Source organism: Parvibaculum lavamentivorans DS-1 (assembly GCF_000017565.1).
GTDB classification, from domain to species: Bacteria; Pseudomonadota; Alphaproteobacteria; order Parvibaculales; family Parvibaculaceae; genus Parvibaculum; species Parvibaculum lavamentivorans.
The window spans coordinates 3,776,618-3,890,902 of the sequence record NC_009719.1 but is presented as its reverse complement, the minus strand read 5'-3'; the positions used below and the strand labels follow the sequence as shown (position 1 = coordinate 3,890,902).

The following is a 114,285-nucleotide window of genomic DNA, read 5'->3' as shown; positions in this document are numbered from 1 at the left end:
CTTGCCAGCCATTGGCGGGCGCTTCATCGGCGAGGGCGGGAGCGGCGAAGAGGAAGAGAGCGGCGGCGAGAGCGGCGGGTCGGCGCATGCGGGGTCTCCAAAAGAAAACGGGGCCAGCATGAGCTGACCCCGCAATCCTAGCTTTATTGCGACGAGACGTCAGTCGCGTTCGCGACGGCGACCGCGACCACCGCCGCCTTCGCGCTTTTCGCGGGGCTGCTCGGCGGGCTCGTTTTCGTAGACGATCTCTTCGCCGGTTTCCTGGTTCACATGCTTCATCGACAGGCGGACCTTGCCGCGATCATCGAAGCCCAGGAGCTTGACCTTGACCTTGTCGCCTTCCTTGACGACATCGGAGACCTGCTCCACGCGGGTCGGCGCCATCTGCGAGATGTGCACGAGACCGTCGCGCGGGCCGAAGAAGTTCACGAAGGCGCCGAAATCGACCGCCTTCACGACCGTGCCCTCATAGATCTTGCCGACTTCCGGCTCGGCGACAATGCCCTGAATCCAGGCGATCGCCTTGCGGATCGACTCGCCGTCGGACGAGGCGACCTTGATGGTGCCGTCGTCGGAAATGTCGACCTTGGCGCCCGTCTTTTCCACGATCTCGCGGATGACCTTGCCGCCCGTGCCGATGACTTCACGGATCTTGTCGGTCGGCACGGTGATCACTTCGATACGCGGCGCGTATTCGCCCATTTCGGGGCGGGCCGTGTCGAGAGCTTTCGCCATCTCGCCGAGAATATGCAAGCGGCCGCCCTTCGCCTGGGCGAGGGCCTGCTTCATGATGCGCTCGTTGATGCCGGTGATCTTGATGTCCATCTGGAGCGAGGTCACGCCTTCCTGCGTGCCCGCCACCTTGAAGTCCATGTCGCCGAGGTGATCCTCGTCGCCGAGGATGTCCGACAGAACGGCGAAACGCTCACCTTCGAGGATGAGGCCCATGGCGATGCCGGCGACGGCGCGCTTCAGCGGCACACCCGCATCCATCATCGCGAGCGAGGAGCCGCAAACGGTTGCCATCGAGGAGGAACCGTTCGACTCGGTGATTTCCGAGACGAGGCGCAGCGTGTAGGGGAACTCGGTCTTGGGCGGAAGCACCGCACGGAGCGCGCGCCAGGCGAGCTTGCCGTGACCGACTTCGCGGCGGCCGGTGAAGCCGACGCGGCCCGTCTCGCCGACGGAGAAGGGCGGGAAGTTGTAGTGCAGCAGGAAGTTTTCCTTGTAGGTGCCTTCCAGCGCGTCGATGAACTGCTCGTCATCGCCGGTGCCGAGCGTCGCCACCACGAGGGCCTGCGTTTCGCCGCGCGTGAAGAGCGCCGAACCATGCGTGCGCGGGAGCACGCCCACTTCCGAGACGATGGGGCGAACGGTTTCGAGATCGCGGCCATCGATGCGGCTTTTCGTGTCGAGGATCGAGTTGCGGACGACGTCGCTTTCGATGCTCTTGAAGACGCCGCCGACATCCGTTTCCGAAACGGCGTTCGGATCTTCCGGATTGCAGAGGGCGGATTTCACCTTGTCCTTCGCGGCGGCGAGCGCCTCGTGACGCTGGCCCTTGTCCTTCAGGCCATAAGCGGCGCGGACATCGCTTTCGGCCAGCTCACGCACCTTGGCGACGAGTTCGGAATTGTCCTTCACGTCGATGGCGCGCGGCTCCTTCGCGCATTTCTCGGCCATGCGGATGATCATGTCGATCACCGGCTGGAATTCCTTGTGGCCGAACATGACGGCGCCGAGCATGATGTCTTCGGAAAGTTCCTTCGCTTCCGATTCCACCATCATCACGGCGTCGGCGGTGCCGGCGACCACGAGGTCGAGCGCGCTTTCGGGCATCTCGTCGATCATCGGGTTGAGCTTGTACTCACCGCCGATATAGCCGACGCGCGCGGCGCCGATGGGCCCAAGGAAAGGCAGGCCGGAAATGGTGAGCGCGGCGGAGACCGCGATCATGGCGACGATGTCGGGATCGTTTTCCATGTCGTGGCTGACGACGGTGGCGATCACTTGGGTTTCGTTCTTGAAGCCCTTGATGAAGAGCGGACGGATCGGACGGTCGATCAGGCGGGAGACGAGCGTTTCCTTTTCGCTCGGACGGCCTTCACGCTTGAAGAAGCCGCCGGGAATCTTGCCCGCGGCATAGGTCTTTTCCTGATAATTCACGGTCAGGGGGAAGAAATCGAGGCCGGGCTTCGGCTTGCGTTCGCCAACAACGGTGGCGAGAACGGTGGTGTCGCCGTAGGTCGCGAGAACCGCGCCATCGGCCTGACGGGCGATCTTGCCCGTTTCGAGGACGAGCGTACGGCCGCCCCATTCAATTTCTTCGCGTGTGATTTTAAACATATCGGTTTCCTGTTCCGCGCCGCCCGCTTTGCATGCGTTCTTCCATCATCATGCGGGCCGGCGCTTTTCTGCCGCTCATATCGCGGCCGGACAAATAGGACGGCTTTCCACGGATGCGCCGAATGCGCCGTGCGACAAGCACGAAGCCCGGACCCCAGAGACGAGGGGCAGCGGGCTCAACCGCGACAACCATCCGTCAACGGACGAATGTCTCTTTCGTAACGGCCCCGCAAAACACACACGCCCGCCCGTCAGGTTCCGAAAGGAACCTCGGGGCGGGCGCCGTGCAAAGCAGAACCGTGGGGGCAATAAGCACCCGGTTACCGCCGAATCCCCAAACGGGAGATCAGCTTTTCGTAACGCGCCTGATCCTTCTTCTTCACATAGTCGAGAAGGCTGCGGCGCTGGCTCACCATTTTCAAAAGACCGCGACGCGAATGATTGTCCTTCGCGTGGCCCCGGAAATGTTCGGTGAGGTTGACGATGCGTTCGGTCAGGATCGCGACCTGGACTTCAGGCGAACCAGTGTCGCCATCCTTGCCGGCGAATTCCTTGATGAGCTGAGCTTTGCGCTCCGGCGTAATCGACATCGGGATCTCCTTATGAACCGAGATTGAACACGCGGACGGGACAGAGCTCCCCTTGCCTGTATTCGGTCAGCGCCACCGGGTCTCCCCGATGGGTCGCCAGAACCGATCCGGAAAGGATGGGTGCGTCGCGCCCGCGCAACAAAACTCCCTGACCCTTTCTCAATCGGGCCGCATCGTCGCCGCTTACGGCCAGCGCCGGGATGTCGTCCAGCGCGGTCTCAAGCGGCAGTAAATGCGCCCCAGAGCCGGGAGCGGGCGCAATATGGCCCAAGGCGCAGAGTTTATCCAGCGGAATTGCGGCCTCTTCCCGGAAGGGGCCGTGGCGGGTGCGCCGGAGGGCGGAAACATGGCCGACGGTGCCGAGCGCCAGCGCCAGGTCGCGGGCCAGCGAACGGACGTAAGTGCCTTTACTGCAAAGGATTTCCAGCTCGGCATGGTCGGTGTCGGGACGGCCCAGAAGGGCGATTTCGTGAATTGTGACGGGACGGGCCTCCATGACCACTTCCTCGCCGGCCCGGGCGCGGGCATAGGCGCGCTCGCCATCGATCTTGATGGCGGAAAAAGCGGGAGGAACCTGCTGGATTTCGCCCCTGAAGGCCGCGAAACCGGCTTCGATTTCGGCATCCGACGGGCGGCGGGGGCTCGTTTCGGTGACTTCGCCCTCGGCGTCATGCGTGGTCGTGGCCTCGCCGAAGCGGATTGTGAAGCGGTAGCCCTTGGCGGCGTCGATCATGAAGGGGACGGTCTTGGTCGCCTCGCCGAGGGCGACGGGCAGGATGCCGCTCGCGAGGGGATCGAGCGTGCCGGCATGGCCTGCCTTCTGGGCATTGAAGGCGCGGCGGATCCTGTTCACGACATCGGAGGAGGTGGGCCCGACCGGCTTGTCCACCACGACCCAGCCCGAAACCGCCTCGCCTTTTTTGCGGCGGGCCATCGGCCTATTCCTCGTCGTCCTGGGGCGAGAGATCCTGCGAGACCTTCGGCGAATGCAGCAGACGGTCGATCTGCTCCGCCTTGTCGAAGGAGGTATCGGGCTCGAAGGTGAGATCGGGCATGTATTTGAAGGTGACTTCCTTCGAGAGCTGACCGCGCAGATAGCCGCGCACGCGGGTGAGCGCGGCGGCAAGAGCCGCAGCATCGCCCTTGCCCAGCGGCGCGACGAAACAGGTGGCGTGGCGAAGGTCGGGGCTGACGCGCACTTCGGTGACGGAGAAACTGCGTTCGATCAGGTCCGGGTCCTGAATGGTGCCGCGGGTGACGACATCGGACAGCGCACGGCGAATGAGCTCGCCCGCGCGGAGCTGACGCTGGCTGGGACCGCGCGTGGCGCGATGGCTCTTTGAACTCGATTTCTTCTGCATGGGCTTTTAAAGCTCGATCCGCCGGATCGACCTCCCCCCACCGGGGGGAGGTGAATTTCAGATCAGGCGAGGCTGCGCTGCACGACCTCGACATCGAAACATTCGATGACGTCGCCCTTGCGCATATCCTGGTAGCCCTCGAAAGCCATGCCGCATTCCTGACCGGACTGCACTTCCTTCACTTCATCCTTGAAGCGCTTCAAGGTGGAGAGCTTGCCTTCGTGGATCACCACGTCGTCGCGGATGAGGCGGACATGCGAACCGCGGCGCACGACACCTTCGGTGACGCGGCAGCCCGCGACCTTGCCGGTCTTGGAAATGTTGAAGATTTCCAGGATTTCGGCATTGCCGAGGAAGGTTTCGCGCAGCTCCGGCGAAAGCATGCCGGACATGGCGGCCTTGATGTCGTCCACGAGGTCGTAGATGACCGAGTAGTAGCGGATTTCGACGCCGGCCTGACGCGCGGCATCGCGCGCCTGCGTATTGGCGCGGACGTTGAAGCCGATGATCGGCGCGCGCGAGGCGGTCGCCAGCGTGACATCCGATTCCGTGACGCCGCCGACGCCGACATGAAGGACACGGGCGGTGACTTCGTCGGTGCCGAGCTTTTCAAGCGCCTGCACGATCGCTTCGGCGGAACCCTGCACGTCCGCCTTGACGACGATCGGCAGCTCTTTCTTGTCCTGTTCCTTCAGCTGCGAGAGCATCTGGTCGAGCGAGGTGCGCCCGCCGGTGCCGACGCGCTTGTCGCGCTGGAGACGCTGGCGATAGGCCGTAACTTCGCGGGCGCGGCCTTCGCTCTCGACCACACTGATGACGTCGCCCGCTTCCGGCGCGCCGCCGAGGCCAAGCACTTCGACGGGCACGGAGGGACCGGCGCTTTCGACATTTTCGCCGCGATCATTGATGAGCGCGCGGACACGGCCCCATTCGGCGCCGGCCACGATGATGTCGCCGACTTTCAGCGTGCCGCGCTGAACGAGCACGGTGCCGACCGGGCCACGGCCGCGATCGAGCTTCGCCTCGACGATGATGCCTTCGGCGGCACGATCGGGATTGGCACGGATGTCGAGCAGTTCGGCCTGGAGGAGAATGGTTTCCTCGAGCTTGTCGAGGCCCATGCCCGTCTTGGCGGAGATCGGCACGGTGAGGACGTCGCCGCCGAAATCCTCGACCACGACTTCGTGCTGCAGCAATTCGTTCTTCACGCGGGTCGGATCGGCTTCCGGCTTGTCCATCTTGTTGATGGCGACGATCATCGGAACGCCCGCGGCCTTCGCGTGATTGATCGCTTCGATGGTCTGCGGCATGACGCCGTCATCCGCCGCGACGACGAGCACGACGATGTCCGTCACCTTGGCGCCACGGGCGCGCATCGAGGTGAAGGCGGCGTGGCCCGGCGTATCGAGGAAGGTGATGCGCTCGCCCGAGCTCAGGTTTACCTGATAGGCGCCGATATGCTGCGTGATGCCGCCCGCTTCGCCGGCCGCGACGTCGGTCTTGCGTAGCGCGTCGAGCAGCGAGGTCTTGCCGTGGTCGACATGGCCCATGACCGTGACGACGGGCGCGCGCGCCTGCTTCGCCTCTTCGATATCGGCTTCGCCGACGAGGCCTTCCTCAACGTCCGATTCCGCAACGCGCTTCACGGTGTGGCCGAGTTCTTCGGCGACGAGCTGGGCGGTGTCGCTGTCGATCACATCGGTGATCTTCAGCATGATGCCCTGCTTCATCAGGATCTTCATCACATCGACTGCGCGCTCCGCCATGCGGTTCGCGAGTTCCTGAATGGTGATGACTTCCGGAATGACGACTTCACGGATGATTTTCTGCGGGGCTTCCTGAATGCCCATGTGCTTCTTGCGCTCGCGCTCCACGCGGCGGCGCATCGAAGCGAGCGAACGCTGGCGCTCGCTCTCGTCGTCGAAAGCCTTGGTGATGGTGAGCTTGCCGCGACGGCGTTCTTCGCTGCGGCGCGCAGGCGGCGCCTTGGCGGGCGTGTGGCCGGCGCCGCGCTTCGGCTTATCGTCGTCTTCCTCGATCGCCTGCTCCTTGGCGGGGCGGGCGGCCGCAGGCGTGGCGGCGGGCCGGTCATCGTCGAGGCGGCGCTTGGCTTCCTCGGCGGCGCGGGTCCGCGTGGACTGATCGGCGGTGTGACGCGAGGCTTCCTCGGCGGCGCGCGCGGCCGCGGCGGCACGCTCTGCTTCGCGGCGGGCATCTTCCTCGGCGAAGCGCCTGGCTTCTTCCTCGGCGCGCCGGCGATCCTCGCCTTCACGTTCGCGCGCGCTGTCGAGCGCCTGGGCACGGGCGTTTTTTTCTTCTTCGGTGAGCGTGCGAAGGACGACGCCGGAGCGCGAACGGCTCGGCTTCTTTTCCACGGCAGGCGCGGCGGCCGGAGCCGGGGCGGGCACTGCCTTGACTTCAGGCGCGGCCTTGGCGACGGGTGCCGGCCTTTCCTCGACCGGAGCGGCGGGCTTTACCTCAGGCGCGGCAACCGGCTTTTTCGCGACCTCTTCGGCTGCTGCGGGAGCAGCGGCAGGCGCGGCGGCCGGTGCGGCATCCGCCGAGGTCTTCAGCGTGCGCTTCTTCTTTTTCTCGACGACGACCGACTTCGAGCGGCCATGCGAGAAATTCTGGCGCACATGGCCAGATTCCACCGTCCGCTTGAGGCTCAACGTCTTGCCTGCGGCTTTCGGTTTGCGTTCGCTCGTATCGGCCTGGTCGGTCATTCGTATCCTTCGTTATCCTGGGCCCCGTCCTCAGAGAGAACGGGCATTTTCCGGGCTGTCTTTCCGCCCATAGCGTTCCAGCCTGACGAGATCCGCCATGACTTTCGCCTGCATGCGTCCCTGGATCAGGGCAGCATGTATCACATTTCCCCTACCCAATGCCAAACCCATTTCATAGGCCCAGAGGGGGCTGAGAACGGGGACATCGGGCAGAATACCTTGCTCTTTGGCCACCCGGAGGCGCTGTTCGAGCTTGCGGCGACCATCTTCGGCGCCATCCCTGGCCTCGATGAGGCACACCACGCGGCCACGATCTATGGCCGTCATAACCTTCTCAAAACCTGCTTCCAGCGCGCCTGCCTTGCGGGCGAGGCCCAGCGTATCGGCGGCGCGGCGGGCGAGCAGGCGCTCCACAAGATCGGGAAGGCCAGAATCCGCACTGGCGGAAGCCTTGGCCGCCCTTGCGAAGTGACCCTTCGCAACGGCTTTTTCAAGCATTGCGCGGGTTCCGGTCACCCATAAACCCCTTCCGGGGAGCTTTTCCGCCAGATCCGGCACGACCCGGCCTTCGGGGTCGAGCACGAAACGGATCAGCCCGCCTTTCGGGCCGCTCTCGCCCGAGACGATGCAGCGGCGCTCCGAGGGATCCGTGGCTTCGGCGCCTTCACCCTGCGGATCGGCCGCGTGCGCCTCGCCGTCAGGCTTCTTCACCAACCTCGTCCGTTTCACCGGCCTCTTCCTCTTCGTCGGAGGCGAGATCGGCCTCGGTGATCCAGCCGGCCTTGAGGCGCGCCTGCATGATGAGGTCGTTCGCCTCCTCGGCGGTCAGATCGAAGCCCTCGATGATACCCTGCTGATGCTTGCGCTCGCCGTTCACCGTCTCGTTCCAGCCGATGAGATCGTCGGTGGCACAGCCGGCAAGGTCCTCGACCGTCTTCACGTCGTTCTCGCCGAAGGCAACCATCATCTTCGGCGTGACGCCCGGCACGTCGGCCACTTCATCGGCGACGCCGAGCTCACGGCGCTTCGCATCGAACTCCGCGTTCTGGCGTTCGATATATTCGAGCGCGCGGCTCTGGATTTCCTGAGCGGTGTCTTCGTCGAAGCCTTCGATTTCGGCGATTTCATCGAGGTCGACATAAGCCACTTCCTCGATCGAGGCGAAGCCTTCGGAGGCGAGGAGCTGCGCGATCATCTCGTCGACATCAAGCGCCTCGGCGAAGGTTGCCGTGCGGCTGAGGAATTCGGCCTGACGGCGTTCGCTCTCTTCGGCCTCGGTCAGGATGTCGATATCCCAGCCGGTGAGCTGCGAGGCGAGGCGCACGTTCTGGCCACGGCGGCCAATGGCTAGCGAGAGCTGATCGTCCGGCACGACGACTTCGATGCGCTGTGCATCTTCGTCCAGCACGACCTTGACGACTTCGGCCGGCGCGAGGCCATTGACGATGAAGGTGGCGGCATCGGGCGACCACTGGATGATGTCGATCTTTTCGCCCTGCAATTCGTTCACCACGGCCTGCACGCGGGAGCCGCGCATACCGACGCAGGCGCCGACGGGATCGATCGACGAGTCGTTCGAGAGAACGGCGATCTTCGCACGGCTGCCCGGATCGCGGGCGACGGCCTTGATCTCGATGATGCCATCATAGATTTCCGGCACTTCCTGCGCGAAGAGCTTCGCCATGAACTGGGGATGCGAGCGCGAGAGGAAAATCTGCGGGCCGCGCTGTTCGCGGCGCACGTCATAGATATAGGCGCGGACGCGATCGCCATTGCGGAAGGTTTCGCGCGGAAGCAGCTCGTCGCGGCGGACAATGGCTTCGCCGCGACCGAGATCGACGATGACGTTGCCGTATTCGACGCGCTTGACGATGCCGTTGACGATCTCGCCGATGCGATCCTTGTATTCGTCGTACTGGCGCTCGCGCTCGGCGTCGCGCACCTTCTGCACGATGACCTGCTTGGCGGTCTGCGCGGCGATGCGGCCGAAATCGACCGGCGGCAGCTCGTCCTCGATGAGATCGCCGAGCTGCGCGGCCGGATTGCGGCGCTGCGCGGATTTCAGGTCGATCTGGACGGCGTCGTTTTCGACTGTGTCCACCACTTCGAGGAGGCGCACGAGGCGAATTTCACCGGTCTGCGGATTGATCCGTGCACGGATTTCATTTTCCGCGCCGTAGCGGGAACGCGCGGCCTTCTGGATCGCTTCCGCCATCGCCTCGATGACGACTTCGCGGTCGATCGACTTTTCGCGCGCGACCGCATCCGCGATCTGCAACAGTTCGAGCCGGTTGGCGCTTACAGCCATTCTCTTATTCTCCGTCGGCGGGGGCGTCCGGGTCATCATTGACCGGGCCCTGTCGTTTGAGACTTTCCCTTATGAGGTCGTCGCTCATCACGAGCTTCGCCTCACTCAACTGACGGAACGGCAGGCCGAGAACCTGCGGCTCCGAAAAACCTTCGATATCGCACTCAACAAGAACTTCGTCATCCTCGACGCCCTGAAGGATGCCGCGAAACCGCTTGCGGCCCGAGAGGGGCTCCGACAAGCCGACTTTCACTTCAAAGCCGCTCCAGCGTTCGAAATCCTTCGGCCTTGTCAGCGGCCTGTCGATGCCGGCCGACGAGATTTCCAGATGATATTCGCCGGGGATCGGATCCTCGACATCGAGCAGCGCCGACAACATGCGCGACAGCTCCGCGCAATCCTCGACCGTCATCGACCCGTCCGGCCGCTCCGCCATGATCTGCAGCGTCTGGCCGTCCTGCACACCGAAGCGCACCCGGACGATCTCGAAGCCCGCGCCCTCGGCCGGCGCCCGCAGCTGCTCGAACACCCTGCGCGCAACGCCGGGAGGCGCGATCAGATGCGTGTCGAGCGCGGCGAGATCGGTTGCGCCGCTGTCAGGCTTTTTATCGAGACCCGTGGAGGGCAAAGGCCGTTCTCCAAACAGATGTGCCGACGAGGCCCCAGAAACAAAAAAAGCGGGCCCCCGTTTCCGGAGACAGCCCACTCTGAGAGCGTCGCTGACTTGATTGGCGCCTATATAGCCCCTTTTCGGGGCGAAGGGCAAGGGGCGGGCCGGCGAGGGCTCAGGCGCGGCGGAAGGCGAGATAGGTGGGTGTGCGGCCTTCGCGGATCGCCTTTGCCTCATAGCGGGTGCCAGGCCAGCCTTCATAGGGCGTGCGCCAATCGGCTGGCTTTTCGGCGGTCCAGACGAAGGTTTCGCCATTTTCGCGGTTGAAGCGGGCGATATGGGCGAGCGTCCAGGCGATGTAATCGGGAATGTCGCTTGCGAAACGCAGTTCGCCGCCCGGCTTCAAGGCGCGGGCGAGGAAGGCCAGCGTCTCCTCATTGATGAAGCGGCGCTTGTTATGGCGTTTTTTCGGCCAGGGATCGGGGTAAAGGATGAAGGTTCGGGCGAGCGAGGCAGGCGCCAGCCGCTCCAGCAGGAAGCGGGCATCGTCGTTGAGAATGCGGATGTTTTCGAGGCCGCGTTCGTCGATTTCGGCGACGAGCTTGGCGACGCCGTTCACGAAGGGCTCGCAGCCCAGGATACCTACATCGGGATGAAGCGCGGCCTGGTGCGCGAGATGCTCGCCGCCACCGAAGCCGATTTCGAGCCAGACTTCGCTTGCACACTCGAAGAGCCTGGCCGGATCAATGGTGCTGTCGGCAAGAGAAATGGAGACCCTCTTGCCGAGGGTCTCCATCAGATGTGCCTGACGGGACCGCAAGCTCTTGCCCTTGGTCCGGCCATAGACGTGGCGGCGGGATTTCTCCGAAGCACTGCCCAGATGTGAATTTCTCGGGCTCATGCCGCTCGCACTTCTCTGGTCCTCCGCTCTTAGCGGATTTCCGCCTTGAGCTTGTCCGCGAGGTCGGTCTTCTCCCAGGAGAAACCGCCATCCGATTCCGGCACGCGGCCGAAATGACCGTAAGCGGCCGTGCGCTCATAGATCGGCCGGTTGAGCTGAAGATGCTCGCGGATACCACGCGGGCTGAGATCCATGCATTTCGCGACAGCCTTCTCGATCGCATCTTCCTCGACCTTGCCCGTGCCGTGCAGATCGCAATAGATCGAAAGCGGCTTCGAGACACCAATCGCATAGGAAAGCTGAATGGTGCAGCGCTCGGAAAGGCCTGCGGCCACAACGTTTTTCGCGAGGTAACGCGATGCGTAAGCCGCCGAACGGTCGACCTTCGTCGGATCCTTGCCGGAGAAGGCACCGCCGCCATGCGGCGCCCAGCCACCATAGGTGTCGACGATGATCTTGCGGCCGGTGAGGCCGGCGTCGCCGTCCGGGCCGCCGATCACGAAGTTGCCGGTGGGGTTCACGTAGAATTCTTCTTCCGGCGGGAACCAGCCATTGGGCAGAACGCTCTTCACGGCGTCGCGGACGAGTTCGCGGAGATCTGCCTGCGAAACATTCGCCTTGTGCTGCGTCGAAACGACAACCGAGGTCACGCCGACCGGCTTGCCGTTTTCATATTTCATCGTCACCTGACTCTTGGCATCCGGCTCGAACTCGGGACGCTTGCCCGAATGACGATCCTCGGCCATGCGTTTCAGGATGCGATGGGCGTAATAGATCGGCGACGGCATGAGCACATCCGTCTCGGTGCAGGCATAGCCGAACATGATGCCCTGGTCGCCAGCGCCTTCATCCTTGTTGCCGGCGGCATCAACGCCCTGTGCGATGTCGGCGGACTGGGCATGCAGCAGCACCTCGACATCGGCATTCTTCCAGTGGAAGCCTTCCTGTTCGTAGCCGATTGCCTTGACGGCGTTGCGCGCCGTTTCCTCGACCTTCTCCTTGGTGATGGAGGCGGGGCCGCGCACTTCGCCGGCGAGCACGATCTTGTTCGTGGTTGTCAGCGTTTCGCAGGCGACGCGGGCAAAAGGATCGGCCGCCAGATAGAGATCGACGACGGCGTCGGAAATCCTGTCGCACACCTTATCGGGGTGGCCCTCTGAAACGGATTCGCTGGTGAACAGGAAATTTGACCTAGCCAAGTTTGATCTCCCTCATGGGTCTGAGATGAGTTTTGCGCCCCAATGCGGCGGAACCGCCCGTGGGCTCTAAAATCGGATGCCGTTGCGGGACAATGATCGCCTTCAATCCCTGTCAGCCCCGGCCAGCGGCTCTGGTTTTTGCAAGGATCGGATGCCGGGTCAACAGCCGGGCGCAAAAAGATATGCACATACGTGCATATCCCCTATATATTTACCGTAATGCTGTCAATGGGGCTGGTTTTCGTCCGTTGCCGGCGTTTCCACCTCGTCGCTCAAACCGCCCAGGGCCTTTACGAGGTCGAGAATACGCTTGCGGAGCTTCGGGTCGGCGATAGCGAAGAAAGCACTGTTGAGCTGTATGCCTTCGGCCGTCGAAAGAATGTCCATGTCGAAGCCGGGGGAGGGGGCTGCGTCCGGTTCCATGCCATTGCCTTCGCCCGGCTCCACGCCTTCGAAGAAGTATTCGATCGGAACACCCAGCACGCTGCCAATCTGATAAAGGCGGCTCGCCCCGATGCGGTTGCTGCCCTTCTCGTATTTCTGAACCTGCTGGAAGGTGAGACCGAGGCTCTCGCCCAGTTTTTCCTGGCTCATGCCGATCAGCATGCGGCGCATGCGGACCCGGCCGCCGACATGGACATCAATCGGATTCGGTAATTTGCGCGTCACGCTGGACCCTTTGGACGAAAGCCATGCTGCCACACTACAACCATAAGTCGTCCCTTGCAGTAAAGACACACGCCAGAAAATGGCTGAATTCCGGGGCCCCCCCAATGTGGACGCAACCCTTCAGCTTCAGGCGCGGCTTTTGACCCTTGGCCGGCCGTACCAGGCGGCGGCGGAGGCCGCGAGCAGCAGGAAGGCCAGAAAGAAGTCGCCGAGACGGGCGTAGAGGGTGGGCTGCAGGGGAGCGGGCAAGGCCGCGTCGATGACGCCGCGCCTGTCGAGGGGGAGACTTTTCAATACCCGGCCATAGGGGTCGATGACGGCGGAAATGCCGCTGTTCGCCGCGCGGACAAGGGGCAGGCCCTGCTCCACCGCACGCAGGCGGACTTGCGAGAAGTGCTGGCTCGGACCGGCATGGACGCCGAACCAGGCATCATTCGTGATGTTGACCATCCAATCCGGCCGGGGACCGGGCGCAACCACCTCGCCAGGGAAAATGACTTCGTAGCAGATAAGCGGACTTACCGGCGGCAGGCCCGGGAGTGTCAGCGTGCGCGGGCCCGGCCCGACATCGAAACTGCCCTGGAACTGGACGAGCTGGCGAAGACCGATGCGGCCAAGCCAATGGCGCAGCGGCACATATTCCCCGAAAGGCACGAGATGATGCTTGTCGTAGGTTTCAACGATTTCGCCGCCCGCACCGACGACATAGAGGCTGTTGTAGAAGACGCGCAAACGGTCCGATGGACCGCCAGGTTCCGGCTCACCGCGATTGGAGCCGGCGATCAGCAGTGCGCCTTCGGGCAAGACGCGGCCGATGGCGGAGAGAACATAGGGCTGGCGCGCAAGCAGCACCGGCACAGCATTCTCCGGCCAGACGACGACCGTCTTTCCGTCGATGCCCCGAGGCCGTTCCGGCGTCGGATCGCGCGACATGCGTAGAAGCTGCCCGATGATGGTGAGAACACGGTTCTCATCCGCCCAATCGTCGGCGAAAGGCGTGTTCGGATGCACGATCCTGACGCTGACGCCGTCGGCATATTTCAACTCGGCCGAGGAAATGCGCGCGGCACCTCCAACCCAGATCAACGCCAAACCCGCCAATGCAATCAAGGGCGCGGTGAGAAGCTCGCCGTCTACGGCCCGCTGCGCTGGGCTGACACGCGTATCGAACGCAGCCGGCGAACCGACGATCAGCAGCGCGATGAAAGAGAGGCCATAGGCGCCGACAAGCGCCGCAGCCTGCATGAGCGCATCCGAGCCTGAGAAACTTTCGCCGATCAGGTTCCACGGGAAGCCCGTCAATATATGGCCACGGAGCCATTCCAGCACCGTCCAGGAAACCGCGAGCACGACGACACGCCGATAGCCGCGAAACCAGAAGAGCCGTGCAAGCGCCGCGGCGGCGCCCGTGAAAAGCGCGAGGCCCGCCGGCAGAAGAGTGACGGCGACGGGAAGCAGAAAGGCGAACTTCTCCGCTTCGACCAGAAAGGCATGACCGATCCAATAGAGCCCGAGAAGGAAATAGCCGAAGCCGAACCACCAGCCGACGACGCCCGCACGCCACAGAACACGGCGGCGGCGCGATCTCGTCGGCTCGCCTACACCATCCAGAAGCCAGATGAGGAAAGGCACGGTGATGAAGAGAACCGGCAAGAAATCATAAGGCGGAAGGGCCAGCACGCTGACGGCGCCGGCAGCAAACGCCGCCAGATAGCGCCGCCAGCCACGCAACTCGGCCAGCGCGACAGCGACACGTTCAACGCGATAGACGGCGGCAGCAAGGCCGCTTTCAACCCGCACCGATCAGCCCTCCGCCGTCACGGCGGGCACAGCGTCTTTCTCGGCCGCGGTCAGGAGATGAATACGCATGCGCTTGATACGGCGGGCATCGGCGTCCTTCACCTCGAATTCAAGACCGGCGGGGTGGCGGACAAGTTCGCCACGCAACGGAACGCGGCCGAGCAACGAGAAGACAAGCCCCGCCAGGGTATCGACATCGTCTTCATGCTCTTCCTCGACGAGGCGGAGGCCGATCATATCCTCAAGATCCTCGATCGGGCAGCGCGCATCCGCGTCAATCGTACCGTCTTCGCGGCGGACGAGAGCCGGGCCTTCATCCGTATCATGCTCGTCTTCTATTTCGCCGACGATCTCCTCCACCAGATCCTCGATCGAAACGAGACCGTCCGTGCCGCCATATTCGTCAATGACGAGCGCAAGATGGATGCGCGTCGCCTGCATTTTCACGAGAAGATCGAGAGCGGGCATCGATGGCGGCACAAAGAGAATATTGCGCCGAATGGACCGCAGCGAAAAAGCCGGCCGTGGCGGCGCCTCTTCTTCCTGCGGCGCAAGCCAGGCGAGCACGTCCTTCAGGTGGACCATGCCGATGGGATCGTCCAGCGTCTCGCGATATATCGGCATGCGCGAATGGCTCGACACATGGAACAGGCGGAGGCACTCCTCGAGCGGACAGCTTTCCTCGACGCCAATGACATCGGCGCGCGGCACCATGACATCGTCCACGCGCAGCTCGCCGAATTTCAGGATGTTGACGAGCATATGCCGCTCTTCGGCGGTGAGGCTGCGATGCATGTCCTCATGCTCTTCGATCACCTCTTCCAGGCTTTCGCGGAGCGAACCGTCGCCATTGCCGTTCAATCCGAGCAACGCGCGGAGCCAGCCGAAACGCGAGCGGCTGCGCGATGCGGCGGAAGCGTCTTTGGGGGAAGGGGCGAGAGATCTGTCGGTCGTATCGGCCATTGGCTTTTATTATTGTCCGGGGTGATCGGCGCCGTAAGGATCGGCAATGCCGAGGTCTTCGAGAATGTCGCGCTCCAGGGCTTCCATTTCGTCGGCATCCACATCTTCCATGTGATCGTGTCCGAGAAGGTGGAGCACGCCATGCACGGTCAGATGAGAGAGATGGTCGGCGAACTTCTTGTTCTGATCGAGCGCTTCGCGGGCGATCGTTTCGCGGGCGAGAACGACATCACCGAGAAGCGGGGTAGCGCCGCCGAAGACCGCCTCGGGGGCGCCGGTGTCGGGCATTTCAGCAGCCGGAAAGGAGAGCACATTGGTCGGCCCCTCCTTGCCGCGATAGGCCTTGTTCAGCTTCGCTACCAGCGCATCGTCGCCCAGCACGATGCAGAGCTCGGCGCTCTCGTCGCCGCGTGCGACTGCATATGCGTGTTCGGCCGCGCGGCGAACCGTTTCATCCGTGCTGCTTTCCCAATCTCCGGCTTCGCGCAGAACCTCGATCTCCAGTCCGGAAACGGAACTGCGGACCTTGGCGCTGCGCTTTCGCCCCGGCGTGCCGTCGGAACTCATCTAGTGCCCTCCGCGAGAAGACCACGTTCGCGGGCATTGTAAGCCTTGACGATGCGGGTGACGAGCGGATGCCGCACGACGTCGGCGTCGGAAAAATGAACCGTGGAACAACCGGGAACGCCATCGAGCACTTCCAGTGCATCGCGAAGGCCGGACTTCGCGCCGAGCGGCAGGTCGACTTGGCTCGGATCGCCCGTAATCGCCATGCGGCTGTTTTCGCCGAGGCGGGTCAGAAACATCTTCATCTGCACGGGTGTACAGTTCTGCGCCTCGTCGAGAATGACGAAGGAATTCGCGAGCGTTCGTCCGCGCATGAAGGCGAGCGGCGCGACTTCGATTTCGCCGGACTCGATGCCCTTCATCGCCTGCTCGCCCGGCAGTGTGTCGTAGAGGGCGTCGTAAAGCGGACGGAGATAGGGGTCGATCTTTTCCTTCAGGTCGCCCGGCAGGAAGCCGAGACGTTCGCCCGCCTCGACGGCGGGGCGGGACAGGATGATGCGATCCACGCGCTTCTGCAGCAGCATGGAAACGGCGACGGCGACGGCGAGATAGGTTTTGCCGGTGCCGGCGGGGCCAACGCCGAAGACGAGTTCGTTCGACATCAAGGCGTCGATATAGGTGCCTTGAGTTTGCGAACGCGGGCCGATGACGCGGCGCTTGGTCTGTATCTGCTGCCGCGCGAGGCCGCTTTGCGGCTGGGCGAGGTCGGCATCGGGTGCGGTTGCCATTCGGATCGCTCCTTCCACTTCGCCGGTGTTCACTTCCTGACCGGATTTGAGCCGGGCGTAGAGGTCCTTGAGGACGCGATCGGCCTGGTTGCGCGCATGGGCATTGCCCGTGATGACGAGCTTGTTGCCCCGCGAGGTTGCAAGCACGCCGAGACCTTGTTCGATGCGCGCGAGGTTTCTGTCATTGGTCCCGAAAAGCTCGGTCAGCAGACGATTGTCGTCAAAAGCAATGACAAGACTGTCGACGCCGCCCGCTTCGCCCTTGTTCGATGTCTTCATTCCACCTGTTGCGCTCAACTGCACCCTGTCCTTTCGACGTGCGCCTGACCACCGACAAATTCCGACTTCATTCAGGCGAGAACGGCCGCTTCCTCGCGGAGACGCCCTCGCAGGCTGTTTCGATGTCCTTCCTCGATCACAACATCAACAAGGCTGCCGAAGAGATGTTCCGGGGCATCGTCGATATGTACCGACTGAAGATAGGGACTGCGGCCGACAAGCTGGCTTTCGCCACGGCCCCGCCGGTCGAAAAGGACCGGCATGGTGCGGCCGGCGCATCCCGCATTGAAGGCAAGCTGCTGTTCGCCGAGAAGGGCCTGAAGACGCTGCAGGCGCTCGCTCTTCACTTCCTCGGGAACCTGATCTTCCTCGGTCGCGGCGGGCGTGCCGGGACGGGGGCTGTATTTGAAACTGTAGGCCTGCGCGAAGCCGACGGTGCGGATGAGATCGAGCGTCGCCTCGAAATCCGCTTCCGTCTCGCCGGGAAAGCCGACGATGAAATCGGATGAGAGGGCGATGTCCGGCTTCGCGGCGCGGATGCGGCCGATGATGCGATGGTAGCTATCCGCATCGTGACGGCGGTTCATCGCGGCAAGGATACGGTCCGATCCCGACTGGACGGGCAGATGCAGGTAGGGCATCAGCGCCGGCACGTCGCGATGGGCGGCAATCAGCTCTTCATCCATGTCGCGGGGATGGCTCGTCGTGTAGCGAAGCCGCGCGAGACCTTCGATTTCCGCAAGCGCACGAATGAGGTAGCCGAGCGTCGCGGGACGCCCCGCCTGATCCTCGCCGTGCCAGGCATTGACGTTCTGGCCGAGCAGCGTGATCTCGCGCACGCCCGCATCGACCAGCGAACGGGCTTCATCGAGGATGCGCGCGACGGGACGCGAGAACTCGCTGCCGCGCGTATAGGGCACGACGCAGAAGGTGCAGAACTTGTCGCAGCCTTCCTGAATGGTGAGGAAGGCGGTTGCGCCGCGTGCGAGCGTCTTGCGCTTTTCGGCCATGGGAAGGCTGGCGAACTTGTCGTCCACCGGAAATTCGGTCTCGACGATACCGGGACCGCCATTCGCAAGGCGCGCGACATATTCCGGCAGACGATGATAGGTCTGCGGGCCGAGCACCAGATCGACCACAGGCGCGCGGCGGCGCATTTCCTCGCCCTCGGCTTGCGCGACGCAGCCGGCCACGCCGATCAGCAGCTCCTCGCCGCGACCGGACTTTTCCTTCTTCAGCTCGCGCAGACGGCCGAGTTCCGAATAGACCTTTTCCGCCGCCTTTTCGCGGATGTGGCAGGTATTCAGAATGACGATATCGGCGTCTTCTGGCGCGTCGACCTCGGTATAGCCGGAGGGGGCCATGACATCGACCATGCGGGCCGAGTCATAGACATTCATCTGGCATCCATAAGTCTTGACGAAGATTTTTTTGCGCGGCGAGCCGGGCTCGGCCTCGGGGCCCGCTTCCGGCATGACGCGACGGGATGGCGCTTGATTATCGTGCAATGTGTGCGCTCGTCTCCTCAGGGAACTCGACTAACGGCACGAGCCTATCATGTATGGACGGCGCGCGGCGAGATGATTGGCCGCGCTCAGGCACCGGCGGCGCGAGGTGCGGCGAAGCTGCCGCTTTCGGCGAGCGGCGGCGTGGGCGCGGCCTCGTCCCAGCGACCGATAAGGGCCTGCGAGACGCCGCGGCGGCAGCATTCCTCACAATAGAGTGCGAGTGCCTTCCGGTTGCCGATCTGGCGGATCGTGACCGGCCTGTGATACTCGACCGTCACTTCTATGGGGCCGAGACGGAAGGCCTCCCAGAGATGAGGAAAAAGTTCCATATCGCCATACCAGGCGAAGAAGGGCCGGAAATAGCGCCCCATCGGCATGCCATGAAGCTTCGTATAGGCGACTGAGACTGGCTGGACGACGAGATCGTCCTCGCGGTCCTCGTCGCCATTGACGATGGTGAGTTGGGCGACGCTCATCAGGGCGCTTTTGAAGGAGAGAACCCTGTTGCCATCGCTCGATGTGCCTTCCGGGAACAGTACCAGGCGATCGCCGGCCGCGATCCGGGCATGGATCTCGTTGCGCGAGTGAGCGGTGCGGGTGCGCCGTTCGCGCTCCACGAAGACCGTCCGCTGCAGCCGGGCCAGCGTACCGAAAAAGGGCCAGGCGGCGACCTCGCTTTTCGCGACGAATGAGCAGGGCTGGAGCGAGGCAAGAATGGGGATGTCGAGCCAGGATGTGTGGTTTGCCGCCACGAGGCAGGCACTGCCTTCATGCGGCATGCCGCGCGTCGTGACATGGATGCCGATCAGGCGGCAAAGAAAGCGGTGATAGCGATTCGGCAGCGCACGCGCATAAGGCAGGCGCAGCTTCAGGCCAAGCCATTGCAGAGGCATGAGCAGGACGGCGGAAAGAATAAAGCCCGTCAGCAGTACAGCCGCCCGCGCGGTAGCCATGTGCGTCTCCCGTTCTCCCAGCCCTACCGGCGAAAGAACATCATCCCTTGCTCTTGCCGTCCGGCTTCTTGTTGCGGTCGAGCGGCAGGCCGTAAAGCTCAAGCCGATGGTCGACAAGTTCGAAGCCGAGCTCTCTGGCGATGATCTGCTGCAGCCGTTCGATTTCATCGTTGTGAAATTCGATGACCGTTCCTGTCTGAAGATCGATCAGGTGATCGTGATGCTCTTCCGGCACCTGCTCGTAGCGCGAGCGGCCATCGCGGAAATCATGGCGTTCGAGAATGCCTGCCTCTTCGAACAGCCGGACCGTGCGATAGACGGTCGCGATCGAAATCTTGCTGTCGACGGCAGCGGCGCGGCGATAGACCTCCTCCACATCCGGATGGTCATGCGCAACGGAGAGCACACGCGCGATCACGCGGCGCTGGTCGGTCATACGCATGCCTTTTTCCACGCAGAGATTTTCGATCCTCTCGGGATCGTTATCCGCAGCGTCGGAATGCAGGGCGGTGGCTGTTGTTGTCTTGTCTGTCATTGCCCGCATCATAGGCCAACCGCCGCCTGCTTGTCATTCAGCTTGTACCGGCCTCTTCTACCGGCGCGCGTCAGGAAATCCGCATGCTTCATGGCCATAAGACCCTTCGGCGATCAAGGTTTTATGACAGGGCGATGGAAGGCGACAAATCCAGCCGCAGCGTCCGCGCGGCGACCCGCGAGGTACCGCGCGCATAATAGGCCGGACGAATGCCGACGGAGGTGAAACCGAAGCGCTCATAGAGACGAAGGGCGGCGGGATTGTCTTCCGCGACCTCCAGGAAAAGCGCGTCGGCGCCCGATGCCAGTGCATAGGCCGCAGCGGCCTGCAGGAGAAGGCGGCCCGTGCCGGCGCGGCGCAGCGCGGGCGCCACGCATATGGTGAGAATTTCAGCCTCGCCGCCGCCAAGCCGGGCCAGCACGAAGCCTTCCGGTGCGGCCTCCGGGCCCCACATGAAACCGAATACGCCCGGCATCGCGAGCAGCCCGGCAATGGCGGCCTCGCCCCACGCTTCCTCGAAGCACAGAGCATGAAGCCGGGCGAGCTGGGGCACCGAACTCTTGCCGATAGCTCGCGGCATTGCCTCTCCTGTGCGAGGCGTTGTCACGCTGCCGCACCCGGGTCGATCCCGCCGGGCAGTTTGGCATCGGGCGCACGGAGATAAAGCGGATGCGGCGCCGTGCGGAAGGCTTCCAGGCCCTCTGCCTCCAGCCGCGCCATGGCGATGCGCGCGACCGCGGCCGCATCCGGCTGCGGCCTCGCATCCGAAAGACGAAGGCCGGCGCGGCCCTTCAGGCACTCGGCAAGAAGTTGCGCGCCCGTGCCGACCAGGACGAGCGGACCGGCGGGAAGATGCGCCGCCACATCATCGAGACCCACCAGTTGCGGACCGGCGAGCGATACGTGCAGGGAGGAAAAGGCCTGCAGATAGACCTCGTTTCGCCGGGCATCGAAGGAGGAGACGATGATTTCCTCCGGCTTCGCTTCGGCCGGCTCGGCGATCGCTTCCAGCGTCGTCACGCCGACGAGGGGAAGGCCGAGCGCAAGCGCCAGGCCGCGCGCGGCGGCGAGGCCGACGCGAAGACCTGTAAAGGTGCCGGGGCCGACAGTGACCGCCAAGGCGTCGAGATCGGAAAAGCCGAGCGCGGCTTCGGCCATGAGGGTTTCAAGGGCGGGGAGCAACGCCTCGGCATGACCGCGCGTCCGCAGCTCGAAGATCGACGCCAGTTCGCCCTCGCCGTCGCGGATGGCGGCGGAGAGCGCACCTTGCGCGGTATCGAGGGCGAGGACCAGCAACCGAAAATGCTCCGTCGTCAGATGATCTTGCAGGCATCTTCAAAGGAAAGGCGAGGACTGCGGGCAAACAGGGCCGATGGATCGCCATGACCTATATTGCAGAGGAAGTTCACCTTCACCGTGGTACCCGCAAAGAAAGCGTCGTCGACCTTCCGCATATCGAAGCCGGACATGGGACCGCAATCGAGGCCGAGGGAACGCGCGGCGATCATGAAATAGGCGCCCTGCAACGAACCATTGCGGAAGGCCGTCTGCTCGGCCCATTCCTTCGACCAGTTGAACCAGTTCTTGGCGGTCGGATCATGCGGGAAAAGCTCGGGCAGACGTTCGTAGAACTCGACATCGTAGCCGATGATCGCGGTGACGGGAGCCGCCATCGTTTTCTTCAGATTGCCTTCGGACAAGGCCGGGGCGAGCTTTTCCTTCGCTTCCTTCGACTTGACGAAAATGATGCGGGCGGGAGAACAATTGGCACTGGTCGGCCCCCATTTCATCAGATCGTAAAGGGCGCGAAGCGTCTCGTCGGAGACGGGCTCCGCCTTCCATCCATTATGGGTGCGCGCATCGCGGAACAGAATGTCGAGTGCGTCGTCGCCGAGCTTGCCGCTCATGCCGGGTCTCCTCGTCTCAATTAATGGTCTGCCAAACCGAGAAGGCCACGATAACGCTTTCGCGCGGCCGTGCCAGACGCAATATCGAACGCACGGTCAGACTCAGACCTGGCGGACCTCGACGATCTCGGGAATGTAATGCTTCAGCATGTTCTCCACGCCACGCTTCAAGGTGACGGTGGAAGAAGGACAACCGGCGCAGGCGCCTTGCATGTTGAGAAAGACGACGCCTTCCTCGTAGCCCTGAAACGTGATGTCGCCGCCATCCTGCGCGACGGCAGGGCGGACGCGGGTATCGAGTATTTCCTTGATCTGGGTAACGATCTCGCCGTCTTCGCCCTCATGCGCGGCATGGGCATCGTCATCATCTGGCGCGGCGGAGAAAAGGATCGGCGCGCCGCCGGTGAAGTGCTCCATGATCGCGCCGAGAAGGGCCGGCTTCAGATGCTGCCACTCGCCACCCGACTTGGTGACGGTGATGAAGTCCGAGCCGAAAAAAACACCCGTCACGTTCTCGACTGCAAAGAGGCGCATAGCGAGCGGCGAACGCGCGGCGGCTTCCGCTGTCGGAAAATCGGCGGCGCGCCCTTCACCCAGAACTTCGCGTCCGGGCAGAAATTTCAGGGTCGCCGGATTCGGCGTCGCCTCGGTCTGGATGAACATGACAAAACCCTTGTGAGAGGGGTGGTTTAGCGGGCTGTCCCGCATGGATGGGCTATAGATGGACCGCGAGGGCCGGAGAATCAAGCCAGCGTGCGGATCGCTTCCTCGGTGAGGTTACCGGGCACGACGGTGACGGGGATCGGGAAGGCCTTTTCGCTGGCGCTCGCGACCATGGTTACGAGAGGGCCGGGCCCTTCCTTGCCGAGACCGGCAGCGAGGACGAGGATCGCGATATCCTTGTCTTCGGCGATCAACTGCATCACCTGCTCGGCGCGGCGCCCTTCGCGGATGACCAGTTCGGGCATGATGCCGGCATATTCGTTCACATGCGCGGCAAGCCTGTGGAGCAGCTCTTCCGCCTCCTCGCGCGCTTCTTCCTTCATGATGTTCTGAACGCCGAGCCATTGCTGCGAAGCCTCGCCCGGCTCGATGACGGCGAGCAGCGTGACGACGCCGCTTGTGTGGCTGGCGCGGAGACTTGCGAAATGGAGCGCGACCTCGGATTCAGGTGTGCCGTCAACGACGACGAGAAACTTGCGCCTTTTCGGCGGGGCGACGGGGCGGCTCGGTGTTTCGGATTCGCTCATGCGGCGGATGCTGCCATCGGCGAGGGCGGCGGGCAAGCCTCGGAGAGAAACGTCCTATTTCAGCAGGATATTGGCGATTTCGCGCAGCTGGGTGCGGGCGCGCAGAAGATAGAAGCCCTGCATGGCGAGATGGTTCGGCTGGAACTGGGCATCCGGCGCGCCATTCGCGACCACCCATGGATCGAGCAGCGCGGCCTTGCGGAAGCTCTCCACCATCTCGTTCCACGGCTTTTGCAGGTTCCGTTCCTTGATGACAGGTGCGAAGTCCACGCTCAGCCCCTTCAGGACCATGTAGTAGCCATAGAGCTTGCCCTTGGTCAGATAGAAGACATCGTCGGCCTCGGTGTCGAAAAAGCTGCCGGCCTCTTCCGTCAGATGACGATCGATCAGGGCGGAGGAAGAGCCCAGATCGGCGGCGAAGCGCTCGATGGTCGCGAGAAGATTGTCCGAGCGGATATCGAGATTGGCATTACCGGCGACGAGGCGGGCGTTGTAACTCATGAGACGCTTGCGCGCGTCGCGATATTGCGATTCCGAACTTGCACGAGGCGCAAGCGATACGCTCGGATTCCAGATCCAGACGTTTCCCGGATATTGAAGAAGACCTGCGGCTCGCTGCAGATCGGGATCGGCTTCGGAAGAGCCGCGCGTGCGGCCGAGCTGGTCGGTCAACTCGAAACCGAAACGCGCCAGCGCCGACATGATGCCCTGCTGGAAGTTCGGCATGTTGTCGAGCATGGACCCGGGCATGAAGAACGGATCGTTGGCGGTCCATGCGTGCTGGTTCACTTCGCGATCGATCAGCGCCACGGTATAGGCCACCGCCTCGCTGCCGCCCGGCTGAAGATCGGCGGCCGATGGCGCAAAATCCGGATCGTCGTCGACCTTGTGAACGATCAGCATACCGATCGGATAATAAAGCAGAATGAAGACGATGAAGGCGGCAAGGAGACGCCAGAGGATGCCGCGCATTCCAGGCCTGTTAAGGCGCGAAAAAAAGCCGCCCGCCGAAGCGGCGGCACCGGCGCCCGCAGCGGAAGCCGCCGTGCCATCTCCCGAGCGATACATCCAACGGTGACGAAGACGCTCACGCATACCGGCAATTCGGTCGCTGAAGGACATGGACGGAAACTTCCTCCGGGTGTGTGTGCTCTCTCTGGATATCCCATTCTAGATGGGACGCGCGCGCCGCGGATCAAGCGGCGGCACGCTTCAGATGAAGCCGACTATCTCCTTGACGCGAGCGACAACGGGATCGGCGATTGCGCGGGCGCGGTCGGCGCCTTTGCTCAAAATGCCGTCTATATAGGCCGGATCGGCCATGAGGCGCGCCATTTCGTCCGTGATCGGCGACAGTTTCTCGACCGCAAGATCGGCGAGTGCGGGCTTGAAGGCGGAGAATTGCTGGCCGCCATATTGCGCGAGAACTTCTGCCTTCGTCATGCCCGCGAGGGCCGCGTAGATGCCGACGAGATTTTCGGCGCCGGGGCGGCCCTGCAAGCCTTCGACGGTTTCGGGAAGAGGATCGGGGTCGGTCTGGGCCTTGCGGATTTTCTTCGCGATGTCGTCGGCGCTGTCGCGCATGGTGATGCGCGAGAGATCGGAGGGGTCCGACTTCGACATCTTCTTGGTGCCGTCGCGCAGCGACATGACGCGCGTCGCCGGGCCCATGATGAGGGGCTCGGGCAGGGGGAAGAAATCCTGCGCGCCGAAGTCGTTGTTGAATTTCTGCGCCGTGTCGCGCGCGAGCTCGAGATGCTGCTTCTGGTCGTCGCCGACCGGCACATGAGTTGCGCGATAGACGAGAATGTCAGCTGCCATAAGGATCGGATAGGCGTAGAGGCCGACCGACGCCTTCTCGCGGTCCTTGCCCGCCTTGTCCTTGAACTGCGTCATGCGATTTAGCCAGCCGATGCGGGCGACGCAATTCAGTATCCAGGCAAGCTCGGCATGGGCCGCGACTTTCGACTGGTTGAAAATAATGTTCGTAGACGGATCGATACCCGCCGCGATGTAGGCGGCAGCGACCTCGCGCGTATTCGCGGCGAGTTCCTTCGGGTCCTGCCAGACGGTGATCGCATGCATGTCGACGACGCAGTAGATGCATTCATGCGTCTGCTGCAAACCGACGAAATTGCGGATCGCGCCGAGGTAATTTCCGAGGTGCAGATTGCCGGTCGGCTGCACGCCCGAGAAGACGCGGTTCTGGGGTTTTTCCATAGAAGGACATCCGTCGCGCTGGCCCGAATTCGGGCAAAGTTTCAGCGTGGTTATGCGGCGGGCGAGCCTCGAAGGCAATGGTGGAAAGGCGGCTCTAGTTGAGAACAATTCGCATGTTTGGGCGGACTGTCATCGAACTGTCACTTAACTGTCACAAAGAGTTTTGCCGGTCGTTGTGCCCGCTCTCGGCGGACGTGACTGGCCGACGGGCCGTGACCCGGAAGACACGGGGAGGCACATAAATGCGCCCTGCCCGGGAAAACTTGCCCCCGGTTTTCAGCATCGGAAAATAAGGGCCGGGCCGAAAATATTATCCCCGGTTTTCCGGCCGCCGATTTTCAGAACTCGAAGCGCAGTTCCGCCTTCAACCCGTGGTCGCGGGCTTCCGAGGCGTATTCGCCAGCATAGCCGAAAGTGAGGGTCGTGCCGGTGTCGAGCTTCAGGTCGATGCCGGTTTCGAGGGCGAGGGCGTTTTCCGAGATCGGCGTGCCCCGGACCGCGAAGGTGGCGGCGGGAGCGGAGGCGAAAGCGGCGCGCGACGAGGGGTCGACATCGCCGAAGGCATGGCGCCAGGCGAGCGAGCCCGCGAGCACGACCTGGCCGGTCTGGCGGCGGGCGCGGAGGCCCAGCGTCGAGACGCCGGTGGTGCTGGAGGTCGAGCCGAAGGTCAGCGCGGCCGGGCCGCCGGTCTCGGTGAAGCCCCCGGTCTCGACATGGATGCCGGCAAGCCCGGCGAAGGGCGTCAACACGAGGGGGCCGATATCGAGATCGAAACCGGCTTCGGCGCCCGCCTGGAAGGTATGCGTCGTGTAATCGGCCGCAAGATTATTCGTCAGCCCACCGGCGATGACGGTGCGGCGGGTGTCGACCGTGCCATAGGCGTAGGAGACGACCCCCTTCAGGTCGAAGGCGCCAAGCGCCGTGCCGGCATAGCCCGCGATGTGAAAATTATCGCTATCGCCCGAAGACGACCGCGTAGCGACATCATAAGTCGAGCGGCTGTAGCCGAATGCGAGACCGGCCTGCGCCCCCGGCGCGACCTCGCGGTCGATGCCGCCCATGAAACCATAGACATCGCGGTCGATCTCGGCGGCATTGCCGTTGCCGTCCGTGCGGCCCCAGCTTCCGAAGACCTGGCCCCAGATGGCGGCTGCGCCCGGCACGGCATCACCCGCAGCCGGTGCATAGGCAAGGCTCGCCAGTCCGCCGCCACCCGAACCGAGGATCGCGGCGAGACGGTCGAGCAATTGCTGGCGGATCTCGGCGGCGGTCATGAATTGCGCGGTCGCGGAACTGGCATGGGCCTCACCCGAAAGCGCGTCATAGGCGGCGCGGGCTTCCTCCTCGGTCATCAGGATGATCTCGTCGTAGAGCGGATGGCCGGGCCCGAAGTTCTCCAGAGCGTTGCCGACACCCTTCTGGTTCTGTGTATTGGCGACATCGCCGAAGCCGGCATCGCCGCCGTCGCCGTCGTGATTCAACACCAGTTCGAGAAAAACATTGTTGGCATCGTAGGAAAGTTCAGGCGTCAGAAAGGCAAAGCTGGCAGTCACCGCGCCAAAGGCGCCGGTGACGCCTCCTGTTGCCGAGAGGATCGTGTAGACGAGGCCGGGTGTGTAGGTCGTGCCGTCATCGGTGCCGTTCTCGGGCGAGACATGAACCGATGCCCCGCCGTCGATCGTCAGCGAACCGGCGATGTCGATGAAGTCGTTGCCGATGCCGGGCGTGTTGCTGCCGTCGTTGACCTCGACATCGTAAATGGCGCCATCGCCGAAAGTCACATCGCCATAGGCAATCATGGCGCCGACCGAGTTGCCCGGCGCGAAGATGCCGCCATCGCCGACAACGGCATTGTTGACGTTGCCGGTACCGCCGAGGCGTCCGCTGCCCGAGACATGAATCGTGCCGCCCAGCGCATTGCCGATAACGAGAGTGCCGCCGGTGACATGCGTATCGCCTTCGAAGTTCTCGCTGTAGCCTGTCAGCCGCGTGATGCCGGCGAGCTGCATGATGGTGCCGAAGCCCGAAACGACGGGTGCGAAGATATGTTCGAGCGCGGTGTGATTGAAGACGAGGCGGCCGTCGCCGCCATCAGCATCGCCGAATTCGATTTCGGCAGCTTCGAGCGTGCCCGCGCCCGCCGCCGCTTCGCCTTGCGCCGCGCCGATGTTGATGGTTGCCGCTGAATTTGCGCCTAACGCGGCGAAGATCGTGCCGTCGCCGCCGGCGCCGAGGCGCAGCAGGCCGCCATCGGACAGAAAAATGTGGCCAGTGCCCACGGTGTACTCATCGTTTCCGCCGAGAATCAGATCGTGCTCGACGCGCTCGTCCTCATCCGCGAGCGTCCGCCAGACCGAGCCCGCGCCGGTGATCGTCACGATGCCTGTGCGCGAGGAGCCCATGCCGACCGGTCCGCCGCCGGTTTCGAGACGGCCGCCGTTCGAGACCGTAACAAGTCCGGTCCCGTGATTGCCGAAATCGATGCTCCCGGTCGAGGAGAGAAGCGAGCCCGTACCGTCGACCTCGATGCGGCCGGGCGTATCGTGACTGAGGGAGGCAAGGACGAGAGTGCCGAAATGTTCGAGCTCCGCACCTTCCGACACCGAGAGAAGGCTGCCGCCATTGCCCCACACGTAAAAAGTGGTCCACGCATTGTCACGGCCGACAGTCCATTTCGTGCCCGCACCGGAGAGGCGGATTTCGGCGCCGGTATCGTCGTCGTCGCTGCTGACAGAGCCGTGGTTGCTCGTCACCTCTACGCCGCCCGTGAAATGGAGCGAGGCAAATTCCAGCGGATGCCCGGCGTCCGATAGATACCCGGAATGAATGGTATCGGCAGCGACGGTGCCGCCATCGACGATGAGCGTGCCACCCGAGGCGTGGACGAGGCTCACGTCGATATTCGTTTCGTCGAAGACAACCTCGCCTGTGCCGCGCTTCACGACATAGCCGCGGGTGGAACCGCCCGCGATAGAGCCCGAGAACGTACCGTCCGTAGACTGATCGAAATGCAGTTGGCCGGAAGGGGTCGTGAATTCGATATCACCCTGGAGGCTCGTCGTATTGCCGATCAGCGTGCCGCCCGCGATCTCCGTGCCGCCGGTATAGGTGTTTGCGCCGGTGAGACTCGTGCGGCCATTTCGCACCAGCAGGCTTCCGGCGCCCGAAATATCGGCATCAAAGGCATAGTCGTTGTTCGTATGGTTGAAGACCAGCATGCCCGTGCCCGCGCCGAAGACGACCGATGCCGCGTCGAGCATGCCTGCGGCAGCGGCGGCATCGCCCGAGGCCGCGCCGATGTTCAGCGCGCCGGTGGAGGAAGCATTGCTGGCGATGGTGACGGACGCTGCTTCGGCTGCACCGCCATCGGAAAGGGTCAGCGTGCCGTCGCCGTAATTGCCGACGAGAAGCGCACCGACGATGGACCAGACGGAATCCACGCCCGAGACGGTGACTGTGCCGGTGCTGCCCACCTGTCTTCCGACATGACCCGCCAAACTCGAGACCGCGCCACCGTCCGATATGTCCAGCGTCGCCGACCCCGACCAGCCGACATTGAGGCCGTTGCCGCCGGTGTTGGTCCATGTCGAACCCGCGCCGTCGACCGTGACGGTGCCGATGCCGGCGGCAAGGTCGCCGATGAAGCCGCTCATATTCGAGACGGCACCACCGCCCGAAATGCCAAGCGTACCGTTGCTCCTGGCGCCGACAACGAGATCGCCAGAATTGGTCCATGTCGACCCTATGCCATCGACCGCGACTTCGCCGGTGCTGCCGGCCTGATTGCCGATCGAGCCCTCGTTGTTCGAGACCGCGCCGCCGCCGGAAATTTCGAGCGCGCCTTCGCCAGCGCCGCCTATCGTGAGTTGACCGCTGTTCGTCCATGTCGAACCGGCGCCGTCGATCGTTGCCGTGCCGCTGCCGGTGGCGGTGGTGCCGATGGCCGCGTTATTATTGGAGACCGCGCCGCCATTGGTGACGTTGAGTGTGCCGGTGCCGGAATTGCCGATATAGAGCGTGTTGCCGATGGCCCAGGTGGAACCGGCGCCGTCCACTTCGACGGTGCCGCTGTTGCCCGCCGTTTCACCCGCCGAGCCGATGCTGGAGAGAGCGCCCGCCGCGCCGATCTCTGCGGTGCCACCATTGTTGACGATGGCGACATCGCCCGCACCGGGCACGCCACCGGCCCAGTTGCCGGGATCGAACCAGTCGCCGGCACCGCCGCTCCAGAACGAGTCCGCACTGGCGCCGGAATGAGGCAGCGCGGCAAGCGCGGTGCCGAGCATCAATGCCGCGATGTGGCGGCGCCTCGCGGCGGCCGTTCGGTTGCGCGCGGTCATCGAGATTCCCCCCTCTTCGTCCGGACACTGAACCGGGCCGATTGTCCGGGGACGGAGGCCGGGGAGACAGATGTACAGGTGTACAGGTGCCATCGACCCTGCCGGGGGGTAGAGTCCGGTAAAGGCCGCCAATTCAGGGGGACGCGGGCGCTTGGCCGAGGAACGCATCATCGTTGCCGACGATCATCCGGTTTTCAGGATGGGGATGCGGCATATTCTGGCGCGCGTTTCGCCCGGCGCGGCAATCGAGGAGGCGGGGACGTTCGAGGAGGTGCTGGCGCTTTCCAGAAGCGGCGCGGCGCCAGCCATGTTCGTGCTCGACCTGGTGTTTCCCGGTTTTGCGGCCGAAACGTCGATTGCCGATCTGCGGCGGCGCTTTCCACGCGCGACGCTCGCCATCGTCTCCATGGCCGACGATGCCGAGACCATCGACCTCGTGATGGCGGCGGGCGCCGACGGTTTTGTCGGCAAGGCGGTGCCGCCGGAGGAGATCGCCGAGGCGCTGGGCGCGATCCGCGCCGGCGAAATCGTGGTGCGGTCGGCCGCGCCCGACCTGCCATCGGCACCGGGACGGGCGGCGGGCGAAGACGAGGTGCAGCTTTCGCCGCGCCAGCGCGAAGTGCTGCGGCTCGTCGCCACCGGCATGACCAACAAGGAAATCGGGCGCCAGCTCGGCATATCGCCGGTGACGGCGCGGATGCATGTGTCGGCGCTCTTGCGCACGCTCGGCGTGCCGAGCCGCGCGGCGGCGGCGGCGGTGGCGGACCGTCTTCTCTGACGCTCAGCCGCGTACGGCCTCGCCGGAAATATCCAGAGCGGCATCGAGGGCAAAGCCCGTCAGCAGGGCGCGCAGTTCGGCCGGATGAACGGGCTTGCGCAGAAAGGGAATGCCGGCGCGGGCGAGGCGGGCCAGCGTTTCCGGCTCGGTGCGGCCCGAAACGATTGCCGCGGGCACATCCCAGCCCTCGAAAGCGCGGACCGCCGCGATGGCATCGAGACCGTCCGTTTCGCCGCCGAGATCGAAATCGCTGACAATCGCGTCGCAGCCGAGCGGGCCTCCGGGCAGCGCGCGAAACGGCGTTACCTCGCAGCCCCAGCGGCGGAGGAGCATGGCGCTTGCGGCGAGAACATCGGCGTCGTCGTCGATCAGGCAGACGCGAAGACCCGTCAATGGATGCTGGCGGCGGGCGCGGGAGACAGGCGCGGTGACGGGCGCGACCGGGCGCAGGCCGGATATGCGCAAGCGCGTGCCGCGGCCGGGGGCGGAGGCGGCACTCACATCGAGAGCCATCAGCTCGGCGAGGCGGCGGACAATGGCGAGGCCGAGGCCGAGACCTTCGGTGGCGCGGACGGCCGGGCGGTCGGCGCGGTAGAACTCGTCGAAGATGCGCCTGAAATCCTTCTCGGCGATGCCGGGGCCGGTGTCGACGACCTCGATTGCGATGCTGCCGCCGGCGCGGCGGGCGCCGACAAGGATGCGCGCGCCTGGCGCATATTTCAGCGCATTGGACAAAAGGTTCTGCACCATGGCCGAAAGCAGCGCGGGGTCGGCCTCGACCCAGAGCGCCGTCGGGACGATGCGAAGGGTGCAGCTATTCGCGGCGGCGATGTCGGCATTCTGCCGGGCAATGCCCTGCAGCATTTCGCCAAGCGCGACGGGCTCGGGCTGGGGAACGACGCCGCCGACATCGAGACGCGAAATATCGAGCAGCGAACCGAGCAGGCGGCTGACCGAGCGTGCGGCATTGTCGACGCTGCCGACGAGCTGCGCCGCCTCGGCGCCGAGATCGATATCGCGCAAGCAGGCGGCGAAGAGGCCGATGGCGTGGATCGGCTGACGCAGGTCGTGACTTGCATGGGCGAGAAAGCGCGACTTGGAGAGATTGGCCTCGACGGCCTCGGCGCGGGCCCCTTCAAGCTCGGCCGCCATTTGCGTCAGCTCGGCGAGGCGAGCGTCGAGCGAACGGGTGAGGCGCAGATTGGCCTGCATGAAGCGCAGCATGCGGATGGCGAGAATCGAGAGGATGGCCGCATAGAGGAGCACCATGCCCATGATCACGGCGCCGAGAAAGGCCGGGTCGTGAAAGAGATGGGCGAGGCCGAGCAGCGGCACGGAGGTCCAGAGGCTGACGAAGCAGGAGCGCGGCAGCACATGCTGCGAGGAGACCGCGCCAAGCGCCGTACCGCCGAGCGCCAGCGAATAGACGAGGAGAGTCTGGAAGTCGCCGGTGGCGGCGCCGAAGCCGCCGAGACCCCAGGTGATGCCGACCAGTGCCGTGAGGCCCGTATGCGCGGCACCGTAGCGTTGCGCCGACGGCTCATCGGCCGGGGGGCTGCGCAGATAGAAACGGGCCAGCAGCGAAAGTGATAGCGACAAGAGGATCATCGCCACGCACCAGAGCAGGGGCCAGCGGTCTTCCGGATGGGCACTGACGAGAACGCCCGCCGTCGCCGCGACGACGCCGATATGGACGAGCCAGGCCTGGAAGCCGAGATCGAAAAGATAGTCGAGCTGCCACTTCTCGGCCCGCCCGATGGCGCGAAGCCCTTCGAGATTCACCCCCGGCCCCTCCCCTGCCTTTCCCCCGCTCCTATCTCCGGCCTGCGGGGGCATTATGTCAAGGAATGGAAGGGAGCGGCTCAGCCCCGCGTGAAGGCGCGGCGGAGGTCGCGGAGGCGGGTGGCGCCGGTGATTTCGCAGAGAAAGAAATAAGCGAGGGCGCCGCCGGCGATGAGCGCGAAGAGGGCGCCGATGCTGACAAGGAGGCCATTCTCGAAGAAGGAGCCGAGGGCGCGGGCGCCGAACCAGAGGGTGGCGCCCATGCCGAGGGCGGCCATGAGCGTCAAGGGCAGGCGGCGGGCGAGCTGCGCGTCGACGATGAATTCCTTTCGCCGCCAGAGGCGCGCGGCCAGCTGACCTGTGTTCACCCAGGCGGCGAGCGTGGTGCCGATGGCGATGCCGATGAAGCCGAGATACCAGAAGAGCGCGAAGCTCGTGACGATGTTGACGACGATGGAGATGGCGGCGAAGCGGAGCGGCGTCATCGTGTCCTCGCGTGCGAAATAGGCGGGGGAGAAGACCTTGTTGAGCACGAAGGCGGGAAGGCCGAGGGCATAGACCGTCAATGCGAGGGAGGTGGCGACCGTATCCTCGCGGGTGAAGGCGCCGCGCTCGAAGAGGACGCGGATGATGTCGAAGGACAGGACCGCGGCGCCGACAGCGGCGGGGATGGTCAAGAGCATCGAGAATTCGACGGCGCGGTTCTGCGCCCAGTTGGCGCCCGCGCCATCATCGGCGCGGAGGCGGCGCGAGAGATCCGGCAGGAGGACGACGCCGATGGCGATGCCGATGACGGCAAGCGGCAGCTGGTAGATGCGGTCGGCATAATAGAGCCACGACACCGCGCCCGCCTGCAGCGAGGCGATCATGGTGCCGATGGTGAGATTGACCTGGGTGATGCCGCCCGCGATGACGCCCGGCACGCCGAGGCGGAAGAGGCGGCGGACATCGGGTGTCAATTTCGGGAGGCGGAGCCGCAGCACGAAGCCGGCGCGCCAGAGCGAGACCGCCAGCCAGAGGAACTGCACGACGCCTGCCGCCGCGACGCCCCAGGCAAGCGCCTCGCCCGGATTATCCATCACGGGGATCAGGAACAGGATCGCGACGATCAGCGTCACGTTGAGCATTACCGGCGCGGCGGCGCCGGGAAAGAAGCGGCCGAGCGAATTCAGGATCGCGGATTGGAGCGCGGTGAGCGAGATGAAGAGGAGATAGGGGAAGGCGATACGCGTGAACTGGACGGCCCAGTCGAATTTCTGCGGGTCTTCGGAAAAGCCGGGCGCGAAGACGGACATGATCCAGGGCATGGCGAGTTCGGCGGCGATGGTGAGCAGAAGAAGGGCGACGAGGAGGACGGAAAGCGCATCCTCGGCGAAGCGGCGAGCCTCCCCTGCCCCGTCCTCGAGCTTTTTGGAGAAGAGCGGCACGAAGGCCGAGTTGAACGCCCCCTCGGCGAAGATCGAGCGGAACATGTTGGGCAGGCGGAAGGCGACGAAGAAGGCATCCGCTATCGGCCCGGTGCCGAGCGCCGACGCCATCATGACGTCGCGCAGGAAGCCGAGCAGGCGGCTCAGAAGCGTGGTGCCGCCGACGGTGGCGGCGGAGCGGACGAGGCTCATCTGGCGGAACCGGCTGTAGCGGGAGGCGGGCGCATCGCGGGGGACCTTCGATCTTTGCCGTAAATCTCTAGCCCGGTTCGCGGGAAATGGCGAATGGCGCGGCGCGAGGGGGCGGGGTGCGCTTCGGGGTGCCTTATATCGTACTCTATCGAGTATCTTTTTTAATATTCTTTGAAGTACTAATTATTGTCCGAAATTGTCCCGGACATAGCAGGAGCCAAGGCTTTGCCCCGAATTGCCGCCACCGCCATTTCCAGCATCAGCGCGCTGAAGCAATCGCCCGCCCGGATCATCGAAGAAGCCGGGGCCGGACCTGTCGCCATTCTCAACCACAACAAGCCGGTCGCCTATCTCGTCGCGCCGGATACTTATGAACGCATGCTGGAGGCGCTGGCGGATCATGAGGACATGAAGCGGGTGCTTCACCGGGAGGGGCAGGAAGTGACGCCGCTGATACCGGAAGGCGCCGGGGAAGGCCGCTACCGGCTGGGCTTTGTCGAGGAGGCGATGCGGGAATGGCAGGGGCTGGCGCCTTCCGTGCGGCAGCCCTTCGAGCGGACGCTGGCGAAACGGCTGGAGGAGCCCCATGTCGAGCGGCAACGCTTTCCGGGGTTACCGGGCTTCTACCGGATCAAGCTGAAAAAGAGCGGCTCGGGGCCGGTCTATGTGCTGGTCTACAAGGTGGAGGGCGAGCGGATCGAGGTGCGGGAGGTGGGGACCGGGCGGGAGGATGCGCGGATGGACGAGGGGGTGTGAGGGTGGCGGCTGAAAACCCCAACCGCCGCGCCCCCGCCCCAAACGGCTTGCAGCCGTTTGACCCTCCCCCGAGGGGAGGGTGGAAGAAAGTGATCGGCTCTTACTCCGCCGCCACCGGCTCTTCGCGCTTGGCGCGTTTGGCGGGCCTTGCTTTTTTCATCGGGTCGGCGAGGGCTTCGAGGAGGTGGCGTTCGACGGCTTTCTTCTTGTTGGCGTTCGTGACCTTGTGGCCGATGACATCCTTTACATAGAAGACGTCGACCGCGCGCTCGCCATAGGTGGTGATGTGGGCGGAGCCGATGGTGAGGCCGAGATGGAAGAGGGCGCGCGAGAGCGCGTGGACGAGGCCCGGACGGTCGAGGCCGTTCACCTCGATGACCGTGTAGTCGTCGGACGCGTCATTGTCGATGAAGACCTGCGGCGCGACGGAGAAGGCCTCGGCGCGGCGCTCGCGGCGCGTGCGGCTCTCGATCGCGTCGGGCGCGGAGATTTCGCCGGAGAGGACTTTCCTTATCATTTCTTCCAGACGGATGATGCGGCGCTGTTCTGAAATGGCGAGGCCTTCGGGGTCCTGCACCCAGAGCATGTCGAGCGCCATGCCGTCGCGCGTCGTGAAAATCTTCGCGTCGACGATGTTCATGCCGAGCGCGGCGCAAGCGCCGGCGAAGCGCGCGAAGAGGCCGGGGTGATCCTGCGTGTAGAGAGTAAGTTGCGTGACGTCACGCGTCGGCTCCGGCTCGGCGAGAATCGTCAGCGGCTCCTCGCCCGCGCCCTGGATGAGGCGCGCATGGCGCTCCTGCGTGTCGGTATCGAGGGAGAGCCAATAGCCATCGGCATGGCGCGTGAGATAACGCTCGCGCGCGGCTTTCGACCAATCGGCGAGGCGCTCGCCAAGCTTCTCCTTCGCCTCGGCGACGCGGGTCTTGCGGTTGACGGCGCTGTCGCCGCCCTGCAGCACGGCTTCGGTTTCAAAATAGAGCTGGCGCAGAAGCTGGCCCTTCCAGCCGTTCCAGACGCCGGGGCCGACGGCCTTGATGTCCACGACAGTGAGCACATAGAGCATTTTCAGGCGCTCGGGGCTCTGCACGAGATTGGCGAAATCGCGCACGGTGCGCGGGTCGGCAATGTCGCGGCGCTGGGCGACGTCGGACATGACGAGATGGTTCTGCACCAGCCAGGCCACCGTTTCGGTTTCGCCGGGGCCCATGCCGAGGCGCGGGCAGAGGCGGCGCGCGATGCCGGCGCCGGCATCCGAGTGATCCTCGTCGCGGCCTTTCGCGATGTCGTGAAGGAAGACGGACATATAGACGGCGTTGCGGCTTTTCACCTTGCCCATGAGTTCATGGGCAAGCGGATACTCCTCGACCGAGACACCGCGTTCCACTTCCGAGAGGATGCCGATGGCGCGCAGCAGATGTTCGTCGGCGGTGTAGTGGTGATACATGTTGAACTGCATCAGCGCGACGATGCGGCCGAAGTCGGGCACGAAGCGGCCGAGGACGCCCGCCTCGTTCATCCAGCGCAGCGTGATTTCCGGCGTCTTCCTCGAGGCGAGGATTTCGAGGAAGAGACGGTTCGCCTCCTCGTTTTTCCGCAGCGAGGCATCGACGAGTTTCAGCGAGCGGGTGAGAAGCTTCAGCGCGTCGGGATGAATTTCAAGGCCGTGGCTTTCCGCGACATGGAAGAGGCGGATGATGTTGACCGGGTCCTTCTCGAAGAAGTTCTGGTTGGTGACATCGAGACGGCCGCTTTCCAGCGTGAAGCCGCGAATGACCTTCTTGCGGCGCATCGCCTGCATGAAACGGCCGATGGAGGGCTTCTTCTTTTTTTCCTGCTCTTCGAGCACGGCGCAGAAAATGCGCGTGAGATCGCCGACATCCTTGGCGATCAGAAAATAATGCTTCATGAAACGCTCGACCGCGATCAGCCCGCGATGGCCGTGATAGCCGAGGCGCCTGGCCATTTCGGTCTGGAGGTCGAAGGTGATGCGCTCCTCGGCGCGGCCGGTGAGGAAGTGCAGCTCGCAGCGCACCGCCCAGAGAAAATCCTCGGCCTTGCGGAAGGTCTGGTATTCCTCCTTCGTGAAGACGCCCGCCTTCACGAGATCGGAAGGCTGCTTCACGCGGTAGACATATTTGCCGATCCAGAACAGCGTGTTCAGATCGCGGATGCCGCCCTTGCCTTCCTTCACATTGGGCTCGACCAGATAGCGGCTCTCGCCCGCGCGGGTGTGGCGGAGGTCGCGCTCGGCGAGTTTCGCATCGACGAATTCATTCGCCGTGCCCTTCACCACCTCCTCATCGAAGCGGGCTTCGAGATCGTTGAAAAGGGCGCGGTCGCCATAGATGAAGCGGGCTTCGAGAAGCGCGGTTCGGATGGTGAAATCCTCGCGCGAAAGGCGAATGCAATCGGCGATGGAGCGCGTCGAATGGCCGACCTTCAGGCCGAGATCCCAGAGCACATAGAGCATGTATTCGACAACGCTCTCGCCCCAGGGCGTCTGCTTGTAGGGCAGCAGGAAAAGGAGGTCGATGTCGGAGCCCGGCGCCAGCGTGCCGCGGCCATAGCCGCCGACGGCGGCGATGGCGATGCGTTCGGCCTCGCTCGGATTGGAGGCCGGGAAAACATGCCGCGTGGCGAAGGTGTAGAGCTCCTTGATGATCACATCCTGGAGGTAGCAGAGGCTTTCGGCGCAGGCGCGGCCCTTATGCGCACCCTGCTCCAGCCGCTCGCGGGCCTTGGCGCGGCCATCGAGAAGCGCCGATTTCAGCACCTCGACCACGGCGCGGCGGCGCGAGAGCTCGTCGTCCGAAGCGGCGCTGCCGACGGCTTCCAGCCGCTGCCGGATCAGTTCCGGATCGGCGATTTCAAGCAGGCTGGGCATTGTGCGGCCCATGGCGGGGCAACTCCTGAGACGACGGAAATCGAGGCGCGGCGCGATAATGCGGGGCAACTTATCCGAGCTTTACCACGATCCGCCAAGCTGTAGAAACCGTTACGGTTTTTTCATGACACTCCCGGCTTTCGCCACATTTTTGCCGGGCTTTCGCCATGAACGGGCATAAATCGCTGAATGACCGGGCGCGGGGCCCGGTCCTCCGCAACCAACCCGAAGGAGAGAAATCATGCGAAAGACAGCAGCCCTTCTCACCATAACGGTTTTCACAGGCAGCTTGGCGCTGGCGGGCCCGGCGGCGATGGCCGGCCCCCAGCCGGTGAGCGATCTGTCGCGGGGCGAAGCGGAAGAGCTCTGCCAGATGCTGGACGACCAGTTCCAGTTCACCATGAAGTTCAAATCCGACCTTCCCTATGCCGACAAGGCCCAGAGCCTGCGCGATAGCGGCATGGAGAAATGCAGCGGCGAGAACCCGGCGCAGGGCGTGGCCGACCTGCGGGATTCGCTCGAAACCATGCATGTGGTGCCTGCGACGCTCTGATGGCACGCGGTGGCCGGGACGCCCCCGGCCACCGCAGCTTGACAAGATTTTCTCAAGGCCGACATTGTGCCCCCGAACAGGACCGGACAGCCGGCGGCGCCACCGCGCCGGGAAGGGGCGTGAGGCGTTGAGCGAGCAAACGGAAATCGACCGGCGGAAAATCTTCAGCAGGCTCCTGCAGGGCTGGTGGAAGGACCGCGCGCAGTTTTCGCGCAAGAAGATCAAGCGGACCTGCCCCGTTTGCGGCTATCACGGCGTGTTTCTTTCGGTGGGGCGGCCTTCGCGCTGGGATTCGCGCTGCCCGAATTGCGGCTCGCGCGAGCGGCACCGGCTGCTGCAGCTCTATCTGACCGAGCACGGCATCGACCTCTCGACAAAGAAGATCCTGCAATTCGGCCCCGAGAAATGGCTGATGCGGGCGATGAAGAACAACCCGGATTACGAGCCGGCCGACCTCTATGCGAAGATCGCGAAGTACCGGCTCGACATCACGAAGATCGACCGGCCGGACAATTTCTTCGATGTGGTGATCGCCAATCACGTCTTCGAGCATATCGACGACGACCGACCGGCGATGACGGAAATGTTCCGTGTACTGAAGCCGGGCGGCTATGGCTTCTTCTCGGTGCCGATCAATCTTTCGCGGGAAGAGACCTATGAGAACCCCGCGATCACCAACCCGGACGAACGCTTTGTGCATTTCGGCGGCACGGACCACAAACGCTATTACGGGCGCGACTTCGCAAGGAAGCTCGAGGCGGCGGGGTTCACCTCGGTCGAGATTTACCGGCGCAAGCCCGAAGAAGAAGTGAAATGGGGCTTGCTGCGCGACGAATGTATTTTCGTGGCGCGGAAGTAGGGGCGGCGCTTCACCCTCCGATGTCATCCCGGCGAAAGCCGGGACCCAATCCACGCTGAGGGGTGTTTCGCTGCTCAATGCAGCGGGCGGCGCTACGTCTCATTCCGATAGCTTTTGCCAAGGGAACCAATGGGTCCCGGCTTTCGCCGGGATGACATTTGTTTTTTTGGCTTTCGCCGGGATGACATTTGTCTTTATTCGCCGTCCTTCGCCGCCAGCGCCTTCAGCTTGTAGAGAAGTTCCAGTGCTTGCTTCGGCGAGAGTTCGTCGGGGTTGAGGTTTTTCAACTCCTCTTCGGCGGCGCTCACCTTTACCGCCGGGGCGGGTTTTGCGGTGGCGGAAAAGAGGGGCAGGTCGTCGATCAGTTTCGTGCGGGCTTCGTGGTTGCCGCCTTCTTCCAATGCGGCGAGGACGGATTGGGCGCGGGCGATGACGGGCGCGGGGAGGCCCGCGAGTTTTGCGACCTGGATGCCATAAGAACGATCCGCCGCGCCGGGCGCGACTTCATGCAGGAAGACGACATCGCCCTGCCATTCCTTGACGCGCATGGTGGCGTTGGCGAGATGGGCGAGCTTTTCCGATAGCGCGGTCAATTCGTGGTAGTGCGTGGCGAAGAGGGCGCGCGACTTGTTGACGCCGTGGAGATGTTCGACGGTTGCCCAGGCGATGGAGAGACCATCGAAAGTCGCGGTGCCGCGGCCGATCTCATCGAGGATTACCAGCGAACGCTCGCCCGCCTGATTGAGGATCGCCGCCGTCTCGACCATTTCGACCATGAAGGTGGAGCGGCCGCGCGCGAGATCGTCCGCCGCGCCGACGCGGGAGAAGAGGCGGTCGACAACGCCGATATGCGCCTCGTCCGCCGGCACGAAGGAGCCCATCTGCGCCATGATGGCGATGAGCGCGTTCTGGCGGAGGAAGGTCGATTTACCCGCCATGTTGGGGCCGGTGAGCAGCCAGATATGCTTGCCGCCGCCGCTCTCCGCCGAGAGGCTGGTATCGTTCGGCACGAAGGCCTGGCCTGTGCGGGCGAGTGCGGCCTCGACCACCGGATGGCGGCCGCCGCGAATATCGAAGGCGAAGCTCGCATCGAGGCGGGGGCGGACATAGCGCCGCTCGGCGGCAAGCTCGGCCAGCGCCGCCGTCGCATCGAGACGGGCAAGCGCCTCGGCGGCGCGGGAGAGAGACGGCGCCTCAAGGAGCGTCGCGGCGGCGAGTTCGTCGAAGAGGGCGAGTTCGATTTCGAGGGCGCGGCCGGCGGCTTCCGCGATTCGGCTGGCGAGGCCCGCAAGCTCCGCCGTGGTGAAGCGCATCGCATTCGCCATGGTCTGACGGTGGATGTAGCTGTCGGAGAAAGGCGGCGCGAGGAGCTTTTCGCCGTGGCGGGGCGGCACCTCGATGTAATAGCCGAGCACATTGTTGTGGCGGATCTTCAGGGCGGCGATGCCGCTTTCGCCCGCATATTTCGCCTGCAGCCCGGCGATCAATTTGCGCGCGTCGTCGCGCAGCGCGCGGGTCTCGTCGAGTTCGGGGCTCGCGCCCCTTGCGATGAAGCCGCCGTCGCGGGCCAGGAGCGGCAGTTCTTCGGCCAGCATGGCGGCGAGGCGGGACTGGAGGGACGCGGCGGTGCCGCGCATCGCCTCGCATTCGCGCGCGATTTCTTCCGGCAACGGCAGGAGCGAGGGCGAAGCGCCATCAAGCGCGGCGCAGAGGCCATGCGCGGCAGCGAGACCATTGGCGATGGCGGCGAGATCGCGCGGGCCGCCACGGCCGAGCGAGAGGCGGGAGAGGGCGCGCGCGATGTCGGGCGCGGATTTGAGACCGGCGCGGAGGCGGGCGCGCATGTCGCGCGCATCATGGAACCACTCAACCGCATCGAGGCGGCGGTTGACCGCGGCGGGATCGGTCAAAGGGGCGGCGAGACGGGAGGCAAGCTCGCGCGCGCCGGCACCCGTCACCGTCCTGTCCATGGTGGCGAGGAGGGAGCCGGCGGTCTCGCCCTGCAGAGTCCTCACCAGTTCGAGATTGGCGCGGGTGGCGGCGTCGATCGCCATGGTGTCGGTGGCGGCGACGCGGCGCGGCGGCATGAGGGCCGGCATACGGCCGACCTGCGTCAGCTCGACATAATCGAGAAGCGCGCCCATGGCGCCGAGTTCGGCGCGGGCGAAGGCACCGAACCCATCAAGCGCGGAGACGCCGAGATGGGACTTCAGGCGGCGCTCGGCCTGGCCGCTCTCGAAGCGGATGGCGGGAAGCCGCGTCAGCGCCGCGCCCGATTGCGCGAGGAGGGCGGCGAGGTCTTCGTCCTCGTCCAGCGTTTCCGGCAGCAGCAGCTCGCCGGGGGAGAGACGCGCAAGCTCGGCGCCGAGCGCCACGGGGGCAAGCGAGGTGACGGCGAAATCGCCGGTCGAGACATCGACCCAGGCGAGGCCGAAGCCCGCCTCCGCGCCGGTGCGGGACAAGGCGGCCAGATAATTATGGGCACGCGCATCGAGCAGCGTGTCCTCGGTCAGGGTGCCGGGCGTGACGAGGCGGGCGACGGCGCGGGCGACGACGGATTTGGCGCCGCGCTTCTTCGCCTCCGCCGGGTCCTCGACCTGCTCGCAGACGGCGACCTTGAAGCCCTTGCGGATGAGACGCTGGAGATAGGCATCATGGCTGTGGACGGGGACGCCGCACATGGGGATGTCCTCGCCCAGATGCTTGCCGCGCTTTGTCAGCGCGATGTCGAGGGCGGCGGATGCCGCTACGGCATCCTCGAAGAAGAGCTCGTAGAAATCGCCCATCCGGTAGAAGAGGAGGGCTTCGGGCCAGCGCGCCTTGATCTCCAGATATTGCGCCATCATGGGTGTGGCATCTGCCGGGATGGACGGCAGGGCAGACGGGATTTCGGGAGTGAAGGAGGTGGCGGGCTCTGACATGGGCCGGAGACTAGCAGAATGGCGGGGGGCGAAAAGACGGGAATGAGACCGCCCCTAAAGAGGGGCTCGCGGCGGCGAATCGGGGCTAAGGTGGCGGGAAATCCACCATGTTCCCTTGTTATTGGGGGATCGCCAGCCTACAAAGCGGCTCCAAGGGCGGGGTTCCGGCACATTGGCCGGGTAGCCCGCATCATGCCGAAAGCCGGATCCAGACCATGAGCAAAAAGCGCCGTCAATTTACCGACGAGGAAGCGCTCCTCTTCCATTCGCAGGGCAAGCCCGGGAAGCTCGAAATCAACCCGACGAAGCCGATGGCGACGCAGCACGACCTGTCGCTCGCCTACAGCCCCGGCGTTGCGGTGCCGGTGCGCGCGATCGCGGAGAACCCGGACGCGGCTTACGAATATACGACCAAGGGCAATCTCGTCGCGGTGATCTCGAACGGCACGGCGATCCTCGGGCTCGGCGATCTCGGCGCGCTCGCCTCGAAGCCGGTGATGGAAGGCAAGGCCGTCCTCTTCAAACGCTTCGCGGATGTCGATTCCATCGATCTCGAGATCGATACCAAGGATGTCGACGCCTTCATCAATTCGGTGCGCTATCTGGGCCCGTCCTTCGGCGGCATCAACCTTGAAGACATTTCGGCGCCGGACTGCTTCGTGATCGAAAGCCGGTTGCGTGAGCTCATGGATATTCCGGTCTTCCATGACGACCAGCACGGGACCGCGATCATCACCGCTGCCGGGCTCATCAACGCGCTCTTCCTTACCGGGCGCGACATCAAGGACATCAAGGTCGTCGTCAACGGCGCGGGCTCGGCGGGCATTGCCTGCCTCGAACTCATCAAGGCGATGGGGCTGCCGCATGACAACGCCATTCTCTGCGACACCAAGGGCGTGATCTACAAGGGCCGCACCGAGGGCATGAACCAGTGGAAGTCGGCGCATGCGGCGACGACCGACGCGCGGACGCTGGAAGAAGCGATGGTGGGCTGCGACGTGTTCCTCGGCCTGTCGGCCAAGGGCGCGATCAACGCCAAGATGGTGGCGTCGATGGCGCCGAAGCCGATCATCTTCGCGATGGCGAACCCCGATCCCGAGATCACGCCGGAAGAAGTGGCGCTGGTGCGCGACGACGCCATCACCGCGACAGGACGCAGCGACTATGCGAACCAGGTGAACAATGTTCTCGGCTTTCCCTATATCTTCCGCGGCGCGCTCGATGTGCGCGCGAGCGCGATCAACGAGGACATGAAGATCGCCTGCGCCGAAGCTCTGGCGAAGCTTGCGCGCGAGGATGTGCCGGACGAAGTGGCGGCGGCCTATCAGGGCGAGCGTCCGCGCTTCGGCCCGCAATACATCATTCCCGTGCCGTTCGACCCGCGCCTCATCCGCGAAATTCCGCCGGCGGTGGCGAAGGCGGCGATGGATTCCGGCGTTGCGCGGGCGCCCATCGTCGACATGGAAGCCTACAAGAACCGCCTGTCGGCGCGGCTCAACCCGACGGCGGGCACGCTGCAGGTGATCGTGGACAAGGTGCGGCGCGACCCGAAGCGCGTCGTCTTTGCCGAGGGCGAGGAAGAGCGCGTGATCCGCGCGGCGCTTGCCTTCCGCGATGCGGGGCTTGGCCACCCGATCCTTGTCGGCCGCGACGAACAAGTGCGCGAGACGCTGAAGCAGATCGGCCTCGACCCGAAGACCGACCTCGACATCCGCAACGCACGGACCTCCGACAAGGTCGATTCGTATACGGAGTTTCTCTACAAGAAGCAGCAGCGCAACGGCTATCTCTATCGCGACTGCCACCGGCTGGTGAGCAACGACCGCAACATCTTCTCGGCCGTGATGCTGGAACTGGGCGATGCCGACGCGCTGGTGACGGGCGTGACGCGGACCTATTCGGTGGCGCTGGAAGAAGTGCGCCGGGTGATCGACGCCGTCGACCATCGCCGTCCGATCGGCGTGACGCTGGTCGTTGCGGGCGGGCGCACGGTGCTTGTGGCCGATACGAACGTGCATGAGATGCCGACCGGCGAAGAGCTTGCCGACATCGCGACGCAGGCGGCGGAAGTGGCGCGGCGGCTCGGCTATGAACCGCGCGTGGCGATGCTCGCCAATTCGAGCTTCGGCACGCATGCGCATGAACGGCCCTCGACCGTGCGCGACGCGGTGCGCATTCTCGACGAGCGGCAGGTCGATTTCGAATATGACGGCGAGATGGCGGCCGATGTCGCGCTCAATCGCGAGACGATGGCGCTTTATCCGTTCTGCCGGCTGAGCGACACGGCGAATGTGCTCGTGATGCCCGCGATCCATGCGGCGTCGATCTCGACCAAGCTTCTGCGCGTGCTGGGCGGCTCGACGCTGATCGGGCCGCTCCTCGTCGGCCTCAAGCGGCCGGTGCAGATCGTGCCGATGACGGCGACGGTTTCCGACCTCGTGAACATGGCGGCGCTGGCGGCTTACGATCTTTATCGCTGAGGCGCGCGCCCGTCAGGCTTTGCCGTTCGGCGTTCCGTATTTGACGCTGAACTTCGACAGATAGCGGTCGGAGATCTGGGCGACGGGGAAGAGGATCAGCACGTCGGTGGTGCCGAACTGGTGGTCGATCACCGCGCCTTCGCCGATATAGCAGCCGGCACGGAGATAGCCCTTTATCATCGGCGGCAGCGCGCGCAGCGCCTCGCGCGGGTCGATGTCTTCCTTCGCCATGCGGTTCATCTCCACATAACGCTCGGGCAGCGCGCGGACCTTCCAGTCATCCGGCGCGGCATGATTATGGGCGAGGTAGGAAAGCGGCGCGGCGAGCGCGTCCGGGTTCGTGCCCTCGAAGCTCGCGCAGCCGAACATCACATCGAGCTTGTGCTCGGTGACGTAATGCATGATGCCGTGCCACAGAAGCTCGACCGTCGGCTTGTTGCGATAGGGCTTCAGCACACAGGAGCGGCCAAGCTCCAGGAAATTCAGGCCCGAATGGCGCGCGAGCAGCGGCGCGATGTCGAATTCGCTGGCGGTGTAGAAGCCGCCTTCCCGCTCCGCCACTTCCTGGCGGAGCAGCCGGTAGCAGCCGACAACGGCTTCGGGCGGCAGATCGCCGCCTGCGCCCTCGCCCGCCGGCGCGAGCGAATGATCGACCACGAGAAGATGGTCGCAAATATCGTCGAAGCGGTCGAAGTCACGCTTGCGGGCGCGGGTTTCGGCATCCGGCTTGGCCGACATTTCCTCATAGAAGACGCGGTAGCGGACCGACTGGGCGGCGTCTATCTCCGGCGCCGAACGCGCAAGCCGCACTTCGAGCGCGCCCTTGCGGCCATAGCTCAATCGGTCGGCGGCAGCGGTCGCCGCCAGCGGATCGACGCTCCGGCCCATCTCTCTGGCATTCATTATCGCGGAACCCGAACCTTTACCTGCACCAACACCGGCATACGAGACCTGTCGCCACCCGCCGGGCGCCACAACTTCCCCCTTCGCGCCCGTGACTGCCCCTCGATCCAGCGGGGGAAGCTCTCGAACGGCCATTTCGCCTATCCTTTCATCATCGCCGCCAGATGCCAAGCAAGGCGGGCAGATAGAATTCCTCCCCCTTGTGACAGCTTCAGGCGACAGAAAAATGTCGGCAATCGGCGGATTTATTCCGGCGTGGCCGGGGCGTGCCCCCGGGGCGGGCGGGGCGCCGGCTGGAAACGCATGACCACGAGGATGAGGAGAATGGCTGGCAGGCCCATAAGGGCCGTGGTGATGAAGAACGGAATATAGCCGGCGGTCTTGGCGGTCAGGTGCGGGGCCATACCGATCAGCGGCAGGGTGAATGAGGCGGTGGCGGAAAAGCCGTCCACCATGACGCCGGAAAGGCCGCCAAGGATCTTGCCCGGCAGGGCGAAGGCAGAGCTGAAAAGCGCATATTGCGTGGCCGCGAAATCATGGTTCACGAGGCTCGACATATAGGCGATGAGGCAGGTGCCCGCGAAGCCGCCCGAGAAATTCTCGATCGAGATGGTGACGGCGAGGGCGGCGGGATCGGCACCCCGGAAGGTGAGCCAGACAAAGATGAGATTGGTGCCGGTGGCGGCGACGGCGCCCGCGAGAAGCGAGCGCAGGACGCCGATCCGCGCGGCGACGATGCCGCCGATCAGGGCGCCCGCGATCGTCATCCAGATGCCGTAGAGCTTGACCACGGTGGCGATGGTCGAGAGCGGGAAGCCGAGGTCGATATAGAGCGGGTTCGCCATGACGCCCATGACGAAATCGGGCACGCGGTAGAGGCCGATCAAGGCGAGGAGGACGAGCGCCCACCAGCCGTAACGCTGGAAGAAATCCACGAAGGGGGCGACGACGGCACGGTAGAGCCAGGCGATGACGAGGGCGGGGCGGCCGCCGACATGGAAGTGGCGGACGAAACCATCGACCGTTTCCTGGCCGATGACGGGGGCCTCGGCCTCGGCAACGCGGGGCGCGAGCAGCGCGGCGGCGATGCCGACGCCCATGAGCGCCGCCATCGACAGATAGGCCGCATTCCACGAAACGCCTTCGGCGAGATAAAGCGCGCCGGCGCCGGAGGCGATGAGCGCGATGCGGTAGCCGAGCTGGTAGACGGCGGCCATGGCGCCCTGCTTCTCATCCGACGCGGCCTCGATGCGCCAGGCATCGACGGCGATATCCTGCGTGGCGGAGGCGAAGGCGAGGACGAGGGCGAAGAGCACCACCGGCGTGAGCGAGGTGGAGGGATCGGAGAAGGACAGACCGGCAAGAGCGGCGGCGGCGACAAGCTGGGCCAGCACCATCCAGGCGCGGCGCTTGCCGAGCAGCCGGTCGAGCAGCGGCAGGCGCAGGTGATCGAGCACCGGCGCCCAGAGGAACTTGATCGTGTAGGCGAGGCCGACATAGCTCATCAAGCCGATATCGGTGCGCGAGATGCCGGCTTCGCGCAGCCAGGCCGACAGGGTGGAGAAGACGAGGAGGAAGGGAAGACCGGCCGAGAAGCCGAGCAGCAGCATGATGATCATGCGGGCTTCGGCATAGATGGCGAGGCCAGCCGCCCAGCCACGAGCGCGTGTCAGCATTGTCATTCGGATGGGTCCCCTGTCCTCAAGCGGCAAGCGCCACCACTTTAGGCGCGATTCGCCTTTTCGCCAGAGGCGGCCTTCAGCGGCGAACGGCGGCCCGCCCAGCGCGCCAGCGCCGCGCCCAGCTCTTCCGCCGCCACGGGCTTGGAGAGGTAGTCGTCCATGCCGGCATCGAGACAGGCCTGACGGTCATCCGCCATCGCATTGGCGGTGAGGGCGATGATCGGGAGGGCGGCATGCGGCATTTCGAGATCGCGGATGCGGGCGGTGGCGGTGAAACCATCCATGCCCGGCATGTGAAGGTCCATCAGCACGAGGTCGATCTTGCCGCCGGTATCGGCCTCCAGCGCGGCGACCGCTTCCGCGCCGTCGCGGGCGAGGCGGACGGTGTGGCCGGTATGTTCGAGCAGCGTGCGGGTGAGGAGGGCGTTGATCTCGTTATCCTCCGCGACGAGCACATTGAGCGGGGGAATGCCGATGACGGGGACGCGGGGCGGCATCATCTCCTCGTCCACCACCTCATCGTCATAATCATGCGTGTGGGGCGCGCCGACATCCGGCATCCAGTGGCGCACGCGGAGCGCGGTGAGGCGCGCGATGAGCGAGGCGGCGCGAACGGGACGGATGAGATAGCCGTCGAAGGGCGCATCGGGACCGGCGGTGAGTGCCGCCAGCCGGCCGCGATCCTGCGGGCGGAGCAACATGAGGGTGGCGAGGCCGGGCTGGCGGCCACGCGCATGAGCGGCGAGGGCCGCGCCATCACCGGCGATGCCGTCGAGGGGGCAGATGAAAATATCGTAGGGGGACGCATCGAGCGCGCGGATAAGCGCCTCCCGGTCAGCGGCAAGATATGTATCCGCGCCGGCGGCCGATGCTGCGCGGGCGAGCGCCGCACCGACAAGCGGCGGATCGTTGAGGATGACGACGCTGAGACCGGCGAGCGGTTCGGGCGCGGGGCCGTCATGCTCGCCAAGCGCGAGGCGGAGCGGCAGATGGGCGCGGAAGACGGAGCCCCTGCCCTCCTCGCTCTCCACCTCGATGCGGCCTTCCATTGCGCCGACGAGACGCTTCGTGATGGCGAGGCCGAGGCCGGTGCCTTCATAACGGCGCGCATGAGACTGATCGGCCTGCGCAAAATCGTCGAAGATATGTTCGCGCGCCTGTTCGTCCATGCCGATGCCGGTATCCTCGACTTCGAGGATGAGACCGATGCGGCCTTCTCTCTTTCCGTCGATGCGCCTGCCGGCCGGCGAGGTTTCCTCGCGCAGGAGACGCAGCGCGACGCCACCCCTGCCCGTGAACTTGATGGCGTTGCCCGCGAGGTTGAGCAATATCTGGCGGATGCGGGCTTCATCGCCCATCAGCATGCGCGGCACGGAGGGCGAAATTTCGGTGACGATTTCGAGGCCCTTGTCGAAGGCACGCGGCGCAAGAAGCTCGGCGACGCTTTCGAGGACGTTGCGCGGATCGAAGGCGGCTTCATCGAGCGTGACCTTGCCGGCTTCGATTTTCGAATAGTCGAGAATGTCGTTGATGATGTTCAAGAGCGCCTCGCCAGATGCGCGCACGGCCTCGGCATAGGAACGCTGGGCGGGATCGAGCTTCGTGTCGAGGAGCAGCTTCGTCATGCCGATGACGCCGTTCATGGGCGTGCGGATTTCATGGCTCATGGTGGCGAGGAAGAGCGACTTGGCGCGGTTCGCCTCCTTTGCCTGTTCGAGGGCGATGGCGAGTTTTTCCTCCGCGTCCTTGCGGTCGGTCACGTCGCGGCCGACGGCCTGGATTTCCACCAGCTTGCCGTCTTCGTCGCGGATCGCGAATTCTTCCCAGGCGATGCAGCGGGCGCCGCGCGCCGTCAGCGTCCGTTCGTCGTAGCGGATGCGATAGGGCGGCATGGAGAGGCCGGAGAAACTTGCCAGCATGCGCGGACGCTCGCCTTCCGGCAGGTCCGGCACGAAGGTGCGGCCGATGACGTCTGTGCGGAGCTTGCCGAAAGTGTCGCAGAAGACGTCGTTCACATAAGTGAGGCGGCCGCGCAGATCCTTGCGGATGATGACGTCGCCCTGCGCGCGCACGAGATCGCGGTATCGCTCCTCGCGCTCGGCGATTTCCCATTTCTCGTCGCGAAGCGTTTCGATGCGGGCATGCAGCGTTTCGATCTCGGCCATATGGGCGCGGGCGCGCGCGGAGGCACGGCGCCAGGCTTCGATGCCGAGGATGAGAACGATGGCGAGGCCCAGCAGATAGAAGGGCGCCTGGTCGACAGGGAGCGTCAGCATGACGGGCCTTTTCACCGGCGGCTGAACCCGTTTCAGCCGCGAAAGCCTCGCCAATCTGCCAGCTTTAAGGTTGAGAAAGCGTTAGAGGGGCTGGTTAAGCAGAGGTTACCGGCTCATGCCGCCGCGCCGAGCTTGCCCGCCACGGTTTCGCGGTAGGCGAGCGCCTCGGCGATGTGGAGGCGGAGGACGCCATCCTTGCCTTCGAGATCGGCCAGGGTGCGGGCAACGCGGAGCACGCGGTGATAGCCGCGCGCGGTGAGGCCCATGCGTTCGGCGGCCTCGCCGAGAAGGCGGCGGCCGGCATCGTCCGGCGCGGCGATCCTGTCCAGCAATTCGCCCTCGACATGGGAATTGAGGAGCATGGAGCCGGGGCCGACCAGTTCGGCGAAGCGGGCCTGCTGGATGTCGCGGGCGGCGGCGACGCGGAGGCCGACTTCGGCCGAGCCCTCGGCGGGTGGCGGCAGGGCGAGATCGGCATGGGCGACAGGCGGCACCTCGATATGGATGTCGATACGGTCCAGCATCGGCCCCGACAATTTCGCCTGATAGTCGCCGACGCAGCGCGGCACGCGGGGACAGGCGCGGGCGGCATCGCCCGCATGGCCGCAGCGGCACGGGTTCATGGCGGCGACGAGCTGGAAACGGGCCGGGAAGGTTACATGGGCATTGGCGCGGGCGACGACCGCCTCGCCGGTTTCGAGCGGCTGGCGGAGACTGTCGAGCACCTGGCGCGGAAATTCCGGCAGTTCATCCAGAAACAAGACCCCGCGATGGGCAAGCGAGGCCTCGCCCGGCTTCACGCGGAGGCCGCCGCCGATCAAGGCCGGCATGGAAGCCGAATGATGCGGCGCGCGGAAGGGGCGGCGGCGGCCAATGCCGGTTTTCAGCAGCTCGCCCGCGAGCGAGGCGACCATTGATGTTTCCAGCATCTCGTGCGGCGAGAGCGGCGGCAGGATGCCGGGGAGGCGGGCGGCGAGCATCGACTTGCCGGAGCCGGGCGGGCCGACCATCAGCATGTTATGGCCGCCTGCGGCGGCGACCTCGAGCGCGCGCTTGGCGCTTTCCTGGCCCTTGATGTCGCGGAGATCGGGCATCACGCCTGTCTCCACCGCCTTCATGGGCTCGGGCTCGGAGAGGACCTGGGTGCCGCGGAAATGATTGACCAGCGCGATGATGGAGCGGGGCGCGAGGACGCCGCCCGGATTATCCGCGCCCATGCCCGCCCAGGCGGCTTCCGGCCCGCATTCATGGGGGCAGATGAGACCCTTGCCGCGCGCATTGGCGGCGATGGCGGCGGGAAGGGCGCCCGCGACCGGATTGATGGTGCCATCGAGCGACAATTCGCCAATGACGACGAAACGCTCCAGTTCCTGCGGCGGCAACACGCCCATGACAACAAGGAGGCCGAGCGCGATGGGCAGGTCGTAATGGCTGCCTTCCTTGGGAAGATCGGCGGGGGCGAGATTGACCGTGATGCGCTTTGCGGGAAGGCCGAGGCCGATCGCCTGAAGGGCGGCGCGAACCCGTTCCCGGCTTTCGGCCACCGCCTTGTCGCCGAGGCCGACCACCGCGAAACCGACAACGCCGCCCGCGATATGGACCTGAACGTCGACCGGCCGCGCCTCGACGCCCTGAAAGGCGATGGTTTCAATATGCGCGACCATGGAAGAGCCCCCGCCCTGCCCGCCCCCTCGGCGGATGACGGAGAAAGGCTAGCTGAAAGCACGGGCACGTCAAGAACGAAGTGAGAACATTAAGCTGAGGGTCAGCGGCCGATCACGGCGTCTTCGGCCAGCCATGGCTGCAGCTGTTTCCAGGAGGTGGTGACGGTGTTGTCGCCGCCGGCATAGGGACCGACGGAATAGACCGGGAAATTGACGCCGAGGCCTTCGCGCGTGACGACCCAATGAGCCGGGTCGCCGACCATATCGGCAATCGCCTGCCGGCCTTCATCGAAGAGACCCATTTCGCCGAAGATGAGCGTCAGTTCCTCGACGGCATTATCCGCCAGCAGCTTCTGCCAGCCATCCTTCACGAAAATGTCCGAGGCGACGAGCGGGCGCGCTTCATCCAGCCGGAAGTTCAGATGTGTGGCGGCGCCGAAACCATGCGCCGCGCCGAGCGGATATTCCCAGCCGAACATATCGAGGCTCACGAAATCCTCCGTCGCCTCGTGCAGGGTGAAGCTCGCATTCATGGTGGTGTCGCCGTCGAAGCCGTTCCAGAGATGCTCGCGGTTCTTCTCTATCGCCTTGTTGAAGGCTCTTTCGCCTTCGCTGGCGGGAGCGTCGATCATGAAACTCATCTGGCGGCGATAGCGCATTTCGTTTTCGCCGGGAATTTCTTCCTCGCCGGCTTTTTCAGGTGCGATGAACGTCCACTCGCCGGTGGTCAGGAATGTGCGGCCGGATTTTTTCACGACGGCGCCGGCGAGGAATTTCGCCTGATCTTCCATCCAGGGCGCGAGGCAGGCGGCGGTTGCCCTCGGACAGGCCTTGTCGAGGAAGCGCAGCCAGGAACGCTGGCTCTTGCGCAGGATCTCCGCGCCCCGGGGCGAGAGCGCGGCGCGGGCCGATGCATAAGCGCCGGCGATTTCTTCATCGAGAGCGGAGAGAGCTTCGTCGGAGCAGATCGCCTTTTCGCGCGGGCTCGACGCCTTGCCGCAATCGAAGCTCGCGGCGGAGGCGGGTGCCGCCGAGAACGCTGCCGCGAAAAGCACCGCCAGCCAGATCTTCATTCGCCTCTTCCTCCCGATGTTCGAAGAGAGGCTAACGCAAGCCGCGTCAGCCTGCGAGCTTCGCGCGGGCATCCTTTGCCAGTTGCACGAGGACGGGGCGAATTTCGGCCGCGGATTTCAGCGGCGCGGCAAAGTTGAGGCGTATGACGCGCTGATCGGCCGCGAGGTCGAGGCCGCGCGAGTCGATGGAGACGATGCGCCAGTGGCCGGGTTCGGCCTTCGCCAGCACGGTCGCGTAGAGGCCGACGGCTTCGCCGTGATCCTCGTTCATGTGAGCGACGACGCCTTGCTCGACCTTTGCGAGTTCGTCGAGGCATTCATCATGCGCGAGGAACATGTCGGCGGGCGCGAGGTCGAACGCCTTGCCGAAGCCGCCGTTCAGGAAGGCCCGCTCGCAGTCCAGCCGGTAGAAGGCAAAATCCGGCAGGTCGAGATAGATCTCGGATTTCGGGTGGCGCGCGAGATAGCGGCTGCGGAGCCGGGCGTAAGCGTCACCGTCCTTCTCGACGCGGACGACGCGGGCGATGAGCGAAAGGCGGGGATGGGCGAGCGGATCGCCCTTGCCGGGCTCGCCGATGAGAAGCGAGCAGCGGGCATCCTGCGCCAGCGCCTTTGTGTGCGCGGAAAGGCCGGAGGCCGGGAAGAAGACCGTCCCGTCGATATCGGGCGCGCAGCCGACGCGCGAGGTGACGGGCTGGCCGGTGCCGGGCTCCAGATAAGCGAGCGCGCCGTAGCGGCAAGTCCGCAGCAGCGTTTCGGCGAGGCCGCGGGCCTCGTCGTTCGTTTCGAGCCTGAGATTTTTCGATTCGGCCATGATGCCCGCCCTCTTTGCGAATGATTATCAAGAGAGATACATGGCCGGGCAGGCAAAGGCAATCGGGCGCGGCGCTGGCGGCTGCGGCTATTTGGCCTTCCGCGCCTTTTCGGCGGCTTCCATGACGCGGAGCTGGTTGCCGCCCCAGAGCTTTGCGATCTGCTCCTCGTCATAGCCGCGCCGCACCAGTTCGATGGTGACATTCGCCGTTTCGCCCGCATGGGACCAGCCCTCGATGCCGCCGCCGCCCTGAAAATCCGACGCGATGCCGACATGGTCGATGCCGATGAGCTTCACCGCATAGTCGATATGATCGGCAAGGGTCGCGACGGTGGCGCGCGGCCATTTTGCGTCGAGCTCGGCAACGCCCGCGACGAATTTCGATTTCGTTTCGGCATCCGCCGAGAAGAAGGCATCGAGGCTTGTGAGGCCAAGCGAGACGGCGAGATCGCGCCGGGCGGCCTTTTTCTCCTCGGGCACATCATGGAGATATTCGTCGAAAGCGACGATCTGGATGACGCCGCCTTTTTCCTTCAGCGCCAGCATTTCCTCATCCGTCATGTTGCGCGGATGGGGGCGAAGGGCATGGACGGAGGAATGAGATGCGATGACGGGTGCGCGGGAGGCGGCGATTGCGTCGAGCGCGGCGGCACGAGACGCGTGGGAGACATCGACCATGAGGCCGAGATCGTTTGCGCGCGCGACCATGGCGCGGCCGAGTTCGCTCAACCCGTCATGCTCGCCACCTTCCTCGTTCGGCTTGTCGGCGAATTTCTCCTGCGGCTGGGCGCTGTCGGAAAGATCGTTGTGGCCATTATGGACGAGGCCGAAATAGCGCGCGCCGAGGTCATAATAGAAGTCGAGAAGAGCGGGCTCTTTCGCCACCGAGTAGCCGTTTTCGATGCCGATGAGCGCGATGCGCTTGCCCTCGCCATGAAGCCGCCGGACATCCGCCGCGTCGAGCGCAAGGCCGATCTCGTCCTTGTACTGAATATCCGTCATGCGGCGGATGGCGGCGAATTTCGCCAATGCTTCGGACGCAGCTTCCGCATAGCCGACGGCACCGCGCTCTGTCTGCGAGACATAGACGATGAAGAACGCCGCATCGAGGCCGCCCTCGCGCATGCGCGGCAGATCGACCTGGACGGGATAGGCATTGCGGAGGCCGGGATCGTACAAGGCGGAGCCGAAGAAGGAGGGAATATCGACATGGGTGTCGATGACGATGGCGCTCTTGTGGATGCGGGCGGCGATTTCTTCCGGCGTCGGCTCCGCTTCGGCGGGGGTGAGACCGGGGCGCAGCGTCCAGAGGGCGGCCAGCAACAGAACCGCGAGCGCGGCGGCAATGCCGTATCTCCGTCCGTTCATTTTCATCCCTGCCCCTCCTTCAACCCGCGATGCGCAATCTACCTTTAAATCACACCGCCACAAATGGGCGCCGTCCCTCGCGGGCGGCCAAATGGGGCGGCAAGAAGGTATCTTTGTGAAGCGGGAACCCGAACGCGGGAAAGCCGTTGTGATTGCCGGGCCGGGCGCCGACGATTACAGGAGCTTCACGATGAATAATCGCATCCACCCTCTTGCCGCACCTCTCGCCGCCTTCGGCATGCTGGCGCTTCTGGCCGGTTGCGGCAGCGACACCGAGACGACGACCCAGCGCACCATCACGACCGAGCAGCCGCAGACGGTGACGACGACGACCACGACCGTCGAGGAAGACTGAGGCTCCGCGCCACGCCAATTATCGCCGCGCCTCTATGGCATCCCAGACGAGGCCGGCGAGATTGGCGCTGTCGAAGCGGTCGATCTCCTGAATGCCGGTGGGTGAGGTGACGTTGATTTCGGTCAGGTAGTCGCCGATGACGTCGATGCCCACGAAGATCAGTCCACGGGCTTTGAGCTCCGGGCCGATCGTCTCGCAGATTTCTTCTTCACGCTTCGTAAGCGACCATTTTTCCGGGCGGCCGCCGACATGCATGTTGGAGCGCGCTTCGCCTTCGGCGGGAACGCGGTTTATGGCGCCGACCGGTTTTCCATCCACCAGAATGATGCGCTTGTCGCCTTGACGAACCTCCGGCAGGTATTTCTGCACGATGACGGGCTCGCGGTTCATCTGGCCGAACATTTCCAGCAGCGAATTCAGGTTCTCATCGCCATCGCGGATGCGGAAGACGCCGACGCCGCCATTGCCGAAAAGCGGCTTGACGATGATGTCGGAAAATTCGCGGCGGAAGGCGCGGATTTCCTCGGGGTCGCGGCTGATGAGGGTCGGCGGCAGGAGGCCCTTGAAGCGGACGGCGAAAAGCTTTTCCGGCGCGTTGCGGACTTCGGCGGGATCGTTCACCACCAGCGTTTTCGGATGCACGGTCTCGAGAAGATGCGTGGCGGTGATGTAGCTCATGTCGAAGGGCGGGTCCTGGCGCATCAGCACCACATCCACATCCTCAAGGAAGATTTTTTCCAGGCTGCCAAGCGAGGAATGATTGCCGACCTCGCGGCGCAGCGTCAGCGGGCGCATGCGCGCATAGACGCGCCCGTCCCGCATCGAAAGGTCCTTCGGCTCGTAATAGAAGAGCGTGTGGCCGCGCGATTGCGCCTCGAGCCCCAGGGCGAAGGTCGAATCCGCGTTGATGTTGATTGAGTGGATCGGGTCCATCTGGATGGCGACGGAAAGGCTCATGCTTTTTATTCTCTGTTACCCGGCTCTTTTTGCCGCTGTGCGCAAAGATGGGGGGAGGGGCCGGGGTTTGCGAGCAAAAAATGACCGGCCGGGCGGCTAATTGAGCTTCGACTTGAGGCGGCGCAGCGCCTCCTCCGCCATGCCGGCGATGCGGTTTTCGCCGAGGCCGGAGGCGAGGTCGATACAAGTGGCGAAGGCATCCGCCGCGGCGCCCATATGGCCCGCATGGACTTCCAGCCGGCCGAGCTCGAAGCGAAGCCCGGCACGCTGCGGCGCGAGCCATATCATCCTCATCACGACGTCGCGCGCGCGGGCGAAATCATTGGCGCGGATGGCGCGGCCGAGAATGTTGTTTTCGAGGCGAAGCAGAATATCGCGGGTGCCGACGGCCTCGCAGGCTTCCGGCGTGAGGCGCGCTTGCGGCCCCTCGACGCTGCGGAGAAGTGCCAGCAGGTCCGCCGCCGAAAGGGGCTGGCCGCCATTGAAGGGATCGATCACCAGCGCTTCATCGGCACAGCGCAGGCGCAAGACAAAGTGGCCAGGAAAATTGAGACCCGCAAGCTCAAGGCCGAGCTTCGAGGCGACGTGGAGATAGAGAATGCCGAGCGTGACGGGCAGGCCCTTGCGGCGGTCGATCACGTGGGCAATGTTCGCATTGCGCGGATCGTCATAGGTTTCGGTGTCGCCCAGATAACGATAGGTGCCGGCAAGGACGCCTGCCAGCGCGCCCGCCGCCACGCTGCATGGCAGGAGCGAGGGCGTGTCGCGCAAGGCATCGCCCGCAACGGCAACCAATTCGGCGAGGTGATCGCGATAGGGCGCGAGCGGAATGCCCGGACGGTCGCGAAGGGCGAGCATGAGTGCGAGATGCGCTATGTCGAGATCGGCGTCGGGCAGATTTCCCGCCGCGCGCAATTCATGTTCCGTTTCTTCGTCTTCGCTGCCCATGGCTGCGATCATGGCGCGGAAAAGACGGATACGGCAAGACCCGATATGCGATGCGGATGCGGGGCTTCGGATTAGTTCCCCGGCTTCTTTACCTCGACATAGGAGACGACGTTGCGGACGCCCGAGATATCGCGGGCATGCGCCACAACGCGGTCGAGTTCGGCCTGGTTGAGAGCCGTGCCCATCAGATAGACCGTGCCGCGCACGGTCTCGATCGAATAGTTGATGCTGCTGACATTCTTGTCGCCGAGCAGGCGGGTGCGCAGCTTGGTCGAGATCGACGTGTCGCTGACGGACTGGCTGAAGCCGCCGCGCTCGCCGACATTGAGTTCGTTGATGACTTCCTTGACGCCGCCGATCGACCAGACGATGCGCGTGACCTCGACGCGGTCTTCCGGCTTTGGAACCGTGCCGGTGAGGAGGACGCGGCCTTTCTGCACTTGCGTCGAGACGCCGCGATAAAGCGCGGTGTCCTTCGCCAGGAGCTTGCGGTTGATTTCGAAGGCGATCTGGTTGTCGTCGACCGCCTGTTCGAGACCGCGCTCCTGCGATGCACCGACCGCCGCCGCGCCGCCCGCGCCCGCGATCAATGGCACACAGCCGCTCAAAGCCATCGCCGCCAGCAAAGCCACCCCTGCCATCCGCATTTTCCGAACCTCGTTTTCCCGGTTTCGCCCGGGCGGAGAATGACGCGGCACCTGCGGCAAGATTATGGCCGCCACGCATCCGCGAGGTGACGCGGCCAGCGGCGCGGCACAATGAGCACGACGTCGAAACGAAGATCGAGATCGGCGAAATGCGGATAACGGCCAAGGAGATGCGCCGCGGCGCGCTCCAGCCGCCGCTGCTGGCGAGGGAGGAGCGCCTCCGCCGCCGCGTCGCCCTCCCCGCGCGCCTTGACCTCGACCACGGCAAGCGCACGGCCGCGCCGGACCACCAGGTCGATTTCACCGGCCGGCGTTTTCAGGCGGCGCGCGACGACGCGGTATCCCTTGAGGCGAAGGAGAAGGACGGCAAGCGTTTCGGCGCGAAGGCCGAGACGATAGGCGGCGAGGCCCGTGGCGGGATTTCCCTTGCGGGCGGCACGCGGCGCGAACCGGGCCGGCTTCACTTCGCACCCGAGAGTTCAAGCGCGCGGGCGTAGATTTCGCGGCGCGGCAGCCCGGTCATCGCAACGATCTCGGCGACGGCATCCTTGAGGGAGGTGCGAGCGAGCGCGTTTTCGAGCATTGCATCCACCTCATGGGCGCAGAGCGCGGCGCGCTTTTCGGGCGGACCGACGACGACGACGACCTCACCTTTCGGCGCGCCGGCCTCTTCATAATGCGCGGCAAGCTCGCCAAGGGAGCCGCGCCGCACTTCCTCGAAGCGCTTCGTCAGTTCGCGGGCGACAGCGGCTTCGCGATTGCCGAGCGTCGCCGCCATGTCGCCGAGGGAAGCGGCGAGGCGGTTCGCGCTTTCCAGAAAGACGAGGGTGGAGGGGATGGCGGCGAGTTCCGCCAGTTCCTTTCGGCGCGCTTCCTGCTTCACCGGCAGGAAGCCGGCAAAGAAAAACCGGTCGGTTGGGAGGCCTGCCAACGTCAGGGCCGCCAGCACGGAGGAAGCGCCGGGCAGCGCCGTGACGGCATGGCCGCCCGCCACCGCCTCCTGCACGAGCTTCAGGCCCGGATCGGAGACGAGCGGCGTGCCGGCATCGGAAACCAGGGCGACGGCCTCGCCCGCTTCGAGGCGCCTCAGCACGCGGGGCCGCATCTCGGCGGCGTTGTGATCGTGATAGGGCGCGGTCTTTACCTTGATACCGTGGATGGCGAAGAGCTTCGCGGTCACGCGGGTATCCTCACAGAGAACGAGATCGGCGCGGCCGAGAACATCGAGCGCGCGGAGGCTGATGTCGCCTGCATTGCCGATGGGCGTGGCGGTGACATAAAGGCCGGATGCGAGGCGCGGGGCGAGCTTTTGCCGCTTGTCGTCTTCTTTCTCCATGCGCGCGACCTTGGCCCCGGCAAGCGGTTTTGGCAACGGCTTTGCGGGCGGTTTACTTGCACCCGGCCGGACAGTACCCTCCGATTTCGTTTCGTTTCGCTGCTTGCTCAGGAAGAATCCGGTGACAAAGTCTGTCCGCCCTGCCCGCTCCGGCCTTATGACAGGCGTGAAGGCGCTCTTCGCGCTCGGCATTTCGCTGGCGCTCGCGGCTTGTTCGACAGGACAACAGCAAACGCCGCCGCCGGTCGTGACGCCGCCCCCAAAGGTGGAGGTGGCACCGCCGCCCCAGACGCAGCCGCCGGCATTTTCCCGCGATCCTGCGAGGTTCTACACGCCCGCCCACATGGCCGGGGAGAGGCCGGTGCGCGTCGCCCTGCTGCTGCCGTTCAATTCGTCGCGCGAGGATGTGCGGACGCTTTCGAACGCGCTCTACAATGCCGCGCAACTCGCACTGTTCGAGTTCGACGCGACGAACATATTGCTGATGCCGAAGGCTACAGGCGGCACGGCGGCCGGCGCACAGCGCGTGGCGCGGGAGGCGCTCGATGCCGGCGCGGACCTCATACTCGGGCCGCTCTTTGCCGAGGAAGTGACGGCGGTAGCGCGGCTTGCCCGGGATGTGAGAGTGCCCGTGGTGGCGTTCTCTTCCGACAGTTCGGTCGGCGGCAATGGCGTTCATCTGCTGTCGTTCCCGCTCGATCAGGATGTCGACCGGATCGTGGATTATACAACGCTGCAGGGCATCACGCGTTTTGCGGCACTCTATCCCTATGGCGCTTATGGCGAGCGGGTGCGCGACGCCTTTCAGCGCGCGGTATCAGCGCGGGCGGGGACGGTCGTCGCCAGCACGAGCTATCCGGCGAGCCCGGAAGGCATGTATGAGCCGGCGCAACGGATTGCCGGCGCCTATGGCGGCGGGAACTATCAGGCCGTATTTCTGCCCGAGGGCGGCGCGCAGCTTAAATCCATGGCACCGCTGCTTCCCTATTACGATGTCGATCCGCGCGACGTGAAATTTCTCGGCACGGGGCTCTGGGACGACCCTTCGCTTGCCCGCGAGCCGCCGCTTGCCGGTGCGTGGTTTCCCGCGCCGCCGCCGGAAGGCCATGACCAGTTTTTGACGCGCTATCGCCGCGCCTATGGCGGGACGCCGCCGCGCATCGCAAGCCTCGGCTATGACGGGGTGAGCCTCGCGATTGCGCTTTCGACACTGCCGGAAGAGAGCCGCTTCACGCCGGAGGCGCTGACCAATCCGGACGGCTTCGCGGGCGTCGACGGGATTTTCCGTTTCATGCCGGATGGACGAACGGAACGCGGCCTTGCGGTTCTCGAGATGCGGCCGACGGGTGCCGTGGTTATCGATCCGGCGCCGACAAGCTTCCGGCCGCCGGTTTTCTAGATGACGCTCCGGCTACATAATTTCTTTCGCAATTCGGCCGGTCACCGCGTCCGGATCGCGCTCGCACTCAAGGGGCTCGACTACGAATATGTCTCGGTGAATATCGGGCCCGCAGGCGAGCAGAAGTCGGACGCCTATCTGAAACTCAATCCTCAGGGTCTCGTACCCACGCTCGAACATGACGCGCGGATACTCACGCAGTCGCTCGCGATCATCGAATATCTGGAAGAGGTCTTTCCCGAACCCTCGATCATGCCGGCCGATCTACTGACGCGAGCGCAGGCGCGCGCCTTCGCTGCCGCCATCGCAGCGGAGATGCATGCGCTCAACAATTCAGGCGTACACCGCTATCTCGGCGGCGAGATGGGGCTCGACGACGCGAAGCGCCAGCAATGGTATGCGCATTGGGGGACAATCGGCTTCACGGCGCTGGAAAAGACCCTGGCATCGCGGCCGGAGACGCCGTTCTGCTTCGGCGACAAGCCGACCATCGCCGATATTTTTCTCGTGCCGCAACATCTGAACTATGTGCGCTTCAAGGTCGACCTTGAGCCCTATCCGCGGATCAACCGGATCGTCGCGCATTGCGGGAGCCTGCCCGCCTTCAAGGCGGCGGCACCCGATGCGCAGCCGGATTATGTCGAGGGCCTCTAGGCGAGAAGCCGCGCCAGCAGCGCGTCGAGCACGAGGCGGCCTTGCGGCGTCGTGCGGATGATGTCGCCATTTCTCATCAACAAGCCATCGGCGATCAGGTTGCCGATGCGGGGGGCGGCAATTTCCTTCCCGGCGAGCGCGGCGTAGCGCGCAAGCGATACACCTTCCTCCAGCCTCAGGCCCATCAGCATCATTTCGTCGCCTTGCGCCGCGCCGGGTATTTCCTCCGATGCTTCGAGGCCGTGTCCATCGCGTTCGACATTTTCGATCCATGCGCCGGGCATGCGAAGCGTGCGCGTGGCGAGGCGCTTTCCTTCCGTCGAGATGCGGCCATGCGCGCCGGGCCCGACACCGGCATAGTCGCCATAGCGCCAATAGACGAGATTGTGGCGGGCTTCGGCACCGGGCCGGGCATAGTTCGATACTTCGTAGGCGGATAATCCGGCTTCGGCCGCGATTTCGCCTGTGAGGGCGTAAAGTTCGGCGGCCTCGTCTTCGCCGGGCAGTTTGAAGGCGCCTTTCTCGTAGAGGCGCGCGAAGGCTGTCTCTTCCTCGATGGTGAGTTGATAGAGCGAGAGATGGTCCACCGCATGAGCGAGTGCGGCGCGAAGTTCCGCCGTCCATTTTTCCTTCGTCTGGCCGGGGCGCGCATAGATGAGGTCGAAGGAAAGGCGCGGGAAGGTTTCGCGGGCAAGTGCGATGGCGCGGAGTGCTTCATCCGCCGTGTGGAGACGGCCGAGAAATTTCAGCTCCCTGTCATCAAGCGACTGGACGCCGAGCGAGAGACGGTTGACGCCCGCCTTGCGATAGCCACGAAAGCGCGCGGCCTCGACGCTGGTGGGGTTTGCCTCGAGCGTGATCTCGGCGCCCTGCTCCACCGTCCAGAGCGCGGCGATCTGCGTCAGCACCGCCTCGACGGTTGCCGGCTCCGTCAGCGACGGCGTACCGCCGCCGAAGAAGATCGAGCGGACGCTGCGGGGGCCGGTGAGGCCACGCATATATTGAAGTTCGCGCGTCAGCGCCTTTGCCCAGCGCGCCTGATCGACATTGGCGACGACATGGCTGTTGAAATCGCAGTAGGGACATTTCGACTGGCAGAAGGGCCAGTGAACATAGACGCCGAAACCCGGTTCATCAGCTCCGGAAGCAGGCATCGACAAGTTGCCGGAAGGCGTGGGCGCGGTGCGAGATGTCATGCTTCGCCTGCGGTTCCATTTCGCCAAAAGTTGTTTCGTAGCCATGCGGCACGAAAACGGGATCGTAGCCGAAGCCCTTCTCGCCGCGCGGCGGCCAGACGAGGTCGCCATCCACCCTGCCCTCGAAATATTCGACATGGCCGTCGGGCCATGCGAGCGCGAGGCCGCAGATGAAATAAGCGGATGTGTCGACCGGGCCGGTTTCAAGCATGCCGCGGCGGAGCTTTTCCATCGCGAAGGCGAAGTCTTTCGTCGGTCCTGCCCAGCGCGCGGAGAAAATGCCGGGGGCGCCGCCGAGCGCCTCGACGCAGAGGCCGCTGTCATCGGAGAGAGCCGGAAGCTGCGCCGTCTTCGCGGCGGCGAGCGCCTTCAGTTCCGCATTCTCGCGGAAGGTCTCACCGGTTTCGTCCGGTTCGGCAAGGCCGAGATCGGCGGCGGAGAGGATCTCGACATTGAGTGACGCAAGAAGATCGGCAATCTCGCGGACCTTGCCGGGATTGTGGCTCGCAACGACGAGCTTGCCGCCTTCAAAACGCCTGGTCATGCCGATACCGCTTCCTTCTGGCGCCGCACGAGATCTGCGATGGAGGTTTTCGCCAGCGCCAGCAGCGACAGGAACTCCTCGTCGCTGAAGGGTTCGCCTTCGGCCGTGCCCTGGATCTCGCAGATGCCGCCCTTGCCGGTGATGACGAAATTCGCGTCGGTGTCGGCGGTCGAATCCTCCGCATAGTCGAGATCGACCACGGGAACGCCTTGGTAGATGCCACAGGAAATTGCCGCGACATGATCCTTCAGGACAGGCGCCGAAATCATCGAGCGGGCGCGCATCCATTCGATACATTGATGAAGCGCGACCCAGGCGCCGGTGATCGAGGCGGTGCGCGTGCCGCCATCGGCCTGAAGGACGTCGCAATCGACGCTGATCTGGCGTTCGCCAAGCGCCTTCAGATCGACCACCGAGCGCAGCGAGCGGCCGACGAGACGCTGGATTTCCTGGGTGCGGCCGGATTGCTTGCCTTGCGCGGCCTCGCGGCGCATGCGCTCATGGGTGGAGCGCGGCAGCATGCCGTATTCCGCCGTGACCCAGCCCTGGCCGCCGCCCTTCAGGAAGGGCGGGACACGCTCTTCAAGGCTGGCGGTGCACAGCACATGGGTGTCGCCGAAGCGGACGAGGCAGGAGCCTTCGGCATGTTTGGCAACGCCGGGCTCGAAGCTGACGGTCCGCATTTCCTGCGGCTGGCGTCCGGAAGGGCGCATAAGAGGTTCCAGTTCTGTCTTCTGAAGATGATCTTTTCCGATTGCCGCCTTACTACCTTGGGCGGGCGCCTGCGTAAAGCGGCGCGATTTTCTTCGAAAGGCTTTGATGCCGGGTCAAAGCGCACTAAATTGTTTCCGAGTTTCAGAGGCTTAAGCGGAGGCGGGTTGCGAGCATGGTTGGCGTAATGGATCTCAACGAGCGTTCGCGCGAGATCCTGCGGCGCGTGGTCGAAACCTATCTGGAGACGGGGGAGCCGGTGGGCTCGCGGTTCCTGTCCCGGCAATTGCCATTGTCGCTCTCCGCCGCCTCGATCCGCAACGTCATGTCGGATCTGGAGGGGCTCGGGCTTATTTTCGCACCGCATACCAGCGCCGGCCGGATGCCGACCGAGGCAGGCCTTCGCATGTTCGTGGACGGGTTGCTCGAAATCGGCGATCTCACGGATGATGAGCGCATTGCGATCGAGCGGCAGGTTTCGGGCTCCCACAAGAGCATCGAGGATGTGCTGGACGAGGCCTCGAAACTCCTCTCCGGCCTCAGCCATGGCGCTGGTTTCGTGGTCGCGCCGACCTATGACGCGGCGCTCAAACACGTCGAATTCGTGCCGATCGACGCGGAGCGGGCGCTCGTGGTGATCGTGACGGAAGGCGGCGCGGTCGAAAATCGCGTGATTGAAATCCCCAAGGGCCTGACGCCTTCGGCGCTGGCCGAGGCGACCAATTATCTCAACGCGCAATTGCGCGGGCGGACGCTGGACGAGGCGAAGGCCCATCTGGCGCGCGAACTGGAAACGCAGAAGGCGGAGCTGAACGAGCTCACAGCCAAGGTGATCGAAGCGGGGCTGGCCACCTGGTCGGGTTCCAATTCGGCGGCCGCCAACAATGATCCGCTGGGCAAGTCGCTGATCGTGCGGGGACGCTCGCGGCTTCTGGAGGATGTGCATGCGGTCGAAGACCTCGAACGCATCCGGCTTCTGTTCGACGAACTCGAGAACAAGCGCGATCTCGTGCAGCTGCTCGGGCTGGCTGAGGCGGCGGACGGGGTCCGCATTTTCATCGGCTCGGAGAACAAGCTATTCTCACTATCGGGCTCCTCGCTGATCGTGAGCCCCTATATGGACACGCAGCAGCGCGTGGTCGGCGTGCTCGGCGTGATCGGCCCGACACGGCTCAATTATGCCCGCGTGATCCCGATGGTCGATTACACGGCAAAGCTGGTGGGACGGCTTATCAACTGAGGCATGACGGCGCGGGCGGGTTGACATGCGCGGCGCTGACGCGCACATCCACACGCCAAGAGCCGAGTTTTCCCAAAAACTGGACAGACGATGAGCGACGAGAAGAAACCAGAGGCTGAAACCTCCGAATCCCTCCAGAAGCGCGAAGAAAAACTGGCGGAAACGCTTGCGAGCGAACCTGCGGCGCAAGGCGAGGCGGAGGATGCGGCGGCGGCCGGGCCCGATGTGGCGGCGTTGGAGGCCGAGATCAGCGATCTGCGCAACCGGCTTCTGCGCGCGGCGGCAGATATGGAAAATAACCGCAAGCGCGCCGAACGCGAGAAGCAGGATGCACAGCGATATGCGGCGGCCAATTTCGCCCGCGATATGCTGGAAGTGTCCGACAATCTGCGGCGCGCCATCGCCACGCTGAAAGAAGACGAGCGGGCGGAAGCGGCCGAGAGCGTGAAGGCAATGATCGAAGGCGTGGAGATGACCGACAGGCAGCTCGTGACGATTTTCGAGCGCCATGGCATCCGCGAGATCACGCCGCAGCCGGGCGAGCGGTTCGACCCCAATCTGCATGAGGCGATGTTCGAGGTGCCGGGCACCGATCAGCCCGCCGGGACGGTCGTGCATGTGCTCGGCGCCGGTTACATGATCGGCGACCGGCTGCTGCGGGCGGCTAGGGTGGGCGTGGCCAAGGCCGATGACGGCGCGGCAAAGGGCGGCAAGGTGGATACGATCGCCTGAGAAAATTCGGCCTTGCGCTTGTCCCCTCCCTTCCCATCTCTTATAACACCGTTATAGAGGACAGGGAGGAGAACGGTCATGCTTCAGTTATGGGCCGCGGCGGCTTTTTTTCTCGGCATTCACCTCGTCATCGCCGGTTCGGGCGCGCGAGGCCGGATCGTGGCGACGATCGGGGAGCGGGCCTGGCTCGCTCTCTTCTCGCTCGCCTCCATCGCCGGCATCTCCTGGCTTGCCTACAGTTTCAATGAAGCGGTGGCGGGGCCCAATCATCTCTACTGGGTGCCGCCGCTCTGGGCGCTGCATCTCTCGCCGCTGGTCATTCTCGTCGCCACTTTTTTCGTGGTCGTCGGCATCACCACGCCGAACCCGACGGCGGTGGGGGCGGACGCGCTGGCCGACAAGCCCGATACCGTCAAAGGCATGCTCCGCATCACCCGGCATCCCTTTCTCTGGGGCGCGGCGATCTGGGCGCTCTGGCACATTCTCGTTAATGGCGACAAGGCGTCGATCATCTTCTTCGGCACCTTCGCGCTGCTGGCCATACTCGGCACCTTTTCCATCGACGACAAGAAACGGAAGCGGATGGGCGAAAGCTGGACCGCCTTCGCGGCCAGGACGTCGAACCTGCCTTTTGCCGCGATCTTTGCCGGGCGCAATCAATTGAAGCTTGGCGAGCTTGGCTGGTGGCGAATCCTCGCCGCACTCATCGTGTTCGGCGCCTTGTTTTACGCGCATCTCTGGCTTTTCGGCGTGTCGCCGGTGCCGGGGTTCCATCCCTACTAGGCGGGTCTGGTCACCCGGCGCAATGTCAGGTTGATCCTGCCGCCGCCAGGGATGAGGCGGGAGGAGCCGGAAATCACCCGGTCCACGCCGTGATAGCGCAGCCGGGAGGCGCCGCCGAGCACGAGCACGTCGCCGCTCGCGAGTCTGAAGCTTTTCGATTTATCACCACGGGCGAATCCGCCGACCCGGAAAATGCAGGTGTCGCCGAGCGATAGGGACAGGACAGGGGCATCGAGCGCCTCCTCGTCCTCGTCCCGATGAAGGCCCATGCGCGACTTCGGGGCGTCATAGAGATTGACCAGGCAGCATTCCGGAGGCGCCGGATAGGCGGCCAAATCATCCCAAAGGGCGAGTAGGGCCGCCGGTATGGCCGGCCAAGGGGCTTTACTAACGTCATTAACCGGCGAATAGGCATAGCCGCCGGGGCGCGAGACCCATCCGAGCTGGCCGAAATTCGTCTGAAGGATCGACCAGGGGCGGCCGGTGCGCGGCATGCGCGGACGGTAGGGCGGCGCCGCGCCGAAACCTGCCTGCAATCTCTCGACAAGCGCCCTCTGAGCCGTCTCACCGAAAAAGCCCGGATAGAGCCCGATGCCGTCGAACCCCGTTTCCACCGGTTTGGAGGCAAGAGGGCTCTCGTGTTTTGGCATTATGTGTGTCATATTAATTTCCGGAGTGAAACCGGGACCGGGCGGCGCGGCCGCCCCGGACAAGGGGGACGATCATGAACAAGATAATAGGGTTTACGGCAGCGGCGCTGGCCTTGTCGATGCTGTCCGGCTGCGCGGCAGCCGCGATACAGGGCGCCTCGCGGGCCAAGGACAATGCCGTCATCATGGGCAATGAAGATGCGGCGGCGGCCGGCGATGTCAACGCGCAGCTCAAGATGGGCGATGCCCATTGCTGCACGATCGCGGGCAGCGCGGGCGTTCTCAACAACCAGAAAGCCACCGAATGGTATTGCAAGGCGGCACGGCAGAACGAGCCGAAGGCCTTTTATGAGCTGGGCCGGATCTATTCCGGCGACCTGGTGCGCGGTATGAACGCACCGGCCAAGGCGGCCGCGATGCTGACGACGCAGCGCGAGAACAAGCCCCTCGCGCTGATGTGGCTCAACCTCGCGGCGACGGCGGGCGTCGAGGATGCCGCCGACGATGCTTCCGACCTGCGCGAGGACATGACCGGGCCGGAGATCGTCCAGGCGACGCTGCGGCAGAAGAACTGGCAGGCCCAGCCCTGCGAGTGGAACGCGGTTTATCCCGACAACCAGCTCTAGCCTTTTCGGACAATCGTTCTTTCACAAGGCCCCGGGTTCCATTTGAGGACCCGGGGCTTTGGCGTTCAGGCCAGGTCCCTGAGTCCCAAAAGTCGCTATCCATGTGGCCATATTGCCGCATCAACGCTTGCGGGCCGTAAAACCCAAACCTATATACAGCGCAACGTTTCAACCCCCGAACCGGGAGATGTCTTCCGGCAAGGACCCCTTCTGGGGGCCGGTGCGACCGGGCCCGCGCATGCAAGGCGCGTCCCGGCCAGCGGGTGCCATGAGGCCCGCCCGGCCCGCCGCAAGTGAAAGAGGACCAACACGCTATGGCTAAAGTAATCGGTATCGACCTCGGCACGACGAATTCGTGTGTCGCGGTGATGGAAGGATCGAGCGCCAAAGTCATCGAGAATTCCGAAGGCATGCGCACCACCCCGTCGATGGTGGCCTTCACGCAGGATGGCGAACGTCTTGTCGGCCAATCCGCCAAACGGCAGGCCGTCACCAACCCGACCAATACGCTCTTCGCGATCAAGCGCCTTATCGGCCGCTCCTATGACGACCCCACCACCCAGAAGGACAAGGGCATGGTGCCCTACGACATCGTCAAGGCGCCGAATGGCGACGCCTGGGTGGAAGCGCATGGCGAGAAATATTCGCCGTCGCAGATTTCAGCCTTCATCCTGCAGAAGATGAAGGAGACGGCGGAAAGCTATCTCGGCGAAAAGGTCGAGAAGGCCGTCATCACCGTTCCCGCCTATTTCAACGACGCGCAGCGCCAGGCAACGAAAGACGCCGGCAAGATTGCCGGTCTTGAAGTGCTCCGCATCATCAACGAGCCGACGGCGGCAGCGCTTGCCTATGGCCTCGACAAGAAGGAAGGCGAGCTGATCGCCGTCTACGACCTTGGCGGCGGCACCTTCGACGTTTCGATCCTCGAGATCGGCGACGGCGTCTTCGAAGTGAAGTCGACGAATGGCGACACGTTCCTCGGCGGCGAAGATTTCGACATGCGCCTCGTCAATTATCTCGCCGACGAGTTCAAGAAAGAGAACGGCATCGACCTGCGCGGCGACAAGCTGGCGCTGCAGCGGCTGAAGGAGGCCGCCGAAAAGGCGAAGATCGAACTCTCCTCGGCCAGCCAGACGGAAGTGAACCTGCCCTTCATCACGGCGGATGCTTCGGGACCGAAGCATCTCACCATGAAGATCACGCGCTCGAAACTCGAGGCGCTGGTGGCGGATCTCATCCAGCGGACGATCGACCCGTGCAAGGCGGCGCTGAAGGATGCAGGCGTGACCGCCGGCCAGATCAACGAGATCGTTCTCGTCGGCGGCCAGTCGCGCATGCCGAAAATCCGCGAAGCGGTGAAGCAGTTCTTCGGCAAAGAGCCGAACATGAGCGTGAACCCCGACGAAGTGGTGGCCATGGGCGCCGCCATTCAGGCCGGCGTGCTGCAGGGCGACGTGAAGGACGTGCTGCTGCTCGACGTGACGCCGCTGTCGCTCGGCATCGAAACGCTGGGCGGCGTCTTCACACGCCTCATCGAACGCAACACGACGATCCCGACCAAGAAGGCGCAGACCTTCTCGACGGCGGAAGACAACCAGTCCGCCGTGACGATCCGCGTCTTCCAGGGCGAGCGCGAAATGGCGGCCGACAACAAGCTGCTCGGCCAGTTCGACCTTGTCGGCATTCCGGCGGCACCGCGCGGCGTGCCGCAGATCGAGGTTGCGTTCGATATCGACGCGAACGGCATCGTCAATGTGTCCGCGAAGGACAAGGCGACGAACAAGGAGCAGACCATCCGCATCGAGGCTTCGGGCGGGCTCTCCGAAGCCGACATCGAGCAGATGGTGAAGGACGCAGAAGCGCACGCCGAAGAAGACAAGAAGCGGCGCGAGGAAGTCGAGACGCGAAACCACGCGGAAGCTCTCGCCAACGCAACCGAGAAGACGCTTCAGGAAAATGCCGACAAGATCGGCGGCGACGTGAAGGCGGATGTCGAGGCGGCCCTTGAGGCCTTGCGGACCGCGTTGAAGGAAGGTTCGAGCGAGGACATCAAGGCGAAGATGGAAGCGCTCACCCAGACGTCGATGAAGATGGGCGAGGCGCTCTACAAGTCCGCGCAGGCGGAAGCCGAAAGCGAGGCCGCTGGCGGCACGGATGCGTCCGGGGACGATGTCGTCGATGCCGACTTCGAGGAAGTCGACGACGACAAGAAAGACCAGGACAAGTCCGCCTGACCGGCGCCTCGTCATGATGCCCTTTAATCCAGACATGAATGCCGGCCGGGCGCGCGAAAGCGCGTCCGGGGTATTCATCCGTATACGGTGAAACCCGATGTCGAAGCGCGATTTCTATGACGTGCTCGGGGTGAGCCGCAACGCGAGCGCGGACGAGCTGAAAAAGGCTTACCGCAGCCTCGCCAAGAAATATCACCCCGACCAGAACCAGGGCGACAAGGAAGCCGAGCAGCGCTTCAAGGAGCTCAACGAAGCCTATGACGCGCTGAAGGACGAGCAGAGCCGCGCGGCCTACGACCAGTTCGGCCACGCTGCCTTCGATGGCGGCATGGGTGCGCGCGGCGGGCCGGGCGGCATGGGCGGCTTCGGCGCCGGCGCCTCGATGTCCGACATATTCGACGATCTCTTCGGCGAATTCATGGGCGGGCGAGGCGGCCGCGGCGGACGGAGAGGCGATGGCGGCCAGACGCGCGGCCACGATCTCCGCTACAATATGGAAATCAGCCTGGAGGAGGCCTTCGAGGGCAAGAAGGCGCAAGTTCGCGTTCCCGGCTCCGTCGCATGCGAAGTATGCACCGGTACGGGCGCGGCGCCGGGATCGAGCCCGATTACCTGCCCGACCTGTCAGGGGCATGGCAAGGTCCGCGCCTCTCAAGGCTTCTTCACGATCGAAAGGACCTGCCCGACCTGTCACGGCCGCGGCCAGACGATCGACAAGCCCTGTACCAATTGCCATGGCGCAGGCCGCGTCGAGAAGGAGCGCACGCTCTCCGTCAATATTCCGGCGGGGGTCGAGGACGGCACCCGCATTCGCCTTTCCGGCGAAGGCGAGGCCGGAATGCGGGGCGGCCCGGCGGGCGATCTTTACATCTTCCTCTCGGTCAAGCCGCATCGCCTCTTCGAACGGGACGGCGCCGATCTTTTCTGCCGGGTGCCCATCGCGATGGTGACGGCGACACTCGGCGGCGAAATCGAAGTGCCGACGCTGGGCGGCAAGAAGGTCAAGGTGAAGGTGCCGGAAGGCGCGCAGACCGGGCGTCAGTTCCGCCTGCGTGGAAAGGGCATGCCTGTCGTCAATTCCCGCGAGACGGGCGATCTCTATATCCAGATCACCGTGGAGACCCCGGTGAACCTGACGAAGAAACAGAAGGAACTGCTCAAGGAGTTCGAGCAGGCATCCACGCCGGGGAACAACCCGGAAAGCGCCGGCTTCTTCGCCAAGGTGAAGGAGTTCTGGGACGGCTTCCAGAACTGAGGCTTTGGGATATTCTGAAAAGGCCCGGCAGAGTTTCCGCCGGGCCTTTTTCATGTCCGGTGCGCCATGCCCCTCCAGTCCTATATTCTTCCCGTCGCGCTGCTCATCCTGTCGAATATCTTCATGACGACGGCGTGGTACTGGCACCTGAAGTTCAAAGCGATGCCGATCCTGACCGTCATCCTGATCAGCTGGGGGATCGCGCTGGCGGAATACATGCTGGCCGTGCCGGCAAACCGGATCGGCCACGGCGTCTATTCAGCGGCCCAGCTGAAGACCATTCAGGAGGTCGTGACACTCACGGTCTTTGTCGGCTTTTCGGCCTTTTATCTGGGCGAGGGGCCGACATGGAACACGGCCATCGGCTTCACGCTGATCGCGCTCGGGGCGTATTTCATCTTCCGGGGGTGAATTCAGGCTGCTATACCGCCTGCGAACCTTGGGAACACCGATATGACGGCTGACATCAAAATCGTCGTGACGGGTGCTGCCGGCCGGATGGGCCGGACGCTGATCCGGCTTATCCACGAAACCGAGGGGCTGTCGCTTGCGGGCGGGCTCGAAGGCGAAGGCTCGCCTTATCTCGGCACCGACCTCGGCACGCTGGCGGGTCTCGCGCAGCCGACAGGGCTCGCGGCCACTGCCGATGCGTTGACGCTCATCAAGGATGCCGATGCGCTGATCGATTTTTCGGTACCTGCCGCGACGCTCGAATTCGCCGCATTGGCGGCGCAGGCGCGGATCGTGCACGTCATCGGCACGACGGGCTTTGAGGTGGTGGACGAAGAAAAGATCAAGGCGGCGGCACGGCACGCAACGATCGTGAAGGCCGGCAATATGAGCCTCGGCGTCAACCTGCTCGCCGCGCTGGTGCGCCAGGCCGCCAAGGCGCTTGACGGCCAGTGGGACATCGAGATCGTGGAAATGCACCATCGCCACAAGGTGGACGCCCCCTCCGGCACCGCACTTCTGCTCGGCGAAGCGGCGGCGGAGGGACGCGGCGTCGCCCTCGAAGATGTATCGGCGCGGGGACGCGACGGGATTACCGGCGCGCGGAAAGCGGGCGATATCGGTTTTGCGAGCCTGCGCGGCGGCTCGGTTGTTGGCGACCACACAGTGGTCTTCGCGACAGAGCATGAGCGCATCACGCTTGGCCATATCGCCGAAGACCGGTCGATCTTCGCGCGCGGCGCGCTCAAGGCCGCGCGCTGGGGCCAGGGCAAGGGCCCCGGCCTTTTCAGCATGGCCGATGTTCTCGGCATCGAATAAGCGTAACGGATAATATCGGGAGTGAGCCTTGCCGAACCTGCTTGTGCTTGTCCGCCACGGACAAAGCGAATGGAACAAGAAGAACCTTTTCACCGGCTGGCGCGATCCCGGCCTGACCGAGCAAGGCATGGAAGAGGCGCGTGAAGCGGGCCAGGCGATAAAGGCGAAAGGCCTTGTCTTCGACGTCGCCTATACGTCCGCCCTGTCACGCGCGCAGGAAACGAACCGGATCGTGCTGGAAGAACTGGGGCAGGGCGACATCGAGATCATCGAGAACGAGGCGCTGAACGAACGCGACTATGGCGACCTGTCGGGCCTCAACAAGGATGATGCGCGGGAGAAGTGGGGCGAGGAACAGGTTCATATCTGGCGCCGCTCCTATGACATACCGCCGCCTGGCGGCGAGAGCCTGAAGATGACGGCGGAGCGAGTGCTTCCCTATTTCGAAAAGGAGATTCTGCCGCGTGTGCTGAAGGGCGAACGGGTGCTGATCGCCGCGCATGGCAACTCGCTCAGGTCGCTCGTGATGCAGCTCGACAAGCTGTCGCAGGAACAAGTCCTCGCGCTCAACATCGCGACCGGCGCACCGATCGTTTACGAGCTGGACGACAAGGGCGGCGTAGTGCGCAAGGAAATGCTGATCGAGCGCGAAGCTCACTGAGGCAGGGCAGGCGCTCTGAGCTTCGTCAGGGCTGCCTCAAGCGCATGCATGAAACTTTCACGCTCGGGCGGCGAGAGCGCGGCGGCAACCTCAAGCTGGCGGCCATGGCTCAAGAGGTGAAGATGGGTCGTCTCGTCCGGTTCCTTGCGGAGGGCGAGGCGCACCCAATAGGGCTGGAAGGCAAAGGCGCGGGCCCGGCCTTTCGCATCGACGCGGCGGACAAGCAGTTCATCGTCGGTGAGTTGTACCGTTTCATGCGCCCGTGCGGCCTTGTAGTTGGCGCGGAAAGCCCACCAGACGAGCAGCACTTCGAGCCCGCAAAAACCGAAGACCGGCCAGGCGCCTTTCAGCATGAAGACTATGCCGGCGGTGAAATTCACCGCCGCGACAATGCCGATCACGATCACGAAGTCGCGCGCCGAAAGCGAGCGATGTGGCGTGATGAGCGCATTGAAGTGGAGCGGCGGCTCCAAGGGCGCGGCGGTCAGGGGTTCCTGCATGGGGAAAGAGTAGGGCGGCCAATCCCCGGCCGCAATACGGCCTTGCGACGCAGGCCGGTTATGTACAAAGTTCACCCCCCATGCCGATGAAAAAGCCAGACATCGAGGAGTTTTTCCGGCGGCTCGCGGCGGCCTTGCCCGAGCCGAAGACGGAACTCGAATACAGAAATGTCTATACGCTTCTGGTCGCCGTGGTGCTTTCGGCGCAAGCGACCGATACCGGCGTCAACAAGGCGACGAAGGAGCTTTTCAAGACCGTCGATACGCCGCAGAAAATGCTGAAGCTGGGCGAGGCGGGACTGACGAAGCACATCAAAACCATCGGGCTTTATCGCAACAAGGCGAAGAACGTCATCGCGCTTTCGAGGATGCTGATCGAGGAGCATGGCGGTGAGGTGCCGCATGACCGCGATGCCTTGCAGGCGCTGCCGGGTGTCGGCCGCAAGACGGCCAATGTGGTGCTGAACGTCGCCTTCGGCGAACCGACCATCGCGGTCGACACGCATATCTTCCGCGTCTCGAACCGGACCGGGCTTGCGCCGGGAAAGGATGTCGTCGCCGTCGAACAGAAGCTCGAGAAGGTCGTGCCCGCCGCCTACCGGCTTCACGCACATCACTGGTTGATCCTGCATGGACGCTATGTCTGCAAGGCGCGCAAGCCCGACTGCCCGGCCTGCCCGGTGAGCGATCTCTGCCAGTTCAAGGCGAAGACGGTGCCTGCCTAGGAAATCGGCGCGTTGCGCTTCGCGATCACCGATGCGAGGCATGCGTCGCGGTCGGCGGCGCCGCCTTCCAGCTTGCGCGCATCGACATATCGGGCGCCGAGCGCGCCGCCCGCCGTCTTGTAAAAATAGACGAAGAGGCTGCACTCGCCGCCTGCATATTGCCATATCTCCGCCTGCGGCTCGGTGCGACGAAAATCCGGCGCGCCGAGACGGGAGGAAATGGCGGAGGGCGCAACGCCGACAAGGTTCGCGGATTTGAGAGGCCCCGGCGCAAGCGAGGTGCTCGGGCCCGTCCCCCCGGTACCCGGCGCCGCGCAGGCGGCAAGCGCAAACGGCACCAGCAATGCAATGAGATGTCGCTTTTTCATGTCTTGCTCATATCCGGCTTCCGGCGGCGAGGCGCTTGTAGGTATGGACCATCAAGGCGGTGGCGAAAAGGGGCGCAAAGAGATTGAGCACCGGCACGGTCGTGAAGAGAGCAATGACGACACCCGCAAGGAAGATGCGTGCGCGGTAGCGTTTCCTCAGGAGTTCGGCTTCCGTCGTCGATACGTGGCGAAGCGCGACGAGCTCGAAATATTCCCGGCCGATCAGGTAGCCGTTGATCACCCAGAAGAGCGCAACATTGACGAAGGGCAGAAGATAAAGCGGCAACGCCAGCAGGTTCACGACGATGAGGACCAGCGTGAATCGCAGTGCGACGACGAGCGATTGCAGGAAAGGCTGGTCGTTGCCCGGCGGATCGGCGGGATAGTCCTCCGCCTCGACCCGCGCGGCAATCGTTTCGAGAAAGAAACCGGCAACCAGTGTCACCACGGGATGGACGAGCGGGATCAGCACGATAACCGCGAGAAACCGGGCGATGAATTGCAGGATCGTGTCGACCCAGCCGCCCGCAAGATCGGGCCCGAACTCCGGAATGGCGGTCAGCGCCCATTGAAGGCCCGCGCCGAAAAGCACAAGGATGAAAACGGTGAGGCCGAGAGAAAGCCACATGGTTTGCCGGAAGGGCGGCGAGAATGTTTCTCTCAGGGCGCGTATTGCGTCGGACAGCATGGCTTTCTGAAAGCTCCGGACTAGTGACACAAGGCTAAACTAGAGCCCGGCCGCCTTAATCACAAACTTTGCCAGCTTCCTTTTCACTCTCGACGAGAGACTGTTTAGCTGCTATACGATCTGACAAGGATGACGAAGAAAATCGAATGCAGCGACGCAGAGCGCAAACATGCAGACGCCGTGGTGGAAAAACTCTACCGGCTGATGGTGCGCGCGCATGAGTTTGACGCAAGGCCGCGCGAGTTCGGCACCGGCGCGGCGCTTAGCCGCGCAGAGATACACACGGTGCAGGCGGTGGGGCTGGCGGGGGAGATCAACATGACAGGGCTTGCCGCAGCGCTGGGTGTCACAAAAGGCGCCGCCTCGCAAATGGTGGCGCGCCTGGCCGGCAAAGGCCTGATCGAGAAGCGCGCCAATCCGAAGAGCGGACGCGAGGTGTCGCTTCTCCTGACACCGCTCGGCAAACGCGGCCATATCCAGCACGAAAAATTTCACCGGCAGATGGCCGTATCCTTCAAAGCGGCGCTCGGTACGGCGTTCACGGAAAGGCTCGACCTCTTTTCGGAGGCGCTGGACGGACTGCTTGACGTCATCGAGGTTCACGAGAAGCGCACGGGCGAGCGCTGAATTTGCCCGGCTTGTCTGTTTATCGGCATCCCGCCGCAACGGAGAAATTCACCATGCAAAAACTTTTGCCGCCTCATCTCTTCCTGATCGCCCTTGTCTCCATGATCGCACTTCATGTGGCGCAGCCCGAGCCGCGCTGGGCAGGCGACACGCAACTCCTTGCGGGTCTCGCCTTTGCCGCCGTCTTTCTCGCGCTTGCCTTTATCGGCGCGGCGCAATTTCGCCGTCACCGCACCAACATCCACACATTCCGGAAGCCCGATACGCTCGTGACAAGCGGGCTGTTCCGCTGGACGCGCAATCCGATGTATCTCGGTTTCGCCGGCGCGCTTGCCGGCGCGGCGATAGCCATGAACTGCGTCTCCGGCCTCGTCATCACGCTTCTCTATGTGCTGATCGCCGATCGTTGGTACATCCGCTTCGAGGAGAGGACGATGGCGGAGACATTCGGCCCCGCTTATGCGGAGTACCGGGCGAAGACGCGCCGCTGGATCTGATTCCGCGCGGGGGGGGGCGGGCGATTTTGGACATCCGGGGCCATTTCCCTATACTCCGGCCCCGCACCCTTCCCGACATCGCAACCCAGCAAGAGGATCATGACAGAGCTTAAATATGACGTAGCGGGAATGATTCAGGCCCATCCGAGGGTATCCAATGCTACGCCATGATTTCCGTTAAGTATATGATATAAAACGAAAAACTCTTCTACATGTTTCGGCGTCTATCGCCGGGTAAGCGTCACAGGTGACGGACTTTTTGGCGGTCCTCACAAACTTGCTCAATTGATCTTTTGAAAGTACCGTCAGGGGCATGAGAGCCGCTGACGGACTTTTTTTGGCCATAACACATTGGGAATTCAGATAAAAATTTCCAAATGATGGGCCAAAAACGGCTGACGTACTTTTCAGTGGCTTTCTCCGCTTTCGATCCTGTTTCGGAGGGAAGAATGCTCACGGACGCTGCCATTAAGGCTTTGAGACCACGCGATAAAATGTACAAAGTGACGGACCGTGACGGGATGTACGTGTTGGTCTCACCGACCGGCGCGTTGACCTTCCGCTTCGACTACCGTTTGAACGGGCGCCGGGAAACGGTGATTATTGGCAGGTACGGCCCAACGGGCGTTTCGCTTGCGCGCGCCCGCGAGAAGCTGATCGAGGCCAAACTGATGATTCAGGACGGCGTCTCGCCTGCGTTCGAAAAGCGACGCGAGAAGCGCCGGATCAAGGAAGCCAAGAGTTTCGGCGAATTTGGCGAGCGCTGGCTGCAAGACGCGCGAATGGCCGATAGCACCCGCGCCATGCGCCGCACCATCTTCGAGCGCGATATTCTGCCGACATTCCGGAACCGGCTCCTGCACGAGATTCTGCCTGAGGACCTGCGAGCGATGTGCGAGAAGGTGAAGGCGAGAGGCGCACCGGCGACGGCGGTCCATGTCCGGGACATCGTGAAGCTGATCTTTGCCTTCGCGATCTTGCACGGCGAGAAGGTTTCCAACCCAGCCGACGAGGTTGGCCCATCCTCGATCGCAACCTTCGTGCCGAAGGATCGATCGCTATCCCCCTCGGAAATACGCATCATGCTCACCCAGCTCGAGCATGTCGCGACTTTGCCGACGATACGCCTCGGAATGAAACTGTTCCTGCTATCGATGGTGCGAAAGAGCGAATTACAGGATGCCGTGTGGGACGAAGTCGATTTCGAGAACGCGGTTTGGTCGATCCCGAAGGAGCGGATGAAGCGCTCGAAGGCTCACAACGTCTATCTCTCGCAGCAGATGCTCGACATTTTCATCGCTCTCAAAACCTGCGCGGGAAACTCGAAATACGTTCTGCCGTCACGTTACGACGCCGACGCCCCGATGTCGCGGGCGACGTTCAACCGGATCACGGTGGCCGTGGTGGAGCGCGCCAAGAAGGAAGGCTTGCCGCTGGAGGCATTTACGATCCATGATCTCCGGCGAACCGGCTCAACCTTGCTGAATGAGGTGGGCTTCAACAGCGACTGGATCGAGAAGTGTCTGGCGCATGAGGATGGACGGTCCTCGCGGGGCATCTACAACAAGGCCGAATATGAACACCAGCGCCGGCATATGATGCAGGAATGGTCCAATCTGGTGGATGCGTGGGTCGCTGGTCAGAAATACACGCCGACCCTTTATCCGCCGAGGATGGACCTGCTTACGCCCGAGTTTGATGCCTGACAGGCCGCGTCTTGCGGAGCTGTACGTCGGGAACAGGTGCACGCTTCACGGCCTTGGCTCGTGAAGCCCGGCGCCGGTCATCGAGCCAGGCTTCGACCTCTCCAAGATCCCAAACCACGCAGCGGGAGGTGAGGTAGAAGCGCTGAGGAAATTCGCCGCGCTGTTCCATGTCATAGATCGTTGTGTCGGCGAGAGGTACGATTTCCCGAAGTTCATGCCGTCGGATCGTACGTTTCGCGATTGCTCGGGCTGGCTGCGCCATCTGAAAATCCTTCATCAGTTCTGCTTGGATGAATGAAGGCGATAGATGGCGCTGATAAAAGCTCGAATTGATGGGCGTAGAACTGCGGCGTGTTGTGGCGTGCAAATCGGACAAACGGAGGCGCAGCACGACCGATACATGCTGATTTTGGAACGACCTGTCCTCAAATCCTGTCGGGCAAGGCGACATATTGACTGTTCGGCCCATCACTTCTGACAGCCATGTAGTCGTTGTTGGACACGAGGTAGGCCAACGGACGTGTCAGGCTGAACGGGAAAAGCACGGGTAGTGATTGCAGACTTGGAATTGCCAACGGCCTGCCCGCATTCCGCACGGCCGCTTCGATCAGCCATACCGTAAGTTCGTCGTTCTCCACAACGGCGGGGGCAAGACGGAGGACACGTTTGCCCTTTTCAATCCGCTCCACGGCACCCCAGCCGGCCTGACTTTGGATGACCATATTGGTCATTCGGTAGGTGCCTTCGCGCTCCCCGTAGGCTTCGCTCATGCGCCGATGGATTTCGGCTGACGCGCAATCACCCTGGAGGGCGGACAAGCGCCCGATCAGTTCGGCAACCTTGCCGAAGAAGGGATAGGTGGCAACGGCCATGCCCCAGTGCATTGCTGTGACGGGCACATCCGGGTGCGCCTTGAAGATCGCCGCACCGCGATCCGCAAAGTCCACCAACTCAACGCGCGGGTCCAGCCACAGGCGTTTCAACACCGTGCGTGTCTTCGTTCGCGCGGCGGCCCCCAAACCGGCGGCATCCAGCAATGACTCCAGATCTTCGAGCTTGGCTGTACCGGCGCGAACTTTCAGCGCGGTCGTTGCCCATTCGAGGGCGATGAACCGATCAAAGCCTATTCGTGGAGCCAACGTCATCATTCAAAACTCACCCAGCTCCATTCACATCTGAGACCCTCACGAAGGGGACGACCAGTTCCTCGACCGACACGCCGCCGTGGACGACCACCTGATCACCGTTCGGAACGAAGGCAGTGCGCCCGCCAGCGAAGAGAGGTTTGAAGTTCGCTGGCAACCCGGCGATGTCCAAGGCGACCGTGCCCGGGTAGGCCATCGCGGACTCGGCGCGCAACGGATCGCTACGATAAACCCGCACCCGCTCGCCACGTGTTTCCGCGATCACTCCCTGATTGGGCCGGCCTATGCCGACAGCATCGACATTGCCGTGATCCGCGGTGACGTAGATGCTGAAACCTTCGCTCAGCAGGAAAGAAAACAGGCGCTCGACAAAACCGGAGCCGAGCCAGCGCCCGATCCACAGCGCTACATCTTCCTTGGAGCGCTCTTTGTGTAGCCGTTCATCCACCTCATCGATTACCAGCCCCAAGACTTTGGGCTTGCGGCTCGCAATGTCGGCTTCCAGGGCGTCCAGTTGCTCGACCTGATGCAGTGCGCGCTGGTATATCACCTCGCTGGACGCAATACCGCCTTCGTTTTGCCAAAACGCCTTCCACAAGGCTTCTTCCTTGTTGGTGTGGTCTATCGAATCGTCAAACTCGCGTGGCCGGAGGCCCGAGAACAGCGCCTGACGGGATACCGACGTCACCGTGGGCAACCACGCGAAAGCCGTGCTCTCGTCGAATGCCAAAGGCTGCTGGTTGGCGATCAGGTGTTCCCTGATCTGTACCCATTGATCGAAGGCCAACCCGTCGAACACTAGCAGCGCCACCTTGGCTTCGCCCGCACTACGGCGCTGCCGCAGGAAACGCGGAACGTGATGCACCATCACCGGGCCTTTGATCGTCGGTTGCAGGATCAGGTCGGCGTAGTGGCCGGCGGCAATCCACGCCTGCAACCGTTCGTCGGTCAGCGCCTGGATCGCCTTGAAGCGCTCCCGGATCGCGACCATCCTTTCACCGGCATCCTTGCCGGGCAATTCATGAACCCGGCTCAGCATCTCGCCATAGCGTCTTGCGAAGTCGCCCCAGAACTTGTGCGGGGCGTCCGCTTCCGGCACCGCTGTGGCAAGCGCCTCGATGCCTTTTTCCGCCAGCGCGAATTGCGACCAAACATCCTCGACGATGCCTGCTTTGATCCAGCCAGGCACGGCGGTGGGAACGTCGGATACCGCCAGCGGATGCAAGCTACCGTCGAGGAACAACGAGTCTACGATGGTGCGCACGTCGGTGTGATCGAAGGGAATCTCAATCGCTGTGCCGATCTCGCCTACGCCAAAGGGCGGCGGATCGGGGTCGGACATACGCCTGCCTTCCAGTTTCAGCTTTTCCAGATAGAGATACCAGGCGTCCTGCACCACGCGCAGAAGCGCGCTCCTGGATGACAGCCACTCCGCAACCGCGTGGCCGACGAGTAAACCTCTGCCGCGCAGGATGGCCGCCACATGCTCGGCGAACGGCTCCGGCAAAGCGCGACCGGCAAAGTGCAGTCGCAGCACTTCGCGCCAGAAGTCCACGGGCGCGCGGATAGATCGCGGCGTCAACTGATAGACGTGTTCGAGAATGAAGTCCTTCGACTCGCTTTCACCGCGCGCCGACTGCAACTCGGTCTGATGGGCGTCGAACAGGATTTCCAATCGTTCCGGTTCCACCTGCCGGACCGCGCTATAGGCCAGCTTGGGGAACAATTCGGCAAGATTGAGCCGTACCGCAGGGCGGGCGTTATGCACGATGTCCCACGGCAGATCGTTCGCGTTGTCGTGCCGCAGATGTACGATTAGCGCCGGAGATGGCGGCTGCTCGTTGCCATCCCACGCTGCGCGATACCGTTCCTCGTACTCCGCGCGGAATCCGAACGGATCGTCGTATCCCATCACCTCGAAGCCACGGGCGCGCAGTTCGGCCAGCAGCTTCTCGTCCAGCAGCACGCCGTCTGGATCGCAGGCCACCCACAGCCGGGAAAGATCGGCCGTGAAAGAGCCAAGAATGCGCTGATGCCATTGGCTCATGACGCACGCTCGCTGGTTTTGCCGGCTGCGGCGTCAATCCGCACCATCGCCACGGCATTCAGCTCCGGCACGCTGGATTGCATATCGTCCAGCGCGGCCAGACGTGCCTCGTGCTCGGATTGCAGACGGCGGCGGCGGAACTGGCGCACGGCCGGTAGACCGATGCGTCCAATGGCCTGATTGCGAACGTCGAAGGCGTAGGTGGCGCGATCTCGCTCTTCCTTGATACGGGCGCGATGTTCGTCCGCCAGCGCCGCGAACAGGGCTTCACCCTGCGCGCCGGCCACCGCGAACGATGCCTTGAACCAGCCCACCGAAGCCTCCGCGTCCGCCACCGACTGCACGGATACGGTTTCCGTCAGCAGCAAATCCCAAACCCGCTTGGCGGTAGGCACAAAGGGGCGGCCTTCGTCATTTATGAAGACTGGCAGGAAGCGCTTGCGGTTCGCACCCGGCGCCGCCAGCCCGATCTCCCACAGCGACCAGATACCGTTGACCGAGTCGGGCAGGCCCGTCACCCGGATCACCGGCAGAGGCTGGCCCGCAACGAAGCGCGGCACGTCGCCGATGATCGCCCGCGCGCGCGGATCTTCCATCGTCAGCCATTCAGCCGCCGGGTTTTCGCCTGCCGCGCGAGCGTCGAAGCAGGCCTGTGGCGTCTCGGCACCATCAGCCCAGCGCACGTGCCAGAGGCTGCCATCTTGGGTCGCCGATCCGCCGCGTACTGCCAGCCCGTTGACGACGGCGCGTTCCAGCCAGAATTGAGCCGGGTGGTCACGCCACTTGCGGGCCTGGTCCGCATCGAGATCGTGCGGCACGGCCAGCAGATCGCTGTTCCGGTTCGATTCCGCCAGCGTGGTCCGCAACTGGGAGACCACGCTGTCGCATTCGCGCTCGATGGCTTCGGGATGCTGGAGGCTCTGCACGAACAGTTCATCGAACACCGGCTCCACTTCCGCCGAGTCCATGACGTCCGCGGCCTTGTCCACGCCGAACTCCTCGGCGATGACGGCGAGCTTCTCCTCCAGTACCTGCCGGACACGGTGTTCCACCGTGTCTTCCAGCACGAAATTCAACGCCCGCACGACATGCTTCTGACCGATACGATCCACGCGGCCGATGCGCTGCTCAATGCGCATCGGGTTCCACGGCATGTCGAAATTGACGATGACGTGGCAGAATTGAAGGTTCAGACCTTCGCCGCCCGCGTCGGTGGAAATCAGCACGCGAGCGTCCCCTGCGAAAGTCTGCAAAGTCCGGGTGCGGGCTTCCATGTCCATGCCGCCGTTGAGCGTGGCGACCGTGAAGCCCCGGCTTTCCAGATAGTCCGCCAGCATGGCCTGCGTGGGCACAAACTCGGTGAACACCAGCACCTTCAGCGCCGGGTCGCCTTCTTCCTGTTGCAGCTTGTAGATCAGCTCCAGCAGGCTTTCGGCCTTGGCGTCCGTCCCGGCGGCCTCGGTGGAGCGCGCCAGCGCCAGTAGCGTCTCAACCTCCGACTTCTCCAGCTCCAGACCATTGGCTTGCAGCGCCAGGTCTACCTGCGCTTCGCCGTCGAGATCGGCCCATTCGTCCGGGCTGAGCGTGTCGAACAGGCGCGCTTGGGTCTGCGGCGTGTCCAGCACCGCCTGGCGCTTTTCCAGCGTGGCGCGGATTGCGGCGGTGCTGGATGTCACCAGTCGCTGCATCAGGATCATCAGAAAGCCGACATGGCGCTGCTTGGCCGCCAGAGCCTGGTTGTAGCCATGGCGCACATAGTCGGTGACGGCTTCGTACAACTGCTGCTGCGCCGCGTGCCGAGCCTGCCAGGCGACCGCGTGCAAGCGCGTGAGCCGGGGTCGGAACAGCGGCTGGCCTTCGGCATTGATCGCAGCGCGCTTTTCGGTGCGGATCACAAAGGGCTGCACGCGCTCGTGGCTGACGCTGCCTTCATCGGGGAAGGCGTCCCGGTCCAGCAACTGCATGAGGCGCATGAACTGGTCGGTCTTGCCCTGGTGCGGCGTGGCCGACAGCAGCAACAAATAGGGCGAGGCTTCCGCCAGCGCTGCGCCCAGCTTGTAGCGCGCCACCTGTTCGGTGCTGCCGCCCATGCGGTGTGCTTCGTCGATGATGACCAGATCCCAGGCCGCCGACACGAGATCCTCGAAGCGTTCGCGGTTGTAGGTCTGGATCTGGTCCAGGCTCCAGCCACGCCGCGATTCCAGCGGCTTCACCGAATCCAGCGCGCAGATTACCTGGTCGTGCATCCGCCACGCATTGTCTTCCGCGCTGTCCCCGCGCCATTGCCGCAAGGCCGCAAGCGATGAAGGATCTACGAAGTGGAGCGGCTCGCCGAAATGCTGGCGCATTTCCGCCTGCCATTGCCGCACCAAGCCTTTGGGTGCGACCACCAGGATGCGCTTGACGCGACCGCGCAGTTTCAGTTCGCGCAGCACTAGGCCCGCCTCGATGGTCTTGCCCAGACCCACTTCGTCGGCGAGCAGGTAGCGGATGCGGTCCTGCCCGACGGCACGGTTCAGCGCGTAGAGCTGGTGAGGCAACGGAATGACGCTGGATTGGATGGGCGCCAGCAGGAGGTTGTCTTCGAGCGCGTCCTGCAATTTTGCCGCCGCCGTGGCGTGCAGAATCTGCCCCACCGTGGGCCGCACGCTGGAAAGCACCGCCAGTTCCGTCGCCCGTGCGCGGAGCACGGCGTCTTTCGAGGGCAGCCACACACGGTAGGCCGCTTCACCCCATAGCGCCAGTCGCTCGACCACGCGGCAAGGCGTAGCCTGCCGCGTGTGCCAGCACCAATCGCCGATGTCGAAGCCGCCCCCCGTCACGGATTACGCCCCGTCTTCGGTGCGCGTCAGCGCCATGTCATAGAGGGTGAGCAGCCGCTCATCCTCTTGCAGGGTTGCTTCCGGCAGCTTGTGGGCGATGCCGAGGATGGTGGCGTAATCCTTTACCGCCCACGCCGCGTTAAAACCTGCCCGCAGCACTTCCAGCCGCGATTCCTTGATCTTGCGGCCGGTGAACGCCTTGTAGGTCTCGAACTCCTTGAGCAGCGCCTTTTCGCGCTTCTTCTCCAGGTCCTGCGCCTTGTTCGGATCGGGCACATACCAGCGGTCCTGCGCGCGGGCGTTGAGGCGCGGATCGATTTTCTCCAGGCCGCGCAGGTCGTGGTAGTTGGTCGAGAGATAGCGGTGAATCTGGCTCGGTACCTCGCCCGCGCCGTCGAAGCGCAGGAAGTTGGCTTCCAGAAGCGCCGAGAGTTCCGGTCGAGTTTCGTGCTTTTTCCAACCGGCGCCCAGTTGCCTGATGAACTCCGGGTGGATGTCCTGATAGGTGGACGGCCGGGCTCTCAGGAAGTCCGCCACCCAGTCGATAGCGCTGCGCTCGTCGGAGACGAACAGTTCCATCTGCGGCGCCTGCGCGGTCTGTGCACGCTTCTTGTCGTACTCCGTCACTTGCTCCGGCAGGAAGACCATGCCGTCGCGTTCGGGGAAGCGGTTGCGAAGGCCGGAAAGAAACTCGTCGCTGGACAGCGGCACGGGCGCGTCATGGCGCACGAACCAGGCCACCAGCCGGTCGTAGATGCGGCGCGGGTCGCGCTCGACGATGAACTCCAGCTCGGCGTCTTTAACCTTCGTGACGGAGAGATGCCGCAGATGGGTCTGCACAAAATCCCACGCTGAATCTACCGTCGCACCGCTCTTCACGAAACGATCTTCCAGCCCGCCATTGGGCTTGTAGGCGGAAATCACCAAGTCCTGCTTCACGACATTTGGCGAAGTGACCTGCTGAAAACTACCCTGCACTTTGTCGAGGGCGGTCACCTCTGCAACCACAAATCCAACCTGCTGTAATGCTACTTGAATAGCGTTCCATACCGACGCGCGACTGTTTGAGAAAACAACCGTCATCCAACGGCCAGGCTTCAGTACACGGTGGTATTCGGAAAAGCACGCGCGCATGAGATGTTGATACTCAGGGATTCCCTTTTCTCTCACTCGATCAACAATCGCCTCGGGGCTCGCATCAGTAAGAACGCGATGCCAAGATTCGACAAGGATATTTAAGTCGGCGTAGTAGATATTCTCTCCAAACGGTGGGTCCGTAAAAATATAGTCAATGCTCTCGTTATTGAGAGGCAATTTCGTTGTGCTCCCGCACGAGGTCATGCTCATATTTTCCTGTGCACGGCTCACGGAAAACGCTGAGGTCAATCTCTTTATTTTGTTTTTATATGCCGTGAATGGATCGGCCTCCGAAATTAAGGAGGGGACGTAAAAAACACCAGAGAGAGGATTGTATGGGAAGGAAACTTCTGGCCTGTATCTATTAAGTATAGACAAATTGGTGAACTGACTGTCTAGCCAATATTTGATTTCGTTACGCAAACGTCCGTCGGTCAAGTTATTCGCTTTTTCCCAGAGATAGGACAAAGCGTAACCGGCCCTAGGCAAATACATATGGTGAATGCTGCCCGTATTTGTCGTCCGCATTCGCCCAACGCGCGTCATCTGACAATCGGGCAGCTCAACGGTCGGCAGATTTTGAGGGATGCTGAGCTTGTAGATCTTGTCAAGAATTGCCAGATCATTCTGATCTGGAGTTTTGGTGAACGAAGATCGTCCGATAGAATACTTGATTAAGACCGGAACACGTTCCGGCCGTTTATCTACCCGATTATGCGGCGCATCCATAAAAGACTCGAATTTCAAATCCATGTTCTCTTTGGAGGATTCAGCCCCACAATGAGAACATGTCACTTTATCCCGGACCTTGTTTGCTACTGGATCGTAAGCTGCATTGAAGAATACGGTCTCTCCCGAGCAGGATCGGCAGATGAAGACTTCGCTCCAGACGACATATGCAATATGAGCTTCTGTGCCGTCTGTGTGCTTTGTCTTATACATCCAGCCGATTTCGCGTTCTGCGTCATGCAGCAACGTCTCCGCTGCTTTTGCAAAGCCAATGACATCAAATGGTTGATTGTTGTTGGTGGCGATGAAAGTAGCGGCAGGCGAAAGATCGTTCAGCACGGCGCGGCGAGCGCCCCATTTGGGGGCAGTGCGGCCTTCCTTCTTCCACGTCAGCTCCAAGTCGTGCCGGTAACTGGCCGGGGCCGTGCCGCACCATTGCGCGGCCACGCCGGTCATGCCCGAACCGGCAAAACCGTCCAGCACCACATCGCCCGGCTGGGTGTAGTGCAGGATCGACGGCACGATGGCCAGGTGCGGCACCTTGGTGTGGTAGCTGTGCGCTTTATAGATGGCATCGGTCTTGCCAACGCTCACGTCGATCGCCAGCGGCTCGCGGCTGTATTTCACCGCCGGGTCGTAGGGCTTGCCGTAATGCGCTACGAACTCCGCCAGCCACGGGTTCGGGCAAGCGGTGTAGTATGGCGGGTCGGACATGGCGAGGATGGCCGCGTCCGATCCCTTCGGAAACCCCTCCTGCTTGCGGAAGGTCGGGTCTTGCAGCTTCTCGGCCAGCAGCGTTAGGAAGTGCGCGCGCCGCGCATCGTCGCTGGCAAATGTCTGGCCGAGGCATTCGACCGGGCCACTTGTTCCGCTGTGATGATTTTGCAGTAGGTCGTTCATATCAGCCCATCTTTTCTTTATTCGTCGCCAGACGATTTGCTGTCACCATTTTCGTCAGCGTATTTTTTCATGCCTTCCCGCAGGATTTCGAGGAAGGTGTGGTTCCTGCCTTCGGCATCAGCGATGATCGCATCGAAAGAGACCACGAAGGTCGGTGTCGGGATGACGCGGCCATCAGGATGTGGCGTCTCGAATTCCTGATAATAAACCCTGCCCTTCGAGAAAAAGGGCGTCCACTTAAGTTGCCTTAAGCGAAAGGCCATTGTGTCGTTGACGTTCATAATCGCGTAGTACCAAACGCGCTGAATGTTCGGACAATGCGCAACGAGCTTGCCGGCGCGGTCCAGAAGCTGATTTACAGCGTAGGAATTGTCTTTCTCGTCATCCGTCTTCTTTTTGATCTCAACTACAACGACATCGACCGGCGTCGTGTCGTTGGGGTCTGCCGAGAAGATCATCGCAATATCCGGCCGGCCTGTGTCTCCTACGATTTCGTCATCCAAGCGTATGGCATTGATGACGGCATCCATGCTCTTCTCGCTCAGAATGGTCCTGAAAACCATGAACTTGTCATCGAGCAACCAGGCATTGTTCTGGTAAACTTCCGACGGCATGGAGCTTTGCGAATACTCCTTGAAGCGGGGAACGATCAGATTGTGTATTTCGGATTCCGCGTTTCCGCCCGTCATCTCCTTCATTCGCCGAATGATTTTATCCCGATACAGGATATATTCGGTCAGCGTTCGGGAAGACATCTCCAATGATTTTTCATATGAGGCGTCGCTCAGTTTTTCGGACTGAAGTATTGCCTTCTGTTCTTTGAAAAATCGCTGTTGCGCGATCGACAGCGCATCGTCCCGGTCGATCAGGCCAACGGTGTCGGCCTCAAAAAATCCGAGCAAATGCGGGAATTGCTCTTCAAATGTTTCTTTGGTTTTTTCATTCCGCTCGGTGATCTGCGGGATATTCTCCGCCAAAACCTTGCCCAGTTCGCGGCGCAGAACGCGAAAAAGATGAGCCTCGGGCGTTCCCTCGGGCAGAACAAGCCTTTGCCGGGAGCTGTCCGCATTCGAGTGGAAGAGTTCGGACTCGAAGAGAAAGACGCAGAGATAGCCCGGCGGAAACGACGAAGGGGGAATCAGGTTTGCCGGTATCGTTCGGCCGTCGATGCTGAAGGCGACGAGGGAACTTCCTTTCCCCGATACGGGGGCAATATGATAGTGCATGTCAATGGTCGAGATGGCATCAAGTGTATCATCCTGGATGGTAATCTTGGTCATTGCCGGCAAATCAGCCGGTGTTATTTCGGCTGCCTGAGGGAAGAACTCCTTTTGCGCGTTACTTTCGTTAGTCGTCAGATTTATAGAGATCTTGAATGCCTTGCCTTCGCGCTTGCGCGCGTCAAGCGTTGGCAGAAATTGCTCAATCAGAAGCGGCTTAAGTGCATCCGGCTTCAGGTCGTCGTATGACTTAACACGCTCTTTGGCGAAGCCGCTGAAAATCAGCGAAGTTTTCGCTTCCTGTTGATCTGCAACGGCCTGCAGCGGCGCATTGCCGTCGAAGCCGTCCTTGAAGGTGAAGGTTCTCCGCCATTTTTCGCGAGCGCTATCAACATCCACACGAGCGAAATAGTTGAGGAAGACGAGGCGGCCGATGCCCTTGTGGAATTTATCTCTTGGCCGCAGCAGTTTCCGGAACCGCTCAAAATTCTCGTCGGTGAAGCCATCGCCGTTGTCCGAAACGGTAATTTTCAACGTGTCTGGCTTGTCGAAAGCTTGAACGTCGATATCGATCGACACGTCGGTCGCGCCCGCATCCAGCGCATTGGCCAGCGCTTCAAAATAGACGAGGGTCAACGACGGGTTGGGGAAAAACAGCCTGATCGCCCCGGAGGTTTCAATATCCATTTTCTTCGTCCGGCTTGGCCGCGACCTGTTCGTGCAGCAGCTTGAGTTGGATGCCCGCTTCTGTGAGCACGTAGCGTTGCCGCGACGAGCGCGGCTTGTCCGGGATAGTTGGGCGCAGTACGCCGCCGGCTAGGAGCGGCTCCATATGCGTGGCAACGAAGTGCGGTCGTTGGCGATAGCCGGCGTGAGCCATCAGTTCGGCCAGCGAGCGCGGGACATCGGCGTAGCCGACGATATGCCACTGCACCTCCGTCAACCGATCAAGTGACCGATCAAGTCCGGGCTGTTCCTGTGCAACTTGTTCGGTGACTTGATCGGTAGCGCCTGCCACCACCGTTTCCGCGCCAGTCGGTTGATCCGTGGTATCTTCAGCCGTTTCGGCGGCGAAGCGGGTGCGCAAGTGAGGGACCAGCCGCCATGTGTGGGCCGCCTCGCCGAGCGGTTCCGTCAGCACTTGCACAGTCAGGCGCTGCGCCAGATCCAGCGCCTGCGCGCCAGTAAGACCAGTCAGCGCCTTGATGTCCGCTACATCGACCTGGCCGCTGCGCAGCAGGAAGGCAAACACCGCCGCCTCGTGCTCGGACAGGTGTGCGCCAAGGCTTGCCTGCGCAAGAAGCTGAGCTTCAGTAATGAGCTTTACCTTGCACAAGCGCAGGCGGAAGCTTTTTTCGGCCCTGCGGTTCTCGATCTCAGGCGGCAGGTAGCCCAGTTTGCGCCAGCCGTCGAAGATGGCGCGCACGCCGGTGCCGCCCTGATCGGACAGCCCGATGCGGCGGAAGGCGCTGACGATGCTGGGGTTGCGAACCTCCTTATCGCCCGGATCGAGCAGTTGCTCGCGTGAGGCAAAGGCGTCGCCAGGATTGAAGAACTCGGTCTGGTCACGGAAGAAGCGGATGACCGGCACACGGGTGGTGTCGCCGAAATCCTGATGGATCAGCAGATTGATCGCGGCTTCGCGGAAGGAGATGTAGTCGGGCGGGTCGTCGTCACGCCGCATGGTGGTCGCGTCGACGGCAAAGGGGCGCTCGCTGTGGCGGTAGTAGAACTCCACAATGGCCTGCCAAGCCTTGATAAGGTTGTCCTCCACCGAGAGGCGGTCGGCCCAGCGGACGGTGGAATCATATTCAGTGCTGGCATTGCGGTAGAGTTGTACGTCCGTGACCATGCGCGGCAGTACCTGCCGGACATATTCACCGCTGCCCAGCACCAGAATGGCGGCGCGGCTAGGGCGCAGCACGCCGCCTTGCTCGACCAGAAAGCCCCAGTTCCGCAGGAATGTGATGTCGTCAGCAGCGGTGTCTTTGCCGGGGTTGCTGGCGGCAAAGCGCGCACGATACCAACGCACAGAGGCTTCGTCGAAACACCGGCCAATATCCACATCGAGCGTTTCGGCGTCGTAGCGGATATTCGACGCATCACGAATGAAGCGCAGCAACTCATCGCCTGTGCAGGTGTCATCGCGCCCACCACGACGAATGTGAGCTTTTTTCGGATTGCCGTCGAGATAGACCGGTTTCTGATGCCGCTCGGCTTCGGGGATATAAAAGGCCAGAACTGTGCCTTCGGCCAAGTCGTGAACCGTGCCGCCTATGGGCAAAAATACGCTGACTTTGTTTGAATCTCGAACTTGGCCCAGAAAGTCGTTTTGTATTTTATCAGCATCGGTCACGCCGGTGACGGTAAATGTGCCGTTGGCCTGCTTGACGCCGAACACCAGGTGCCCGCCTTCCGTGTTGGCGAAGGCGCTGACAGTCGAAAGCGCGTCCTTGGGCACAGCCCAGGCTGCTTCCTTGAATTCGATGTCGTTCCATTCGATGGATTGGAGCGCGGCGACGAGGTCGTCTCTGGTCATGGCGTCACTCGATCACGAACCGGAGTTTGGTTGCGTCCTTGCCCTTGCCCCGCTCGCTGATGAGCGCGTCGAACCGCTTGCGCAGTTCATCCGGCGTGGCGGGCGAGCCTCCTTGCAGCAGGGCTTGACGCAGTTCGTCTGCTTTGACCGTGATCTTCTCCAGCCCGGACAGTGCTTCCTGCACGGCGTTGGCGAAATCGGTGGTGACAGGCTCCGGCAGCTTGCGCGCGGCGAGGAAGGCATCGATCAGAGCCTTCGATGCGGCCGGCAGCAGGCCCAGGCTGTCCTGCGTGAACGGGTCTTCCAGATTCTCCAGCAATGTCTGCTGCCAGTTGGCCTGCAACTGGTCCAGATCGTCGTCCAGCTTGTTCAGGCGACTGGCGGCAGGCAGCAGTTCCAGTTGTTCGGCGGATGGCCGGAACTGGCAGTGGGGGCATACCGGCGTTCTGAGCAGCGTCGGCTCGTCCAGCGCGGAGCAGCTTTTCAGGCCGTTGAGCGCGTCCTCGAAGCCGGTGAGCTGACTGGTGGGCATCAGCGAGACGCCTGCCAGCACGCGCAACGATAACAAGCGGTCGTCGCGGCGCAGTGCATTGCGTGTCTTCTCTTCGGCGACGCCGAGCCGCGCTTTGCTGTGGCTGGCGATATAGGCGGTGACGTAATCCTTCTTGAGCCCGGCGAGAGTCTGACGGCCTTCGCCGAGGATGGCGGCGGCGCGTTCCGCTGTGCGATCCTCCGCCAGCTTATCGAACAGGGCTTTGCGCGCGGCTTCGGCCTGCTTCACCCAGTCGTGGCCGGGCTGCAAGATCATCTCCGCCTGCGACAGATAGGATGCGGCGCCCCCCAATTCTCCGATCAGTTCCAACAAACGCTCGACGCCGGCGAGCACGTCCAGATTTTTCTTCTGGATGTCGATGTCTTCCTGCGTGGTGCGCAGGTTTTTGAGCTTGCCGACGGTGTTGTAGGGAGACAGGGATTCTGTAAATTTCTTGAGCGCATCCAGCCGCGCGTACCAATCCTTGGCTTCTTCCTCGCGCAGCAGGTTCTGGCCCCAGAAGGCGAGCTTGCCCTGCTGGAGATCGGAGCCCGCCCTGAGCACACGCGGCACCAGGGCGCTGATCTTTTCCTGCAATGCGATGACCGGTTCGGTGTCGCCTTGGCTGGCCTTCTGGGCCAGGCCAGATGGCAGATCGAGCAACTCGAACAGCGCACGCAGCACCGCGAGGTTGATTTCCTTGGGCGCCTCGATGTGCTTGAACTGCTTGAGTTCATCGAGCGAGCGTTCTGCCAGCAAGGAGAGCTTGCCGGAGTCGATCTTGTCGCCGGTGATCGCGAGCACGATGTCGCCGGAATAGGCCAGTGCGCCCAGCACAACGACCAGCAGATCGGGCTCAAGCCGGTGCTTGGCCGGGGAGAAATACTCCACATCGGTCGCACCGGCGACGAGTTCGTTGCGGTTGAGCACCTGCCCATGGCCCTTGGCCTTGAGACGGTTCAACACTTCCTGAGCGTAGCGGGAGCTCGCCGGGTCGATACGTTCGCCGTCGAGCATTTCCAAGGCATCGAGGACCGCGGTAGCGTCCTTGGTGCGCGTGCCGCCCGCCAGCGCGCGCAGCGTACTGGCAATCAGGGATTTGCGGTTAGCCTCGGTGACGAGCACCGGGAACTTGGGATATTCGGGCGCGATGTCGGCGAAGTGCTGGGACAAAACCAGGCCCGAGACGATGTTCACAATGTCGCGGAAGTTGATCCTCTCCTCAGGCCCCAGGCGCGCGCGGTCGCGCAGTGAGACACCTTTGGCCCAGTCTTGCAGCGTCTTGGCCTTGCCCTGATAGGTGACTTCAAACGCGGTCAGCTGCTTTTCTTGCAGCCACTTGCTCATGGCGCGCAGGGCGTCCTGCGCCTTGGACTGATAGACCGCCTTCGCACCGCCACTGGCAGTGGAGCCCAGGTCGAGCGAGGCAGCGTATTGGGACAGATGGCGCCTGTAGCCCTCGTCAAGCGCTTTCAAGCGAAAGAACACTTCATCCGGCTGCTGCGAGTAGGTGCGCTGTCCCTTGTCGAAGGGCTGAATGAAGTAGATGTAGAAATCACGCTCGGGCTGCGCGGTGGGACGGTCGTTTGGGCCTCCGAAGAACAAATAGCCCAGGCGTTCGACGCGGTGTTCCTGCCATTCGATCTGGTATTGCCAGATCTGGAAGCCGGGGTAGCGAAGATCGTCGCTGCACTCCATCAACGTCTTGACGGCGCTATAGTAGGCGCGGTCCAGAGCGTCGTCTGACAATGCTTCGGCGCGCTTATCGATCTGGGCGTCGTAGTCGACGTCTTTTTTGAGATCGAGGTAATACTGCTCGGTGTCGGCGGCCTTGGAGATGAACTGGCCGTTGACGGTCTTCAGCACCTCGCGCATCACGGTCTGAACCATCGACAGCAGGTTCTCGGCCGGTTCGCCGGGCATATCCCCGACACCAGGTTGGAACAGGCACAGGGAATCGCGAAGCTCTGCGGCGGTAGGACCAATCGGGATGTGGATGTCGCCGCCGGTGGTCAGGCGATGCACAGCCAGGCCGTTGACGACGCGCAGCGCCATCGGTTTGTAGGTCGGCCGCGTGAATGCCTGCTGGATGCGAGATTCCAGCACTTCAGAGACGCGCAAGACCTCCTTGATGTTGGGATCGGCGCGCAGCACCTGGTTGCTCTTGACCGTATTCCAGAAGCTTTCGTAGGCGATGAGTTGTGGCCGATCAGTTGGTACATCCTGATCGAGAATGGCCTGCATTGCGGCTTCGATGGTCTTGAGTGCGCCACGTTTTTCGGTGAAGTGAATCTGCTCGAAGGTCTTGAGATAGTCTGGGTGGACCGGAAATAGCCGGACATACTCGTCCATACGCTCGTTCATCGATCCGTAGAACTTGGCGAATGGCTTCAGATATTCGCGAATTTTATTCTGCTGGTCGGCAGACTTCTTGAGCAGACGCGCGGATACGACGAAGCTCACGTCCTGGCGGTCGATCAGGATTTGCGTGAAGCGTTCATTGACGCGGCGTATGCTGTCGGCCACGTGCTGGAACCTTCCGCTATCGAAGATGGCTTCCTGCACACCCGCAACGAAGCGGAATTTCAAATGCTTGGCGACTTCGCCGATCTGACGCAGGATGGCTAGGTCGAGCACCAGTTCGTGATCGCGACGCGATTGCAGATATTCGAGGAACTCGTCCACTACGAGCAAAAGCCCCTGATCCGGGAACTTCTCGCCGAACGCAGCCATCATCTCCTCGAAGGAGTCCTTGTTGTTCAGTTCCTGATCAGCGCTTGGGAACGTGAAATCGACGCCGAGTTTCTTGAGGAATCGTTCGATCTGCTGGGTGATGATCTGGCGCAACGGCATTTCAAGACCGCCGACCTCGATGCGCAGCACCTTGAAGCGCCCCGCGATGGACGCGACCGCATCCACCACTTTGGGGTGTCGGATCATCGGCGCATAGGCGGCGTCTTCGGCCACCAGCGATAGCACCGACATCAGGTGCGATTTACCGGTGCCGTAGTTGCCGACGATGAGCACACCCTTGTGATCGACAGATTCGTCGAAGCCGAGCTGCGGCACCATGAGCTTGGCAATGCGCTCGGCCATGTCATCGGAGATGACAAACGTCGAGACGAGCTTCTTGGCTTCGTTGGGACGGTCGGCGTCGAGCAGTTGAACGACCGACTCGATTTGCTCGAATTGAATAAGATCTTTGTACTTCATATTCCTGACCTTCGAGTCCCCTTATTGACGTTGCGCCGTTTCAAAGACGACGACGCCGTCGCGGCTGTAGTCGCGGTGCTCGGGATGTCCCATGCCGGTGTAAATCAGCCGATCGTTGTGTATTTCACCTGGCCATACCGCGATGACCGGACGTGAGTGCGCCAGCAGTTTGATGACGTTGAGTGGATTGACCTTCAGACTAGGCTCAAAGAGCACTTCGAGGTTGTCGAGCAGCAGCGGAGCGTCACCGCTCACGCCATCAGTGATTTCGCGGAGCAGTTCGTTCGTCGAGAAACCGCGATCAGAGACGGGCGTGACCGCTAAGCGACGTCCGAGCGTCACGCCGACATTGAGAGGCTTGGCGTTCAACCGGCGCGCCAAAGCGCGCAGAAGGCGCGTTTTGCCGCTGCTGCCGACGAGCAGGATCAGCTTGCTCTGGAGATCGTTGATTTCCTCGATGAGCCGTTCAAGCGCAGGGAGCTTGGCCACCTCTGCCGATAGTGCGAACGCATGGGTCATTGCCTCCCCTCGTCCGGCTTGGGCTTTTCATCCTGCTCACCGATGCGTGCGGCGATCCATCGTTCCAGCTCGGCGCGGCGGAAGCGCCACACACCGCCTAGCTTGAACGCCGGAAGCTGGCCATTGGCCGCAAGGCGATAGACCGTGCGCCGACCTGCTTTCAGGTAGGTGGCGACTTCCTCGATGGTGAGGATTTCATCGGACTGCTCGATCATGGGATTGCCGGCTTGTTGGTAGTTATTTTGTGTTACACTGGCATAAGTTGGCAAGAATCGGCAAGCTAGAAAGGCGATAAGATGATGGTTTTCGTCATCGCCAATAGCGGTTGATCCGCTCAGGCGAGCGTAATGGCGCATGGAGGCGCCGGATACGCTCATCATGCCCTGGGTGACAGCCTATGGCTGATCAGGACCAGTCCGCCTTCGTGTACCCGAGGCGAAGCCGGGCTGCCCGGAAATTGTCCAGGTGGGAGTATGAACTTTCGACATCTGCGTTATTTCGTTGCGGCTTCCGAGCATGGGAGCTTCCGCAAGGCGGGCGCCGCGCTGGGCGTCCAGGAGTCCACCATCAGTCGCCGGATTCGCGACCTGGAAGACGGGCTCGGCTCGGCACTGTTTCACCGTCACAGCGGCGGTGTATGTCTGACCGTTGCCGGACAGCGGCTTTTGTCGAAAGCCCAAAAGGTTCTTCGATACATCAATGAAGGCGCGGAGATCGTGGACGCGGTGGGGCGCGGCACGGAAGGTCAATTGCGCGTCGGCATCTTCTCGTCCCTGGCATCGGGGTTCCTGCAAGATCTTCTCCGGACCTTCGCGGCAGAGCACCCTGGCGTGCATGTCGAGGTTGCCGATGGCAATCCCGCAGAGCATGTCGCCGCGATCCGGCAGTTCCGGTTGGACATCGCCTTTCTGACGGGGACGTTGGAGTGGCCCCGATGCGAGACCACCTACCTCTGGTCGGAACGTGTTTTTGTGGTGCTGCCGGAAGCACACGCCCTTGCCCGCAAGGAGGAGGTGAAGTGGCATGATCTGGCGCACGAGACCTTCATCGTCAGCGATGTGCCGCCGGGCCAGGAAGTCCATGACTATCTGGTTCAGCGGGTCGCCGATCTCGGCCATCACCCGAAGATTCAGGCGCAGTTTGTTGGGCGCGACAATCTGTTGACGCTCGTCGCGATCGGCAGCGGGCTAACGGTCACGAGCGAGGCGACGACAGCGGCCCATGTGCCGGGCATCTGCTATCGGCCGATCATCGGTGAGGTCCTTCCCTTCAACGGCGTGTGGTCGCCAAAGAACGACAATCCGGCGCTCAGGCGCTTTGTCAGCATGGCGAAGACGATGGCGCGTCGTCAGGGCGTGGATTTATGAACTGGCATCGCCCGCGGGCTTCGCGCGTCGGGCCTTGGCGAACCCGCGATCGGTGGCGATGAAGCGCTCCAGCATCGGTACGATCAGCTTCACGGGATCGCGCACAGGCTGGCCGGTCTGCCTTCCCAGCAGCTCGGCATATGCCGCGAGATCCCGGTGAAGCGATGCGGGCAGTTCCAGCGTCGCCTTCACCGGCTTTTCCTCGGTGATCGGGCCGAGCTTCAATTTCGTCATGTCAGCCTCCGTAAGGTTCGAGGACGAGATCGCGGGTGACGATCACGCGGACAGGGAAGCCGGGCCGGATCGTCAGTGTCGGCGCGACGTTGAGCTGGCGCCGAACGATCTGCTGACCGGCATCATTGATCGTGTCCTGGCCCCCATTGCGGATGGCGCGCAGGAGCCGGTCCTGATCATCGATGGCAAGCTCGGACCCGACTGACAGGAGCGTCGAGAGCCCCGCCGCTTTGGCGAGATCCCACCAATGGTAATCGACGCCGTCTTCCAGACCGGCATAGCCCTGGGTATCGGCTCCGGGTTGTCGTTCGAGCACAATGGACCGGCCGTTCGGGAGAATGAGCCTGTTCCAGACGAGAAGCACGCGGCTCTGCCCGTATTGGACGCTATTGTCGTACTGGCCGATGATCCGCGTGCCCTGTGGGATGACGAGGATGCGCCCCGTCGGACTATCGTAGATGTTCTCCGTCACCTGCGCGGTGATTTGTCCAGGCAGATCGGAGCGGATGCCGGTGATGAGGGCGGCGGAGATGACCGCGCCCGCCTGGAGAACATAGGGCGATGCTGGTGCCATGATGCGGTCGGCCGCAATGGTACGGCGGTCGACGGGAGCATTGAGGAACGCGAGTTGTCGATCTTGAGCGGTCTCGGCACCAGGTTGTGTGCCGGTTCCCACGCTGGGAAATCCCGGGACATTCGTGCCGGCGGTCGCCGACGTTGCGGCCGGACCGGCCTGGAAAAACACGCGGCTGGTGCGGGCGGCCTCCAATTCGGCTAGGCGACGTTGCTCCTCGGGATCAGGCCCCGGCGCCGCCATGGCGGGCGGCACGACAGGATGCCCCTGATTTTGCGCGCTGACGATCGGGCGGCCGAGGTCTCCAGGCAGCGCCGGGCCGAGGACCGGGCCGGTGTAATCGCGTGGCAGGCCGGCCAGGCCGTCGGCCGTGGTGCGGTTGTCGGTTGAATAGAGTTCGTCGGCGCTCTTGCCGGGATCGCGGGTCTGGAGCGCGTAGATGAGAGAGCCGCCGATGCTGACGAGTGCAACCGCAGCGACGCCGGCGAGCACTTTGCGCGACAGCCGGGTGACGCGCGGAGGTTCTGCCCGCAGGCGCATGGACGATGATGCATCGACGGCGGGCGTTGATTGGTCCAGCCGTTCGGCGTTGTCGTGGTCAATGTCGCTCATGATGCAGGTTTCCCATCGGTTCGCACGATCCTGACGGTCTGCTGCTGCTTGCCGCTGCCGAGGCGCAGTTCGGCGGCGCCGAAGATGCGGTCCACGATCAGGATGTTCTGGTGGATGCGGCTGTTGACGAGCTGCGGCTCGCCATCGGTGCCGAGGACGAAGATCGGCGGCATTTCGCCTTGAACGATGCCGCGTGGAAATTCGACATACACACGCCTGCCGTCGTCATAGACGGCGACCGGCCGCCAGGGCGGCGTGTCGCCGGTGAGGCCGTAGCGGTAGTGACGTGCGCCGGCAGCGGGAATGATAGGCGTCGCCGAGACCGTTCCACGTTGCGATGCCGGTAGCGCGGGATAAGCCCAGGCAACGGCCGGCATATAGGGTTTCGCCTCCGCCCTCAGCTCGAGCATGTAGATGCGGCGGTCGGTCGTGATGACCAGGTTCGTGGTGATGTCGGGGCGGGTCGGTTTGACGAGGATGTGGACGCGGCGCGAGAGGCTGGAACCGCTTTCGGTGTCACCGATGATCCAGCGGGCGGTGTCACCGGCGGCGATTGGACCTGCGCCGGTCAGACTTTCGCCCGGTTCGAGCGCGATGTTGGTGATCTGGCCGGGCGCGGCATAGACTTGGTAAAGCGCGCCTTCGCTCCAGGGATAGATCTGGATGGCGTTATAATAGCCCTCGCGTCGCGGTTCGACACGCGCCGCAGCATTGGCGTTTTCCACGCGGCCGCTCGGTGTATTCGCGGTGGTTCCACCATGCGCGACCGTCCAGGCGGGAGGCGTGTGCAGCGGACGCGGCGGCTGTTCCGTGACCGGCGTCGGCACGGCTGGGAGCGGCGGCACGTCATTGTCGTAGCTGATGGTGGGTGGTTTGAAGGTTGCGCAGCCCGCCAGCATCGTTGCCGAGAGCAGCATCATCGCCAAAGCGGATTTACGGAAAGCCGGAGAGCCGGACATGCGCAGAGATGTGCTCATTGGGACATCTCCCGCGACCAGTTGATAGCGTTGATGTAGATGCCGAGCGGATTGGCGCGCAGCCGGTCGGCGTCGCGCGGCGTCTGGATGACGATGGTGAGGATCGCGGTCCATCGCTCCGTGCCCGCGAGCTGGCCATTCTCGTACCGTTTCTCGGTCCAGGCCACGCGGAAGGAATCCGCCGATGCGCGGATGACGCTCGAAACCTCGACGGCGATCTGCTGTTTGCCGACCTTGGTGAAGGGATCGTTGGTGCGGGCATAGTCGTTGAGCGCGCCGGCGCCGCGATCCGTGGTCCAGTCATAGGCGCGCAGCCAGTTCTGGCGCACGATGATCGGATCGGCCGGGATGCTTCTGACTTGCTCGATGAAGCGGGCAAGATGCCAGGCCACCTGCGGATCGGTCGGCCGGTAGTCGGCCGACGCCGGTGCTACGGACTGCGCCTGACCGAGCCGATCGACCTGCACCACCCAGGGAACGACGGTGCCGCGCGCCGACTGCCAGACCAGCGCGGCGGCGAAGCCGGCCGACAGGAAAAGTGAGCCGAATGCCATGATGCGCCAGTTCCTGGCCTGGACGCGGGCCGAACCCATGCGATCGTCCCAGACCTGCGCGGCGCGCTGATAGGGTGTTTCGGGTTCGGGCGATTTCCCATAGTGGGCGGCGGGTCGTTTGAAGAGGCTCATGAGCGGTTACTTTCGGAGAGATTGACGGAAGAGCCGCCGCCATGGCTGTCGCCGGATTTGACGGCGTGCGCTGCGAGGGTGGCTCCGTGGCTGAGGGACTGATGGCGCTTCATGCGCTTGGCCCAGTCGGGCGGACCGTCGCCGGGCGCTGCGGCGGCGGCTTCGCCTGCGGAGCCTGAGCCGGGTATCGTGCTCATGGTCGAGGAACCGCCCGTTGCGCCGAAGCCTGCCTTCGCACCTTCGGAGAAGCTGGACTTGACGCCTTCGGCGACGCGCGCCGTCGCGCGTCTCAGGGGCGACACGGCGGCTGCTCCGGCCGCGCGGGCGACACCGCCAAGACCAGAGGCGACACCGGCTGCGCCGGACTGGCCGAGCGAGCCGACACTGTAGGCCGCGGCGGCTCCGCCTGCCGCTGCCGCACCGCCCCGCACGGCAGCAGCACCGCCGGACATCGCAGCCGCTCCTCCCTTTATGGCAAGGCCTGCCGCGCCACCAGCTGCGAGCGCGGCACCGCCGACGGCAAGCCCGGTGCCAACCGCCGCACCGGCGCCGAGTTGTGGTCCGCCGCTGACCAGACCGGCAGCAATGCCGGGGCCGAAGATGCCGAGCCCGAGCAGCGATAGCGCGGCAAGAACAATCGCCATGGCGTCGTCGATTGTGGGCGTTGCGCCGCCGAAGCCGGCCGTAAACTGGCTGAACAGCGTTGAGCCGATGCCGATGATGACGGCGAGCACCAGCACCTTGATGCCGGATGAGACGACATTGCCCAGCACGCGCTCGGCCATGAAGGCGGTCTTGCCGAACAGGCCGAACGGGATGAGGACGAAGCCCGCCAGCGTCGTCAACTTGAATTCGATCAGGGTAACGAAGAGCTGGATCGCGAGGATGAAGAAGGCGAGCAGCACCAGCGCCCAGGCGAACAGCAGGCAGGCGATCTGGATGAAGTTCTCGAAGAACGCGATCCAGCCCATCAGGTCGGAGATGGATTCGAGCAAGGGGCGCGCGGCGTCGAGCCCGGTCTGCGCGACCTTGCCGGGTCGCATCAGATCCTGCGCGGTGAAGCTGGTGCCGGAAGCCTTGAGGCCGAGGCCCGCGAACGAGTCGAAGACGATCTTGGCGAGGTTGTTCCAGTTGCCGATGAGATAGGCGAAGACGCCGACGAAGAGCGTCTTTTTCACCAGCCGGGCGATGATGTCGTCTTCCGCGCCCCAGCTCCAGAACAGGGCGGCAAGCGTCACATCGATGACGATCAGCGTTGTGGCGATGAACGCGACCTCGCCGCCGAGCAGTCCGAACCCGCTGTTGATGTAGGAGGTGAAGACCCCGAGGAAATTGTCGATGACACCTGCGCCGCCCATGGTTCACCGTCCTTCTGTTGTCGGGACGGCAGGCGCCGGGGGGCGGCCGAGGAAGCGATCGCGGCTCTCGGCCCAGATGCGCATGCAGTCGGTATCGCTCGCCGCTGCCTGGCCAAGCTGCTGGCACCGGCGCTGCCCTTCGCGGAGCGCATCGCGCTTGGGTTCGACAGCGTGGACGCGCTCCATTTCAGGGGCCGCGTCCTTCCGGGTCATCTCGATCGCCGTCGCCGTGATGGCGAACGATACGAAAACGATGGCGCCCAGCCGGGCCAGCATCTTGCCGTCCATGGCCGCGACCTCAGTTGCCGTTGCCGAACATCTGCGCGTTGCCGGGCTGATAGCCCGCGCCCGGCGTGAGGAAGCGGCGGCGCTGCTCCCGGCCCTGATCAGCCGCCGCCGCGCGCTCCGCGTCAGTCAGCGCCGTGGCCCGGCCGTTGGCGGAGATCAGCGCGATCAGGTCGGAGAGCTGCTGCGATTGCAGCGCGAGAAGCTGATTGCCGGCCTGTGTCGCCTGCAACGCACCCTGCGCGCCTTGACTCTGGCTGACGAGGTTCGACATCTGCGTGCGATTGCTGTCGATATTGCCGACGACACCGGCCTGAATGCGCATGGCGTCCTGCAAGCCGCCGACGGTGTTCTGCCAGCGCGAGCGAGCGTCGGTGATGAGCTTGGCGTCCGACGACGACAGTGAGACGCTGCCATATTGCTGCTGGAACATCCGATCGACGTTCTGGACGTCGAAAGAGATGTTCTCCGCCTGGCCGAGGAGCTGCTGGGTGCGTTGGACGTTCTGTTGAATCTGCTGGAGCGCCGAGTACGGCAGGTTCGCCAGATTCTTGGCTTGGTTGATGAGGCTCTGCGCCTCGTTTTGAAGCGAGCGGATCTGGTTGTTGATCTGCTCGAGGGACCGCGCCGCCGTCAGGACGTTCTGGGCGTAGTTGGTAGGGTCATAGACGATACCGCCGAAGCCGAATTGCGCGTGCGCTGGCGCGGTCAGCACCGGCGATGCGGCGAGCGGTATCGCCAGGATGAAGGCCGCGAGCGACATCGCGCGCGGGCGTGAACGAAGCGTATTCATGGTCATTACTCCTTCTCGGACTGCTGGGGGGTGAGGTTCGTGAGGTCAGGGATGAGGTCTGCGGCCCACTCGGCGCCGCGCAGGCGCAGCCAGGCGGCGAGAAAGCCCTCGCGGCCATGCTCGGCGACGGTGCGCGCGATCTCGGACTGGTCGGTCTTGGAGGAGGTGGCGGCGAGCGCGAGACCGACTTCGGAGAGGCCCAGCTCGAACAGGCGATTGCCGCGCCGCGACTGGCAGTAATAGTCGCGCTTGGGCGTGGCCCGCGCGAGGATTTCGATCTGGCGGTCGTTGAGACCGAAGCGCCGATAGATCTCCGTGATCTGCGGCTCGATCGCGCGTTCGTTCGGCAGGAGCAGCCTTGTCGGGCAGCTCTCGATGATGGCCGGGGCGATGTTGCTGTTGTCGATGTCGGACAGCGACTGCGTGGCGAAGATGACGCTGGCGTTTTTCTTGCGCAGCGTCTTCAGCCATTCGCGCAATTGCCCGGAGAAGGCATCGTCATCGAGTGCGAGCCAGCCCTCGTCGATGATGAGCAGCGTCGGCGAGCCGTCGAGACGGTCGCCGATGCGATGGAAGAGATAGGCGAGGACGGCGGGTGCCGCGCCAGTCCCGACCAGTCCCTCGATCTCGAACGCCTGCACCGATGCCGAGCCGAGATGTTCGGCCTCGGCGTCGAGTAGCCGCCCATAGGGGCCGCCCACGCAATACGGTCGCAGAGCCTGCTTCAGGTCGTTCGATTGGAGCAACACCGTGAGGCCGGTGATCGTGCGTTCCTCGACCGGCGCCGACGCCAGCGAGGTCAGCGCCGACCAGAGGTGCTCCTTCACCTCGGGGGTGATTGCGATGCCCTCGCGGATCAGGATGGCGACGATCCAGTCGGCCGCCCAGGCGCGTTCGGGCGTGTCGTGAATGCGCGCGAGCGGTTGCAGCGAGACCGAGGAGTCCACGCCCTCGGTGAGATCGCCGCCGAGATCGTGCCAATCACCGCCCATGGCGAGCGCGGCGGTGCGGATCGAACCGCCGAAGTCGAAGGCGAAGACCTGGGCACCGGCATAGCGCCGGAACTGCAAGGCCATGATGGCGAGGAGCACCGATTTGCCGGCGCCGGTCGGGCCGACGACGAGCGTGTGACCGACGTCGCCGACATGGAGAGAAAACCGGAACGGGGTCGAGCCTTCGGTCTTGCCGAACAGCAAGGGGGAGCTACCCAAATGCTCGTCCCGTTCCGGCCCCGCCCACACCGCCGAGAGCGGGATCATGTGGGCGAGATTCAGCGTCGAAATCGGGGGCTGGCGCACGTTGGCGTAAACATGCCCCGGCAATGAGCCCAGCCAGGCATCGACGGCATTGATCGTTTCAGTCATGGCCGTGAAGTCGCGGCCCTGGATGACTTTCTCGGCGAGGCGAAGCTTCTCGTCGGCAACTCGGGGATCGTTGTCCCATACCGCGATCGTCGCGGTGACATAGGATTGGCCGGCGTAGTCAGCGCCGAGTTCCTGGAGGGCGAGATCGGCGTCCGCCGCCTTGTTCGAGGCGTCGGTATCGACCAGCGCGGACGCCTCGTTGGTCAGCACCTCTTTCAGGATCGCGGCGATGCTTTTGCGCTTCGCGAACCATTGGCGGCGGATTTTGGTCAGCAGCTTGGTCGCGTCGGTCTTGTCGAGCAGGATGGCGCGCGTCGACCAGCGATAGGGAAAGGCGAGCCGATTGAGATCGTCGAGGATGCCGGGCGTGGTCGCGGTCGGGAAACCGACAATGGTGAGAACGCGCAGATGCGCGGTTCCGAGACGCGGCTCCAGGCCGCCGGTGAGCGGTTGGTCGGCGAGCAGCGCGTCGAGATAGACCGGCGTTTCGGGCACACGGACGCGGTGCCGTTTGGTCGAGACGGTCGAATGGAGATATGTCAGCGTCTCGCTGCTATCGAGCCACTGGCATTCCGGCATGAAGCCGTCGAGCAGCGCCAGCACGCGATCGGTGCGGTCGACAAAGGTGTTCAGGATTTCCTTCGGATCGATGCCAGCACGTTCGCGGCCCTCATAGAGCCAGGCTTCGGTGCGCGCGGCATCCTCGGCCGGCGGCAGATAGGTGATGGTGAGATAGTAGCCGGAGACGTAATGCGCGCCGGCCTCCTCGAAATCGGCTTTGCGCTCGGCATCGAGAAGCGCTGCGGCGGCGTCGGGAAACAGGTCCGCTGGATAGATCGACGCCTCGTGCCGCTGCGCCTCGACGAAGATGGCCCAACCCGATCCGAGACGACGGAATGCGTTGTTGAGCCGCCCGGCGACGGCGACCAGTTCGGCGGCGACCGCGGAGTCCAGATCAGGGCCGCGGAACCGCGCCGTGCGCTGAAAGCTGCCGTCCTTGTTGAGCACGACGCCCTCGGCGACGAGCGCGGCCCAGGGCAGATAGTCAGCGAGGCGGGTTGCGGTGCGGCGATATTCGGCAAGATTCATCATGGCGATGCGCTTCCTCAGACGGACAGATGAGCGGGGATGCGCAGGTGACGGCGACCGACCTCGACGAAGAGGGGATCGCGCTTTGCAGCCCATACGGCTGCGATATGGCCAATGGCCCAGATCAGCAGACCGACGAGCCAGAGGCGCAGGCCAAGGCCCACGGCTCCGGCCAGCGTGCCGTTCAGGATGGCGAGTGCGCGCGGTGCGCCGCCGAGCAGAATGTGCTCGGTCAGCGCCCGGTGAACCGGGACGGTGAAACCCGGCACCGCGTCGAGTTGTTCGAACGCCGCCGCCATCAGATGAGCGCCCCGCCGCCGAATGAGAAGAACGACAGGAAGAAGCTCGACGCCGCAAACGCGATGCTGAGACCGAAGACGATCTGGATCAGCTTCCGGAAGCCGCCGGACGTGTCACCGAACGCCAGCGCCAGGCCGGTGGCGATGATGATGATGACGGCGACGATCTTGGCGACCGGCCCTTCGATGGATTCGAGAATTTTCTGGAGCGGTGCTTCCCACGGCATGGACGAGCCGGAGGCATGGGCGGCGGGAACGAGGACGAGATTGATGTAGATGAAGGCGGCGGCCGTCGCGGCATAGCGGCGAACGCGCATGGTGGTGCGGATCATGATGGCGCTCCTGTACGGTCAAGGGTTGCGGGGGTGATGGCGTAGTCGCCGTCCGGACCGAGCCCATCGACGCGGGCGAGTTCGGCGAGCCGGCGCGCGGAGCCGCGGCCGGAGAGGACGGCAACAAGATCGATGGTCTCGGCGATCAGGGCGCGCGGGACCGTGACGACGGCCTCCTGGATGAGTTGTTCAAGGCGGCGCAGCGCGCCGATGCCGCTCCCGGCGTGGATCGTGCCGATGCCGCCGGGGTGGCCGGTTCCCCATGCTTTCAGGAGATCGAGAGCTTCAGAGCCGCGCACCTCGCCGATGGGAATGCGATCGGGGCGCAGGCGTAGCGAAGAGCGAACCAGCTCCGAGAGCGTGGCCACTCCATCCTTGGTCCGCATGGCGACAAGATTGGGCGCGGCGCACTGAAGCTCGCGGGTATCCTCGATGATGACGACGCGATCCGCCGTCTTGGCGACCTCGGCCAGAAGCGCATTGGTCAGCGTGGTTTTGCCGGTGGAAGTGCCGCCTGCGACAAGGATATTGGCGCGCGCCATCACGGCTGCGCGTAGCGTCGCCGCCTGGTCGGCGAACATGATTCCGGCGGCCACATAATCGTCGAGCGTGAAGATCGCTACGGCGGGCTTGCGGATGGCGAAGGCCGGTGCGGCGACAACGGGCGGCAGCAAGCCCTCGAACCGCTCTCCCGTCTCAGGAAGCTCGGCGGAGACTCGCGGGCTGCGCGGATGCACCTCGACGCCGACATGGTGAGCGACCAGCCGCACGATGCGCTCGCCATCGGCAGGCGACAGCGTCTCACCCGTATCGGCCAGCCCTTCGGAGAGGCGATCTACCCAGAGACGGCCGTCCGGGTTCAGCATGATTTCGACCACGGCCGGGTCTTCGAGAAAATGGGTGATGGTCGAGCCGAGCGCGGTGCGAAGCATGCGCGCACCGCGCGCGAACGCCTCCGGCTTCTGGCTGATATTGGTCATTCCTGCCCCGCTTCCTGACGGGGCTGGAAAAGAGGGTCCCCGGATCGGGGTGATTAAAAGAGCCGTGAATCAGGCTGATTCAACAAGTATCGGTCGTCGTAGTAGCGTGGCGTGCAAATACAGGAGAACGGCGGTTGGGCGATGCTATTGATCCACGCGCGCCGAAGCCTATGGATCGCTCTCTGTCGGGCTGGACGGCGACTCGCCGACATCTTCAACGATCTCCTGCCGAAGTTTCGGTCCCTGGGCCAAGCGCCGTCCAAGGGCCGCGATGAACGCCTCGTAGCGCTTCCCGACCATGGCGCGCGCTGCCTGGGCTGCGGGCTCGGGCAGCGCCGGCGTCGTGTTGAGCCAGAACCGGATGAATACGGCCATGGTCTCGACGGAGATCCCGATGTCGCGCTCCATGCGGTTGAGACGGCGATCGATCTGATCGAGGCGTTTGGCGACCACGGCTTCACGCCGCTCAGCGTCGTCCGGCGACAGGAAGGACGCGATGGCGGCCTCTGCGATCAGGGAGAGCGGTTGTTCGCGTCGGCCTGCATAGTCCGATAGTGTCGCCATGATGTCGGGGTCGAGATATACGGAAATCGGCACCTTCTTCTTGCGTCCGGTCATGGTGCTACAGCTCCATGCCGTCATTGGGATCGAGCGAGACCTGGCGGGCAACGCCGCGCATGACGCGGGTCAGCCGCTGGTTGCGCGCGGCGGCGTCCTCTGTGTCGTCAGGCAAATCGATCTCAAACTCATTGTCGATCGGCGCCTTCTTTTCGATGGGGTTCACCCGGTTGAGTTCGGGCTGATGCCGACGTTCGGACTCGGTGGAATCCTCTTCGTTGTCACCGCTCGTCGTTGGCGCAGCGTTTTCGGTCATGTCCGGGCGCGCGGGGATCGGCAGCTTGCTCCAATCGTCGGGCCGACCTTCAGCAGGCCGCGCCAGCCCCGGCGGTGACATGATGCGTTCCTTGAAGCGGGCATCTTCATAGTAGCGCGCCTTCTTCGCCCGGATCGGCGGCGTCCCGGCGACCATGACGATCTCGTCGGTCGGCGGGAGCTGCATGATTTCGCCTGGTGTCAGGAGCTGACGCGCGGTCTCCGAGCGCGACACCATCAAATGGCCGAGCCAGGGCGAGAGCCGATGCCCGGCGTAATTCTTCATCGCCTTCATCTCGGTCGCGGTTCCGAGCGCGTCGCTGACCCGCTTCGCGGTCCTTTCGTCGTTCGTCGCAAAGGAAACGCGCACATGGCAGTTGTCGAGGATCGAATTGTTCGGGCCGTAAGCCTTCTCGATCTGGTTCAGCGATTGCGCGATCAGAAAGCTCTTGAGGCCGTAGCCCGCCATGAAAGCCAGCGCGGACTCGAAGAAATCGAGGCGGCCGAGGGCGGGAAACTCGTCGAGCATGAGCAGCAGGCGATGCCGCCCGACCTTTGCTTGCAGATCCTCGGTGAGACGGCGACCGACCTGATTGAGGATCAGGCGTATCAGCGGCTTGGTGCGGTTGATGTCGGACGGCGGCACGACAAGGTAGAGTGTGGTCGGGAGCTTGCCGCCCACCATGTCGCTGATCCGCCAGTCGCAGCGCCGCGTCACCTCGGCGACGACAGGATCGCGGTAGAGGCCGAGAAACGACATGGCGGTGGAGAGCACGCCCGAGCGTTCGTTGTCCGATTTGTTGAGCAGCTCGCGTGCGGCGCTGGCGATGACGAGATGCGGCCCGGCTTCGCCGAGGTGGCTGGTCTTCATCATCGCGGCAAGCGTCGACTCGATCGGGCGCTTCGGATCGGACAGGAAGGCGGCGACGCCGGCCAATGTCTTGTCGTCTTCGGCGTAGAGGACATGCAGGATGGCGCCGACCAGCAGGGCATGACTGGTCTTCTCCCAATGGTTCCGCTTTTCGAGCGAGCCTTCGGGATCGACCAGGATGTCAGCGATGTTCTGAACGTCGCGGACTTCCCATTCGCCGCGGCGCACCTCGAGCAGCGGATTGTAGGCCGACGATTTGGGGTTGGTCGGGTCGAACAGCAGAACGCGGCCATGCCGGGCGCGGAAACCGGCGGTGAGCTGCCAGTTTTCCCCTTTGATGTCGTGGACGATGGCCGAGCCCGGCCAGGTCAACAGGGACGGCACGACCAGGCCGACGCCCTTGCCCGATCGGGTCGGGGCGAAGCAAAGCACATGCTCGGGGCCGTCATGACGGAGATAGTCGCGATCATAGCGGCCGAGCACGACACCGTCGGGACTGAGCAGGCCCGCGGCTTTCACTTCGTCCTTTCCCGCCCAGCGGGCGGAGCCGTAGGTCGCCGCGCTTTTTGCTTCGCGGGCGCGCCAGACCGACATGCCGATGGCGACGGCTATGGCGATGAAGCCGCCCGACGCCGAGATCATCCCGCCCTTGGCGAAGACCTCCGGCGCGTAGGCGTCGTAGAAATACCACCACCAGAAGAACGCTGGCGGATAGTAGATCGGTAGGCCGAACAGGGAAAACCAGGGCGTGCCGAGCTGCGCCTGAAAGCCGAGGCTCCATGCGACATATTGCGTCGCCGCCCAGGTGGTGAGCAGCACGATGAGGAAGACGACGGCGATCTGGCCCCACAGGATTTTGGTCGCGGACATTGCTGCGGTCCTTTCTTCTTAGGTGATTAGAGGCCGAGCCCCCGCTTGCGGCCGAAGCTCCAGTCGACACCGCCGTCTCCGCGGGCGACCCCGGAGACGTGTTTGCCGAGCTGGCTTTCGAGGGACGGCGACCAAGGCACGAGCTGGAAGCCGAGGCCGTTATCGATCATCGCGAAGCGGCCGGATGCGAGCGTCATGCGCTGGCGATAGGTGCCGGCGACATATTCGCCATTGCCGGCCGCTTTGAACGGCTGGCCTGTCTCCTTCGCGAGCCGGTCGGCAACGGCGTCGACCTCACGGCGCCGAAGCGTCTCGATCAGGTTGCGGCTGAAGATGACGCGGCGGCCTTGCTGCTCGGCGAGACCTTCGTGGACCAGATGCTCCGCCCGTTGTCGCATCGCCTGCCGCACCTCGGCGCCGAAGCCGCCCTCCGACATGGCGAGGGGTTCGCGGGCGATGGATTGCCGGTCGAGCCAGGTCGCGCCCGAGGCGTTCACCTGATGCTTGAGATCGAGATCGGAGCGGACGGCGAGCGCGACGCGGCGTTCGCCGCGAGCATCTTCGAAGGTGCGCAGCTCGACGATCGAGCCCGGCGCGCTGTCCCCCGCCGCATCGAGATGCGGCAAGCGGATGTGGTGGGTCCGACCATCGACGCCGTCGACCACGGCGTAGGCCGTTCCCTTCAGCTCGTCATCGAGGCCGCGCTCGACCAGACGGCCGATGACCGGCACATCGAGGCTTTCCCCTGCCAGGACGTAGTTGCCCGAGCCGCGGTCTATACCGCGTTCGGTGAGCGCGCGGTGCATGCGCTTGATGATGTCGCCGCGTTCGCCGAGCTGGCGCAGCGTCACCTCAGCCTGATCGTCGATCATCCACTGGCCAGGTCCGACTTCACTGGCGAGGCCGAGGGCTGCGAGTTTGCGCAGGCGGCCGACCTTCTCGACGGCGTAGGCGTCGGGCTGGCGACCGACCTGCGGGGCGACATCGATGACGCCGGTCTTTCCCGCGTCGCGGACAAGCTGCCGATCGAGTTGCGTCCAGCGCTCCGCCTCGATCTGGCGTTCGAGCGTGCGGCGAATATCGAGATCCGTGCGCGGGCCAAGCTCTTGTGTGATGAGGTCACGCGCGCGATCGCGCATGCCCTCCTTGATGTAGTCGCGCGAGATCACGAGGTCCTGGCCGTCGTCGCGGACGCCGCGCACGATTAGATGGACGTGAGGATGCTCGGTGTTCCAGTGATCGACCGCAACCCAATCGAGCCGCGTGTCCAGATCCCTTTCCATCTGGCCGACAAGATCGCGGGTGAAGGACTTGAGGTCCGACATCTCCACGGCGTCGTCCGGTGAGACGATGAAGCGGAAATGATGGCGATCATCTTCGCATCGCCCGGAGAAGGCGCGGCCATCAGCTTCCTCCGTTCCCGGCCCGAACAGTCGGGCCTTTTCTCCATCACGGGTCACGCCGTCGCGGCGGAGATAATCGAGATGCGTGCCGAGCGGCGCGGTGCGGCCGGAGCGCCGCACGACGCGGGCCTTGATGACAGCGCCGCGCGTGCGCGCTGTGATGAGGCGGTTCGCTTGGATGCTGGCGCGCTGGCCTCGGCCGAAGCGCGAGCGATTGGCGGCAACGACGCGCCCGGAGCGCGAGACGCCGCCGCCCGCCTTCTTCGCGGCGGCCAGCGCCTGCGCGATGAAGGGCCGAGCCGACTGCGCACGGGTTGACCGGATGCGCCCAGGCCGAACACGAAACTCGTGGTCATCGGCCATGACGCAAGGCCGCAATGTGCGAAAAATCGCGCTGATACAGGCAATTGGGCGTCAGGCGCACATTGCCGATGAGCACGGCAATGTGCGGAGCGCGCCAAAACCTCTTGCAAAAACAACCGCCCGACCGCCGCGCAATGTGCGGCCTTTTATCCTGCCATCGTGCGGTTGTTGTGCCTGCCTCTCCCCCTTGTGCCCTCCATGTCACGCCGGAATGCGACAGAGTGCGAAGGATACTTCCGCAGTTCATCGGGGCGTCCCCCCGTCAGAGCGAGCGACCACGATCGGGGCGTTCGAGTCTTCGGCGGTATCGGGAGTGCGCGCCGCGACGGAGGAGCGGCTGTCGTTTGACCGCGCGTTTTCCGATGGCGATGTCGCCGAACGATCGTCGGCGGAACGCACGACGAAGAGCGGCGCTTCCCGCCAATCCGGCGGCGGTGGCGGCGCAACCGGTGGCGCGCTCGACGGCGATGGTGCGCCTAGCTGCGGAGCCAGCAGCGCGATGTAGGCCCGCGTTTCGGCGGGCAGGGCGCGGCCGGTCTGGACGTATTCGTCGTAGCGGCCAGGCCCCGCATTGTAGGCGCCGAGCATTGCGGGGATCGTGCGATAGCGGTCGAACATTTCACGCAGGTAGGCAGCGCCTGCGAGGATGTTGTCGCGCGGGTCGTAGGGGGCACGCCCGAGCCCATAGCGAACGCGAAGCGCGGCCCAGGTATCGGGCATGACCTGCATCAACCCGAGCGCGCCGGCCGACGATATGGCGCGCACATCGCCGGCGCTTTCGGCGCGTTTGACGGCGACGATCCAGTGTTCGGGAATGCCGAAGCGCTGCGAGGCTTCGGTGACGAAGGCGGCGTGTGGATCGCCAGCGACCGTGCGCGCAGCCGACACGGACTGGGCAAGAGCGGCGTCCGTTGCGCCCGCTGCGAGGGCCAGGCCGGAAAGGAGAAGGAAGGCCATGCGCCGGACGGCGTGATGCCGCCCGCCCGCATCCCGATGGCTTATCGCTGGACGTGGACCGGACATCGGTCAGTCCTTCCCGGCGCGGTCGCGCGGGCGCGACCAGTGCAGCGACCAGGCGTTCCCGGCGTCATCGTCGCAGAACAGATTGGCGCGGATCGGCTGCGGCAGCGCAGGGTCGTCGATCAGTACGGCAACGTATTCGCCCGCGCGCTCGCCGGTGCGTTTCCAGCCCGCGCCGATTTCCGGACCGGCTTCGGCTTTGCCATCGTCGCTGGCGTGAACGCGGTAATCCGGCGCATTCTCGGCATCGGAGGGCTCTGCCGGCACGATGACGACATCGCGGAAGAGCGTGAACGTCTCCAGCTTGCCGGCGAAGCCCGTGTCCTGGCGCGTGAATTGACCAATCTGAGGCATGATGACTTCCTTTGCGGCGGCGTTGGGAAAGCCATCGGTGGGCGCCGCCCCCGCCGATGGCGAGGTGTTCATCGCGTCGGTGCGCGCCATTCGAAGCGGCCCGTTCCGTCCTCGTCTGTCCACAGGGGGACGGCGCGGCCGATGATCTGGTCAGTGGAGGTCAGGCCGAAATAGCGACCGTCCAGGCTGTCGCGGACCTGCCAGTTCATGAGGAAGACTGCGCCGGTCGGGATACGGCGGCAGCCCTGCCAGACCGGGAGGTCGCGCGCGGCGCGATCACGCGGTAGCGCATCGCCCATGTCGACGCCGTCGATCGTGACGGAGAGGTTCGAGCGGCAAACGGTCTGCCCGGAAACGCCGAGAATGCGCTTCAGCAGTGGGACGCCTTTGGGAAGATAGCCGCGTTCGGCCATGAAGGTCGCGAGCGGCTCGGGCGCATCGACCGCAACGAGATCGGTGACGTCGAACGGGCCATCGACGTCGATCGTGTAGAAGCCGATGGGGGCGCTCGCCGATGCGTTCCACAGGAGCTTGATCGGCAACGGGGTGAGCGCCGGATAGCTGATCCCCGTGGTCGCGAGAGCCATGACGAGGAAGAGACCGGCGCGCGTCACGACCACGTCCTCCGGCGCAGGAGGACGGCGCGATGCTGGTCGAGCGTATAGGTGCGCGGCTGATGTCCAGCCGCCATCCGGTTGTGGACGTGACGCCAGTGTTCCGGCGAAACGGCGTCCGCCTCGATGCCGACCGCTTCAATTGCATCGACGTGGCGCAGCACGTCTTCGACCTTTGGCCATCCGTCGATCCTGAGCAGGATTTCACCGCCCGGCCGGACGAAAGGCAGCGTCTGGTAGGGCTCTCCGGGCTCGACTGCGCGTACGATGTCGATGCGCGAGATAATCGTGCCGAAGTCGTTGGCCGCCCATCGCACGAACGCGAATACGGTGTTCGGACGGAAGGAGACGACACGCCGGCGGCGGTCGAGGATCTGTTCATGCGCCTCACGGCCGAACCTGATCCAGTATTCGATCTTCTTCTCGACCCACGTCAGTTCGACGTGGGTAATGGTGTCATGGGGGAGCGCTGACGGCAGAGGGCCGCCGCGCATGCGGGGAGCCGCAGTGCCGGTCATGTGGTGTCTCCTGGTGTCGAGGGGAATTCACGCGCGAGCAGCTCGCGCAGCATGTCGGCGACGGTGACGCCGCGCCCGAAGGCGGCGATCTTGATCCGGCCGCGCAGTTCGGGCGTCACATCGATGGTGAGCCTGGCGGTGAACGCAGCGACGTCAGCGGCGCGTGGTGCGTTGTCCGCAGCCTTGATCCATTGGTCGGGATCGGAGGGGCGTGCGGCGAAGCCGCGACGGGGGGATCGTTCGTTCATTGTGCGCCCCCGTCGATCCGCAGACGCAGGAGTTCATCGGCGAAGGCCGCGATCTCGCGCGCGGCCGATGTCGCATCGGCGAGTTCGGCGACCAGGCGGCCGGTCTGCGCGGCGGCGGCGAAGGCGATACGTTGGCCGATGGTGGTGGCGAGCAACGGTGGATCGTGATCGGCCAGGGTCTCGGCTGTCTCGCGGGCCAGGATGGTGCGCGCACCGCAACGATTGAGCACGAAGCGGGCGACCAGTTCCGGGCGATAGACGCGGGCTTCGCGGAGCAGCGCCAGCATCTCGGCCGATGCCCAGCCGTCGAGCGGCGACGGCTGCACCGGGATCAGCACGAGGTCGGCGGCGAGCAGCGCCGAGCGCATGAGCGCTGCGACACGCGGCGGGCCGTCGATGACGACGTGGTCGACATCGCGGGCCAGCGCCGGCGCTTCGCGGTGGAGCGTGTCGCGCGCCAGGCCGACGACGCCGAACCGGCGCGGCAGGCCCTCATGGCTGCGCTGCTCAGACCAGTCGAGGGCCGATCCCTGTGGGTCCGCATCGATCAGGGTGACGCGCTGACCGCGCCCAGCGAGTTCGCCCGCGAGGTTGAGCGCCAGCGTCGTCTTGCCGACACCGCCTTTCTGGTTGAGGAACGCGACGATCATCGCGCACCTCCAGGCCGATCGAGGAGCGGAAGCTGATCGGGGGAAGCCGGTTCGCTCTCTTTCCGGCCCGTCTGAGCGGCTGGAGCACCCTTGCGCGGTGATTTGCCGGCGGCGCGGAGGCTCGCTGCGGCGGTGCGGATGAGGTTTTCCACATCGCGCGCGCGCTCTTCAAAGTTAGATTCTTGGTTAGACTCTAAGTTAAGGGCGCGAATCCGCCCACGATTTCCAGACGTTAAGGCCGGCTTGGGTTCCCGATGGCACGAGCCTCGGGTTCCCGATGGCACGATAGGTCGGGTTCCCGATAGCACGAGGCCGTCCACAGGTTTTCCACAGGCGGCTAGTGGCTCGAAAGCCAGCAGCGTGCGCCCGCCGATTTCCACTTCGAGCGACAGGAGGTAGCCGGGCAGTGGTTGGCGTCGCACGATGTCGCGCAGTTCGAAGGCGAAGCGCTTGAACGGCGACAGGCTGCCGGATTTGAGGTGGAGGTGGCGTAGGTCGAAACGCCAGCCGCCGCGCTGACGGCCTCCGTGTTTGCGCACGATGCGGTAGAGCCAGCGATCGAGGCCGCCGGTGAGATCGAAATAGGCCGGATCGATGGTGAGGATGAGCGCGTCATCGAGGACGGCCTTGTAGAACCAGTCGGGGACGATCAGCTCGATGCCATCGGGTCGTCCTTGGTGATCCGTGCGCTCCTGCCACTCGTTTATCCACGAGAAGCGGTGACGGCGGCCTTCGGCGGGCTGGCGGATCGACGTCGAGATGGTGGTCGATTGCAGCCGGTCGAGCGCGGCCTTGAGGCGCTGATAGTCGCGCATGGATGTGCCGCGCCCGACATAGGTGAGGATCTCATAGGGTGTCGCCGCCATCAGACGCGAGGTGCGCAGGCCCGCGTCGCGGGCCTCGACGATCTGGCTGGCGGCCCAGATCAGGATGTCGGCGTCCCAGATCGTGGCCATGCCATGATCGGGAACGGCCTCTACCCGGATGGAGACACCGCCGGCCGAAAAGTCGATCGGCGCTATGCGGTGCGATTTCGAGAGGGAGAAGAAGGGATAGGCCATGAGATCCTGCGCGTCTCGTGGCGCGAAGTCGCCGGGAAGCGCGCGAAACAGGTCGAGCTGCCCACGCTCCGAAGGGTCACGACGACGCACCACCATGAAAGGGACCAGCCACGATCAGCGTGCGTATCGGCCGGCGATCTGGCCGGTCGGTAGCGTCTGGCGCTTTGCGGGAAGCACGGAGCCGCGCGGATCGGACGTCGAGGTCAC

At 63.8% G+C, this 114,285-nt stretch carries 104 protein-coding genes (2 of these 104 only partly in view); 22 read left to right on the top strand and 82 right to left on the bottom strand.

Translation table 11 applies throughout. From position 1 onward, the window contains the following. From PLAV_RS19165 to PLAV_RS18295, 27 genes are all read right to left on the bottom strand, one after another. On the bottom strand, positions 1-88 hold the beginning of the coding sequence (locus PLAV_RS19165; protein WP_012112492.1) for a DUF4893 domain-containing protein. 536 nt of this gene lie to the left of the window's left edge; the window shows 88 of its 624 coding nt (coding positions 1-88); it begins with the start codon at positions 86-88; its stop codon lies beyond the left edge, outside the window. Positions 89-159: 71 nt separating this feature from the next. After that, positions 160-2,346, bottom strand: a complete 2,187-nt coding sequence (pnp, locus tag PLAV_RS18425) for a polyribonucleotide nucleotidyltransferase (protein ID WP_012112491.1) — start codon at positions 2,344-2,346, stop codon at positions 160-162. Between the two features lie 320 nt (positions 2,347-2,666). Beyond that, positions 2,667-2,936 carry a 30S ribosomal protein S15 gene (gene rpsO, locus PLAV_RS18415; protein WP_012112490.1) on the bottom strand — a complete coding sequence of 90 codons (270 nt, stop codon included), beginning with the start codon at positions 2,934-2,936 and terminating at the stop codon, positions 2,667-2,669. A 10-nt stretch (positions 2,937-2,946) separates the two neighbouring features. After that, positions 2,947-3,870 (bottom strand): tRNA pseudouridine(55) synthase TruB, encoded by a 924-nt coding sequence (gene truB, locus PLAV_RS18410; RefSeq protein WP_012112489.1) that lies wholly within the window; start codon positions 3,868-3,870, stop codon positions 2,947-2,949. Positions 3,871-3,874: 4 nt separating this feature from the next. After that, positions 3,875-4,297 (bottom strand): 30S ribosome-binding factor RbfA, encoded by a 423-nt coding sequence (gene rbfA / locus PLAV_RS18405; protein ID WP_012112488.1) that lies wholly within the window; start codon positions 4,295-4,297, stop codon positions 3,875-3,877. A gap of 62 nt (positions 4,298-4,359) precedes the next feature. Then, positions 4,360-7,023: a translation initiation factor IF-2 gene (gene infB, locus PLAV_RS18400; protein WP_012112487.1), complete on the bottom strand. Its 2,664-nt coding sequence runs from the start codon at positions 7,021-7,023 to the stop codon at positions 4,360-4,362. 30 nt (positions 7,024-7,053) lie between these two features. After that, positions 7,054-7,734 carry an RNA-binding protein gene (locus tag PLAV_RS18395; RefSeq protein WP_083762723.1) on the bottom strand — a complete coding sequence of 227 codons (681 nt, stop codon included), beginning with the start codon at positions 7,732-7,734 and terminating at the stop codon, positions 7,054-7,056. Then, complete coding sequence (gene nusA, locus PLAV_RS18390; RefSeq protein ID WP_012112485.1) at positions 7,721-9,331, bottom strand: transcription termination factor NusA; 1,611 nt, start codon at positions 9,329-9,331, stop codon at positions 7,721-7,723. Before nusA ends, PLAV_RS18395 begins: the two co-directional genes overlap by 14 nt. A gap of 4 nt (positions 9,332-9,335) precedes the next feature. Further along, positions 9,336-9,959, bottom strand: coding sequence for a ribosome maturation factor RimP (gene rimP / locus PLAV_RS18385; RefSeq protein ID WP_012112484.1), 624 nt, complete (start codon positions 9,957-9,959; stop codon positions 9,336-9,338). A gap of 157 nt (positions 9,960-10,116) precedes the next feature. Further along, on the bottom strand, positions 10,117-10,842 hold the full coding sequence (gene trmB / locus PLAV_RS18380; protein ID WP_012112483.1) for a tRNA (guanosine(46)-N7)-methyltransferase TrmB: 726 nt from the start codon (positions 10,840-10,842) through the stop codon (positions 10,117-10,119). Between the two features lie 29 nt (positions 10,843-10,871). Beyond that, positions 10,872-12,041 (bottom strand): methionine adenosyltransferase, encoded by a 1,170-nt coding sequence (gene metK, locus PLAV_RS18375; RefSeq protein WP_012112482.1) that lies wholly within the window; start codon positions 12,039-12,041, stop codon positions 10,872-10,874. A gap of 225 nt (positions 12,042-12,266) precedes the next feature. Further along, positions 12,267-12,656 (bottom strand): helix-turn-helix domain-containing protein, encoded by a 390-nt coding sequence (locus tag PLAV_RS18370; protein ID WP_049767903.1) that lies wholly within the window; start codon positions 12,654-12,656, stop codon positions 12,267-12,269. Positions 12,657-12,836: 180 nt separating this feature from the next. Then, the gene (gene lnt, locus PLAV_RS18365; RefSeq protein ID WP_012112480.1) at positions 12,837-14,510 is read right to left on the bottom strand and encodes an apolipoprotein N-acyltransferase; all 1,674 of its coding nucleotides are present in this window, start codon (positions 14,508-14,510) and stop codon (positions 12,837-12,839) included. Positions 14,511-14,513: 3 nt separating this feature from the next. Next, positions 14,514-15,473 (bottom strand): hemolysin family protein, encoded by a 960-nt coding sequence (locus PLAV_RS18360; protein ID WP_012112479.1) that lies wholly within the window; start codon positions 15,471-15,473, stop codon positions 14,514-14,516. 9 nt (positions 15,474-15,482) lie between these two features. Beyond that, positions 15,483-16,040: an rRNA maturation RNase YbeY gene (gene ybeY, locus PLAV_RS18355; RefSeq protein ID WP_012112478.1), complete on the bottom strand. Its 558-nt coding sequence runs from the start codon at positions 16,038-16,040 to the stop codon at positions 15,483-15,485. Then, on the bottom strand, positions 16,037-17,047 hold the full coding sequence (locus PLAV_RS18350) for a PhoH family protein (protein ID WP_049767836.1): 1,011 nt from the start codon (positions 17,045-17,047) through the stop codon (positions 16,037-16,039). Before PLAV_RS18350 ends, ybeY begins: the two co-directional genes overlap by 4 nt. A 71-nt stretch (positions 17,048-17,118) precedes the next feature. Further along, entirely contained in the window at positions 17,119-18,522 is a 1,404-nt protein-coding gene (miaB, locus tag PLAV_RS18345) for a tRNA (N6-isopentenyl adenosine(37)-C2)-methylthiotransferase MiaB (RefSeq protein ID WP_012112475.1), read from the bottom strand. 119 nt (positions 18,523-18,641) lie between these two features. Next, on the bottom strand, positions 18,642-19,508 hold the full coding sequence (gene olsA, locus PLAV_RS18340) for a lyso-ornithine lipid O-acyltransferase (RefSeq protein WP_012112474.1): 867 nt from the start codon (positions 19,506-19,508) through the stop codon (positions 18,642-18,644). A 40-nt stretch (positions 19,509-19,548) separates the two neighbouring features. Continuing rightward, on the bottom strand, positions 19,549-19,950 hold the full coding sequence (locus PLAV_RS18335) for a Fur family transcriptional regulator (protein ID WP_425357304.1): 402 nt from the start codon (positions 19,948-19,950) through the stop codon (positions 19,549-19,551). A gap of 214 nt (positions 19,951-20,164) precedes the next feature. Further along, positions 20,165-20,623 carry a GNAT family N-acetyltransferase gene (locus PLAV_RS18330; protein ID WP_012112472.1) on the bottom strand — a complete coding sequence of 153 codons (459 nt, stop codon included), beginning with the start codon at positions 20,621-20,623 and terminating at the stop codon, positions 20,165-20,167. 23 nt (positions 20,624-20,646) lie between these two features. Continuing rightward, the gene (gene tsaB, locus PLAV_RS18325; RefSeq protein WP_012112471.1) at positions 20,647-21,339 is read right to left on the bottom strand and encodes a tRNA (adenosine(37)-N6)-threonylcarbamoyltransferase complex dimerization subunit type 1 TsaB; all 693 of its coding nucleotides are present in this window, start codon (positions 21,337-21,339) and stop codon (positions 20,647-20,649) included. 17 nt (positions 21,340-21,356) lie between these two features. Further along, positions 21,357-21,950, bottom strand: a complete 594-nt coding sequence (locus PLAV_RS18320; RefSeq protein WP_012112470.1) for a malonic semialdehyde reductase — start codon at positions 21,948-21,950, stop codon at positions 21,357-21,359. 102 nt (positions 21,951-22,052) lie between these two features. After that, positions 22,053-22,613, bottom strand: coding sequence for a NifU family protein (locus tag PLAV_RS18315; RefSeq protein ID WP_041536099.1), 561 nt, complete (start codon positions 22,611-22,613; stop codon positions 22,053-22,055). An 80-nt stretch (positions 22,614-22,693) separates the two neighbouring features. Next, positions 22,694-23,200: a universal stress protein gene (locus PLAV_RS18310; RefSeq protein ID WP_012112468.1), complete on the bottom strand. Its 507-nt coding sequence runs from the start codon at positions 23,198-23,200 to the stop codon at positions 22,694-22,696. A gap of 54 nt (positions 23,201-23,254) precedes the next feature. Beyond that, on the bottom strand, positions 23,255-24,322 hold the full coding sequence (locus PLAV_RS18305; RefSeq protein WP_012112467.1) for a DUF2333 family protein: 1,068 nt from the start codon (positions 24,320-24,322) through the stop codon (positions 23,255-23,257). A gap of 90 nt (positions 24,323-24,412) precedes the next feature. Beyond that, the gene (gene trpS, locus PLAV_RS18300; RefSeq protein WP_012112466.1) at positions 24,413-25,420 is read right to left on the bottom strand and encodes a tryptophan--tRNA ligase; all 1,008 of its coding nucleotides are present in this window, start codon (positions 25,418-25,420) and stop codon (positions 24,413-24,415) included. A 338-nt stretch (positions 25,421-25,758) separates the two neighbouring features. Beyond that, a complete protein-coding gene (locus PLAV_RS18295) occupies positions 25,759-29,760 on the bottom strand; it encodes an autotransporter outer membrane beta-barrel domain-containing protein (RefSeq protein WP_012112465.1) in 4,002 nt (1,333 codons plus the stop codon). A gap of 151 nt (positions 29,761-29,911) precedes the next feature. Here PLAV_RS18295 and PLAV_RS18290 point away from each other — a divergent pair, with 151 nt between their 5' ends. Continuing rightward, positions 29,912-30,538, top strand: coding sequence for a LuxR C-terminal-related transcriptional regulator (locus tag PLAV_RS18290; protein WP_012112464.1), 627 nt, complete (start codon positions 29,912-29,914; stop codon positions 30,536-30,538). 3 nt (positions 30,539-30,541) lie between these two features. Here PLAV_RS18290 and PLAV_RS19160 read toward each other — a convergent pair whose 3' ends face one another. Both PLAV_RS19160 and murJ read right to left on the bottom strand, forming a co-directional pair. Further along, positions 30,542-32,320 carry a hybrid sensor histidine kinase/response regulator gene (locus PLAV_RS19160; RefSeq protein WP_049767835.1) on the bottom strand — a complete coding sequence of 593 codons (1,779 nt, stop codon included), beginning with the start codon at positions 32,318-32,320 and terminating at the stop codon, positions 30,542-30,544. An 80-nt stretch (positions 32,321-32,400) separates the two neighbouring features. Continuing rightward, a complete protein-coding gene (murJ, locus tag PLAV_RS18280) occupies positions 32,401-33,939 on the bottom strand; it encodes a murein biosynthesis integral membrane protein MurJ (RefSeq protein ID WP_012112462.1) in 1,539 nt (512 codons plus the stop codon). 225 nt (positions 33,940-34,164) lie between these two features. Here murJ and PLAV_RS19155 point away from each other — a divergent pair, with 225 nt between their 5' ends. Next, the gene (locus PLAV_RS19155; RefSeq protein WP_012112461.1) at positions 34,165-34,695 is read left to right on the top strand and encodes a type II toxin-antitoxin system Phd/YefM family antitoxin; all 531 of its coding nucleotides are present in this window, start codon (positions 34,165-34,167) and stop codon (positions 34,693-34,695) included. Positions 34,696-34,795: 100 nt separating this feature from the next. Here the strand turns inward: PLAV_RS19155 and PLAV_RS18270 are convergent, their stop codons facing one another. Beyond that, positions 34,796-37,591 (bottom strand): [protein-PII] uridylyltransferase, encoded by a 2,796-nt coding sequence (locus PLAV_RS18270; RefSeq protein ID WP_012112460.1) that lies wholly within the window; start codon positions 37,589-37,591, stop codon positions 34,796-34,798. A gap of 229 nt (positions 37,592-37,820) precedes the next feature. On the opposite strand from PLAV_RS18270, the gene PLAV_RS19945 reads away from it, so the two are divergent. Both PLAV_RS19945 and PLAV_RS18260 read left to right on the top strand, forming a co-directional pair. Continuing rightward, positions 37,821-38,132: a hypothetical protein gene (locus PLAV_RS19945; RefSeq protein WP_012112459.1), complete on the top strand. Its 312-nt coding sequence runs from the start codon at positions 37,821-37,823 to the stop codon at positions 38,130-38,132. Positions 38,133-38,259: 127 nt separating this feature from the next. Beyond that, positions 38,260-38,991 (top strand): class I SAM-dependent methyltransferase, encoded by a 732-nt coding sequence (locus PLAV_RS18260; RefSeq protein ID WP_049767833.1) that lies wholly within the window; start codon positions 38,260-38,262, stop codon positions 38,989-38,991. Positions 38,992-39,185: 194 nt separating this feature from the next. On the opposite strand, the gene mutS is transcribed toward PLAV_RS18260, so the two are convergent. Continuing rightward, complete coding sequence (gene mutS, locus PLAV_RS18255) at positions 39,186-41,912, bottom strand: DNA mismatch repair protein MutS (protein ID WP_012112457.1); 2,727 nt, start codon at positions 41,910-41,912, stop codon at positions 39,186-39,188. Between the two features lie 215 nt (positions 41,913-42,127). Between mutS and PLAV_RS18250 the strand changes: the two genes are divergently transcribed. Continuing rightward, positions 42,128-44,392 (top strand): NADP-dependent malic enzyme, encoded by a 2,265-nt coding sequence (locus tag PLAV_RS18250; protein WP_012112456.1) that lies wholly within the window; start codon positions 42,128-42,130, stop codon positions 44,390-44,392. Positions 44,393-44,404: 12 nt separating this feature from the next. Here the strand turns inward: PLAV_RS18250 and olsB are convergent, their stop codons facing one another. The 7 genes from olsB to PLAV_RS18215 form a co-directional block, all read right to left on the bottom strand. Next, a complete protein-coding gene (olsB, locus tag PLAV_RS18245) occupies positions 44,405-45,280 on the bottom strand; it encodes a l-ornithine N(alpha)-acyltransferase (protein ID WP_245545288.1) in 876 nt (291 codons plus the stop codon). Between the two features lie 260 nt (positions 45,281-45,540). Continuing rightward, positions 45,541-46,977: an AmpG family muropeptide MFS transporter gene (locus PLAV_RS18240; RefSeq protein WP_012112454.1), complete on the bottom strand. Its 1,437-nt coding sequence runs from the start codon at positions 46,975-46,977 to the stop codon at positions 45,541-45,543. Positions 46,978-47,018: 41 nt separating this feature from the next. Further along, entirely contained in the window at positions 47,019-49,253 is a 2,235-nt protein-coding gene (locus PLAV_RS18235) for a PAS domain-containing hybrid sensor histidine kinase/response regulator (RefSeq protein ID WP_012112453.1), read from the bottom strand. Between the two features lie 113 nt (positions 49,254-49,366). Continuing rightward, positions 49,367-50,917 (bottom strand): YifB family Mg chelatase-like AAA ATPase, encoded by a 1,551-nt coding sequence (locus tag PLAV_RS18230; protein WP_012112452.1) that lies wholly within the window; start codon positions 50,915-50,917, stop codon positions 49,367-49,369. A 101-nt stretch (positions 50,918-51,018) separates the two neighbouring features. Next, positions 51,019-51,990 (bottom strand): lysozyme inhibitor LprI family protein, encoded by a 972-nt coding sequence (locus PLAV_RS19150; RefSeq protein WP_012112451.1) that lies wholly within the window; start codon positions 51,988-51,990, stop codon positions 51,019-51,021. 46 nt (positions 51,991-52,036) lie between these two features. After that, on the bottom strand, positions 52,037-52,804 hold the full coding sequence (locus tag PLAV_RS18220) for a HugZ family pyridoxamine 5'-phosphate oxidase (protein WP_012112450.1): 768 nt from the start codon (positions 52,802-52,804) through the stop codon (positions 52,037-52,039). An 87-nt stretch (positions 52,805-52,891) separates the two neighbouring features. Further along, positions 52,892-54,178, bottom strand: coding sequence for a dipeptidase (locus tag PLAV_RS18215; protein WP_012112449.1), 1,287 nt, complete (start codon positions 54,176-54,178; stop codon positions 52,892-52,894). 109 nt (positions 54,179-54,287) lie between these two features. On the opposite strand from PLAV_RS18215, the gene PLAV_RS18210 reads away from it, so the two are divergent. Then, on the top strand, positions 54,288-54,527 hold the full coding sequence (locus PLAV_RS18210; protein WP_143710252.1) for a hypothetical protein: 240 nt from the start codon (positions 54,288-54,290) through the stop codon (positions 54,525-54,527). 18 nt (positions 54,528-54,545) lie between these two features. On the opposite strand, the gene gshB is transcribed toward PLAV_RS18210, so the two are convergent. The 5 genes from gshB to rsmI all read right to left on the bottom strand — a co-directional run bounded on the left by gshB (position 54,546) and on the right by rsmI (position 58,415). Then, positions 54,546-55,484: a glutathione synthase gene (gshB, locus tag PLAV_RS18205; RefSeq protein WP_012112447.1), complete on the bottom strand. Its 939-nt coding sequence runs from the start codon at positions 55,482-55,484 to the stop codon at positions 54,546-54,548. Positions 55,485-55,580: 96 nt separating this feature from the next. Further along, a complete protein-coding gene (locus tag PLAV_RS18200; RefSeq protein ID WP_041536893.1) occupies positions 55,581-56,432 on the bottom strand; it encodes a SirB1 family protein in 852 nt (283 codons plus the stop codon). A 71-nt stretch (positions 56,433-56,503) separates the two neighbouring features. Then, positions 56,504-57,073, bottom strand: a complete 570-nt coding sequence (locus PLAV_RS18195; RefSeq protein WP_041536098.1) for a BON domain-containing protein — start codon at positions 57,071-57,073, stop codon at positions 56,504-56,506. 68 nt (positions 57,074-57,141) lie between these two features. Then, positions 57,142-57,543 (bottom strand): YraN family protein, encoded by a 402-nt coding sequence (locus PLAV_RS18190; protein ID WP_012112444.1) that lies wholly within the window; start codon positions 57,541-57,543, stop codon positions 57,142-57,144. Beyond that, positions 57,540-58,415: a 16S rRNA (cytidine(1402)-2'-O)-methyltransferase gene (rsmI, locus tag PLAV_RS18185; RefSeq protein WP_012112443.1), complete on the bottom strand. Its 876-nt coding sequence runs from the start codon at positions 58,413-58,415 to the stop codon at positions 57,540-57,542. The genes PLAV_RS18190 and rsmI overlap by 4 nt, the downstream gene beginning before the upstream one ends. A gap of 121 nt (positions 58,416-58,536) precedes the next feature. On the opposite strand from rsmI, the gene PLAV_RS18180 reads away from it, so the two are divergent. Together PLAV_RS18180 and maiA are read left to right on the top strand one after the other, a co-directional pair. Further along, the gene (locus PLAV_RS18180; RefSeq protein WP_049767832.1) at positions 58,537-59,814 is read left to right on the top strand and encodes a penicillin-binding protein activator; all 1,278 of its coding nucleotides are present in this window, start codon (positions 58,537-58,539) and stop codon (positions 59,812-59,814) included. Beyond that, positions 59,815-60,468, top strand: a complete 654-nt coding sequence (maiA, locus tag PLAV_RS18175) for a maleylacetoacetate isomerase (RefSeq protein ID WP_012112441.1) — start codon at positions 59,815-59,817, stop codon at positions 60,466-60,468. On the opposite strand, the gene hemW is transcribed toward maiA, so the two are convergent. From hemW to rph, 3 genes are read right to left on the bottom strand one after another with little or no spacing between them, the layout of a single operon-like run. After that, complete coding sequence (gene hemW / locus PLAV_RS18170; RefSeq protein WP_012112440.1) at positions 60,465-61,622, bottom strand: radical SAM family heme chaperone HemW; 1,158 nt, start codon at positions 61,620-61,622, stop codon at positions 60,465-60,467. The two genes, maiA and hemW, sit on opposite strands and share 4 nt — an antisense overlap. Further along, entirely contained in the window at positions 61,603-62,214 is a 612-nt protein-coding gene (gene rdgB, locus PLAV_RS18165; RefSeq protein WP_425357303.1) for an RdgB/HAM1 family non-canonical purine NTP pyrophosphatase, read from the bottom strand. The genes hemW and rdgB overlap by 20 nt, the downstream gene beginning before the upstream one ends. Further along, positions 62,205-62,921: a ribonuclease PH gene (rph, locus tag PLAV_RS18160; RefSeq protein ID WP_012112438.1), complete on the bottom strand. Its 717-nt coding sequence runs from the start codon at positions 62,919-62,921 to the stop codon at positions 62,205-62,207. Before rph ends, rdgB begins: the two co-directional genes overlap by 10 nt. A 173-nt stretch (positions 62,922-63,094) precedes the next feature. Here rph and hrcA point away from each other — a divergent pair, with 173 nt between their 5' ends. The 3 genes from hrcA (at position 63,095) to PLAV_RS18145 (ending at position 65,674) form a co-directional block, all read left to right on the top strand. Further along, positions 63,095-64,159, top strand: coding sequence for a heat-inducible transcriptional repressor HrcA (gene hrcA, locus PLAV_RS18155; protein WP_012112437.1), 1,065 nt, complete (start codon positions 63,095-63,097; stop codon positions 64,157-64,159). Between the two features lie 90 nt (positions 64,160-64,249). After that, positions 64,250-64,891, top strand: a complete 642-nt coding sequence (gene grpE, locus PLAV_RS18150; protein ID WP_012112436.1) for a nucleotide exchange factor GrpE — start codon at positions 64,250-64,252, stop codon at positions 64,889-64,891. A 78-nt stretch (positions 64,892-64,969) separates the two neighbouring features. Next, positions 64,970-65,674, top strand: coding sequence for an NnrU family protein (locus PLAV_RS18145; protein ID WP_012112435.1), 705 nt, complete (start codon positions 64,970-64,972; stop codon positions 65,672-65,674). Here PLAV_RS18145 and PLAV_RS18140 read toward each other — a convergent pair. Beyond that, positions 65,671-66,336, bottom strand: coding sequence for an alpha-ketoglutarate-dependent dioxygenase AlkB (locus PLAV_RS18140; protein ID WP_012112434.1), 666 nt, complete (start codon positions 66,334-66,336; stop codon positions 65,671-65,673). The genes PLAV_RS18145 and PLAV_RS18140 overlap by 4 nt on opposite strands. Before the next feature lie 62 nt (positions 66,337-66,398). On the opposite strand from PLAV_RS18140, the gene PLAV_RS18135 reads away from it, so the two are divergent. From PLAV_RS18135 to PLAV_RS18110, 6 genes are all read left to right on the top strand, one after another. Then, a complete protein-coding gene (locus PLAV_RS18135) occupies positions 66,399-66,950 on the top strand; it encodes an SEL1-like repeat protein (RefSeq protein ID WP_012112433.1) in 552 nt (183 codons plus the stop codon). A 314-nt stretch (positions 66,951-67,264) separates the two neighbouring features. Continuing rightward, positions 67,265-69,184: a molecular chaperone DnaK gene (dnaK, locus tag PLAV_RS18130; RefSeq protein ID WP_012112432.1), complete on the top strand. Its 1,920-nt coding sequence runs from the start codon at positions 67,265-67,267 to the stop codon at positions 69,182-69,184. A gap of 97 nt (positions 69,185-69,281) precedes the next feature. After that, positions 69,282-70,439 carry a molecular chaperone DnaJ gene (gene dnaJ, locus PLAV_RS18125; RefSeq protein ID WP_012112431.1) on the top strand — a complete coding sequence of 386 codons (1,158 nt, stop codon included), beginning with the start codon at positions 69,282-69,284 and terminating at the stop codon, positions 70,437-70,439. A 66-nt stretch (positions 70,440-70,505) separates the two neighbouring features. After that, positions 70,506-70,850 (top strand): DMT family protein, encoded by a 345-nt coding sequence (locus PLAV_RS18120; RefSeq protein ID WP_012112430.1) that lies wholly within the window; start codon positions 70,506-70,508, stop codon positions 70,848-70,850. A 42-nt stretch (positions 70,851-70,892) separates the two neighbouring features. Next, positions 70,893-71,708, top strand: coding sequence for a 4-hydroxy-tetrahydrodipicolinate reductase (dapB, locus tag PLAV_RS18115; protein WP_012112429.1), 816 nt, complete (start codon positions 70,893-70,895; stop codon positions 71,706-71,708). Between the two features lie 28 nt (positions 71,709-71,736). Then, a complete protein-coding gene (locus PLAV_RS18110; protein ID WP_012112428.1) occupies positions 71,737-72,369 on the top strand; it encodes a 2,3-bisphosphoglycerate-dependent phosphoglycerate mutase in 633 nt (210 codons plus the stop codon). Here PLAV_RS18110 and PLAV_RS18105 read toward each other — a convergent pair. Further along, positions 72,363-72,869, bottom strand: a complete 507-nt coding sequence (locus PLAV_RS18105) for a DUF2244 domain-containing protein (protein WP_012112427.1) — start codon at positions 72,867-72,869, stop codon at positions 72,363-72,365. The genes PLAV_RS18110 and PLAV_RS18105 overlap by 7 nt on opposite strands. Before the next feature lie 80 nt (positions 72,870-72,949). On the opposite strand from PLAV_RS18105, the gene nth reads away from it, so the two are divergent. Then, on the top strand, positions 72,950-73,594 hold the full coding sequence (gene nth, locus PLAV_RS18100) for an endonuclease III (RefSeq protein ID WP_012112426.1): 645 nt from the start codon (positions 72,950-72,952) through the stop codon (positions 73,592-73,594). Here the strand turns inward: nth and PLAV_RS18095 are convergent. Both PLAV_RS18095 and PLAV_RS18090 read right to left on the bottom strand, forming a co-directional pair. Beyond that, positions 73,591-73,962 (bottom strand): hypothetical protein, encoded by a 372-nt coding sequence (locus PLAV_RS18095; RefSeq protein WP_012112425.1) that lies wholly within the window; start codon positions 73,960-73,962, stop codon positions 73,591-73,593. The genes nth and PLAV_RS18095 overlap by 4 nt on opposite strands. 7 nt (positions 73,963-73,969) lie before the next feature. Next, on the bottom strand, positions 73,970-74,650 hold the full coding sequence (locus tag PLAV_RS18090) for a sulfate transporter family protein (RefSeq protein ID WP_012112424.1): 681 nt from the start codon (positions 74,648-74,650) through the stop codon (positions 73,970-73,972). A 129-nt stretch (positions 74,651-74,779) separates the two neighbouring features. Between PLAV_RS18090 and PLAV_RS19145 the strand changes: the two genes are divergently transcribed. From PLAV_RS19145 to PLAV_RS18075, 3 genes are all read left to right on the top strand, one after another. Further along, the gene (locus tag PLAV_RS19145; RefSeq protein ID WP_012112423.1) at positions 74,780-75,277 is read left to right on the top strand and encodes a MarR family winged helix-turn-helix transcriptional regulator; all 498 of its coding nucleotides are present in this window, start codon (positions 74,780-74,782) and stop codon (positions 75,275-75,277) included. 53 nt (positions 75,278-75,330) lie between these two features. Beyond that, positions 75,331-75,774, top strand: a complete 444-nt coding sequence (locus tag PLAV_RS18080; protein ID WP_012112422.1) for a methyltransferase family protein — start codon at positions 75,331-75,333, stop codon at positions 75,772-75,774. A gap of 449 nt (positions 75,775-76,223) precedes the next feature. Next, positions 76,224-77,480 carry a tyrosine-type recombinase/integrase gene (locus tag PLAV_RS18075; RefSeq protein WP_012110058.1) on the top strand — a complete coding sequence of 419 codons (1,257 nt, stop codon included), beginning with the start codon at positions 76,224-76,226 and terminating at the stop codon, positions 77,478-77,480. Here the strand turns inward: PLAV_RS18075 and PLAV_RS18070 are convergent. From PLAV_RS18070 to PLAV_RS20100, 10 genes are all read right to left on the bottom strand, one after another. Continuing rightward, positions 77,458-77,742, bottom strand: coding sequence for a helix-turn-helix transcriptional regulator (locus tag PLAV_RS18070; RefSeq protein WP_012110059.1), 285 nt, complete (start codon positions 77,740-77,742; stop codon positions 77,458-77,460). The genes PLAV_RS18075 and PLAV_RS18070 overlap by 23 nt on opposite strands. 163 nt (positions 77,743-77,905) lie before the next feature. After that, entirely contained in the window at positions 77,906-78,628 is a 723-nt protein-coding gene (locus PLAV_RS18065) for a hypothetical protein (protein WP_012110060.1), read from the bottom strand. A 7-nt stretch (positions 78,629-78,635) separates the two neighbouring features. Beyond that, the gene (gene pglZ, locus PLAV_RS18060; protein WP_012110061.1) at positions 78,636-80,672 is read right to left on the bottom strand and encodes a BREX-3 system phosphatase PglZ; all 2,037 of its coding nucleotides are present in this window, start codon (positions 80,670-80,672) and stop codon (positions 78,636-78,638) included. Then, on the bottom strand, positions 80,669-83,428 hold the full coding sequence (locus PLAV_RS18055) for a helicase-related protein (RefSeq protein ID WP_245545183.1): 2,760 nt from the start codon (positions 83,426-83,428) through the stop codon (positions 80,669-80,671). The genes pglZ and PLAV_RS18055 overlap by 4 nt, the downstream gene beginning before the upstream one ends. Before the next feature lie 69 nt (positions 83,429-83,497). Then, on the bottom strand, positions 83,498-86,260 hold the full coding sequence (locus PLAV_RS18050) for a DNA methyltransferase (RefSeq protein WP_012110063.1): 2,763 nt from the start codon (positions 86,258-86,260) through the stop codon (positions 83,498-83,500). A 17-nt stretch (positions 86,261-86,277) separates the two neighbouring features. Further along, complete coding sequence (locus tag PLAV_RS18045; RefSeq protein ID WP_012110064.1) at positions 86,278-88,167, bottom strand: ATP-binding protein; 1,890 nt, start codon at positions 88,165-88,167, stop codon at positions 86,278-86,280. Continuing rightward, complete coding sequence (locus PLAV_RS18040; RefSeq protein WP_012110065.1) at positions 88,157-90,019, bottom strand: RNA-binding domain-containing protein; 1,863 nt, start codon at positions 90,017-90,019, stop codon at positions 88,157-88,159. The genes PLAV_RS18045 and PLAV_RS18040 overlap by 11 nt, the downstream gene beginning before the upstream one ends. Before the next feature lie 4 nt (positions 90,020-90,023). After that, positions 90,024-93,764: a DUF6079 family protein gene (locus tag PLAV_RS18035; protein WP_012110066.1), complete on the bottom strand. Its 3,741-nt coding sequence runs from the start codon at positions 93,762-93,764 to the stop codon at positions 90,024-90,026. Positions 93,765-93,785: 21 nt separating this feature from the next. Then, on the bottom strand, positions 93,786-94,283 hold the full coding sequence (gene brxF, locus PLAV_RS18030; protein ID WP_012110068.1) for a BREX-3 system P-loop-containing protein BrxF: 498 nt from the start codon (positions 94,281-94,283) through the stop codon (positions 93,786-93,788). Next, the gene (locus tag PLAV_RS20100; protein ID WP_425357294.1) at positions 94,280-94,663 is read right to left on the bottom strand and encodes a helix-turn-helix domain-containing protein; all 384 of its coding nucleotides are present in this window, start codon (positions 94,661-94,663) and stop codon (positions 94,280-94,282) included. The genes brxF and PLAV_RS20100 overlap by 4 nt, the downstream gene beginning before the upstream one ends. Before the next feature lie 93 nt (positions 94,664-94,756). On the opposite strand from PLAV_RS20100, the gene PLAV_RS18020 reads away from it, so the two are divergent. After that, positions 94,757-95,650: a LysR family transcriptional regulator gene (locus PLAV_RS18020; protein ID WP_012110070.1), complete on the top strand. Its 894-nt coding sequence runs from the start codon at positions 94,757-94,759 to the stop codon at positions 95,648-95,650. On the opposite strand, the gene PLAV_RS18015 is transcribed toward PLAV_RS18020, so the two are convergent. The 22 genes from PLAV_RS18015 to PLAV_RS17910 all read right to left on the bottom strand — a co-directional run. Then, positions 95,645-95,884 carry a DUF2274 domain-containing protein gene (locus PLAV_RS18015; RefSeq protein WP_012110071.1) on the bottom strand — a complete coding sequence of 80 codons (240 nt, stop codon included), beginning with the start codon at positions 95,882-95,884 and terminating at the stop codon, positions 95,645-95,647. The two genes, PLAV_RS18020 and PLAV_RS18015, sit on opposite strands and share 6 nt — an antisense overlap. A 1-nt stretch (position 95,885) precedes the next feature. After that, positions 95,886-97,070 carry a TraB/TrbI/VirB10 family type IV secretion system protein gene (locus PLAV_RS18010; RefSeq protein WP_012110072.1) on the bottom strand — a complete coding sequence of 395 codons (1,185 nt, stop codon included), beginning with the start codon at positions 97,068-97,070 and terminating at the stop codon, positions 95,886-95,888. After that, a complete protein-coding gene (gene trbG, locus PLAV_RS18005; RefSeq protein ID WP_012110073.1) occupies positions 97,067-98,047 on the bottom strand; it encodes a P-type conjugative transfer protein TrbG in 981 nt (326 codons plus the stop codon). The genes PLAV_RS18010 and trbG overlap by 4 nt, the downstream gene beginning before the upstream one ends. After that, on the bottom strand, positions 98,044-98,733 hold the full coding sequence (gene trbF, locus PLAV_RS18000; protein ID WP_012110074.1) for a conjugal transfer protein TrbF: 690 nt from the start codon (positions 98,731-98,733) through the stop codon (positions 98,044-98,046). Before trbF ends, trbG begins: the two co-directional genes overlap by 4 nt. Further along, positions 98,730-100,091 carry a P-type conjugative transfer protein TrbL gene (gene trbL / locus PLAV_RS17995; RefSeq protein ID WP_012110075.1) on the bottom strand — a complete coding sequence of 454 codons (1,362 nt, stop codon included), beginning with the start codon at positions 100,089-100,091 and terminating at the stop codon, positions 98,730-98,732. Before trbL ends, trbF begins: the two co-directional genes overlap by 4 nt. A 3-nt stretch (positions 100,092-100,094) precedes the next feature. After that, the gene (gene trbK-alt, locus PLAV_RS17990; RefSeq protein WP_012110076.1) at positions 100,095-100,379 is read right to left on the bottom strand and encodes a putative entry exclusion protein TrbK-alt; all 285 of its coding nucleotides are present in this window, start codon (positions 100,377-100,379) and stop codon (positions 100,095-100,097) included. Positions 100,380-100,389: 10 nt separating this feature from the next. Then, on the bottom strand, positions 100,390-101,169 hold the full coding sequence (gene trbJ / locus PLAV_RS17985; RefSeq protein WP_012110077.1) for a P-type conjugative transfer protein TrbJ: 780 nt from the start codon (positions 101,167-101,169) through the stop codon (positions 100,390-100,392). A gap of 5 nt (positions 101,170-101,174) precedes the next feature. Further along, positions 101,175-103,625 (bottom strand): conjugal transfer protein TrbE, encoded by a 2,451-nt coding sequence (gene trbE / locus PLAV_RS17980; protein ID WP_012110078.1) that lies wholly within the window; start codon positions 103,623-103,625, stop codon positions 101,175-101,177. 14 nt (positions 103,626-103,639) lie between these two features. Then, the gene (locus tag PLAV_RS17975) at positions 103,640-103,921 is read right to left on the bottom strand and encodes a VirB3 family type IV secretion system protein (RefSeq protein WP_012110080.1); all 282 of its coding nucleotides are present in this window, start codon (positions 103,919-103,921) and stop codon (positions 103,640-103,642) included. Beyond that, positions 103,921-104,253 (bottom strand): TrbC/VirB2 family type IV secretion system protein, encoded by a 333-nt coding sequence (locus PLAV_RS17970; protein ID WP_012110081.1) that lies wholly within the window; start codon positions 104,251-104,253, stop codon positions 103,921-103,923. Before PLAV_RS17970 ends, PLAV_RS17975 begins: the two co-directional genes overlap by 1 nt. Beyond that, complete coding sequence (gene trbB, locus PLAV_RS17965; protein ID WP_012110083.1) at positions 104,250-105,233, bottom strand: P-type conjugative transfer ATPase TrbB; 984 nt, start codon at positions 105,231-105,233, stop codon at positions 104,250-104,252. Before trbB ends, PLAV_RS17970 begins: the two co-directional genes overlap by 4 nt. Before the next feature lie 168 nt (positions 105,234-105,401). Continuing rightward, positions 105,402-105,851, bottom strand: coding sequence for a hypothetical protein (locus PLAV_RS17960; RefSeq protein ID WP_012110084.1), 450 nt, complete (start codon positions 105,849-105,851; stop codon positions 105,402-105,404). Between the two features lie 4 nt (positions 105,852-105,855). Beyond that, positions 105,856-107,847, bottom strand: coding sequence for a conjugal transfer protein TraG (locus PLAV_RS17955; protein WP_012110085.1), 1,992 nt, complete (start codon positions 107,845-107,847; stop codon positions 105,856-105,858). 26 nt (positions 107,848-107,873) lie between these two features. Beyond that, positions 107,874-109,613: a relaxase/mobilization nuclease domain-containing protein gene (locus tag PLAV_RS17950; RefSeq protein WP_012110086.1), complete on the bottom strand. Its 1,740-nt coding sequence runs from the start codon at positions 109,611-109,613 to the stop codon at positions 107,874-107,876. 243 nt (positions 109,614-109,856) lie between these two features. Beyond that, positions 109,857-110,636, bottom strand: coding sequence for a lytic transglycosylase domain-containing protein (locus tag PLAV_RS17945; protein WP_012110087.1), 780 nt, complete (start codon positions 110,634-110,636; stop codon positions 109,857-109,859). A 3-nt stretch (positions 110,637-110,639) separates the two neighbouring features. Then, positions 110,640-110,987, bottom strand: coding sequence for a DUF736 domain-containing protein (locus PLAV_RS17940; protein ID WP_041536413.1), 348 nt, complete (start codon positions 110,985-110,987; stop codon positions 110,640-110,642). A 68-nt stretch (positions 110,988-111,055) separates the two neighbouring features. Beyond that, a complete protein-coding gene (locus tag PLAV_RS17935; RefSeq protein ID WP_012110089.1) occupies positions 111,056-111,601 on the bottom strand; it encodes a S26 family signal peptidase in 546 nt (181 codons plus the stop codon). Further along, positions 111,598-112,119: a DUF2840 domain-containing protein gene (locus tag PLAV_RS17930; RefSeq protein WP_012110090.1), complete on the bottom strand. Its 522-nt coding sequence runs from the start codon at positions 112,117-112,119 to the stop codon at positions 111,598-111,600. Before PLAV_RS17930 ends, PLAV_RS17935 begins: the two co-directional genes overlap by 4 nt. Next, positions 112,116-112,367, bottom strand: a complete 252-nt coding sequence (locus PLAV_RS17925) for a hypothetical protein (protein ID WP_012110091.1) — start codon at positions 112,365-112,367, stop codon at positions 112,116-112,118. The genes PLAV_RS17930 and PLAV_RS17925 overlap by 4 nt, the downstream gene beginning before the upstream one ends. After that, complete coding sequence (parA, locus tag PLAV_RS17920; protein WP_012110092.1) at positions 112,364-113,017, bottom strand: ParA family partition ATPase; 654 nt, start codon at positions 113,015-113,017, stop codon at positions 112,364-112,366. Before parA ends, PLAV_RS17925 begins: the two co-directional genes overlap by 4 nt. Further along, positions 113,014-114,174 carry a replication initiator protein A gene (locus PLAV_RS17915; RefSeq protein ID WP_012110093.1) on the bottom strand — a complete coding sequence of 387 codons (1,161 nt, stop codon included), beginning with the start codon at positions 114,172-114,174 and terminating at the stop codon, positions 113,014-113,016. Before PLAV_RS17915 ends, parA begins: the two co-directional genes overlap by 4 nt. A gap of 18 nt (positions 114,175-114,192) precedes the next feature. Then, a protein-coding gene (locus PLAV_RS17910) for a helix-turn-helix transcriptional regulator (RefSeq protein WP_012110094.1) crosses the window boundary here: on the bottom strand, positions 114,193-114,285 show its 3' portion. Its footprint extends 189 nt past the window's final position; 93 of the gene's 282 nt are visible here — the last part of the coding sequence; its start codon lies off the right edge, out of view — the gene reads right to left on this strand; the stop codon is at positions 114,193-114,195.

What these genes read in the sequence shown, in the direction of transcription:
- pnp (WP_012112491.1), bottom strand. Translation starts at nt 2,346, where the DNA reads ATGTTTAAAATCACACGCGAAGAAATTGAATGGGGCGGCCGTACGCTC.
- rpsO (WP_012112490.1), bottom strand. Translation starts at nt 2,936, where the DNA reads ATGTCGATTACGCCGGAGCGCAAAGCTCAGCTCATCAAGGAATTCGCC.
- truB (WP_012112489.1), bottom strand. Translation starts at nt 3,870, where the DNA reads ATGGCCCGCCGCAAAAAAGGCGAGGCGGTTTCGGGCTGGGTCGTGGTG.
- rbfA (WP_012112488.1), bottom strand. Translation starts at nt 4,297, where the DNA reads ATGCAGAAGAAATCGAGTTCAAAGAGCCATCGCGCCACGCGCGGTCCC.
- infB (WP_012112487.1), bottom strand. Translation starts at nt 7,023, where the DNA reads ATGACCGACCAGGCCGATACGAGCGAACGCAAACCGAAAGCCGCAGGC.
- nusA (WP_012112485.1), bottom strand. Translation starts at nt 9,331, where the DNA reads ATGGCTGTAAGCGCCAACCGGCTCGAACTGTTGCAGATCGCGGATGCG.
- trmB (WP_012112483.1), bottom strand. Translation starts at nt 10,842, where the DNA reads ATGAGCCCGAGAAATTCACATCTGGGCAGTGCTTCGGAGAAATCCCGC.
- PLAV_RS18370 (WP_049767903.1), bottom strand. Translation starts at nt 12,656, where the DNA reads ATGCGCCGCATGCTGATCGGCATGAGCCAGGAAAAACTGGGCGAGAGC.
- PLAV_RS18360 (WP_012112479.1), bottom strand. Translation starts at nt 15,473, where the DNA reads ATGGCCGATACGACCGACAGATCTCTCGCCCCTTCCCCCAAAGACGCT.
- ybeY (WP_012112478.1), bottom strand. Translation starts at nt 16,040, where the DNA reads ATGAGTTCCGACGGCACGCCGGGGCGAAAGCGCAGCGCCAAGGTCCGC.
- PLAV_RS18350 (WP_049767836.1), bottom strand. Translation starts at nt 17,047, where the DNA reads ATGAAGACATCGAACAAGGGCGAAGCGGGCGGCGTCGACAGTCTTGTC.
- miaB (WP_012112475.1), bottom strand. Translation starts at nt 18,522, where the DNA reads ATGCCGGAAGCGGGCCCCGAGGCCGAGCCCGGCTCGCCGCGCAAAAAA.
- olsA (WP_012112474.1), bottom strand. Translation starts at nt 19,508, where the DNA reads ATGGCTACCGCGCGGGCGGCTGTACTGCTGACGGGCTTTATTCTTTCC.
- PLAV_RS18335 (WP_425357304.1), bottom strand. Translation starts at nt 19,950, where the DNA reads ATGCGTATGACCGACCAGCGCCGCGTGATCGCGCGTGTGCTCTCCGTT.
- PLAV_RS18330 (WP_012112472.1), bottom strand. Translation starts at nt 20,623, where the DNA reads ATGCCGCGAGCTATCGGCAAGAGTTCGGTGCCCCAGCTCGCCCGGCTT.
- PLAV_RS18320 (WP_012112470.1), bottom strand. Translation starts at nt 21,950, where the DNA reads ATGAGCGGCAAGCTCGGCGACGACGCACTCGACATTCTGTTCCGCGAT.
- PLAV_RS18315 (WP_041536099.1), bottom strand. Translation starts at nt 22,613, where the DNA reads ATGTTCATCCAGACCGAGGCGACGCCGAATCCGGCGACCCTGAAATTT.
- PLAV_RS18310 (WP_012112468.1), bottom strand. Translation starts at nt 23,200, where the DNA reads ATGAGCGAATCCGAAACACCGAGCCGCCCCGTCGCCCCGCCGAAAAGG.
- PLAV_RS18305 (WP_012112467.1), bottom strand. Translation starts at nt 24,322, where the DNA reads ATGTCCTTCAGCGACCGAATTGCCGGTATGCGTGAGCGTCTTCGTCAC.
- trpS (WP_012112466.1), bottom strand. Translation starts at nt 25,420, where the DNA reads ATGGAAAAACCCCAGAACCGCGTCTTCTCGGGCGTGCAGCCGACCGGC.
- PLAV_RS18295 (WP_012112465.1), bottom strand. Translation starts at nt 29,760, where the DNA reads ATGACCGCGCGCAACCGAACGGCCGCCGCGAGGCGCCGCCACATCGCG.
- murJ (WP_012112462.1), bottom strand. Translation starts at nt 33,939, where the DNA reads ATGAGCCTCGTCCGCTCCGCCGCCACCGTCGGCGGCACCACGCTTCTG.
- PLAV_RS18270 (WP_012112460.1), bottom strand. Translation starts at nt 37,591, where the DNA reads ATGGGCCGCACAATGCCCAGCCTGCTTGAAATCGCCGATCCGGAACTG.
- PLAV_RS19945 (WP_012112459.1), top strand. Translation starts at nt 37,821, where the DNA reads ATGCGAAAGACAGCAGCCCTTCTCACCATAACGGTTTTCACAGGCAGC.
- mutS (WP_012112457.1), bottom strand. Translation starts at nt 41,912, where the DNA reads ATGTCAGAGCCCGCCACCTCCTTCACTCCCGAAATCCCGTCTGCCCTG.
- PLAV_RS18250 (WP_012112456.1), top strand. Translation starts at nt 42,128, where the DNA reads ATGAGCAAAAAGCGCCGTCAATTTACCGACGAGGAAGCGCTCCTCTTC.
- olsB (WP_245545288.1), bottom strand. Translation starts at nt 45,280, where the DNA reads ATGGGCCGGAGCGTCGATCCGCTGGCGGCGACCGCTGCCGCCGACCGA.
- PLAV_RS18240 (WP_012112454.1), bottom strand. Translation starts at nt 46,977, where the DNA reads ATGACAATGCTGACACGCGCTCGTGGCTGGGCGGCTGGCCTCGCCATC.
- PLAV_RS18235 (WP_012112453.1), bottom strand. Translation starts at nt 49,253, where the DNA reads ATGCTGACGCTCCCTGTCGACCAGGCGCCCTTCTATCTGCTGGGCCTC.
- PLAV_RS18230 (WP_012112452.1), bottom strand. Translation starts at nt 50,917, where the DNA reads ATGGTCGCGCATATTGAAACCATCGCCTTTCAGGGCGTCGAGGCGCGG.
- PLAV_RS19150 (WP_012112451.1), bottom strand. Translation starts at nt 51,990, where the DNA reads ATGAAGATCTGGCTGGCGGTGCTTTTCGCGGCAGCGTTCTCGGCGGCA.
- PLAV_RS18220 (WP_012112450.1), bottom strand. Translation starts at nt 52,804, where the DNA reads ATGGCCGAATCGAAAAATCTCAGGCTCGAAACGAACGACGAGGCCCGC.
- PLAV_RS18215 (WP_012112449.1), bottom strand. Translation starts at nt 54,178, where the DNA reads ATGAAAATGAACGGACGGAGATACGGCATTGCCGCCGCGCTCGCGGTT.
- gshB (WP_012112447.1), bottom strand. Translation starts at nt 55,484, where the DNA reads ATGAGCCTTTCCGTCGCCATCCAGATGGACCCGATCCACTCAATCAAC.
- PLAV_RS18200 (WP_041536893.1), bottom strand. Translation starts at nt 56,432, where the DNA reads ATGGGCAGCGAAGACGAAGAAACGGAACATGAATTGCGCGCGGCGGGA.
- PLAV_RS18195 (WP_041536098.1), bottom strand. Translation starts at nt 57,073, where the DNA reads ATGGCAGGGGTGGCTTTGCTGGCGGCGATGGCTTTGAGCGGCTGTGTG.
- rsmI (WP_012112443.1), bottom strand. Translation starts at nt 58,415, where the DNA reads ATGGAGAAAGAAGACGACAAGCGGCAAAAGCTCGCCCCGCGCCTCGCA.
- maiA (WP_012112441.1), top strand. Translation starts at nt 59,815, where the DNA reads ATGACGCTCCGGCTACATAATTTCTTTCGCAATTCGGCCGGTCACCGC.
- hemW (WP_012112440.1), bottom strand. Translation starts at nt 61,622, where the DNA reads ATGCCTGCTTCCGGAGCTGATGAACCGGGTTTCGGCGTCTATGTTCAC.
- rph (WP_012112438.1), bottom strand. Translation starts at nt 62,921, where the DNA reads ATGCGCCCTTCCGGACGCCAGCCGCAGGAAATGCGGACCGTCAGCTTC.
- hrcA (WP_012112437.1), top strand. Translation starts at nt 63,095, where the DNA reads ATGGTTGGCGTAATGGATCTCAACGAGCGTTCGCGCGAGATCCTGCGG.
- grpE (WP_012112436.1), top strand. Translation starts at nt 64,250, where the DNA reads ATGAGCGACGAGAAGAAACCAGAGGCTGAAACCTCCGAATCCCTCCAG.
- PLAV_RS18145 (WP_012112435.1), top strand. Translation starts at nt 64,970, where the DNA reads ATGCTTCAGTTATGGGCCGCGGCGGCTTTTTTTCTCGGCATTCACCTC.
- PLAV_RS18140 (WP_012112434.1), bottom strand. Translation starts at nt 66,336, where the DNA reads ATGACACACATAATGCCAAAACACGAGAGCCCTCTTGCCTCCAAACCG.
- PLAV_RS18135 (WP_012112433.1), top strand. Translation starts at nt 66,399, where the DNA reads ATGAACAAGATAATAGGGTTTACGGCAGCGGCGCTGGCCTTGTCGATG.
- dnaK (WP_012112432.1), top strand. Translation starts at nt 67,265, where the DNA reads ATGGCTAAAGTAATCGGTATCGACCTCGGCACGACGAATTCGTGTGTC.
- dnaJ (WP_012112431.1), top strand. Translation starts at nt 69,282, where the DNA reads ATGTCGAAGCGCGATTTCTATGACGTGCTCGGGGTGAGCCGCAACGCG.
- PLAV_RS18120 (WP_012112430.1), top strand. Translation starts at nt 70,506, where the DNA reads ATGCCCCTCCAGTCCTATATTCTTCCCGTCGCGCTGCTCATCCTGTCG.
- dapB (WP_012112429.1), top strand. Translation starts at nt 70,893, where the DNA reads ATGACGGCTGACATCAAAATCGTCGTGACGGGTGCTGCCGGCCGGATG.
- PLAV_RS18105 (WP_012112427.1), bottom strand. Translation starts at nt 72,869, where the DNA reads ATGCAGGAACCCCTGACCGCCGCGCCCTTGGAGCCGCCGCTCCACTTC.
- nth (WP_012112426.1), top strand. Translation starts at nt 72,950, where the DNA reads ATGCCGATGAAAAAGCCAGACATCGAGGAGTTTTTCCGGCGGCTCGCG.
- PLAV_RS18095 (WP_012112425.1), bottom strand. Translation starts at nt 73,962, where the DNA reads ATGAAAAAGCGACATCTCATTGCATTGCTGGTGCCGTTTGCGCTTGCC.
- PLAV_RS18090 (WP_012112424.1), bottom strand. Translation starts at nt 74,650, where the DNA reads ATGCTGTCCGACGCAATACGCGCCCTGAGAGAAACATTCTCGCCGCCC.
- PLAV_RS19145 (WP_012112423.1), top strand. Translation starts at nt 74,780, where the DNA reads ATGACGAAGAAAATCGAATGCAGCGACGCAGAGCGCAAACATGCAGAC.
- PLAV_RS18080 (WP_012112422.1), top strand. Translation starts at nt 75,331, where the DNA reads ATGCAAAAACTTTTGCCGCCTCATCTCTTCCTGATCGCCCTTGTCTCC.
- PLAV_RS18075 (WP_012110058.1), top strand. Translation starts at nt 76,224, where the DNA reads ATGCTCACGGACGCTGCCATTAAGGCTTTGAGACCACGCGATAAAATG.
- PLAV_RS18070 (WP_012110059.1), bottom strand. Translation starts at nt 77,742, where the DNA reads ATGGCGCAGCCAGCCCGAGCAATCGCGAAACGTACGATCCGACGGCAT.
- PLAV_RS18065 (WP_012110060.1), bottom strand. Translation starts at nt 78,628, where the DNA reads ATGATGACGTTGGCTCCACGAATAGGCTTTGATCGGTTCATCGCCCTC.
- pglZ (WP_012110061.1), bottom strand. Translation starts at nt 80,672, where the DNA reads ATGAGCCAATGGCATCAGCGCATTCTTGGCTCTTTCACGGCCGATCTT.
- PLAV_RS18050 (WP_012110063.1), bottom strand. Translation starts at nt 86,260, where the DNA reads ATGAACGACCTACTGCAAAATCATCACAGCGGAACAAGTGGCCCGGTC.
- PLAV_RS18045 (WP_012110064.1), bottom strand. Translation starts at nt 88,167, where the DNA reads ATGGATATTGAAACCTCCGGGGCGATCAGGCTGTTTTTCCCCAACCCG.
- PLAV_RS18040 (WP_012110065.1), bottom strand. Translation starts at nt 90,019, where the DNA reads ATGACCAGAGACGACCTCGTCGCCGCGCTCCAATCCATCGAATGGAAC.
- PLAV_RS18035 (WP_012110066.1), bottom strand. Translation starts at nt 93,764, where the DNA reads ATGAAGTACAAAGATCTTATTCAATTCGAGCAAATCGAGTCGGTCGTT.
- brxF (WP_012110068.1), bottom strand. Translation starts at nt 94,283, where the DNA reads ATGACCCATGCGTTCGCACTATCGGCAGAGGTGGCCAAGCTCCCTGCG.
- PLAV_RS20100 (WP_425357294.1), bottom strand. Translation starts at nt 94,663, where the DNA reads ATGATGAGCGTATCCGGCGCCTCCATGCGCCATTACGCTCGCCTGAGC.
- PLAV_RS18020 (WP_012110070.1), top strand. Translation starts at nt 94,757, where the DNA reads ATGAACTTTCGACATCTGCGTTATTTCGTTGCGGCTTCCGAGCATGGG.
- PLAV_RS18015 (WP_012110071.1), bottom strand. Translation starts at nt 95,884, where the DNA reads ATGACGAAATTGAAGCTCGGCCCGATCACCGAGGAAAAGCCGGTGAAG.
- PLAV_RS18010 (WP_012110072.1), bottom strand. Translation starts at nt 97,070, where the DNA reads ATGAGCGACATTGACCACGACAACGCCGAACGGCTGGACCAATCAACG.
- trbG (WP_012110073.1), bottom strand. Translation starts at nt 98,047, where the DNA reads ATGAGCACATCTCTGCGCATGTCCGGCTCTCCGGCTTTCCGTAAATCC.
- trbF (WP_012110074.1), bottom strand. Translation starts at nt 98,733, where the DNA reads ATGAGCCTCTTCAAACGACCCGCCGCCCACTATGGGAAATCGCCCGAA.
- trbL (WP_012110075.1), bottom strand. Translation starts at nt 100,091, where the DNA reads ATGGGCGGCGCAGGTGTCATCGACAATTTCCTCGGGGTCTTCACCTCC.
- trbK-alt (WP_012110076.1), bottom strand. Translation starts at nt 100,379, where the DNA reads ATGGACGGCAAGATGCTGGCCCGGCTGGGCGCCATCGTTTTCGTATCG.
- trbJ (WP_012110077.1), bottom strand. Translation starts at nt 101,169, where the DNA reads ATGAATACGCTTCGTTCACGCCCGCGCGCGATGTCGCTCGCGGCCTTC.
- trbE (WP_012110078.1), bottom strand. Translation starts at nt 103,625, where the DNA reads ATGATGAATCTTGCCGAATATCGCCGCACCGCAACCCGCCTCGCTGAC.
- PLAV_RS17975 (WP_012110080.1), bottom strand. Translation starts at nt 103,921, where the DNA reads ATGGCGGCGGCGTTCGAACAACTCGACGCGGTGCCGGGTTTCACCGTC.
- PLAV_RS17970 (WP_012110081.1), bottom strand. Translation starts at nt 104,253, where the DNA reads ATGATCCGCACCACCATGCGCGTTCGCCGCTATGCCGCGACGGCCGCC.
- trbB (WP_012110083.1), bottom strand. Translation starts at nt 105,233, where the DNA reads ATGACCAATATCAGCCAGAAGCCGGAGGCGTTCGCGCGCGGTGCGCGC.
- PLAV_RS17960 (WP_012110084.1), bottom strand. Translation starts at nt 105,851, where the DNA reads ATGACCGGACGCAAGAAGAAGGTGCCGATTTCCGTATATCTCGACCCC.
- PLAV_RS17955 (WP_012110085.1), bottom strand. Translation starts at nt 107,847, where the DNA reads ATGTCCGCGACCAAAATCCTGTGGGGCCAGATCGCCGTCGTCTTCCTC.
- PLAV_RS17950 (WP_012110086.1), bottom strand. Translation starts at nt 109,613, where the DNA reads ATGGCCGATGACCACGAGTTTCGTGTTCGGCCTGGGCGCATCCGGTCA.
- PLAV_RS17945 (WP_012110087.1), bottom strand. Translation starts at nt 110,636, where the DNA reads ATGTCCGGTCCACGTCCAGCGATAAGCCATCGGGATGCGGGCGGGCGG.
- PLAV_RS17940 (WP_041536413.1), bottom strand. Translation starts at nt 110,987, where the DNA reads ATGCCTCAGATTGGTCAATTCACGCGCCAGGACACGGGCTTCGCCGGC.
- PLAV_RS17930 (WP_012110090.1), bottom strand. Translation starts at nt 112,119, where the DNA reads ATGACCGGCACTGCGGCTCCCCGCATGCGCGGCGGCCCTCTGCCGTCA.
- PLAV_RS17925 (WP_012110091.1), bottom strand. Translation starts at nt 112,367, where the DNA reads ATGAACGAACGATCCCCCCGTCGCGGCTTCGCCGCACGCCCCTCCGAT.
- parA (WP_012110092.1), bottom strand. Translation starts at nt 113,017, where the DNA reads ATGATCGTCGCGTTCCTCAACCAGAAAGGCGGTGTCGGCAAGACGACG.
- PLAV_RS17915 (WP_012110093.1), bottom strand. Translation starts at nt 114,174, where the DNA reads ATGGTGGTGCGTCGTCGTGACCCTTCGGAGCGTGGGCAGCTCGACCTG.